Here is a 90880-nt window from a genome sequence, read left to right on the forward strand (position 1 = left end):
GGAGGAACCCATGCTATGTGTTGTACTCAACAAGGCGGATCGCTATAGGCGATAGACGATTTCGAGCTCTGGTTCGGCATTCCGATCGCGATGAAACACGCGGACTTCTTGCACGAGCTCAAGCACCGCAAGGCGCAATGCGTCTTCATCGCCGTCGAGATCGATACAGAGCCGCTGAAAACGCCTTTGTACGGCAAGCCCAGGATCGCACGGGGCGTTTGCGAGCCCCGCAAGTTGCGCATCACATGCAGCCGCCTCTGTCTGCAGTTGAGACATATGACGCCGAAAGTCGGCTTCGGGGACGATGCCTTGGGCATAGCCGTCGATCAGTCGGTCGATCCGCTGGCGCAGACGCCGTTGCCGTCTGCGCAAATCTGCCGCGTGCCGCTTTGAATCGATTTGTGCACTGGCGATGAAATCTGCTAGGCTCAAACTCGCTGTTCCAGCGGCAAGCACCTGGCTTGTAACGCCGCGTTCAAGCTCTTCGGCATCGACGCGATTTGCCGTGCAGCCACCTGTCTGTACGTATGTGCCGCAACGGTAGATGCGGCGACGCTGACGGCCATCCTTGCGTTCATAAATCTGCCAGCCCGCATGCATATTGGCCCCACAGTACCCACATTTGGCGATGCCGGAAAGCAGCCGCGCCGATCCCCGCGTCCGCGGCGGCAGCGACTGGCGACGCTCGAACAAGCGATTGATCTGCGCAAACTCGGCATCCGTGAGCAGGGCCTCGTGCGCCCCTGCGATGCAAATCCAGTCTTCTGGGTTGCGTTCGACGCGGGCGCTGCCGGTTCCTTTCCGCCGATTCCAGACGACTGTGCCAACCAAGACCGGATTTTGAAAGAGCGTCCGAATGGCCGCCTCCGACCACAAGCGGCCGGTCTTCGAGCGCACGCCGCGATCGTTCAGATACTTCGCCACCTGTCTGGCTCCTTGTCCGCTGAGCAACAGATTGGCCGCCTCGCGCACCCAGGGGGCTTCTTGCGGATGGGGTACGAGACGGCCGGCGACGAGATTGTAGCCGTAAGGCGGCTTTTGCGCGAGCGCGCCGCGTTTCGCCATCGACAACAGGTTCTCGTATACGCGCTCGGCGATCATCTCGCGTTCGAACTCGGCGATGACAGATAAGATCTGCGCGACGAGACGCCCCATGGCCGTGCCGATCTCGAAATTTTGCCGGGTGGAACGGTAGAACACGCCGTGTTCGTTCATCTCTTCGATCAGCTTCGCGAAATCGGCGACCCGACGTGTCAAACGATCGATCCGCGTCGTCACGACACCGGCGATTTTCCCCGCCCGAATGTCGTCCCGCAGGCTTTTCATCGCGGGGCGCTCCAGGCTTTTCGCAGAATAACCTTCGTCCCGGTAAACCGTGAATTCACCGTAGCCGTTGCCGCGGGCAAACAGGACCAATTGCTCTTCTTGCTCCACGACGCTATTGCCCTCCTGTGCCTGCTCCTCGGTCGAGACGCGCACGTACAGCGCGAGCCGCTTGTCGGTCACCGCCCGCCACCCCCCGCTTCACCGGCCAACTTGCGCCGAACAAGGGGTTCGATGACCTGTCGTGCCTTCTCTCGCCATAGTTCCTCAGCATCGGCGAACGGCACCAGCGCCTGCTTCGATTCCACGTAAATCCACGAGGCGCGCACTTTCAACGCCGCATCCCCCCTTACCAGACGCTATGCGGTAAGGGTTGTTCGCCTTGCCGGACGAGTCAGGCAAAGCTTTGCAGGCGATCGCGAATGGCCTGTGCGATCGCTGGCGCGTGCAAACGCCCATTTTCAATGAAAATGCGATTGGCGTCATAGCCAGAGACAACCACGCCTGCGATAAAAATCCCTGCCACGTTGGTCTCATACGTCTGCGGATTGTACGCCGGGATGCCAGATTCCGGGTCGATCACGACGCCAAGCTCCGACAGAAACGGCGTATCCGGATGATAGCCGATGAGCGCAAGCACGTGGTCCGTGCCGATTTCTATATTCCCGTCTGGCGTCGCCACCTGCACCCTGTCCGGCGCGATGGCCGTCACACGAGACTGAAAATGAAAAGCAATGCGCTCGTGATCGATCAAGCTTTGGATTTCCGGCCGCACCCACGGTTTGATTTTGTCGGACAAGGTGGCACCACGGTGCACCAGTGTGACATCGGCGCCGACCCTATACAGATCAATGGCCGCTTCGGCGGCGGAATTCGTCCCCCCGACGACGAGCACGCGCTGCCCATAGTAGGGGTGCGCATCGCGATAGTAGTGCTGAACGTGAGGCAAGTCTTCACCGGGGACGCGCAACTGATTGGGGTGATCGAAGTACCCGGTTGCGATCACGACCTGGCGCGCGAGCGTCCTCGACACTTGGCCGGCAAGCGTGCGGGACTGAATGGAAAACGCCTTTTGTGCATCGTCAAAGGCAATCTTCTCGACCGTCTCATACTGACGGACCGGCAACTTGAGGCGTGCGACGACAGTGCGGTAATAGGTCAAGGCTTCTTGTCGGGTCGGTTTTCCGCCCTGCGTATAAAAAGGGATATCGGCGATTTCGAGTCGCTCCGGGGTTGAGTTGAAGATCATCTGTGTGGGAAATCGGTAAATTGTCGAGGCGATGCAAGACTTCTCCAGAACGACGTGATCGATCTGGCGTTTCTGCAGTTCTACGGACACAGCCAAACCACATGGCCCGGCACCTATGACACATACGTCGTGCATCTCGAAATCGCTCCTAGCCTTCAATCATCTGTGATCTCTCCATTCCGATTATTATACCACGGCTTGTGAAACGCGGCTCAAAGCACAATAGGCAAGATAGGGGAACCCATGCTATGTGTTGTACTCAACAAGGCGGATCGCTATAGGCGATAGACGATTTCGAGCTCTGGTTCGGCATTCCGATCGCGATGAAACACGCGGACTTCTTGCACGAGCTCAAGCACCGCAAGGCGCAATGCGTCTTCATCGCCGTCGAGATCGATACAGAGCCGCTGAAAACGCCTTTGTACGGCAAGCCCAGGATCGCACGGGGCGTTTGCGAGCCCCGCAAGTTGCGCATCACATGCAGCCGCCTCTGTCTGCAGTTGAGACATATGACGCCGAAAGTCGGCTTCGGGGACGATGCCTTGGGCATAGCCGTCGATCAGTCGGTCGATCCGCTGGCGCAGACGCCGTTGCCGTCTGCGCAAATCTGCCGCGTGCCGCTTTGAATCGATTTGTGCACTGGCGATGAAATCTGCTAGGCTCAAACTCGCTGTTCCAGCGGCAAGCACCTGGCTTGTAACGCCGCGTTCAAGCTCTTCGGCATCGACGCGATTTGCCGTGCAGCCACCTGTCTGTACGTATGTGCCGCAACGGTAGATGCGGCGACGCTGACGGCCATCCTTGCGTTCATAAATCTGCCAGCCCGCATGCATATTGGCCCCACAGTACCCACATTTGGCGATGCCGGAAAGCAGCCGCGCCGATCCCCGCGTCCGCGGCGGCAGCGACTGGCGACGCTCGAACAAGCGATTGATCTGCGCAAACTCGGCATCCGTGAGCAGGGCCTCGTGCGCCCCTGCGATGCAAATCCAGTCTTCTGGGTTGCGTTCGACGCGGGCGCTGCCGGTTCCTTTCCGCCGATTCCAGACGACTGTGCCAACCAAGACCGGATTTTGAAAGAGCGTCCGAATGGCCGCCTCCGACCACAAGCGGCCGGTCTTCGAGCGCACGCCGCGATCGTTCAGATACTTCGCCACCTGTCTGGCTCCTTGTCCGCTGAGCAACAGATTGGCCGCCTCGCGCACCCAGGGGGCTTCTTGCGGATGGGGTACGAGACGGCCGGCGACGAGATTGTAGCCGTAAGGCGGCTTTTGCGCGAGCGCGCCGCGTTTCGCCATCGACAACAGGTTCTCGTATACGCGCTCGGCGATCATCTCGCGTTCGAACTCGGCGATGACAGATAAGATCTGCGCGACGAGACGCCCCATGGCCGTGCCGATCTCGAAATTTTGCCGGGTGGAACGGTAGAACACGCCGTGTTCGTTCATCTCTTCGATCAGCTTCGCGAAATCGGCGACCCGACGTGTCAAACGATCGATCCGCGTCGTCACGACACCGGCGATTTTCCCCGCCCGAATGTCGTCCCGCAGGCTTTTCATCGCGGGGCGCTCCAGGCTTTTCGCAGAATAACCTTCGTCCCGGTAAACCGTGAATTCACCGTAGCCGTTGCCGCGGGCAAACAGGACCAATTGCTCTTCTTGCTCCACGACGCTATTGCCCTCCTGTGCCTGCTCCTCGGTCGAGACGCGCACGTACAGCGCGAGCCGCTTGTCGGTCACCGCCCGCCACCCCCCGCTTCACCGGCCAACTTGCGCCGAACAAGGGGTTCGATGACCTGTCGTGCCTTCTCTCGCCATAGTTCCTCAGCATCGGCGAACGGCACCAGCGCCTGCTTCGATTCCACGTAAATCCACGAGGCGCGCACTTTCAACGCCGCATCCCCCCTTACCAGACGCTATGCGGTAAGGGTTGTTCGCCTTGCCGGACGAGTCAGGCAAAGCTTTGCAGGCGATCGCGAATGGCCTGTGCGATCGCTGGCGCGTGCAAACGCCCATTTTCAATGAAAATGCGATTGGCGTCATAGCCAGAGACAACCACGCCTGCGATAAAAATCCCTGCCACGTTGGTCTCATACGTCTGCGGATTGTACGCCGGGATGCCAGATTCCGGGTCGATCACGACGCCAAGCTCCGACAGAAACGGCGTATCCGGATGATAGCCGATGAGCGCAAGCACGTGGTCCGTGCCGATTTCTATATTCCCGTCTGGCGTCGCCACCTGCACCCTGTCCGGCGCGATGGCCGTCACACGAGACTGAAAATGAAAAGCAATGCGCTCGTGATCGATCAAGCTTTGGATTTCCGGCCGCACCCACGGTTTGATTTTGTCGGACAAGGTGGCACCACGGTGCACCAGTGTGACATCGGCGCCGACCCTATACAGATCAATGGCCGCTTCGGCGGCGGAATTCGTCCCCCCGACGACGAGCACGCGCTGCCCATAGTAGGGGTGCGCATCGCGATAGTAGTGCTGAACGTGAGGCAAGTCTTCACCGGGGACGCGCAACTGATTGGGGTGATCGAAGTACCCGGTTGCGATCACGACCTGGCGCGCGAGCGTCCTCGACACTTGGCCGGCAAGCGTGCGGGACTGAATGGAAAACGCCTTTTGTGCATCGTCAAAGGCAATCTTCTCGACCGTCTCATACTGACGGACCGGCAACTTGAGGCGTGCGACGACAGTGCGGTAATAGGTCAAGGCTTCTTGTCGGGTCGGTTTTCCGCCCTGCGTATAAAAAGGGATATCGGCGATTTCGAGTCGCTCCGGGGTTGAGTTGAAGATCATCTGTGTGGGAAATCGGTAAATTGTCGAGGCGATGCAAGACTTCTCCAGAACGACGTGATCGATCTGGCGTTTCTGCAGTTCTACGGACACAGCCAAACCACATGGCCCGGCACCTATGACACATACGTCGTGCATCTCGAAATCGCTCCTAGCCTTCAATCATCTGTGATCTCTCCATTCCGATTATTATACCACGGCTTGTGAAACGCGGCTCAAAGCACAATAGGCAAGATAGGGGACCGCATCTTTTGCATCAGATGCATGGGAACATCTGTGCTGTGGATGGTCGACGCGTCAACCTCAATCACATCGCCATGCACAAACACCTTTGCTCCCAATGCCCTCAGAATGTCGACCATCACGTGCACATCTTCCAAATCGGGCACGTTTTCGACGACCGTTGTACCTGGTACCATCACGGTCGCCGCCAGAATCGGCAGCGCGGCGTTTTTAGCGCCGTAGACCGACGTCTCGCCAGAGAGCGGGACGCCGCCATAGATTCTCAGCATTTCCACACCCGTCACCTCCCTGAGATTGGCTCCCCCAGCACACGCACCTCAGTTTCCAGTTCGATCCCGTACTTGTCGCGGACCACCTGCTGAGCGTGGCGAATGAGCCATAGCACATCCGCCGCTGTCGCCTCCTCGACGTTGACGATGAAGTTGGCGTGTTTGTCGCTGATCTTGGCGCCGCCATGTTGAAATCCTTTGAGACCTGCGGCTTCGATGAGCCGCCCGGCGTGCGTGCCGTCTGGATTGCGAAACACCGATCCGCAGTTCGGCCAAGCAAGCGGCTGGGATTCGACACGCTTTTGTGACCACTGTTTCACCTGTTTCACCAAAGCGTCGCGATCGCCAGGCGACAATGCAAACTTCGCTTGCGTCACGATGCCAAAGCGGTCCTTCAAAATGCTGTAACGGTATCCGAACTTCAGATCGGCATTCGGCAATCGCTCGATCTCGCCATCGGCGTTCATCACGTCGGCCCATTCCAATACCTCGCACGTCTCTTTGCCATACGCGCCTGCGTTCATCATCACAGCCCCACCCACGGAGCCGGGGATTCCGGTGGCGAACTCAAGCCCGGCGAGACCGTGGCGCAACGCGATGTTGGCGGCGGATACGTACGATCTGCCCGCCATTGCGATGAGCGCGTCGCCCTCGATGTCTACCTTTGCGAATGCGTCATGCAGCTTGACGACGACGCCGCGAATCCCGCCATCGAGAACGAGCGCATTGGAACCGCGGCCGATGACCGTGATCGGCAAGCCGAGATGACGTGCGGCCAGTACCGTCCCACGCAGTTCATCGAGCGAGGCAGGGACGACGAAATAGTCGGCCGGGCCGCCAATGCGCCAAGTGGTGTGTCGTTTCATCGGTTCGTCGCACGCGATGTTGGCAACGCCGTGCAACGTAAAAACAGAGAGGACTGCATCAGAGCCCATGCGTGAACCTCCAAGTGCAAATTTGATGACGCCAGCCTACGCCCAGGTTCCGCATGGCATCATATGCGGCATCTGGCGAACCGTGCCGCCGCCAGATGGTTTAGCTGCGCACAGCAGCCATGACGACGTCGTACAGCCGTTGTACAGCCTCAGGTTGTCCGAACGATTTCGCCCGTTTCTTCATCGCTGCAAGCTTTTCCGGCTTCAACAGCTCGACGACGCCATCCCACAGCAGATCTGCCGTCAAATCCTGTTCTCGAATCATCGCAGCGGCACCTGCATGCACCAGATTGCGCGCGTTTTCCTCCTGATGATTCGCCGTCACATACGGACTCGGTATCAGGATGGAAGCGATACCCAATGCGCAAATCTCCGCCAGCGTGCTGCTTCCCGCACGACTGACAATGAGATCGACGTTCGGCAATAGGCTCGGCATGTCCGAAATAAAGGGATGGATGGAGACGTTTTGCGGCAAGTCGCCTAACTCACGGCGCGTCTTCTCGTAGTGCGCTTCACCCGTGACAAACAAGCAGCGCCAATCCGGATGCTCCGCGAAACGCGGCAACATTTGGGCGATCTTCTGGTTGACGGATTCGGAGCCCCGACTGCCTGTAAAGATAAGGACAACCTTTTGTCCGTGCAGGATGCGATAGGTATCCAAGGCGCGCCGCTTCGCGGCAGGATCGACCGAGGCGACCTCGCTCGCGCGCGGATTCCCCGTGACAACGACGCGCCGCGCACCGCGAAAATGGCGCTCACTCTCGGGAAAGCACACCGCCACAGCCTCAGTGCGACGGGCGCAGAGTTGGTTGGTCAATCCTGGCCGCGCATTCCCTTCCCAAATCACGCTTGGAATACCCAGGGACTTCGCGGCGAAGACGACCGGCAGCGTGACGAATCCGCCTGTGCCGACGACGACGTCTGGGCGAAAGCGCCGCAAGAGGCGCCTCGCCTGAAAATACCCGCGCGCGGTGATGAGCAAGGTGCGCACCGCTTGCAGTGACACCTGCCTGCGCAGGCCAGCGGCCTCAATGGTTACAAACGGCAAATCAAGCGGTCGCACAATCGACTGCTCGAGCCCGTTGCGCGTGCCAATGTAAAGACAATCAAGCGGATCAACCCGCCCTTGCATATAGCGCCAAAGCGACAGCGCGGGGTAAATATGTCCCCCGGTGCCGCCGCCCGTCAATACCACTTTCATCGAACCACTCCAGCCTGCTTCGAGATATTCAAGAGAATCCCGACGCCGCTGAGTAAGAGCGTCAAGGACGATCCGCCGTAACTAATAAACGGCAAGGTGATGCCTGTCGCCGGGATCGATCCCGTGACGACGCCAATGTTGATGAGAACTTGCACCGCAATCATGCCAGTAATGCCGACGCCAAGTAAAGTGCCAAACTCGTCCGGCGCGTAGATGGCCGTGCGAATGCCGCGCCACACGAGCACGGCAAAGAGCAACAGCACGCAGATACCACCCAAAAGCCCCAGCTCTTCGCCGATGATGGAGAAGATGAAGTCTGTCTGCGGCTCGGGCAAGTAGAGAAACTTTTGGCGGCTGTTGCCAAGGCCGAGACCGAGAATGCCGCCGGAGCCGAGCGCGTATAGCGACTGGATGATCTGATACCCTTTCCCGAGTGGGTACTTCCACGGGTCGATGAAGGCCGCGATGCGATCCATGCGATACGGTGCCACCGCGACGAGACCGCCAAACCCGAGCATGCCGACGCCAAAAAGCGCCCCTAAGTGCGACATGCGCGTTCCGGCTGCAAACAGCATGATAATGGTCGTCCCCATGATCACGACACTCTGCCCAAGGTCTGGCTCCAGCATGATGAGGCCCACTGCGACCAGAGCTAGTCCCATGGGCGGCACGAAGCCACGCCAGAACGAATGCATGCGGTCTGCCGACTCAGCGAGCAAATGGGCGAGAAACACGACCAGACCAAGCTTGGCAAACTCGGACGGTTGGATGCCCAGCGATCCGATGCCAAGCCAGGCCTTAGATCCGCCGCGGTTGACACCGACAATCAGCACCAATACGAGCATGGCAAAGCTGGCGATGGCGAGCTTGGGCGCGTGTTTGCGCCAGACATGGTAGTCGATGCGGGAGAACCAGAACATGCAGAGGACGCCAATGATGGCCCAGATCAATTGGCGCTTGGAAAAGTAGAACGGGTCGCCGAAGCGCGTCGCAGACACGACGGACGAGGCACTGTGCACCATGGTGATCCCGAACGACAACAGGACCAGAATGACGCCGACAATCGCGAGATCGCCCGCCTGACGCGGCGTAGAAGTGGCGCGAGTCTGAAACAAATTGGCCCCTCCTCAGACGCACCGGTGCCTGACAACGCTCTCGAGAGCTGCCGCCAGCACAGGCTGTGTGAGCGGCCCGTATGAGCGGCGAAAAAGAGCCGCCCATAGGACACGCTGCTACAGTCTATGCACCGCCTCTTTGAACATGCTTCCCCGAACTTCGAAGGAACTAAACATGTCCCAACTGGCGCAGGCTGGTGACAACAATACGGTGTCCCCCGCTTCGGCGAGACGATGGGCGCATTGCACCGCCTCGTCGAGCGAAGACACGAGTTCAATCCGCGCGACACCCGCCCGCCGACACGTGTCCCGCAACGCCTCGCGCGTCTGGCCGAGACACACGGCGGCCTTCACCCGCTCGCGCAACTCCGGCAACAGTGAATCGAACGACAAACCGCGGTCCAATCCACCCGCAATCCATACGATGCCACGCGCAAACGAGCGCAGGGCTTGGCGAGCCGCGTCTGGATTGGTGGCCTTCGAGTCGTTGTAGTAGCGAACACCCGCGAGTTCCCGTACAAACTCAAGCCGATGTTCGACGCCCTGGAACGTTGCCGCTACCTGACGAATTGCCTCGTCAGGCGCCCCCGCCGCACGTGCGAGTGCCGCGGCAGCCACTACATTTTGTAAGTTGTGGCGACCAGGCAACGCCACCTCGGCGATCGACAGCAATGTGCGCACATGGCCGCCATCTGCGATGACGATCGATCCGTTCTGCACACCCACGCCGAATTCAAAACGCGCGTGATCGACACTGAAATAATGCACGTCCGCCCGCAGACGCGAAGCGCCTCCAGCGACCAGATCCTGATCTGCATTGAGTACGGCGATATCCCCTGGCTCCATATTGGCAAACATCTTCCACTTAGCTTCTTGATACGCCTCGAACGTGCCATGGTAATCGAGATGTGCCGGATAGAAATTGAGCAAGGCAGCGCCTCGTGGCCGAAAGCGCCAGGTCCCCATCAATTGAAAGCTGGAAACCTCGAGCACGACCGGTTCGTCCGTCTGCTCATCCGCAATCGCCTCTGCAAACGGCGTGCCGATGTTTCCTCCGACAAACGGGTTGCACGAAGCCACGCGCAGCATTTCGCCGACAAGCGTGGTCGTCGTCGTTTTGCCGTTGGATCCCGTGATGGCGTAAATCGGCCTCTCCGTAAACCATGACGCGACCTCGATCTCGCTAAACATGGGTACCTCGTTTGCGACAAGTTGCTCGACAAACGGAACCGTATATGGAATACCGGGGCTTTTCACAACAAACTGCCAAGCGTTAGAAAGTAATTCCGGCGGATGCCCGCCGAACACAAACCGCACTCCATGTTGCGCCAGTTCTGCGACCATCGGATCGGCCTCGGGCGCCCCACCTCGATCCGTTACGGTCACGCGAAAGCCGCGCCCTGCCAGTAAACGGGCAGCCGCGGCTCCACTTTTGCCATATCCCATCACGAGCACATTTCCTGGTGCTCGAAGCCATTCTGATAGCGGTTCGCCATACCTGTCCAATGCGGGTCACCTTCCGTTTGATTTTAGTAGGACAAGAGTGCGAGCGTGCCAAACGCACAAATGAACGAGGCAAACCAGAACAGAAGCACGACTTCCCACTCCGACCAGCCACCAAGTTCGAAATGATGATGCAACGGGCTCATGCGAAACACCCGTCGGCCAAATGTTCGATACGAAAACACCTGAATCATCACCGACAAAGCCTCGATCACAAACACCAGCCCGAACAGGATCAGTGCAAGTTCACTGTGGGTGAGCACGGCCACCATCGCCAGCCCACCCCCGATGGCGAGCGAGCCGGTATCTCCCATAAACACCTTTGCCGGGTGGCGGTTAAACGCCAAGAACGCACCCAAAGCACCAACCATCGCCGCACAGAACAGCGCCACATCGTAGTTGGTGTGCCAATAGGCATAGACCGCGTAAGCGGCAAATACCATAATGGCCGAGCCCGAAAGCAATCCATCCAATCCGTCTGTCAGATTGACCGCGTTGGTCGTACCGACAAGGACCAACAGGAGAAACACAACATACAATATGCCGATGGATAAGGCCCAGTTCGAAAACGGAATATGGATCGAAAAGCCCTCACTACGCCCTTGTTGCAGGTACAGCATCAGAAAGAGCACAATCGTCAGTAGACTTTGCAGGACGATTTTTTGTTTGGCCGTCAAACCCAGATTGCGCTTTTTGAGGATTTTAATCAAATCGTCAGCAAAGCCAATGAGACCGAAACCGACCGTCCCCACCAACAACATTGCCGTGTCGAGGTTGTTGAACGCGAACCTCAGCGTTGTCAGCACGACCGCGATGAGAATGATGACGCCTCCCATGGTCGGCGTTCCCGCCTTCACCTGATGGTGCTGCGGGCCTTCTTCGCGGATCGATTGGCCAAATTTCAAGCGGTGCAAAATGGGAATCGCGATGGGCCCAAGCAGGAGTCCAATCGCGAATGCCGCGATCGCTGTAAATAGCAAGGCCTGTAAATCCAAGTTCAGTTCCCCCTAAACCGCGTGGCCGAATCAGGTCACAGGACCTTTTTCGCGCAACTCCTAGAACTGTCCGCGCAGTGCCGCAATCGCCTCCCGCGCTTCCTCCCGATCATCGAAGTGCAATCGCTCGCGGCCAACAATCTGATAGTCCTCGTGACCTTTGCCTGCGATCACGACGATATCCGCCGGCTTTGCTTCGCGGATGGCTTCGCGGATCGCCTGCCGCCTGTCGACCTGTTCGCGCACCTTGGCGGCGAGCGCGGGCGGCACACCTTCCCGCATATCGGCCAAAATGGAAAGCGGATCTTCACCGCGCGGGTTGTCGCTTGTAAAAATGGCGAGATCGGCAAGCTCCGCCGCCGTTTGAGCCATGCGGGGACGTTTCGTACGATCGCGATCGCCGCCGCAGCCGATGACGACGATGACCCGTCCCTTGGCAAATTCCCGCACGCTCGACAGTACGTTGGCGACACCGTCAGGCGTGTGCGCATAATCGACGAACACGCCAAAAGGTTGGCCGCCGTCGATACGCTCGCAGCGCCCAGGAACACCAGGGTAGGATGCAAGCCCCGCCGCGATGACGTCGAGTTGCACGCCCTCCACCAATGCGATGGCAATAGCCGCAAGGGCGTTGTAGACATTGAAACGGCCAATCAACCCTGTCTGGGCCGAGAGAACCCCAACCGGCGTGCGCACGCGCAACGTCGCCCCGGCTGCCGTCAAATGCACGTCGTCGGCGTGAATATCGGCCTCGCGCTCAAGCCCATAGGTTAGAATGGGTGCGGTCGTCGCATCCATCATCGTTTGCGCCCACGGATCGTCGACGTTGATCACGGCGTGCGGCGAATTGCCTGCGGACTCGTCGAACGCGTTGCCCAGTCGCGCGAACAACAACGACTTGGCCGCCGCATAGCGCTCCATCGTCCCGTGGAAGTCAAGATGATCCTGCGTCAAATTGGTGAACGCAGCGCTCGCAAACGACACTCCGGCGGCGCGCCGCTCGACCAAGGCGTGCGATGACACCTCCATCACCGCATGCGAGCAACCCGCATCGACGAATGTTCGCAACAGCCGGTGCACTTCGACCGCCTCCGGCGTCGTGTTGGGCAACGGCAGTTCAACATCGCCGTACTTCGCGCCAACGGTACCAATGACGCCTGTTCGTCTGCCAGCCACTTCAAGTAGATGGCGTACCAGGTGAGTCACCGTCGTCTTGCCATTCGTACCCGTGACGCCGACCACACGCAACCGCCGCGAGGGCCGATCGAACAGGCGATCCGCCAGCAGTGCGGACATATGCCTTGTATCGCGCACAATCACCTGTGGCACATCCGCTCGAATACCCTCGATGCGCCGTTCGACCAAGAGTGCCACTGCCCCCTGTTCCACCGCCTGTGCAGCAAACGCATGGCCGTCGACCGTATGCCCTGGGATCGCCGCGAACAGCGCCCCCGGTGCAGCTTGCCGTGAATCGGTGACAATGTGCAGAATATCAGGGTTCTCCGCCCCTGTGATTTGGTAATTGAGAAACGGCTGTACAAGCTGTCTCAAACGCATGGATATCCCCCCTCGAGGCTCAGCGATTGGCCTCAGGTCCACTCGCCACTCTATTGGTTTACCTCCACCTTGTCAATTGCCGCTCGGTGTGCCGTCGCCCAAATACAGCCTGATTACAGATCCAGGTTCCACTTTGCTTCCCCCCGCTGGCGACTGTGCGACGACAACCTGGCCTTGACCCTGAATGTCGACTTTCAGGTTCGCAGAATTTTGCAGTGCGAGATTTTGCGCCTGCTTCAGAGTCAACCCCTGGAAGTTTGGCACCGTGACCGGCGGCACTTCGGGGTACCGGTACTTTTTCGGCAAGCCTTGCGGGTTCGGTTGCACACCCATCTCGTGCAAAGCGTCATCGAGAATGTTGCCGACGATAGGCGCTGCGATCACGCCGCCAAACACCACGCCATGCTTGGGGTGCGGATTGTCGATGGCGATATATGCCACAAGTTTCGGCTGATTCGCGGGAGCCATGCCAATGAACGACACGATGTAGTGCCCCGATTCGTAGTGCCCGTTCTTCGCGACCTGCGCCGTCCCCGTTTTGCCAGCGATGCGATAGCCATCTCGGTAGGCCTTACCACCACTGCCATTCGCAACGACACTTTCGAGCGCGGACCGAACTTGTGCCGCAGTGGCCGAGGAGATCACCTGGCGGACCACAGTCGGCTTCGTCTCTTCGACCACCTGTCCCGTATCGTGGTTCAAGATTTCGGATACGACATACGGCTTCATGAGCTTACCGCCGTTGGCGACCGCACCGACCGCCATCACCTGTTGAATGGGGGTCACCGAAACGCCTTGGCCGAACGCCGTCGTTGCCAGTTCAAGCGGACCCACGCGATTCAACTTAAAGAGGATGCCGTTGCCCTCACCCGGAAGATCGATGCCCGTCTTCTGGCCAAAGCCAAAATTGCGGATATACGAGAACAGGCTCTCCTTCCCAAGACGCTCGCCGAGCGCGATGAACCCTGGGTTGCACGAGTTTTCAACAACTTGCAAAAACGACTCCGATCCATGTCCGCCAGCCTTCCAGCAGCGAATGCGATGCCCGGCCACTTCGTAATAGCCCGGATCGTAAAAACTGTCCTGCAGATTGACCTTGTTCTCTTGCAGGGCGGCTGACAGGGTGACGATTTTAAATGTGGAACCAGGCTCAAATGTCTGCCAAATCGCGAGGTTGCGATTGTACGTCGATGGTGGCGCACTGCGCCAATCCGCCGGATTGAACGACGGATAATTGGCCATCGCGACAATCGCGCCTGTCTGCGGATTCTCGACAATCGCGGTGACCGAGTCCGGATTGTACTCGGCGACAGCTTGCTCGATCTCGCGCTCCACGTACTGCTGCACCTGCAGGTTAATGGTGGTCTTGATGTCGTCGCCATCTGTCGGCTCGACAACTGATTGGCCCTCGCCAGGAATCAGTTCGCCGTTGGCTTTTGCGTAAAACGTGATTCCGCCCTTCTGGCCGCTCAGGACAGCGTTATACTGCTTTTCGAGGCCAGTCAAACCGACGTTCTCATAGCCGGTGATACCGAGCACCTGGGCGGCGAGATCGCCATATGGATAGGCGCGCTTGCCGTCTTCGGTCAGATAAATACCAGGCAGTCCAAGCGCCCGAATCTGGTTCGCCTTGGCTTCCGGCATTTGTCGGCCGCCTGGCCGAATGTAAACCATCAACTCGCGCTGCGAGATTTGCCGAAGCACACTGGCCTCCGACATTCCCAGAATCGGCGCGAGTTTTTTGGCGGTATCCGGCTTGTCCTTAATCTGGCTAGGAACCGCAACAATTGTGGGCGCGGTCGCCGTATACGTCAATGGTTGACCTGCACTGTCAAGAATGCTCCCGCGAATGCCGGCAAGCGGCACCGTCCTGTCCCAGGAACTCTTGGCCAGACCGGAAAGCCACCCTGACTGTAGCACTTGTACAAAAAAGAGCCGCCCAACCAATGCCAGAATCGCCGCAAACAGCGCCATGAGCAACATGACTAAGCGCCGTCGCATCATTCCTCGAGTCACGCGCAACAGGTTCGCCCCCAAGCCAAGCTTGTTCGTTGAGACTAGCCTATGCGGACAACTCTAGAATTAGAATGGGCGGATATCTTTGTGCCTTAGGGCCTGAGCGTCACATCGACACCACTGCCAATGTGCACCGTTGTCCCGGCGGCCACCGACTGCGATGAGACATACCCGGAACCGGACGGATGAATGTTGAGTCCCAGGGCCGCCAACAGGTTCGTGGCATCGCGCAATGAAAGGCCCGTGAGATTCGGCATGACAATGGTTGTGCCCGCACTGTTTTGCAAAAGGCCGTACAGCTTGCTGCCTTTCGCTACCTGAATCCCCGCTTGCGGCCACTGCCGCGTGACCGTGCCGCTCGTGCCGACAAACATCCCTGTCAGCCCGTCCTTGGCCAACGCCTCTTTCGCTTGTGCCGATGTCATGCCGACGATGTTTGGCGTCTCGACATATTGCACCTGGCCAGCCCCTTGCGTCTCCTGAGCCACCGAAACGGATCCCGTCGGCGGAATGTGGTAGTAATTCAAACATTCCTGAAGAATGGCTCTGGCCGGCGGGATAGCAACCGTGCTTCCCCAGGCCTCGTCTGGCGCCGTCTTGGGCCAGTACACTGTGACATAGACAACGACCTTTGGATTGTTGGCAGGCGCAAAACCAATAAACGACGTTTCAAAGCGATTGCTGTAATACTGCCCTGTCGCCGGATCGACAATCTGCGCGGTACCTGTTTTACCTGCCACCTGGTACCCAGGAATCGCCGCACCGCTGTCGATGCCGTGCTTCGGATCCGAGACGTCAAGCACCATCGACTGCCTGACTTCATCAATGACCTGCTGTGAGAGAAATCCGTCCCGTACAACCGTGGGCTTCGTTTCTTGAACCACTTTTCCGGAAGGGGCCGTGATTTTTTGCATAATGTACGGCCGCATCAACTTACCACCATTAGCAATCGCATCCATGGCTGCGATTTGTTGCAACGGAGTCACGGCAATACCCTGACCAAATCCGGCCGTCGCCAATTCGAGTTGCCCCTGCCCGGACTTCGGAAAGAGCAGGGATGTCGCTTCGTTCGGAAGATCGATGCCGGTCGGTTGCGTAAAGCCAAACAAGTTGAGGTACTTGTTCATGTTTGGCCACCCCAACGCCAAGGCAATCTTGCTGAAGCCGACGTTCGACGACTCCTCGAGCGCCTGTTGAAACGTCAGGGTTCCCCAACCCGTATAGTTCCAATCGTGAATCGTCTGATTGTCAATCGTGATTTGACCCGATGCAAACGTCTGATAGAGTCCAATGGAGTTCGTCTGAAGAGCTGCCGCAAGGACGAACGGCTTAAACGTCGATCCCGGTTCGAAGGCGCTGCTGACTGCCCAATTTTGTGACAAGGCATCAAGACTAGCCTTCCAATACTGATTGGGATTGAAAGTGGGCCGACTTGAGATGGCAAGTATCGCCCCTGTCTGCGGATCGGAAACAATGATGGCAGCGTGTGCAGGATGGTATTTGGCCATGAGGTTGTCCATCTCGTGCTCAACGTACCCCTGAATCGTATCGTCGATGGTGAGTTGGACGTTGTCCCCTGGCTTGGCGGCCTGTGTAATGTGAACGGAGCCAGGTAACGGCACTCCCGTCGGATCCTGTTGATAGGACATGACCCCGTTCGTGCCAGCCAGCAACTTGTTATACTCCAATTCGACACCGCTTTGCCCAGTGCCCTTCGACACGTATCCAATCGCATTGGCGGCAAATTCGTCGTAAGGATACACGCGCAGTTCCGTTGGCGTAAAGGTGATGTCGTTGTACCACGCAATCTTCGTCGCTTCAGGAGCCCACGCATGCGCATCGAACGCGGCCGCTAACTTTTCCTTGACCGTCGCTTCCACCGGGGTAGGTAACTGAATCCACTCGCTTGGACGATCATCGCGTGACAACAGTGCGACGAGCGCGGACTCGGTTGTCCCGAGAATAGGGGCAAGTATCGCGGCCGCCTGATCTGCGTACGGCCGCAAGTGTTGGAGCTGAATATCGACGTAGTAGGCGGGGACGTCGTAGGCGATCTCGTTCCCTTGCGCGTCGAGAATCGCCCCGCGCGGCGCAAGCAGAGGCTTCGTAACATCGATCACCTTGTCTGCCGCTTTTTTTAGCGATCCGCCGTAAACCTGTTGCACGTCGTACACTCGAAAGACGACCGCCGCAAGGCAAAGAACCATGCCCCCCTGCACAAACCAAATGCGCCCTTTTTTTCGTTTCCAACTCTTCTGGCGCCCGCTGCGGTTGCGGTTCGCATCATGCCCTCGATTCATACGTTCACTGCCCCGTTTGACCACTCGGTATCACAATGGGATTTTTGTACTGCATATGCAGTTGATTGATGGCTACATTGAGAATGTGCGAAGGCTGCTCCAACTGTGCCACCTGTGTCTTGAGCATCGCGTTGACCGCCTGTTGCTGCTGAATTTGCGTCTGCAACTGCACGTTGTTTTGATTGATCTCATAGATTTGCGCACCCTTTGCGGCAACCATCCACACGGCGCCAAAACTGGCAAGACAGCAGAACGCCAAACTGATTCGATTGAACCAGGCCTGCTTCTTGGCCCCTCGCTCCTGCTGCGATTGTCTGTTTCGCTCGTCGACGAGCGGCGTGCGCACGACCGCTTCGCGGCGAGTGCGAATCTCCTCCTGTAATGCAGCCATCTTCAATCGTTCCTCCCATGCTCATAGCTTTTCGATCACGCGCAGTTTCGCCGAGCGCGCCCGCGCATTTTCATGCACTTCAACGTCAGCTGGCGCGACGGGCTTGCGCGTCACAAGCCGCCCCTTCGGTTCTCTACCGCACTGGCATACAGGAAGTTCTGGCGGACATATACAACCGGTTGCCAGTTCCTTAAACATCTGTTTGACAATTCTATCCTCAAGCGAATGGAAGCTAATCACAGCGAGCCTGCCACCGGCGCGAAGCAATGAAAATGCCCCCTTCAGACCGCGCTCGAGAACTCCAAGTTCGTCATTGACCGCAATCCGGATGGCCTGAAACGTTCGCCGTGCAGGATGCGGGCCCTTGCGCCTAGCTGGCGCTGGGATGGCGGCCTTCACAATCTCCGCCAACTCCGTCGTTGTCGCGATGGGACGAACGCTCCTCGCTTCCACAATCCGCCGGGCAATCGCGCCAGCAAAGCGCTCTTCGCCGTATTCGCGCAAAATGCGTGCCAACTCCGCCTGCGTCCAATGGTTGACGACATCCTCTGCCGTAAGCTCTGCCGTTCGATCCATCCGCATGTCGAGCGGACCCTCGTGCCAATAGCTAAATCCGCGTTCCGGCACATCGAACTGAGGCGACGAGACGCCTAGGTCAAACATCGCACCATCAATCTCCGTCACACCCAAGTTTGGCAGTCGCTCCGCGATGTCGGCAAAATTCGCCTGCAGCAACGTCAAGCGCCCTGGATAGTCCGCAACCAGCGCAGCCGCGTTGCGAATCGCAGTTTCATCTTGATCCATCGCGATCACGCGTCCACCCGGGCTGGAGCGCTCGAGCAGAAGGCGCGTGTGGCCCCCCCCGCCAAGCGTTGCGTCGACATACACCCCTTGTGAACGAGGCGCCAAGGCATCCACGGTTGCCGTGAGCAGTACCGTCTCATGGCGAAACTCCACCTGCACATCACCTCATCGCTGGGTTAAAAAGAGAAATCCACGAGGTTTTCCGCGATTTCCGCAAACGACGACTCAGCTTCGCCCGCGTAGTTTGCCCAGATTTCCGTGTCCCAAATTTCTACGCGATTCGACACCCCAAGCAACGTGCAGTCCTTCTGTAACCCAGCGTAGTCGCGCAGCTTCTGCGGCAGGAGAATGCGACCTTGTTTGTCGAGTTCGCACTCACTTGCTCCCGAAAAAAAGAACCGGACGAACGCACGCGCATCAGCACGCGCCATCGGCAGTGATTTCAGTTTGCTCTCCAGAACATTCCACTCATCTCGTGGGTAGACGAACAGGCACTTGTCGAGGCCTCGGGTGACGATGAACGACTCCCCCAAACCGTCGCGAAACTTCGCAGGCACGGTCAGCCGCCCTTTGCTGTCGAGGGCATGTTCAAATTCACCCATGAACAACGACATTCACCACCTACCTGTTCTAACTCCCCACTTTGCCCCACTTTCCACCACGATTATACCTGTTCGCCCTCACTTGTGGATCTCCTGCCACAGGTCCCATGGAAATTTTTAAATTTCACGGCACAGGAAAGGGCGACCCAAGCCGCTGCATGCGGTCGGATCGCCCTAAAGTTGAAACGGCCTATTTCAAAGTTATTCCACCACGATCTCAAGTACAGCTCCCGGTTGACCAACGCTTCCCCACACTGGCAGACTCGCGAACCAGTCACACCCCAATTCGCTCCACAGGTTCAGCGGTGAAAGACGGCGCTCCTGCTCGTGTCCATCCGTCCAAAACCAACGTTCAATGCGCCGCAATTGGCGTACGTCGTCACCGCGCCGCCGCTCGGCAAGATGCAGTAATTTGCTTTGCAGTCGCAACCACAGTTCGGCTTCACGTTGCGCGTGCCGTTGTACCAACGTATCCACCTGTGGGCCAAGTTCTGCATACGTTGCCGAGATGTCCTGAAGCCGCTGCCGAATCGCTGCCACTTCCTGCTCGGTACGCGTCTCGATATCGTTCGCCAGATCGCCTAATGCATAGGTGTACACCAAATCGGATGGCTCGCGAACTTGCGCAAATTCAATTTGCCATCGGTTCATGGCACGCCACACCTTCGGCACGGCGATCCGCATCCGCTGGCGCATAATGAGCGGAGGTACCGTCCGTTCATGGGCATGAAAGACGGCTCGCGCCAACGCGTGATACGCAATCTCGGATGGCCCTCCCACGTATGCCAGAGTAGGCAAGAGATAATCCTGAACGACAGGGCGCAAGAGGACGTTGGCGCTAAACGCGGTCGGTTCTTGTTCGCCTACAGCAAGCCACTCTGCAACACTTTTCTCCTCGCCCTGCCCGCGCGTGCGCAATCCTCCATCCACGCGCTCGAGCACGTAGCGCCTACCCTCCACGACACGAAACACCGTGCTATGCAGTGGATCGCGCACGACCTCCGGCACAAATCCGCCCGCAGTGACCTCATCATACGCCCGCTCCAAATTCGCTTGCACGTCTTCGACATGCTGCAATGCATGGGCAAATGCAGGCCAGGCAAGTCGGCGCAAAGCAGGGAGACATGGATCCAAGAAAACGATTGGGTGATTGCGCAACATTTGTGCAAGCAATCGCGCGTACCAGACGGCTAGCGAGTCTCCCTCCTGCCAAGCGGACGCGAGACTGTGTAACAACTGAGTCTTGTATTCCGCCTCCGGCAAGAGCTGTTCGACCTCGTGAATGACGCTGTCGACCTGCGCCCCGAGAAGCGGAGCGTGATACACCATTTGGTGCGGATCAAAGCGATGCTCTAAGCGAATGCGTGCCACCGCGTCGCTCCTGTCGATCACGTAGGCGTGATCGACCTCGCCAAAATCGTGATCCTCGGAAGCAATCCAGAACACGGGCACGACTGGCCGCGACAACATCCTTTCCATTTCGGCGGCAACACCAATGGCGGAAAGTGCCTTGCTGATGGAATATATGGGACCGGTAAAGAGGCCGGCTTGCTGGCCTGTTACAACCGCGACGCTTCTCGGATCGAGCAACTTGCCAATTGCCTCGCGCTGTACGGCGCTGGCGCCAATTTGCAAACTATAGACGGTCAAAGCGTCGACCAACTGTTGCCGCTGTGTCTGGTCAAAGTGTGCCACGACCTGATCTGCCCGCGTTATGTATGTTGATTCGAGTGTCGGATTCTGCCCATCATACAGGTGGGCGACCGATGCGAAATCAAATAGATAAGCGTCCGTCAAGCGATTGCCCGTCGGCGCTTGATGAATGGTACATTTCAAGGAGGAATCGCCCCTTCGTTATCCCATGATGGCCAAACCCATCATAACAACAAGACAACGGAGAAGTAAAATCGTAAGGAGCTGTAAGATCGATTGAACCATCAAAAACCGTCTGAACACTGTATGCGTCCCCTCGCCGGGCGCACGGCGATTGTTACGGGAGCATCGCGCGGCATTGGTCAAGCCATTGCCATCGCGTTGGCATCCAAAGGCGCAAATGTGGCAGTCCATTACCATCGCCAAAAAAGCTTAGCCGCCGCGACGGTGGACGCATGTAGACAATTCGGCGTGCGGGCAACGGCCATCCAGGCGGACGTCACCGCCGAAACCGAGGTCGAGCACCTCATGCTCGCCAGCACACAGTTGGGTCCGCCGAGTATTCTCATCAATAATGCAGGATTGGCAGACTACGGGCTTGCCATGGAGATGAGCCTCGAACGCTTTCAACACATCATGGCGGTCAACCTGACCTCCGTCTTTCTTTGTACTCGCGCCGCCATCCCGTATCTTCGCCGACACCCGCACGCTCGCGTCGTCAATATCGCATCGATGCACGGAATTGCCGGCGCCGCCATGGAAGCGGCATACGCGGCTGCGAAAGGCGGCGTGATCGCCTGGACGAAGTCGCTCGCAAAAGAACTCGCATCGCTGCGCATTACCGTCAACGCCATTGCACCGGGCGCCATCGACACCGACATGTTGGCGCAATTTGACGTCGAGGAAAAAGCCGCAATCGTTGATGCGACGCCCCTGGGGCGCCTTGGCACGGCGCACGACGTCGCCGCAGCCGCCCTGTTTTTGGCCGATCCAGCCGCCGATTTTATCACAGGGCAGGTCATCGGCGTCAACGGCGGGTTGTTGACCTAACGGCGTCTCGGGACGTTTGACCTGCGCATTTGTCAATGCGCTCGCATGAACTGGATCAGTTGCCGCCTACAAATGGATGTAAGGGGACGATCCGATGGCCAAGACACAGGGTAACAAGCGCAAAGCGAGAGGCGCACGCGGTGCAAGAGGCCAGTTTCGCGCGATGGCTCGCGAGTTAGGGCTTACCGAGAGCGAATTTCAGCGACTGGCTGTAGCGTTGACAAAGACGCTAAAAGGGGCAGCGCTCACCGGTGAAACGCCCGTTTCGGCGCGGGATCTCCTCGCCATGCTCGAATCGCCCGTGGTACAAACATTGTTTGCGGCCATGATTGGCAACGTGTTGAAAGGCACTTCCATGACTGATCCAGCGAGCGAGCCCGCCGACATTGCTCCAGTGCTCCCCCAGCGGACGCAATCGCCATCGACATGGCCGCGGCAATCGCCACAAGGACCATTGCCGCCGCACGTGCATACACACCCACCGCTCCAGCCGCCGGCCCTGCATCCTGGATTTCCCGGGTGGTACAACCTGCCGCCGACAGGCTCCGCCACCGCGTCCGCGCCACCCGCGCCTACGCCCGCTGTTGCACCGGCTCGGTTTGCACGCCAAAGCGGCGCACGTGAATGTCGGCGCGCACATTGATCCGCGCGTTTTGCAGATGTTCTTCCCACGGGAAGGCCGCGAATTGTTGATATGTCTCGAATTGTCCGCGCACCGCCTTGGACACAGGAACCACATCCGTTTGGTCCACAACCAAGAGGCGCTTTAACAACGACTGCATGCGCGTACTGACTTGTTTGTCCAATTCTTGCTCCAGGTGTGCGCGAGCCTTTGGATCGACATAGTTGCGGCTGCTTGAGATGTTGATGACATCGACATCCATGGGTACCGCAGCGCTGATTTTCACCGGGTTGGTTAGACTGACTCGATACTCGGCAGGCCGTTCTTTGTGCAATTCCAGTCCAATATCCCGCGATGGCTCCTCTGGATCCGACAAATTGAGCGTCGCGTGATGGACGCCGCCCTGCAACAGTCGGAGGTAAATACAGTCCTCTCCCGTCAGCGTATCCACCAATTTATCCCCACGAAAGACCGCCGCCCCCATCCAATCGACAGGATTGCCGCCAAGACGTTCGACCGTCCCCGCCTCGTAACTCAGAACCGGTTTTTCCGGGAGCTGGCTTCCCTTCACGTATTGATTCAAACTGTACAGGGGCGCGATCGCGTCTTCATGCGGGTTTTCCATGCCATCGATCAAATCTTGAATCCGGCACACCGGGGCGACACCCGTTCGCTGCGATACGAGCGCAACGCCGTCCGCAATACGCGTAATTGCCGTATCCAGCATGGGCTGAAACGCATCGATCACGTCCTTGGCTTGTCCGACCGCCACGGAAACCGGTACTGTCCGACGAAACTCGCGGTAGCGGGTGAGTGGCTCAATATACGGCTGGATTCCCTTTTTGGCGAGATCGCTGCCGAACACAATCAACGATAGGTGCGAGAATGTCACCGTGCGCTCAATCGACCCACCGGCAATGACCATCGCCTCCGAAATGCTGCGTGCCCGCACGGTTACCGGCTCCTTGCCGGCAAGTGGTTCCATGCCACCCTTGCTGCCGCCGCCAGACGGGTTGATGGGCTGAGCGATCCGAAACGTGCAATCGATCAGATTGCCGGGTGCCGCATCAATACCAAGTACGCTGACAAACGCCTGCTGTTCTAACTCCTGTCGGTCGTAGCAGCCGCCGATCAACATCGGGACACCGCACATCCAGCCAACAGCAGCCCATTTTGTTACACGCGGCCACTTGTGCAGCCAAGACATCCATCGCATATCTGTCACCATCCCAATGTTAGGATGGCTTTACACCTTGCCCCGCATTCCCATCAAACATGAAAAGGAGCAGGCTTATTCCGCCCGCTCCATCGGCCCATGCTCAATTCTTTCAAGATTGCCAAACTCGTCGATCTGGTACATAAAGCCTTCCGCCAGCTCGGGGCCAAGTTGTGTATCGTCAAGCAAGGCCGCCTTGCGCGCCCGCTCCATGATTTCAACGAGAGCTTTGTAATCCTGGACAACCGTTTCATAGTTTGAGCGCATGCGAGTCAATTCGTCGCGTAACCTTCTATGCTCCTCCTGGAGCTCGCGGTAGCGGCTCTTCCACTCATTCGCTTGGCGCTCAGCACTTCGCCAGCGTGAAGCCCATTCTTGGGCTGTATTCTTTTCCTGGCGCAAAAAACGCAGAACCTGCGCCCAAGTCATCAGCGTTGCCGTCGGGTGATCGACATCGCCGCCTTCCATCTGTGCCTGCACGCGCTCTGACTTGCTCTTCTTGCGCTCCTCTTTCGCCATCTCAATGATCTGGCGCTGCTGTTTGCGCACACACGCATTCCAGCGAAAACCACAGGCTGCCGCAGTACGGCCCAGCCTGCGCGAGGCTTCGTTAAAACCCGCAAGCTGCGTGCTACCTTGTTTAATGTGTTTCAAGACAATTTCAGCTAGAATCTCGTCGTCTTCCGTCGTCCACGCATCTTGGCGCATGGCTCGAGGCGTCTGGCGCATGATGTCATCCTCCTTGAAAGCCCCGCTACCGAGGCCAACGTTCCGATACATTCGCTCTGTCGCGGTTATCACGACGCTATCATTTGTTATAACCACTTATAAGAATGATTAAACGTATCGAAACCAAAGAAGGCATCATCTCCCGGGGCGCCGCTCGATCCGCCGCCAGCCCCGCCGCTTGTAAATCGCGTCTGTATGGGGATCGACAAACGTGACCACGACGCGCGGCGGCCGCGGCCGCACCTTTTGGCCACGGAAAAAGCGCCACACCATCGAGCCAATGTATAGAAGTTGGGTCGCGCGCGACCCACGCCAGAGGGTATACAACATGGAAAATGTCCGAAACAGACGAAACATGGTTCGGATGGTTTGCACTCCACCGCCACCTCCGCTTGTAGCGTGTCCGATCCGCCAGCCATCCATGCCCCCATTTACATGCCGATGCGCTTGCACTCGCGAGATGCGACCGCCGCCGCCACCAAGTTTTCGACGTCCAAGGGCGCTTCCGCGCGATCGATTTCTTCCAATTTGGGATTCGTTTTGGGTCGCCTTGGCGCAAACAGCGAACAGCAATCGTCAAACGGCTGCACAGACGTCTCATATGTCCCAATTCGTTTCGCGACATCGATGATGTCAAGCTTGTCTTCCGTGGCTAACGGCCGGATCACGGTGAGATTCGTCGCTGCGTCGACGGCGTTGAGCGCCGACAGCGTTTGACTGGCGACCTGGCCAAGGCTATCCCCTGTGACGAGAGCTCCACCACGGAGTTCGTCGGCCAATTTGGTGGCGATGCGGAACATCATTCGCCGCAATAACACAGTTCGCAACCCTTCCGGACAATGCTTGCGAATCTCCGACTGAATTTCGGTGACCGAAATCAAATGTAAAGGAAGCGGGCCACCCCACTTCGCGAGAATCTCAACCAAATCCTCGACTTTGCGTTGCGCGCGCTCACTCGTGAAGGGAAAACTGTGGAAATGGACCAGGTCAAGCGACAAACCGCGCTTCATCGCCTTCCAGACAGCGACAGGGCTGTCGATGCCGCCGGACAACAGCGCGATCGCGCGGCCGCTCATGCCGATGGGAAAGCCCCCAAGCCCGGGCACCCGACGTGGATACACGTACGCCTGTGACTTGCGCACGTCGACTTCGAGTACCAAATCGGGATGGTGGACGTCGACGCGAACCTCTGGCAGAGCGCGCAATACGGCTGAGCCCACCTCGCGGGCAATCGCGGGACTGTCGAGCGGAAACTGCTTGTTGCCGCGCCTAGCTTCGACCTTGAATGTCCCCTTGCCCGCCAGTTCATGTTTGGCCACCTGGATCGCCGTGTCGCAGATCGCTTCTATGTCGAGCGATGCAACCGCCACAGGCGAAAAGGAGGAAATGCCAAAGACGTGCTGCAATGTTTGCAATGCCGGCTCGACCGGCACCCCATGAAGTTCCACGACGATGCGCGTATGAATGCGACCGACTCGCACCTGCGGCCACGCCACGAAAGCCTGGCGCACGTTGCGCTCGAGAATCTGCTCCATGTCAGAGCGATTGGCACCCTTGGTCGTCAATTCCCCGTAGCGAATTAAGATGTGATCATACATCTATCTGCCCTACCGCCTTCCCATCATGTCGAGTAACCACCGAGTCCGCTCCGCAACCAGGGTCAAAGCCTGCTCCAGCTCCGCCTGCGACGTGCGCGGATGCCACGAAAATCGCACAGCACCGTCCGCGACCCGCTTGTCCACGCCCATCGCGGCCAACACGTGGCTGGTGTGGCGGGATCGCTTTCCGCTCGAACAGGCGCTGCCGGCTGAGACGTATACACCCTTTTCCTCCAACGCGTGGACGATGACCTCGCCTTTCAGGCCCGGCAGCGCGGCATAGACGATGTACGGCGAAGCGCTCGCCGGCGAGAAGACAACCCAGTGCCCAATGCGTTCCAGGCCTTCGATAAACGATTGCCTGTGCGCGTGCGCATCTTGTCTCGCGGCCTCCATATCCTGTACCGCCTCGCGCGCCGCTTCGGCGAAACTGATGGCGCCAAGCACATTTTCCGTGCCGGAACGCAGTCCAAACTCCTGACCGCCCCCCACGACGTGCGGCGACAAGCGCACGCCCTGGCGGACGTAGAGCGCACCCACACCCTTGAGACCGCCAACCTTGTGGCCGGACACCGTGTACAGGTGGATATTGGTGTTATCTGCTAACGACACAGGGATTTTCCCCAAAGCCTGTGTTCCATCGACGTGGAATCGGACTTTCGGCCATGCCGACAGCTTGTCCGCCAACGCTTCGACCGGGAAGATGGCCCCGGTTTCATTATTGACATGCATGACCGACACCAGGGACGTGTCATCGCGAACCGCCGCCAACACGTCGTTCACCGCGATGTCGCCCTGATTGGTTGGCCGCACGTGGGTGACTTCAAAACCGTGCTCGGCCAGTCTGCCAAACGCCTCGCGAACCGCCGGGTGTTCAACCGCCGTAGTCACGAGGTGGCGACCTCTGTTTTGCAACAATGCTGCACTTCCGAAGATGGCCAGGTTATTCGCCTCCGTGCCGCCGCCCGTAAAGACGATGTCGCCATGGTCTGCCCCTAAGGCCTGGCGCAGCGTCTTACGCGCCTCACTCAACAGCGCTTCGGCTTCCATCCCGATTCGGTGCAACGACGATGGGTTGCCAAACACGTCGATCCACTCGTGCAGGCGCGCGCGCACCACAGACGACAGTGGTGCTGTTGCCGCGTAGTCTAAGTAGAGCGCACCTTCCAAAACGATCCCTCCAACGGAAAAGACCGAGGCGCGTGACGCACCTCGGTTGTGGCACATGGTCGCGATTACCGATAAATGACCTCGTCGATCAGGCCATACGCCTTCGCTTCTTCGGCCGACATAAAGTTATCGCGATCCGTATCCTGTGCGACGCGTTCCAAAGGCTGTCCTGAGCGCTCGGCGAGGATTTGATTCAAGCGTTCGCGCGTTTTTAAAATATGGCGCGCGTGAATCTCAATATCAGACGCTTGGCCACGTGCGCCACCCAGCGGCTGGTGAATCATCACCTCTGAATTCGGCAGGGCGAATCGCTTCCCCTTGGCTCCCGCTGTCAAGAGCACCGCTCCCATGCTCGCCGCCATACCGACGCACATCGTGCTCACGTCTGGTTTGATATGCTGCATCGTGTCATAAATGGCAAGGCCGGCCGAAACCGAGCCGCCCGGGCTATTTATGTACATTTGAATGTCTTTATCCGGATCGTCGGCAGCCAAAAACAACAACTGAGCAACAACTGCGTTGGCGACATCGTCGTCGATGGCCGTGCCCAAAAAGATAATCCGATCCTTCAGCAGGCGCGAATAGATGTCATAACTGCGCTCGCCGCGCGAGGTTTGTTCCACCACATACGGAATTAAACTCATACCCCAAGCCTCCTCTTCATCACACCTCTTACAATACCCATGATGTACGAAAAACGCCATTTAGTCAACAATAGTCAAAGTCAATTGCTTTTTCGCAAAAACACGCGATCCACCCTCACGCAAGCATGGCCTTCGCTTGCCTTGCGGATACTGTTCATGACTGAACACAAAGGGGGCGAAAGCGTGCAAGCAAACTTGTCTATGGCGGATCGCTACTTCCGGTTGGCGACAGGTGTCATCAGCATTGCCAGCGCCGCTCGCGGCAGGCGCCAGTCACCGCTCGCCAAAGCTTTTTTAATGGGATATGGCGCCATGAAAGTCGCAGAAGGGGTCACTGGCTGGTGTCCGATTCGTTCTGCAGCGCAAAGCTTACTCAATCCCCAGCAACAAACCACGCAAGCGCAACAGGGCAAGCAACAAAGGCAAGCCTCGTCTGGTCAATCGACACAGTCAGTGAAACCTCCAACTGCCACCAAGCAACGCGATGCGGCAAAGGGAGCAGGCGACGAGCGCGACCATTTGCCCGAGGAAGTTGTCGCTTTCCTGATGGATCGGGATGACGACTACCGCCCAACGCAACATTGAAGATTCTGACGACAGACTGAAAACAGCCATCCGGCCGGCCCGGATGGCTGTTTGCCATATACAATGCAAAGATGGTCGATGATGTTCAATGGCGAACCAGCGAACGGCGTTCCGACCCCATGGTGTGTGAGCGGAACCGAACGCCGTACTTCCCATTGCGCGAACGATAAACCTCAACTTCCGTGGGCTGCGCCGTGCGTCGAATCCGCTCATCAGCTTCGACCCACATCACCGCGCAGTACGCTTCAAACTTACTGTCGTACAAACCCGCGAAATACACCCAGTCGTTCATCGGCCATCCCCCCATCGATAGTATGGCGCCAAGACTTGCTGCGACACAGGGAAAGCATGTGTGACTTGGGAATTTGGCGTTTGTCACGTTTCCTTTAAACCGCTGTTCTGCTACAATACTTGCACCACTTTCGGTGGTCACAAGCGAGCCGTACGGACTAGAGCCGTTTTCTCCATTGTAGAACCGCCGCATCGTCTCGAGGGGTGCGCGAAGGCATGTCACCAGGCGTATGATCGGTCAGAACAGCAAACTCCGCCAAAAAGGAGTGAACACTCGATGATGACAAAAGACGATATCCTGATTTTAAAAACCAAACTTCTCCCTGCAGGGGCTGAAGCAGTCATCGATTTTCTCGCTGCTCGTAACGGCCAACTCGAAGCAACGAACATCGTGCTGGAGAATGTGCCACTGCTCATCATCGGCCGACATGGCATGATTGCTCGTCTTCCTATTAACGGGCGCATTAAGAAAGTGAGTCAGGCAGAAGAAATCCTGCCTGCATTGCAATCATTTTTCGCCAACACGTCGTCCAGCGACAAGCTGTATGTCTTTGTAAATCTACCAGACCTACCCATTCCGCCAGAAGTGCAGCAAGTTTTGTCCGAGGTGGAAGCGAGGGCGCTGCGACGTGAACGGATTCGAATGCAAATTGACCAAGCGCTGGATCGGCGTGATCGAGTGGCGTTTGATATCGCGGTAAAAGAACTCGAGGAGATCGATCGCGAGGAAGAGTCGGCTCTTTGGCGGACGCGCCGACTTCCGTAACACGTTCGAGCGCCCCCAGTATGAGTCCCATACACACGGGTTAGGCTGACAGGGGGTGATGGGCCGTGGATAGAAACCAGCTTCTTGTGCAAGCGAGCGAATTGGCTGACTTGATTGCCGAATCGGAAGAGGCCGCAGCGTATCGCGAGGCACAGGCTCGTCTCGCGGCAAACCGTGAAGCTTCTGCCCTACTGCGACAGTTTCGCGAACTGCGCGAACAGGTTGGCGAATTTCAAGCCCGCAAGGTGCCGCCGCTGCATTATCGACACCTGCTCGAACAGGCAGATGCCCTGCTGTCCGAGCTCCATCGCATTCCTGATGTCCAATCGTTTGAAATGGCCGAGAAACGGTTAAACGATCTGCTTGACGCCGTCACGGCCCGACTGTCTGCCGCCATCGCAGAACCACCGCAAAACGTGTAACAACATGGGGCAGTTTTGCGGTATGTTTCATCCATGAATCGTTGACACTCGTACCATATGGTGTTATGTTTTTCAGGCATGGCACCAGCCAAATTTTGATATCGGATAGGAATGAGCTTGCGATGGCGGATGAACATTTGCATGAGCACGAGCACGACGACGAAATTATCGTTCTTGAAGACGAGAACGGACAAGAACATCAATTTGTCCTCGGCGAAGTGTTGACCGTCGATGAAAAGGACTATGCGGTGCTGTTGCCAATTGATGAGGAAATGGAAGAAGGCGTCATTTTCCGAATTGATGGTGAAGATGGAGATCAAATGGTTCTTGCAGAAATCGACGATGACGAAGAATGGCAGCGTGTAGTGGACGCCTACAACGACGATTTGTTCGACGACTCTGAGGAAGAGGAAGAAGACCTCTGATTTTGCTCGGCCTATGATATGGCTGCTCGACAAGCGCGGATGATGCGCGAAGCGAGCAGCCATCTTGTTTTTGCCCCAATCCCGGACCCGTGAATCATATTGGCGGCCCGTTCACATATAGTGATTACCACGTTCCCCCTCACTGATTGTTTTCTCATACAACTTATTCTATGATAATAACAATTAGCTCAACTTGTCGTGTCGTTTCTGACCCGACTCGTCGAAAGGAGCCGACATATGAGTCCAAAAGAACAACTCGATACATTGTTGCATGAATCCCGTACCTTCTCTCCATCGGAATCGTTCCGTCAGCAGGCAAATGTTCAGGATGCAAGGATTTATGAATCGGCCGAGCAGGATCCAGAAGGGTTTTGGTCTGCACAGGCCCACGAACTCACTTGGTTTGAGGAATTTGAAAGCGTTTGCAATTGGGATCCTCCGCACGCCCAATGGTTTATCGGTGGAAAATTGAATGCCGCGTACAACTGTGTGGATCGACACACGTTAACGCATCGTAAAAACAAAGCGGCCATTATTTGGGAGGGCGAACCTGGCGATAATCGCGTCCTCACCTACGATATGCTGCGGCGCGAAGTCGACAAAGCGGCGCACGCGCTGCGCCAACTGGGTGTACAAAAGGGCGACCGCGTCACCATCTATTTGCCCATGGTGCCGGAGTTGCCTATTTCCATGCTCGCTTGCGCAAAGATTGGTGCCATTCACTCGGTGGTATTCGGTGGATTCTCAGCGCAAGCTCTGCGCGATCGGATTATCGACGCGGACAGCAAGCTCCTGATCACGGCAGACGCGGGTTGGCGGCGCGGCAAGATCGTGCCATTGAAAGCGAACGCCGATGAAGCCGTCGTCGGCACGCCAATTGAGAAGGTCATCGTCGTCGAACGTGTGGGTGCGCAAGCTGCCATTGAGTTACAGGATGGCCGTGACGTTCGCTGGCAGGATCTGATGGCCAGCGCCCCCACCTCACCCTTTCCGGCGGAACCCATGGACTCGGAAGACTATCTGTTTTTACTGTATACGTCGGGAACCACAGGAAAACCGAAAGGCATCGCCCACTCGACAGCCGGCTACTTGACGGGTGCCAACACCTCGATGCGCACGGTGTTCGATCTTAAAGACAACGACATCTTCTTCTGCACGGCAGATATCGGTTGGATTACCGGCCATACGTACCTCGTGTACGGCCCGCTCTCTGCTGGCGCCACCGTCGTCATGTACGAAGGTTCGCCCGATTTTCCGGATCGCGACAGGTATTGGGAGATTGCAGAAAAGTACGGCGCGACCATCCTGTACACCGCACCGACATCGATCCGCATGTTCATGAAATGGGGATCACAGTATGTCGAACAACACGACCTAAGCTCGCTTCGACTGTTAGGAACCGTGGGTGAACCGATCAATCCGGAGGCATGGATGTGGTACCACAAGTATATCGGCCAAGAACGCTGCCCCATCGTCGACACGTGGTGGCAAACCGAAACAGGCTGTGCGATGATCGCTCCGCTGCCAGGTCTTGTCACGACGAAACCCGGCTCGGCGACGAGGCCCGTTCCTGGCATCGCGATCGATATCGTAGACGAAGAGGGCAACTCAGTTCCTCCTGGCCACGGCGGCTATCTGGTCATCACCAAGCCTTGGCCGTCGATGCTCCGTACTGTGTGGGGTGACGACGAACGATTCCGCAACACATACTTCGGCAAATTCGAAGGCATCTACCTGCCGGGCGACGGTGCTCATCTCGACGAAGACGGGTATATCTGGATTCTCGGGCGGATCGACGACGTCATCAATGTGTCGGGCCACCGGATTGGCACCGCCGAAGTGGAAAGCGCTCTCGTCGCGCATCCGGCCGTCGCTGAGGCAGCCGTCATTGGCCGTTCACACGAAGTGAAAGGCCAGGCCATCACCGCGTTCGTCACCTTGCGCGAAGGAGTCTCGGCGTCCGATGACCTGATCGCGGAGTTGAAACAGTACGTAGTCGAACGGATTGGCGCCATGGCGCGCCCGGAAGAGATTCTGTTCACGGCAGAACTGCCAAAGACGCGCAGCGGCAAAATCATGCGCCGCCTGCTTCGCGACATTGGTGAAGGGCGAGTCATTGGCGATACGACAACACTTGCGGATCCCAGCGTCGTGGAAGCGCTGAAAGCACAATACAAGGATCAGGACTAACGCAAGGGGGGTGATGTCCGCAGTCTGAATGTCGACGGTTGTGAAGGAATGTCGTTGTCGCACCACTCGCGACATGATGAAAGAAGGTGGATTTGCCATGGCAGAACAAACAAAAATCGCCGATCCTGGTCCGCTTGGGCTGGCTGGATTCGGTATTACCACATGTATTTTAAGTTTGATCAACGCGGGCGTCAGCAGTCCAGGCGCTCTCGGTGTTGTGCTTGGGCTGGCGCTCGCCTACGGCGGCGGCGCCCAGTTTATCGCAGGCATGTGGGAGTTTCGCAAAGGAAACACATTCGGGGCTACGGCGTTTTCATCGTACGGCGCCTTCTGGATTGCCTTTTATTTTATTGAAAAGGCAGCACCGCCGGCCGGGTTGGGCGTATTTCTATTGTTCTTTGGCATCCTGACTTTATTCCTTTGGATTGGCACGTTCTATCTCAATCGGGCGCTGTTCTTCGTCTTTTTGACACTGTGGATCGCCTTCTTCTTGCTTGCGCTACACGGATTTGGGGTGATGGGCAGTCAACCGGGCGGATGGGTTGGCCTCCTCTGCGGTCTTACGGCCTTGTATACGTCATTTGCGACCGTGATTAACGCCACCGCGGGAAAGACAATTTTGCCGCTCGGTCGCCCCGTCGCGAGAAGCTAATCCTGATCACGATCTATCTCTCAAAAAGACCGCCCATCGAACATGGGCGGTCTTTTTGTGATGGTTTTCCACTACATTAAACAACCGGTCTCCATGGTAGCCCTGTGTGCTCTCTGCGTTGAAATCGGATTGACCAGTTGGCCAATTGCCTGAACCTCAATGGCAACGATATCATCGGGTTGCAAAGTAAATTCGTCAGGTGGAACGATACCAGTGCCCGTCATCAGCGCAGTGCCATCGAAAATCGGATTGTCGCGCAAAAGAAAACGGATCAGTTGAGACAGCGGACGCCGCAGCTGTGTCAGTGAGATGCTTCCCGCGAACACCGTTTGTCCCGCACGCTCGATTCGCATATCGATCTCCCATGCGAGTGGTTCGACAGTCGGATCGCTCCAGAGGAGTGCAGGGCCCAATGAACAGCTGGCGGCAAAGATTTTCGCCTGCGGCAAATACAGCGGATTCTCACCTTCAATATCGCGGGAACTCAAATCATTCCCAATGGTGTAGCCAATGACATCACCCTCGCGAGACAAGACGAGGCATAGTTCGGGCTCGGGCACCATCCACGTAGAGTCGGATCGCAACTTCAGGGATTGACCAGGAGGGACCAGGCGCTCGGCTGTGGCCTTGAAAAAGAGCTCGGGTCGTGGCGCGTTATAGACGCGATCGTACACACTGTCCTGCAGTTGCGTCTCGGCATTACGAGCGACCCGGCTGCGTTCATAGGTGACCCCACTGGCCCAAACCTCAGGTGCCGTCACAGGAGGCAACAGGCGACCGGCGGCATCGAGACTGCGATACGATAACGTGGCTCCAGTGCATAATCGTTTCTCGGCCGCGCGCGTGTCCATGCCCAACGCACGTAGCGCGCGCCACATAGGAACAGGATCTGTCCACGACGGCACCTTGTCGGTAACGCTATAGACGTCGTCGCCGACCACCAATCCTAACTGAACGGAGCCGTCTGCCGGGTGCATGTAACGGATGGTCTTCATCCCAATCCCTCCTGCTACGCGCCGTAATAGACAGCGCACGTTTTCAACTGGCTGTAAAAATCGAGTGCGGCTTGACCTTGCTCGCGCGTGTGCGAACTGGATTGTTTCAAGCCACCAAACGGAGCCTGATATTCGACGCCAGCCGACTCGAGATTGACGCGAACCATACCAGCCTCGGCCGCATCCAGGAAGCGCATCGCTCGCTCGAGATCGCCGGTAAAGACCGACGCGCTAAGGCCATACACCGTCCGATTACAAAGATCCACCGCCTCATCAAACCCATCCGCCGTGAGGATACAGGCGATCGGCCCGAAGACTTCTTCCTGCGCCAAGGCGTGATCGACGTCTACCCCCGTGACAACAAGCGGACGCACATAATACCCGGCGTCAGGCGATACTTGCAAATCTCCTTCGACGACGAGACTCGCTTCGGATTTTGCGAGATCGACGTACGACTGCACTTTGCGGTACTGAGCTTGTGAAGCCACTGGTCCCAGATAGGCTTTTTCATCCAGCGCATCTCCGACGTACAGCTCGCGCACTGCGGCGGCAAGCGCGTCGACAAACGGTTCATAGATGCTCTTTTCGATAATGATGCGACTTGTGGCCGTGCATTTTTGACCGGCGGATCGGAACGCACCACTCACGACAGCCGATACCGCGACGGACAGATCGGCGTCGGCGAGGACCACAGCGGCGTTCTTGCCCCCCATTTCCGTTTGGTACTTGATGTTTCGGCCTGCGCAAGTTACCGCCACGCGCATGCCTGTTGCGGTCGATCCGGTGAAGCTGATGGCATCCACGGCCGCGTGTTCGACCAACGCCCGTCCGGCGATCGCGCCATCCCCCACGATCAGGTTGAGTACGCCTGCTGGCAGTCCGGCGTCGGCAAATACCTGCGCCACGGCGACAGCAGTCAAGGATGCGAATTCCGCAGGCTTCCATACAATGGTATTCCCACAAATCAGGGCAGGTGCTATCTTCCAAACGGGGATGGCGACCGGGAAGTTCCAAGGGGTGATGACGCCAACGACCCCGAGTGGCAGACGCTTTGTGTACTGCAGCACGCCCTCCTGGCTGGCCGGAATCACACTGCCAAAAGCGCGCACCCCTTCCGCAGCGTAGTAGCGCAACAAATGGACGCCACGTGCAACCTCGCCTTTCATCTCGGCGATGGGCTTACCCATTTCACGGCTTGCCAAAACCGCGATCTCGTCGCTTCGCGCAGCCAATAAGTCAGCCGCTTTGTAGAGAACGTCCGCTCGTTTCGGACCAGCAAGTCCCGCCCACTCGGGCAATGCGCGTCGCGCCGCCTCGGCCGCGGCAATCACATCTGCTTCTTCCGACGTATGGACAACGCCCACTTCCTCACAGAGGCGCGATGGGTTGTTGACCGTGTACGATTTACCCTTCGGCGTCATCCATTCGCCGTCTACCCAATTTTTTGATTCCAAAACGATACCCTCCTGTGTTACAAACCCATGAGTCATGAAGGCCTGCATCAAATCTGTGTCACATGTTGGTTCCTTGTGTCATCGTCATTCGCCCGCGAGAGCCTCGATCCCAGCTTCAATGACCTTGAGAATCCGCTCAATGTCGTATACCGCCCCCCGCCACGGTCCCCCACTGACGCGTTGGAGCGCCGCCCATAAACGCGTGTCATCCGGCAGTTCTGGATCCGGCGCGAGATCTGGATGGGGTTCCCGCATCGCAAGAACGTTACTACCCTCTTCTGGGTCAAACCGCACGTCTCCGACACCGACGAGGTTGACAGATCCCTGCAGCCGAAGGCGATCAATCACCACCTCGATGATGTCACCATCGCGCAGTTTACCGATGGGGCCACCAGCCAAGGCCTCCGGTCCGACGTGACCAATGCAAGCTCCGGTCGATACCCCCGAAAAGCGTGCATCGGTGATTAAAGCGACATGCTTGCCAAAAGACAGATGCTTCAGTGCAGATGTCAGCTGGTAGGTTTCCTCCATGCCCGTTCCTGACGGGCCGCGGCCGATGAGCACCAGCACGTCACCCGGCTGGATTTTGCCGTTTTTGATGGCTTGCATGGCCTGTCGCTCACTTGTGAAGACTTTGGCCGGGCCAATATGCCGATACACGCCGTCGGCATCGACGACGGACGGATCGATAGCCGTCGATTTGATCACAGCGCCGTCCGGAGCCAAGTTGCCAGTGGGAAATGTGACGGTTGACGTGAATCCGCGTGCACGCGCCGCATCGGGAGACAGAATGACATCGTCCGGATCGACGCCTGTTACGCGCAATAGTCGATCCCGCACGCGCCGACGGCGCTCTGAATCTTTCCACCACTCGAGAACGTCGTCCAAGCTGTATCCCGACGCTGTTTTCAGCGAAGTCTCAAGTAAGCCCGCCCGTCGCAAATGAAGCATGACTTCGGGCACGCCGCCTGCCAAAAAGACATACACCGTTGGATAGTCGACAGGTCCGTTTGGCAACACGCTGACAATCCGCGGCACAGCCTGGTTGACTTCCCGCCAGTCGGCAGCCGTCGGTATCGAAAGTCCGGCGCTGTGTGCGATGGCCGGAAGGTGCAAGAGCAAGTTGGTCGATCCGCCAAATGCCGCATGCACCACCATGGCGTTGTGCACGGCGGCGTCCGTCAGAATGTCTGCCATCCCCCATCCCAGTTGAGCTTGCCGCAACAGGGCTCGGGCCGAATGCACCGCAACCTCTGCCCAGATCGGCTGTCCCGAGGGCGCGAGCGCGGAATGGACAATCGCCATGCCCAGTGCCTCGGCAACGACCTGTGCAGTCGCTGCAGTCCCTAAAAATTGACATCCACCACCCGGACTTGCACAAGCCCGACAAGCAACTTCCGCCGCATATTCGAGTTCAATCTCTCCGTGCGCAAAACGCGCCCCGATGGTCTGTACCTTGCCGGCATCCTCGCCATCCACTGGGGCGAGCGTAACGCCGCCAGGGACGAGTACGCCAGGCAAACGCCCGATGGACGCTAAGGCCATCATCGTCGCCGGCAGGCCTTTGTCACACGTCGCTATGCCCATTACGCCCTTGCGAGTGGGCAATGATCGAATGAGTCGCCGCATGACCAAGGCGGCGTCATTGCGATACGGAAGCGAGTCAAACATCGCCGTGGTACCCTGCGAACGGCCGTCACACGGGTCGCTGACCGCGGCCGCAAAGGGAACTGCACCAAGGCGCCGCAGTTCGCGTGCCGCCTCTTGAACAAGTAGCCCAATTTCGTAATGACCGGTGTGATACCCCAGTGCCTCGGGCGATCCGTCTGGAGCACGCAGCCCTCCCTGCGTGCTGAGAATGAGCATGTGCTTGCCGAGAACCTTGTTTGGGTCCCACCCCATACCGACATTTTGCGTAAGTCCAAAGAGGTCGCCACTCGCCCAGGTTGCGAGCATCTCCGGAGTCAGCGGCAGACGGCCGGACGGCCCAGGCGCGTGCGTTGGAATGTCGTATACATCGGAGCGCCGTGACGAGAGTAACTCGCCTAGTTGCGCGATCGATTCAGGGTTAAAACCATCTCCCATGCCAATCCCTCACTCGCCCTGGTCAGCCGCATCATCACGAGCCGCCGCCGTCAAGTAGCGATACACAGACTCGGGAATGGGCACACCCTGCTCGCGATACAGCGCTTCCTTGCGCTGTTCGGGCTCGCCCGGCACAAGCACTTCGGCAAAGCCTGCAGCAGCTGGCTCCTGATGGAGTTCCTCGATCATCTGATCAACCGCCTCGACAAATGCGTCGTGGCTGTGAAACAAACCAGGATCGATCGCTATGAAAAGGTGCCCAAGCTTGCGCATGCGCTCATAGTCGCCGTACATGGGCAGGATGTGGGGCCCGAACGCAGCCCCGGTGAGGATGCCGGAGAGCACGTCAATGGCAAGCGCTAGCCCGTATCCCTTCGCCCCGCCCAAGGGCAACAAGGCGGTCACGGCAGACGGATCGGCGGTTGCCAGGCCGTCGGCGTCGACGCCCCAGGTTGGCGGGATCTGTTTGCCGATCTCGCGCGCTTGCAGAACTTTGCCGAATGCCACTTCGCTCGTCGCCATATCGAGAATGATGGGAGAATGGCGCTTTGCCGGAAACGCGAACGCAATCGGGTTGGTCCCGAAAAATGGGCGGCGACCGCCGAAAGGCACGACACATGCGTCGGTGTGCGTCATCGCCACGCCGATCAAACCAGCATCTGCGGCCATCTGGACGAAATACGAGAGAGCTCCACAATGGCTGCTGTTGTGCGCGCCGACCAATCCGATGCCGTGTGCGGATGCCAGTTCAACGGCACGTTCCATCGCATATTTCCCGACGACATGCCCGAAGCCGTCGTCTCCATCGACAAGCCCTGCCGTTGGCCCGGTTTGCAGAAACCGCGGCCTCGCATGCGGATTAAGCCCTCCCGCACGCACGCGGCGCACGTAATGTTCCGTTCGCAACACGCCGTGCGAGTGAACGCCGCGGAGGTCAGCGTGTACCAATACGTCGGCGACAACGCCCGCCGTGTCCTCGGGCACGCCGGCCCCGATCAGTGCGCGTTGCACCATGTGTTGCAATGTCGTGTGCGCGACCATCACATTCTCCATATCATTCCCTCCCTAGCTTGTTCGAGAGCCCTTATAGACATCGACAAACGCCTTCGCTCGGTCTGTGATCGCGCTGAACTCGCCCTGCTTGACCGCATCGCGATCGACCAGTGCGCTGCCAAGGCCAACTGCCGCGGCGCCAGCTGCAAAGAAATCCGCAACGTTTGCCAACGTCACCCCGCCCACGGCCACCAGCGGCAGACGCGGTGCCACGACCTGCACCTGCCGAAGATACGCGGGACCGCCGCGAGTTGCCGGAAAAAGCTTCACCATCGGTGCCCCTGTGCGATATGCCACCCAGATTTCACTGGGCGTAAACGCCCCGGGCAAGACGGGTACACCCACGTCCAAGCCAGCCCGAATTACCGCCGGATCGACATCGGGCGCCACCAGGAACGAGGCTCCTAGCGCCATGGCTTTCCTCGCTTCGTTCGCCGACAGCACCGTGCCTGCGCCCACCTGCATGCGCCCGTCGAAGTGCCGACACAAAGCCGCAATGGAGCGCAGTGCATCCGGCGTATTCAACGTCACTTCCATGACACGCACGCCACCGGCGTACAACGCCTGACCGACATCGAGCATCTTCGCTGCCGGAACACCGCGTACAATGGCGATCACGCCAGTCTTGAAAATCGCCTGCCAGAATCCCTCCCCCTGTGCATGGCTCACCATTCCGCCACCGATCCGTCCTCATTTCGCCACACGGGATTTCTCCAATCGTGCCCACGCGTGGCGGCTTCGCGCACAAAGCTTTCATCGATCGACAGTCCAAGTCCCGGTCCGTCAGGCAGAGTGACGAAACCACCCTCATAGGCAAATACCGAACGGTCCTGAACATAATCGAGCAAGTCGTTTTCACGGTTGTAATGAATGCCCAGACTTTGCTCTTGAATGAACGCATTGGGCGTGCACGCGTCCAATTGGAGCGATGCCGCCAGCGCGATCGGCCCCAACGGGCAGTGTGGAGCAACGGCGACATCGTGCGCTTCGGCCATCGCGGCAATCTTTTTGCATTCCGAAATACCGCCCGCGTGAGACAAGTCCGGCTGGATGATATCCACGTACCCACCTGCAAGTAACCGTTTGTAGTCCCAACGCGAATACAACCGCTCGCCGGTCGCAATCGGCATCGCGGCAACCTGGGCAATTTCGCGTAACGCCTCGTCATTTTCCGGCAATACCGGCTCTTCGATGAACATCAAGTCGAATGGACGAAGTTCCTGCGCGAGAACTTTTGCCATCGGGCGATGGAGACGACCATGAAAATCGACCGCGATACCAAAGTCCTCCCCCACTGCATCGCGCACCGCCTGCACCCGTTCCAGCACCGCATCGATCTTGTTGTGCGTGTCGATCCAGTGCACCTCTTCCGTCGCATTCATTTTGATGGCGGTAAACCCTTGCTCCCTTCGCGCTTTGGCGGCCATCCCCACGTCACTCGGGCGATCTCCGCCAATCCACGCATACACGCGCATTTTGTCGCGTACCCGGCCGCCTAACATCTCGTACACCGGCAAGTTGAAACGCTTGCCCTTGAGATCCCACAACGCCTGGTCAATTCCCGCGATCGCGCTCATCAAGACAGGTCCACCGCGGTAGAACCCACCACGGTACAAAACCTGCCAAATATCTTCAATCCGATCCGCATCGGCGCCGATCAGATACTCCTGCAATTCCTGGACCGCCGCTGCCACGGTACGCGCCCTACCCTCGACAATCGGTTCCCCCCATCCTGTCAAACCTTCCTCATCGGTCAGCTTGACAAACAGCCAACGGGGCGGAACGAGAAACCATTCAATCGAAGCGATTTTCACCGCCATCACCTCACACTTCAAAAGAGCGGAGTCGGCAAGCCAATCTTGTATGCGGTTTCATTCGATTGACTTGCCTCCCCGCACACGAAATCATCTTGCAGGACAATCGAGAGAACCAGCCGATAGCGAACATCACAATTTTTCCACGCTGGGGACCGTCAACCTTCCTTACTCACGTATCCGTAAACTTCTGGAAGGATAAAGATGGAGGCCAGCAACCCGCATAGCGGGAATACAACCGTAAACAACGTCGCGTTCGCCGTCCCAATCATGGCAAAGAAGGACGGAAACAAGAAGATACCGAGGAATCCAGATACTTTAATCCACATGTACGCAAATCCACTCGAGATTCCGCGATATCGGGCCGAGGCAACCATGGACGGAATGGTCATACAATTTTCGGCATCCCAATAGTGTCCCCAAAGCATCAACCCCGCGGCAAACGGCAACAGGATGTTGTGACCCGTGTAAAGAGCGGCCGCTGCAATCAAAAGAGCTATACCCACGATGGAGAAGCCCCAGATGCTGAGTTTCTTCTGGCCGATTTTTGGCGTGATGAGAGGTCCCACCAAACCGGAAATCAGCGCCACCATGTAGACGGCGAGCGTGATGAGGTCCGTGTCAAACGTTCCCGTCACATGCACGAGGGCAAATAGAACTGGTAGATAAAATGCGAACGTAGCAAACTCGCCGTTTTGCATAAAACCTGCGATCCACCCGTACAAGCTCGCCCGAAACCGCAGAGGATCCTTGCGAAGGTCGCGCAAGAATTCGCGTAACTTCGGCGTTGGAACCGGCACGTCGGCGTCCGGAAGCATCTCTAGCGGATCGCCATACATTTGACTCGCGATCGCCTTCGCTTCACGATATCTGCCGCGTTGGATCAGCCAGATCGCCGTTTCCGGCAAGTTCAGACGCAAGAAGAACAGAATGATGGCCGGAACGCCTGACAAACCGAGCACGATACGCCATAACAACGCATCCTTGACACCGATGCCGAGGAACAGTAAAACAATCGCGATGGCTACGACTTCGCCGACAGCGAACATAACCTGCCACCGATTGCCCATCACCTCACGCTTGCCGCTTTGCATGAACTCCATGATATACGTGTAGCCGTTTGCGATGTCCGTGCCAAGCGGAATGCCAATGATGAAGCGGATAATCACGAGCATCGTCACGCCCGTTGCAAACGCTTGCAAGACGCCGAATACGAAAAACATGAGCATGGTACCAAGGAACACGGCACGCCGCCCGATCTTGTCGGTCAGCCAACCGCCTATCAACGCCCCAATGAGCGCCCCACCCTGCGTTGCCGCCGATGCTAGACCGAGCATCAAAGCGGACGGATGGTAGATGGCCTTGATGAAGACAATGACAAATGAGATGGAGTACAGATCCCAGGCCTCAATGAAGATGGATGCAATCATTAGCCAACCAATCTTCGTTCCACTCGGACTGTACTTTTCCACCAGTCGCGAAATTGCCGCCGCTGCCCTTGGTTCAATACCAAGCGCGTTGTCCATCAGCTAACCTCCTTTAGCCGCCGCGGATAGGTCCGCGATCGACATGTATACTTGTCGACATCTTATTCCGACAGCAGTCGTTCCATGCTTGTTGGCAAAAGTGTTTTATGAAAGTCCAAACAGCGTTTCGACCAGACTTTTGGTCTCTTCCAAGTGTTTTTGGACGACATCCTGCACGAAACCTGTATCGCCGATGGACAAGGCCTTCACCAAATCTCGATGTTGCTGTAACGACCCAGACATATCCTCAGGGCAGCGCTCTAGTCGCCGCTCGGTCACTACGGCCAAGGTAGCATGCACGATTTCCCGAATTTCTCCCCACATATGCCACAACCGCTTGTGCCCTGCGGCCTGAACGACGGACTCGTGAAACCGTAAATCCCAAGCGGCGAATTCTACGTGGTTGCCATGCCTTACGGACAGCTCCATCTTATCGATCATTTGTGTCAAATCGATACACAAGGCGGATCGCACGTCAACCAACTGAGCGGCTACTCGAATGAATGCGAAACGTTCAATCAAGAACCGAACGTCGTATAGTTCCTGCACGTCGTTGGCGTCCAGCCCCTTGACGACCGCCCCCATGCGCGCCAACTCGATCACGCCTTCATGAGCCAACTCACGCAGCGCTTCGCGAACGGGAGAGCGGCTTGTGCCAAACTCGCGGGCCAGTTGATTCTCGGAAATCACCTCTCCCTTCGCCAGCGTCCCTGAAACAATTCGGCATCGCAATTGGTCCGCAATTTTCGCTCCCAAGGTAGCAAAGGACGAAATCGTCACATCCGCCAACCACAGCACCCCTTTTCTCTGCTTATGTTTATCTTGTATTTGACACAAAGTAAGCTTATGCCGTATGATAGCTCTCGCATGATGTTCTTACAAATTGTAAGTATGTTATGTAAAGAGAGAAGTTCTGCGGAGACAGACAAAGAGACTTGGAGGGAATGACAACATGGCGAATGTCAAGCTCGCAATCATCTATTACAGTTCCACCGGGACCAACTACCAAATGGCACAATATGCCGCTGACGCGGCGCGAGAAATGGGTGCCGACGTCAAGGTGCTGAAAGTTCCAGAACTTGCACCCCCGGAAGCTATCGCTTCGAACCCAGCCTGGCAGGCGCACCACGACACGACGCGCGATGTTCCCATGGCTTCGGCAGCCGATGTCGAATGGGCAGACGCTATCATCTTCAGTGTACCGACTCGCTTTGGCAACGTACCGTCGCAGTTTAAACAGTTCATGGATACGCTCGGCGGCCTCTGGGCCCAAGGCAAGACGGCGAACAAAGTCGTGAGCGCAATGTCGAGCGCACAGAATCCGCACGGCGGCCAAGAAGCAACCATCCTGGCGCTGTATACGTCGATGTACCACTGGGGCACCATCATCGCAGCACCAGGCTTCACGGACGCATCCGCGTATACGTCCGGCGGCAACCCGTACGGGACCAGTGTTACGGCCCGCGAGGACGGCGTGATCGATGAAGGTACGATTGCAGCCATCAAACACCAGGCTCGTCGCACGGTCACCGTTGCACAGTGGATCAAAGCTGGGCAAGCGCAATAAGATGGATAGAAAAACCCGTGCAGGTATGGTCCCGCGCGGGTTTTCTGCTAACACGTTTTAGCTTTTGAGGAAATCCGGATCGCGAAAGCGTGGGTGTGGATAGCGATAAAATCCCTCGCCCGACTCGTGCCCAAGTTTACCAGCGTCGATCATGTCTTTGAGTTTGCCAGCTAGTTGGTCATATTCTCGTTTTCCCGCCTTCGCTTTCCCACTGGCGATGTTGTATGCTGTACGTACGCCAACGGTATCGAGGATGGCAAACGGTCCTTCCGGCGCCCCAGTGGCAATCATCCACGTCTTATCGATCGTCTCCGGATCCGCCACTCCGTTCACCCACAACATCTGTGCGGCTTCCAAAAAAGGCACAAGCAGCGAATTTAGAATATATCCGGGCTGCTCCTTATAAATCGGCAAGGGCACCATACCAATGGCCTTCGCGAAGTCGATCACGTCCTGAAATACCTGCTCATCCGTTCCTGGGTGCCTCATGATTTCTGCTGTATTGTGCACCCAAATCGAATTTGCAAAGTGTAAGGCAAGAAACTTGTTCGGGCGACCCGTTGTCTCAGCGAACTGGCTTGGTAGCAAGGTCGACGAATTTGTCGCAAAAATGGTTTTCTCCGGAGCCACCGTGGCGAGCTGCGTATAAAACGCCGTCTTGATGTCCGGTACCTCAGGCACTGCCTCGATGACGAGATCGGCTTGGGCGACAGCATCCTTCAAATCTGTGAAGAATTGAATTCGTGCAAACGCCTCATTCACCTGTGCCTCGGTAGCGCCCAAATCGCGCTGATACGCTGGCTTCAGGCCAGAAATTCGATCTTTTGCTCGTTGAATGGCCTCGTCATTGACGTCGTATAAGTACACCTCAAAACCGTGGAACGCCGTCTGGTAGGCAATTTGGCTGCCAAGCACGCCGCCGCCAGCCACCATAATGTTGTGAAAATCCATCAACAGTCCCCCTCTCCTAAACGCTTCCTCATCATGGTACAATGATTTGAATACGCGAGGCAACGCTTGGCCCGCAAAGCCGCCAACGTATCCATGATACACCCTGAAACGTCCGGTAAACGGACTTCAAGGTGAACTGCACACCTATCATGATGAAACCTTAAAGGAGGAGATACATGTGAAAATTGTGATCGATCCGCAAGCCGCGAAATGGATGGAATCCGCACTCAAAGTAAGAGAAGGAGACGGTGTCCGCTTTAAGGTACGATACGGCGGCCAATCAACCATTCAGCCCGGATTTTCCCTGGGCCTGTCCGCCGAGCGCCCGGCCAATGTCGCAGCCAGCGAACTGCGAAACGGCAGGTTATATTTTGTACGTGACGAGGATGCATGGTATTTCGACGGAAGAGATTTATATATCGACTACCTGAATGACGAGGATGGTGTCGATTATCGAATCGAATAAGAACGCGCCTGTGCCGCTTTCCAACGTAGCCACCATAACAGCGGAATACACCCCTCAACACAGAAAAGCGTGTTGCAGGCACACAACTTGCCATTTCCGCACACAAGTCGCACACAAAATGAAAATGAGGCGGATCCCACGCAGGATAACCGCCTCAAAGGACCCTCACCACGGCCCTTCTTATGGAGCCACCTGTCGGATTCGAACCGACGACCTGCTCATTACGAGTGAGCCGCTCTACCCCTGAGCCAAGGTGGCATGAAAATTGGCTTGGTAGCGGCGGAGGGATTTGAACCCCCGACACCACGGGTATGAACCGTGTGCTCTGACCAACTGAGCTACGCCGCCATCCTCTATACAGAGTTGTTCGGCCAGCGGTGTCACTGGCCGAACCATCTATTTGGCGGAGAGAGTGGGATTCGAACCCACGAGACGGTTTTACCCGCCTACACGATTTCCAATCGTGCTCCTTCGGCCAACTCGGACATCTCTCCACAACTGTCATCGCGTGTCGCGCGACAGTTGATATATTAACACGGATCGCTATGGTTCGCAAGACTTAAAACAACGACTTGATACCAAGCACGTTTTGGAAGATATAGTCCGCGCCCAGACGTTCAAACTTCGGACGTGCCCCTTCTCCTTCAAGTCCTGTCAAGACCGCTGCAAATGAGGCGCCAAGGCGCTGGGCTGCAAGTCCATCCGCAATCGAGTCCCCTACAATGAGAACCTTTTCCTTGATATTGGATAACGGCAGTTCGCAAGCCAAGAGACTCTCTACGTCGTGATCGCCCGTCAACGAACGGAGGTAGGAAAACGGATGAGGCTTCGATAGCGGACGAGCCGACGGACATTCGTCCTCCGCTGCAACGACATCAGAAGCGGTGGTGACATGAGCGAGATCGAAATGTTGCAGCCACCCGAAATGCGTGAGTGGGACATGTGTCTCGATTTGCGGCCGTCCTGTGGCAATGCCCATAGCCACACCCTTATGCTTCAACTCAGTGAGCAATGCCGAGAGCGCATCCGGGGCGACGATGGCGTACTCACTAGTGAGAAAACCTTGCTTGCCCGTGGTTTTGCCAGTATAGCCATCGCCCAGGTACCACGCTTGGAAGGTGGCTTGACCAATGTTCCAGAGATCGTGCGGATCGCCATGTGAGCAGTGTTGCAGTAGTGCCTTGGCCGCCGCATCCATAAGCTCCGCGCGCGACTGGCATCCCGCATAGACCGTATCATACGCGTCCCAACGGACAGTGTGTTCCACTCCCATCGCGCGTGCGCTGTCGCCGATCGCCCGTAGGGCCTCGACCGTCCATCCGTCTGCCAAGGCGTTCGCCACGCGCTCGGCGAACTCGCGATGATTCACGCGATTTCGCAGGAGCACATGCAGTTCAGCGACAAAGACGAAATACACCATGTCCCAGTTCGCATTCACGCCGACATTTTTGAGGCGCTCAAGCACCTGATCGCGCTGGAACACGTCCTTGCGGATTTGGCCGATCACGCCATCATCCGGGGTCGGCGAACATGCGGGCGAAATCGAGCGCATGCCGAGGAACGATGGGCTTGTCAACAATTCGTGCACCGTCAGCGCCGAAGCATCAAAATACCGTTCCTCGCTCAACATCACACCATCGATATCGAACAAAACCGTCGTAAACATCTGAACCCCCCATCAGCCGTTACGGCGCGCAAAATCTTGCATAAACTCAGCGAACCGCAGAGCGGCTTCAACCGGCACCGCATTGTAGAGCGAGACGCGCACGCCCCCCACGGTGCGGTAGCCCTTGACGCCCACAAAACCGCGCTCGGCAGCTTCCGCGAGAAACAATTTGGTCAGTTCGTCATTTGGGAGACGGAACGTCACGTTCATCTCGGAACGAGCTCGCTTTTCCGCATGGCCGAGGTACAGATTCGGATGTGTATCGATTACGTCATACAACGCGGCCGCCTTTTTCCGGTTGCGTTCGACGATGCCGGCCAAGCCACCGGTCTCTTCGACCCATTGCAACACGCATGCCATCACGTAAATCGCAAAGGTCGGAGGCGTGTTGTAGAGCGAGTTGGCTTTCGCATGGGTGCTGTATTGCAGCACGGTGGGCACGTCCTGATTTGCCGTTGCCAAGAAATCGTCACGCACGATCACAACGGTAACGCCGGACGGTCCGATGTTTTTCTGAGCGCCCGCGTAAATCAAGGCAAATTCCTCAACTTGAACAGGCCGCGAGAGAATGTCGCTCGACATATCCGCAACGAGAGGAGCCTTCGTTTTTGGCAGCGATCTCCACTGCGTACCGTAAATGGTGTTATTCGACGTGATGTGAACGTAGCGTAAGGATGGATCATCCCCAGCGATGGACTCAGGGATATCCCGATACCCCCCCTGCTTGGCCCAATCGTCAACGATTAACTCACCATACCGACTCGCTTCGTCCGCCGCCTTCTGTGACCACGTTCCGGTCAACACGTATAGCGCCTTGTCGGCGGGTTTTAGGAAATTCATCGGCAACATCGCGAATTGCAGACTCGCGCCGCCCTGTAAGAACAACACCTGATAGCCATCAGGAATCCCGAGCAACCGCCGCAGACGCATCTGCGCATCATTGTGAATCGCTTCATACTCCGCGCTGCGATGACTGAATTCCATCACGCTCATACCCGTCCCGCCATAGTCGGGCAGTTCCGCTTGAATGCGCTCGAGTACTGGCAACGGTAAGGCCGCCGGCCCTGCGTTAAAGTTGTCCGCTCGTTTCACGAACCCCACTCCTCTATCTGTCGTTCTTGCGACACCCTGTGACCTATCGACCGCCACTTGATTTACAGCTCAATCGCACGCACCATGCGGATACCATCGTGAGAAGAAATTTCTTCGATCACGTCATTGGGCACGCTCTTGTCCACTGTCAACAGCATGACCGCTTCGCCGCCCGTTTCGCGGCGCCCCACCTGCATGCCAGCGATATTGATTTCTGCGTCGCCAAGCAACGTCCCGATGCGCCCAATCATACCAGGCTTATCTTCATGCCGCGTATAGACCAAGATGCCCTCAATCGGCATATCGATGGGATACCCGTCTAATTCGACAATGCGCGGACCTGATTCGCTGTACAGCGTACCCGCGACACGGTGGCTACCCATGTCGGTCGCAAACGCAATGGAGATTTCATTGGTATACACACGCCCGCGCGACTCGCGCACTTCCTGCACGCGCAAGCCGGCATCCTCCGCGTAGCGCAAAGCATTCACGTAGTTCACTTCACCACTGTATTGGAACCCGAAAAAGCCTTTCAGGACCGTTCGCGTCAAATAACCGCCATCCGGATCCGCAGCATCACCCGCGTATGTGACTGTCATCTGCGACGGTGCTCCTTGCGCCAGTTGTGCAGCAAACAACCCAAGTTGCTCCGCGAGGGCCAAGTACGGAGCCAAACGCTCTTTCTGACGCGGGCTCAGACTCGGGAGGTTGACCGCGTGCTCGAAGGTGTCATCGCGAAGGACTTGTACAATCTCTTCCGCCACTTGGATAGCGACGTTCTCCTGTGCCTCAACCGTCGACGCGCCAAGGTGCGGCGTTAGAATCACATTCTCACATTCGCGCAACGGGTGGTCCAGGGCCAGCGGCTCGCTCTCGAACACGTCAATTGCCGCACCTGCTACCCTGCCAAGCTTTACAGCGTCCGCCAATGCGCGCTCGTCGATGATGCCACCGCGGGCACAGTTGATGATTCGTACACCTTCTTTCATCATGGCAATCTTACCCGCATCGATCATGTGGTGTGTCTCTTTCGTCAGCGGCGTGTGCACCGTAATAAAGTCAGCTGCCCGAATGGCGGCATCGAGATCCGATTTCTGCACGCCGAGGCTCTGCGCTCGTTCTTCGGTCAAAAACGGATCGTATCCCAGCACCGTCATGCCAAAGACCTTTGCACGCTTTGCTACTTCCGTGCCAATGCGACCCATACCGAGAATTGCCAGGGTCTTTCCGCGAAGTTCAACGCCAACCCACTTCTTGCGGTTCCAGTTGCCCGCGAGCAAGTCCCGATTGGCCGCCGGAATGTGGCGTGCAAGACTAATCATCATGGCGAAGGTGTGTTCGGCGGCGGCAATCGTGTTGCCATCCGGTGCATTGATGACAAGAATGCCGCGGCGCGTGGCAGCCTCGAGATCGATATTGTCAACACCGACACCCGCTCTGCCAATGACTTTGAGTCGCTTTGCGGCAGCAATCACCTGTTCCGTGACAGTTGTCTGGGAACGCACCACGAGTGCGTCAGCATCCTCAATTGCAACGAGCAACTCAGATGGAGACAGCCCCGTCTGAACATCGACAGTGGCATCAGGCAAAGTCGACAACACATCGATACCAGCGCTTGAAATGTCATCTGTTACAAGAATTTTCGTTGTCATTCGAATTCTCCTTACCACTCCGGCATGTACAGCAACGGCCGCTGAGACTTTTACGCAAAACGCGTCAAAGTGCCCAGGCGGCCGGCAACTGTATACATCGCACTCCCCTGTGGTCAATCCCACAATCCGCCAGTTATGCGACGTCCGTGTCTATCTGTTCTCACAATGTAACGATGAATCAAGAATAACACATGCGCTCACTTTCACACAATACAGACTACTGTGGAGTCCGTGTCAAGTTGTCGTAGGGGAAGACCTCACCGCTAAGGTTGAGTCAGGTAACCGTGGCTGAAACCCTGGCGAGCTCACGAAGCACGTACTTCCCCCATGGTCGATCCGCATGCGGACAGGACATGGACCTCATTCACCTCGCGACGCCGTACGTGTGCGGCATCTCCCCAAGCTACGGTTCGAGCGGCAACCCCAGCGGCATGACCGCGCTTGGCGTCTTCCGCGGGATCCAGGCGAGCGCCAAGTACATGTATGGCACCGACGATCTCGTCGGGCGCCGCGTCGCCATTCAAGGACTAGGAAGCGTCGGATGCGAACTGGCGCGCCTGTTGCGAGTGGATGGGGCTAACCTGCTAGTGGCCGACGTCACCCCTCTTCAGGTGGAGCGGGCGGTCAACGAATTCGGCGCACAGCCGCTCTCTCCTCAAGACACCCTGAGCGCAGAATGCGATATTCTCGCCCCATGCGCCCTGGGTGCCGTGTTGAACGACGAGACGATTCCAAGGCTCCGGGCGCAGATCGTCGCGGGATCGGCGAACAACCTGCTGGCCCAGGAGCGACACGGGGGCATGCTTCACGAGCGAGGAATTTTGTACGCGCCGGATTATGTCATCAACGCGGGTGGATTGATCAACGTCGCGGACGAGCTCGAAGGCTATCATCCGGATCGCGCGCGGTCGAAGGTCGAGCGGGGCATCCCGACGCATCGGGCCGCCGATGAGATGGCAATGAAGCGGATCGAGACCCTGCGGCAGGTGCGAAGCACGCACCTGGGTCACCACGAACCGGTGAGGCGCGGGCGCTGACCCGAAAAAGTGCGAGGCGCGGGGACCTACCCCGCGCCTTTCGTATCCGCCCATTCACCTGGGTTGCATGCGCAACGCCCCGTCTAGGCGGATCACTTCGCCGTTCAACATCTGGTTTTCCGCGATGTGGCGGGCCAAGAGCGCGTACTCGCGCGGCCGCCCCAGCCGCTGCGGGAACGGCACCTGTTGCCCGAGCGACTGGCGCGCGGCTTCCGGCAGGCCCATGAGAAGCGGCGTCTCGAAGATACCCGGCGCGATGGCCACCACGCGAATGCCGTACGCCGCCAGTTCTCGCGCCGCGGGCAGCGTGAGCCCGACGATGCCGCCCTTGGACGCCGAGTAGGCTGCCTGGCCAATCTGACCCTCGTACGCCGCAATCGACGCGGTGTTGATGATGACACCTCGCTCACGGTCTTCCAGCGGCGGCGCCTCAGCAACACGCGCGGCCACGAGCCGCATCACGTTGAACGTGCCGACGAGATTGACCTGGATCACGCGCGCGAAGCTCTTCAGCGAGTGCACGCCGCGCTTCGAGAGAATCTTCTCCGCCGTGGCGATCCCGGCGCAGTTCACGGCGCCCCTCAGCACGCCGCCCTCCGCCGCTTCGTCCACCGCGCGGCGCACCGCGTCCTCGTCCGTCACGTCCACCCGGAAAAACTGGCCGCCGATCTCCTCCGCGACGCTCCTTCCGCGATCCTCCTGAACGTCAAAGATGGCGACACGCGCGCCGGCCTCGGCAAACGCCCGAGCTGTCGCTTCTCCGAGCCCGGACCCACCACCTGTCACAATGAACGTCGCTCCGTCAAGTTTCATCCCGCAACCTCCTTGACATGACACCGCAGGTCTCACCCATCGATCCGCTCGATCACGGTCGCGTTCGCCATGCCTGCCCCTTCGCAGATGGCGATGAGTCCAAAGCGCCCTCCGCGATCCTCGAGCGCGTTCAAGAGCGTCGCCGTAATTCGAGTCCCCGTCGCGCCGAGCGGATGTCCGAGCGCGATGGCGCCGCCGTTGACGTTCACGCGATTCCACGGCGCGCCGATCTCCTTTTGCCACCCTAAGACCACGGGCGCGAACGCCTCGTTCACCTCGAACAGATCGATGTCTTCGACCTTGAGCCCGGCGTTCTGCAACACCTTCCGCGTCGCCGGAATCGGACCGGTCAACATCGTCACGGGGTTCACGCCCACCACGCTGAACGCGACAAACCGGGCTCGCGGTCTGAGCCCGAGCTTCTCCGCCGTTTCTCGACGCATGACGAGTGCTGCGCTGGCTCCATCCGAGATCTGGCTCGCGTTGCCGGCGGTAATGAGCTCCAGATCGGGGAAGGCCGGCTTCAGCGACAACATCTTCTCGAGGGACGTGTCCGTACGAATGCCCTCGTCCTCTTCGAACCTTCCCGACGACTTGGCAAGCGAAAGCGGCACCGGCGCGATCTCGCGCCGAAACTTCCCTTCGCTCCTGGCCTTGGCCGCCAATTGATGGCTCCGCAGGCCGAACCGGTCGAGATCCTCCCTGGAAAAGCCCCATTCCTTCGCCAAGAGCTCAGCTCCGAGCGCCTGATCGAAGAAGGAACGGTTGTACTGGCGCATGTGATAGCGCGCCTCCAGCGATTCCGTCATCGGCGTTCCATAGACGCCGATGGAAGACATCATCGGTACGCTCGACATCGCCTCGACGCCACAGGCGATGGCGATCTCGTACGCCCCGCTCATCACGCCCTGCGCGGCGAAGTGGAGCGCCTGCAGGCTTGACCCGCACTGACGATCGATGGTGCACCCCGGCACCGACTCCGGCAGCCCCGCCGCGAGCCACGCGTTCCGCGCGATATTGACCGCCTGATCGCCGATCTGCGTGAGGCACCCTGCGATCACGTCGTCCACCGCCTCTGGAGGCAACGGATTCCTCTCGACGATCGCCCGCAGGACGTGTCCCAACAGATCGACGGGGTGCACGTCCTTCAACGCGCCGTTTCTGCGCCCGATTGGCGTACGGACGGCGTCGACGATCACGGCTTCGTACATGATGTCACCCTCCCTGCTCCTCGTTCAGCTTGCGGTGCCGCTTCCACTCGCGCTCCCGCAGCTCGACGCGGCGAATCTTCCCCGACGTCGTCTTCGGCAAATCCTCCACAAACTCAATTGCGCGCGGATACTTGTAGGGCGCAGTGATCCGCTTCACGTGCTCCTGCAGTTCTCGCACCAGCGCCTCGCGTCGCTCGCCGTCGGATGCCAGCTCTCGGTGCAGGTTGGCATCCTTGAGGACGACGAACGCCTTCACAATTGCACCCCGCACCTCATCCGGGCTCGACACCGCTGCGCACTCGCGCACCAGCGGATGTTTCACGAGCGCGTCCTCGACCTCAAACGGCCCGATGGTGTATCCGGCGCTGATGATGATGTCGTCCGCGCGGCCGCTGAACCACAGATATCCGTCCTCGTCTTTCTCCGCGCGATCGCCCGTGATGTACCACGCGCCCCGAAACTGAGCCTCGGTCCGCTCGTCGTCTTTGTAGTAACCCCGGAAGAGAGCCGGGAAGTCTCGCCTTACCGCGATGTCCCCCACCTGGCCCGGAGGAAGTGGCCTGCCCTCTTCGTCGACGATCTCGACGGCCCCTTCGACCGTCGGCAGCCCCATCGAACCGGGGCGCACCTCCGTATCGACGCACGTCGCAACGAGAAGCGTGTTCTCCGTCTGCCCGTAGCCGTCGCGCACGGTGACCTGAAAATGGCGGCGGAACGTGTCAATGACCTCTCGGTTGAGAGGCTCGCCCGCGCTCACCGCCTGGCGCAGCGACGAGAGGCGAAACCGATCGAGGTCGTCCACCTTTGCCATCATCCGGTATTCCGTGGGCGTCGCGCAGAGCACATTGACCGCTTCGTCGTCGATGAGCCGAAGAAACGTCTCTGCGTCAAATCGGCCACCGTAGTGGAAGCCTGTGGCGCCCGACATGAGCGTGGCGACGAAGGGGCTCCAGATCCACTTCGCCCATCCGGGCCCGGCGGTGGCCCACACCACGTCGTCGGGCTCAATGCGGAGCCAACGCTTCGCGGCGATGTGCCAGTGCGCATACGCCCAGCCGTGGACGTGCATCACGCCCTTCGGGTAGCCCGTTGTCCCGGAGGTGTACGACAGGAAGGCGAGATCGTCCCGACGCGTCGAGAAAATCTCCCATTCCCTGGGCGCGGCGCCGCGCACAAGGTCGTCATACGCCAGCCAGCCTTCGCGCGGGCCCTCGACCACCACGCGCAACTGAATCCGTGGCGCCTCGGCAATGGCCGCTTCGGCCCGATCCGCGAGCGCCGCGTGGGCGATCACGCCCTTAGCCTCCGCGTGCCGCAGGCGATAGGCGATGTCGTTCGGCATGAGCAACTCCGACCCTGGCAGAACGACGGCGCCGAGCGAGAGGATGGCGAGATACACGGCGTACGTCTCCGGGCGGCGCGGCATCAAAACCAGCACCCGGTCGCCTTTTCGAAGGCCGAGATCGTGAAGAGACTGCGCCAGACGTAGGGACTCGCGGCGAAGCTCTCCGTACGTCAGGGTCCGCTTCGCCCCGGTTTCCGAGCGCCACACGAGCGCGCGCCTCGACTCGTCCCGATCCAGAATGGCACTCGCGATGTTGAACACGTCTGGCGCCACAAGCTGCGCAAATGCGGCGGTTTGGGATGGCTCCATCTCACAACGCTCCTCTCGAGGAAGCTCTACGGGCGCTCAATCGGCAAACGGAATGGAAAGATGGGCAATGGGTTCAAAAAACGCCTCCACTTCTTCGGCCGTCACGCTCGCCAGATCGGCGTGGCGCCACTTGGGGCGCCGGTCCTTGTCGACGAGCTGGGCGCGCACCCCTTCGACAAAGTCGCCCCGGCGAATGAACTCGAGGGCGAGGCCGAGATCGGTCTCTAGGACCTCGCGGTACGTCGCGTTCCGTGCGCGGCAGAGCGCCTCGAAGGTCACCGCCAAAGAGAGCGGTGAGCGCTGGCGCAGGATCTCGAGCACCTGCGCGGCAAACGGATCGCTCGAGGATCCCTCCCGCAAGCGCGCCAAGATGTCGGAGAGCGACGGGCTGTCGAAGTACATCTGCACCCGCCGGAGAAAGTCCGCGACCTCCTCCGATGGTCGGTGCTCTACGGCCAGCCTTGCAGCCAACCACCTCTGGAGTTGTTCCGCGGTTTCTCCCTGTTCACCCCGCTTCACAAGTTCCGCCTCGAACGACGGCCGCTCGTCGCTCGGAAGCCAGGCGTTGGCCACGCCCGCCGTGAGCAGCACATCGGCCCCGACGGACTCGCCCGTGAGCGCCAGATAGTGTCCGAGGCCGCCTTCCATCCGGCTGAGCGCATAACACATGCCGACGTCCGGAAAGAAGCCGATCCCGGTCTCGGGCATCGCGAACCGCGTGCGATCCGTCGCGATCTTCCACGTCGCGCCATAGGTGAGCCCGACCCCGCCCCCCATCACGACACCGTCCCACAGGGCGAGCACAGGCTTCGGAAACCGCGCGACGCGATCGTCGAGCGCGTACTCCTCTGAGAAAAACGCGGCCGCGGTCTCGAGGTTTGGCTCATCCTTCGCGTCGTACAACGCCCGAATGTCGCCGCCAGCGCAGAAGGCGCGATCTCCTTCGCCGTACAGCACCACGAGTTCAACGCACGGATCCTGCGCGATTTCGTCCAAATGGCGACGAAGAAGGCGGATCATCTCGAGACTGAGCGCGTTCAACTGCTTCGGCCGGTTGAGCCCGAGCCCAACCACCGTACCTGTCTGGCGAAACAAGACTCTGTCCATAAGCCACCTCGCTCCAACTCAAATCCAACGCGTCGAGACAACCTTCCTTCGCGTGAAAAACTGGACGAGTTCCTTGCCGTTCTCGCCCGTCACGCCGTAGAAGGAATCCTTGTGTCCGCCGAACGGGAAGAAGGCCACAGGCAGAGGCACGTTGACGTTGATGCCGACCATGCCTGCGTCGATTCGATCGCGAAACACCTGTGCGGCCTTGCCCCTCTGCGTGTACAGGATGGCGCCGTTCGCGTAGCGGGAGCGATTCGCGATGGCGATGGCCTCGTCAAGATCGCGCGCTCGTACGACGCTCAGCACGGGGCCGAACAACTCCTCCTGCCAGACGCGCATCTCGGGCGTCACGCCATCGAGCAGGCACGGGCCGAGATAAAACCCTTCGGGATGTTCGTCGATGGCTGGCCGTCCGTCCACCACGAGCCGGGCGGACATGGCGGCCTCGTCGACGTACGCGCGGACGCGATCGCGATGTTCCTTCCGAATGAGCGGCGTGACGTCCACACCTTTCTCAAAGCCGGGGCCGATCTTCATACGCCGGGCGCCCTCCGCCAGCCGCTCCACAACTTCATCCGCAACCGAGCCGACAGCCACGACGACGGACGTGGCCATGCAGCGCTGTCCGCCGTTGTGGAACGCGGCGCGCAGAATGCCGTCGATGGTCGGCTCGAGAACGGCATCCTCCAGCACGATGGCGTGGTTTTTCGCCCCCGCGAACGCCTGCACGCGCTTCTGGTGGCGCGCAGCCGTCTCATACACGTAGGCGGCCGTCCTCGTCGAACCCGTGAAGTTCACGGCGACAATCTTGGGATGGGACAGGATGGCGTCCACGGCTTCCTTGCCGCCGTTGACCGCCTGAAGCACGCCCGGGGGCAGTCCCGCTTCGTGGAACATCTCCACCAGGCGAAGCGTGGTCATCGGCGTCTGCTCGGACGGCTTCAAAATCAGCGCGTTGCCTGTGACGACCGCCCACCCCATCACCCACAAGGGGATCATGGCCGGGAAGTTGAACGGCGTGATGCTGGCGACCACGCCTAAGGGATACCTGTAGTAGGTCTGCTCCAGCCCCTCCGACACTTCTGCGAGCGATTCGCCCATCATTAGCGTGGGCGCGGAGAGCGCGTGCTCAATCCCTTCGATGCCGCGATCCACCTCGGCCTGCGCATCCAGGTAGCTCTTTCCGTGCTCCGTTGTGATCATCTTGGCGATGGCGTCTCGCTCCGCCTTCAGCTTCGCCAAGAAGTCGAACATCACCCGGGCCCGCTTCGCGACGGGCACCCGGCTCCACGACGCAAACGCCCGCTTCGCACCCTCCACGGCCCGCGCCACATCGGCGTGCGTCGAAAGAGGCGTCTCGGCGATGACTTCCCCAATCGCGGGATTGTACACCGGTACGGCGTGTTCGCTCTCAACTTCCGCCCAAGTTCCATTCACATAGTTGTTGAGACGGCGCATGCAGATTCCCCTCTTTCCAGGCGATCACGCCCGCGGTTCGTTCTTGACATCCTGGATGTAGCGGTACATCGCGGCCATGTCGAGACCGGCGTATCCTCGCTCCGCGGCCTTTTCGTACATGCCGATCAGCACGTCGGTCATCGGCAACTCAAGGCCTTTGGCCGCGGCCATGTCCTTGGCGAGGTGCAGATCTTTAATTAAGAGCCTCGTGGTGAAGCCGGGCTCGTAAAAGTCCTTCGAGATGAACAGCTTCCAGTTGCGCTCGTAGATTCGGCTCTGCCCATAGCTCACGTTCAGGATGGAGAAGAGCTGCTCCAGGTCCATCCCCATCTCGCCTGCGAGGGTAAGCGCCTCGGCCACCGCGAGCGTGTAATACCCAATGAAGTAATTGTTGACGAGCTTCACGACCGAACCGGCGCCGACGTCCTCACTGATGTGAAACACGTTTTGGCCGATGAGGTCGAGCATCGGCTTCGCGCGTTCGAAAGCCGCTCTCGCCCCGCCCACCATGACGGTGAGCGTTCCGTCCACCACTCGTTCGACGCCGCCCGACACCGGTGCACCTAGATAGTCGATGCCACGGCTCGCGAGCGCCTCGGCGACTCGATGGTTGACCTGAGGCGACACGGTGCTGAAGTCGATGACCAGTTGGCCCGAGCGTCCCTCTTGCGCCACGAGTTCCCCGAACACCTGCGTCACCTCGGCAGGACCCGGCAGGCTCGCGCACAACACGTCCGCCGCGCGCACCACGTCGAGGACGGACTCACAAGCCTTGCCCCCCTCGCTCGCGAACGCCTCCCGAGACCGCGGCACGACGTCATAGCCGTGAACCTCGTACCCGCCTCTCACCAGATTCAAGCTCATCGGCAGTCCCATCTTGCCGAGCCCCAAAAATCCAACCACCGGTTTTTCCATGGGCCTCTCACCTCACCCTATCCAATACGTACTCTGCGATGGCCTGAAGTTGGCCGATCTCGTCCGGATACTCCAAGCCATCAAGTTTCACACCGACGTGCCGAGCGGCCTCGAGGAGCGGCGTGAAACCGTAGCGAACTGCGTCCGCCCAGGCGACGGCGGCGAATTCGGCGCCGAGATCGCGCGCGGGTCCTCGCGCGTCCGCGGCCAGAGCGACGCGCACGAGCGAGGACTCGAAGGCGTACAGCCACATCTTTGCATCCGCGAGGCGGCGCACGATCGCCTGCTGATCGATGAGTCGCGCTCCCTCACAAGCGAGTGCCGCCTCGACCACGGCGTCGAACCCAACCCTCATGGCCCGAAGGGCTTGCTCCGCCCCCTCGAGCGTCGAGCGAAGGCGACTGCCTGGCAGGTGGGCGGCCAAGGACAGAGATGCCGCAGGCGAGGGGGACGATGAGCCGCCCGATGAACAAGCGCTTGCTTCACGAGCGCGAGCATGAAGCAGGTCCCGCACGACCGCCAGTCGATTGATCTCGTTCGTCCCTTCAAAAATGCGCGTGATTCGCGCGTCTCGGTACATTCGCGCGATCTCGTAGTCCTCCATATACCCATAGCCGCCGTGGATCTGGACCGCCTCGTCGATGATGAACGCCTGAACCTCCGTGGCGAGCACCTTGTTCAGCGAACACGCAGCGATGCACGACGACAGGGCCGACGACACGCCGCGCACTTTCTCCTCCGGCTCGAGATCCGACCGGAGCGCGAGATCAAGTGCCCTCTTCTTACCTGGCGCGAGTTCGCCCGCTGCTCGATACGCCGCGCTCCGCGCCACAAAGTATCGCGCCGCCATGTAGCCGAGCTTTTCTCGGATCATGCCAAAGGAGGCGATGGGCACGCCGAATTGTCGGCGCTCCTTGGCGTACGCCGCGGCGATCCGAATGGCTCGCCTCGCTTGCCCCAGGGCGTACAGCGCCATCTTGTGCCTCGCCAAATTGAGAACGGAAAGCGCGATCCGGTGTCCGTGGCCGGGCGCGCCGAGCAGGGCCGACTCCGGCACCTCCACGTCATCCAGGATGAGCGAGGCCGTCGGGCTCGCGTGAATGCCCACCTTGTGCTCCTCCTTGCCCACGGAAACGCCCTGTCGATCTCGATCCACGACAAAGGCGGTCATGCCACGATCGGCGAGCTGTGCGAACACGACGTACACGCCGGCCACGCGCGCATTCGAGATCCACTGCTTTTGCCCCGACAACACGTAGCATCCGCGCGCTTCGTCGCGGCGCGCGCTGGTCTTGCCGTGGATCGCGTCGGAACCCGCATCGGGCTCCGTGAGCGCGTACGACGCGATGACTTCGCCGGCCGCGAGCTGCGGCAGGTACGACGCGCGCTGCGATTCGTCGCCGAAGTAGAGAATCGGATGAAGCGCAACCCCGCTGTGAATGTTTATGGACACACCAAATCCTGCCGTTTCTCCCAGCGTTTCTGCCACCAGGAGAGACGACAGCGGATCCAGTTCCAGCCCGCCATACGCCTCCGGAAGATCGACGCCAATCAGGCCCAGTTCCCCGGCCTTTCGATAAAGCGCTTTCAGGGCGCCGACGTCTCCCGCTTCCAGCGCCTCCATGCGAGGAAGCACATCTCGCTCCACAAAGGAACGCGCCGTCTCCTCGATGAGATCGTGTTCGTCGCTTCGGCGCTCCGGCGTAAGCGCGCTTTGCGGACCCGGGTGAAATTCTTGGGTGACATCCACCGTGCGATGCATCCCCTTCCGCGGAGCCGCATATGCAAGCGATTTCAAATGGGCCGATATGCTCAACCGGCCTCCCCCTTGCTCGGCTCGCGCACAACATTATGCAATCATTGTATAGGTTCACTATATCCCGACGGAGACCTGAAGCGCAAGGGATCCGGCGCAGTCGTCCGTGTCAAGTTGTCGTAGGGGAGGACCTCACCGCTTAGGTTGAGTCAGGTAACCGTGGCTGAAACCCTGGCGAGCTCACGAAGCACGTACTTCACCCATGGTCGATCCGCTTGCGGACCGACCAATGCTGGCATGTCTTTTTCCAGCCAAGTCGCCGCTTCTTCGACCCGTCTCGCGTTTCCGCCTCGTTCACTGGCTTTGTCTTCACCGGCACTTCCGCCTGCATTTCCGAACGAGAAAGCGTGTTTGCCCGCAGAGGCTCGTGATTGGCGCGCGTTGCAATCAGCCGCACTAACGCATCCGCCCCTGGCTTGCTCCAACGTGCCCCATGGCGCTTCATCCGTCGCGCCATCAAGAATATCTAACATGAGAGACCTCACCTCTTCATCCGCGCTCCAACGCGGTTTGTTTTTGTGCTCAGTGAGGGTCTCTTCTCTTTGTCCTCGGAAAATCCTCCCGAAAATAACCCCTACTCAAACTTCATACGCTCTACTGTGGATCGTTTCGACAGAACATGAGCCACCCTTGGCAAGTTCCAAGGGTGGCTCATGCAGTCACGAACTCGTTGTCGTTATCGTTCGGCGTTCGTCAGCGGTGTCACCGTATCCGCCTCGACGAATGTCTGATGCAGTGCCTGTACGGCTTTTTCGACGAGATGTGCCGGAATCACACACGACACCTTGATCTCGGATGTGCTCACCATGTGGATGGGCACCTCGGCGTCGCGGAGCGTGACAAACATCTGAGCGGCCACGCCTGGATTGCTAATCATGCCCGCACCGACGATGGACACCTTGGCAAGCGGCGCCTCCCGCTCAATTTTGTGAAACCGCAAGGTCGGTTGCAGGGACGAAACCACCTCCACAGCGCGACCGAGATCAGACTCATTTACCGTAAACGACACGTCAACCGCGGACGCATCGACGACGCTTTGGACGATCACGTCGACGTTGACGCCGTTTTCCGCCAACGATGAGAAAATCGCAGCCAATGCGTGTTCCTCAAGCGGCACCCCGACGACCGCCAAACGTGCAACATGCCGTTCAAACGCAATGCCGGTCACTACCCGCCGGCCCTCCATCCGATTCTCTGTCATCGCCACGACGTTCGTTCCTTCCCCTTCCGTAAAACTAGAGCGCACGACCAATTGTACCGCGAAATGTTTGGCATTTTCGACGGCACGCGGGTGCAAAACCTGGGCACCGAGGTTGGCCAGCTCCAGCATTTCATCATATGAAATGTCATCCAGCTTCTTCGCGTTTGGTACAACGCGCGGATCTGTCGTATACACGCCATCGACGTCGGTATAAATCTCGCAAACGTCCGCACCAAGTGCCGCAGCCAACGCCACCGCCGACGTATCCGATCCGCCGCGACCAAGGGTTGTCACCTCGCCGCCGGCGATTCCTTGAAAGCCAGTGACAATTGCTACAATTCCCCTTTCGATCAAGCTTTGCAACGTCCTCGTGTCAATCTGCGAGACACGCGCGTTGCCGTGAACCGGTTCCGTCGTGATTCCCGCCTGCCACCCAGTGAGCGACTTGGCCTGTACACCCATTGCCAACAGCCGCATTGCCACCAGCGCTGCCGACACCTGCTCGCCCGTTGCGAGCAATTGATCCATCTCGCGCAGATCCGGGCTGTCGACCAATTCGGCCGCCAAGTCGACCAATGCATCGGTGCTGTGTCCCATGGCCGAGACGACGACGACGACAGCATGTCCCGCCCTCACGGTAGCCGCAATTCGGTCCGCAACAGCGCGAATCCGTTCCGTGGATCCGACCGATGTGCCGCCATATTTCTGTACGAACAGCACGTTTCTCCACTCCCTGTTTCAAGCTGCCCAGCTATTTTAGCTATCATACCGTACAACTGTGCACACGCGAAAGATCGGCGGACGTGTCGAAAGATAGAACCTTTCGATCCGCCGCCGATTCTCGCATCACGACATACCGCAGTGCTCTTTCACCAGTGCCAACTGTAATCGTACCGCCGAAGGGGCCGTGCCGCCGCGCGACGCTCTCGCCTCGATCACCGCACGCTCCGGCAACACTTCGTAGACGTCTTCCTGTATCAGCGGACAGCGCGCCTGCATCTCCGCTAGCTCCAGTCCAGCCAAATTCGTGCCCTTGCCAATCGCGTCGCTCACCAAGTGCCCAACGACCGCATGCGCTTCGCGGAACGGCAAACCGCGTCTGACTAAATAATCGGCGAGATCGGTCGCATTGGAGAAATCGGAGGCAAATGCGCGGGAGAGTCGATCTCGCTTGACCCGCATCGTCTGGATGGTACCAGCCAACAACTCTAGTGCCGGCACCACAGTATCGACCGCGTCAAAGACGCCCTCTTTGTCTTCTTGCAAATCTTTGTTATACGCAAGCGGCAACCCTTTAAGCACCGTGAACAACGAGATGATATGCCCGTACACGCGCCCCGTCTTGCCGCGCACCAGTTCCGGAACGTCCGGATTTTTCTTTTGGGGCATGATGCTCGATCCGGTCGCATACGCGTCAGACAACTCAATCCAGCCAAACTCTTCGCTCGACCACAACACCAATTCTTCGCACAAGCGCGATAAATGCGTCATGATGGTCGCGCAAGCAAATAACAGGCCTAATAAGTAGTCGCGATCGGATACTGCGTCGAGAGAGTTTTCGTAAAGGCGCGAGAAGCCGAGTTCCTCTGCGACGGTTTCCCGCGAAATTGGAAATGTCGTCCCGGCAAGTGCGGCAGCGCCTAACGGCATGTGATCGATCTCGTCAAGCACGCCGCGCAAACGCCGTTCGTCGCGAATAAGCATCCAAACGTACGCAAGGAAATGATGGGCCAATAAAATCGGCTGCGCTCGCTGCAAGTGCGTAAAACCTGGCACAATGACATCAATATGCGCTTCGGCGGCTTCGACAAGCGCGTGTTGTAACCTGCGCACGCCGTCTATAAGCGCCTTGGCCGCATCCCGTGCCCACATATGCATGTCTAGCGCAACCTGATCGTTACGACTGCGCGCGGTATGAAGTTTTCCCGCCACCTCGCCGATGCGCTCGGTCAAGATGCGCTCAACGTTCATATGCACGTCCTCATCGTCGAGGCGAAACTCGACCTGTCCCGCCTCATAATCCCGCAAAATGCCTTCCAGTCCGTCGATGATGCTGCGGCTCTCCTCCGGCGTAATGATGCCGGAGGTAGCCAACATGCGGGCATGTGCGATGGATCCGCGGATATCGTACGGCAGCAGCCTGACATCAAACCCGATAGACGACGTATATTGCAGAACGAGTTGATTGGTATCTTCGCTGAAGCGACCGCCCCACAACTTCATGCTGTCGTCTCCACCTCATCTTTGCTCAGCACCGAAACAGAGCTGTCAGCAAGCTGCACAGACGGGCCATCCGCTTGATGCAATGCCGCATACACCGATGTCGGCAGGCCAAACAACGAGATGAAACCCACGGCCGCCATATGGTCGAACTTGTCTCCGGTCTCATAGGTGGCGAGGTCGTGCCGATAGAGTGAGAATGGTGACTGCCGACCCGTCGCCTGTGCCTGACCCTTGTACAGTTTGACACGCACGTCACCTGTCACGTGCTTTTGCGTTGCATCGATGAAAGCATCAAACGCTTGTTTGAGCGGCGAGAACCAAAGGCCGTTATAAATGAGCTTGCTGTATTCGAGTTCCAAACCCATTTTATATTGCAACACTTCACGTGTCAGCGTCAGGTGCTCCAATTCTTGGTGAGCCATGATGAGAACACGCCCTGCAGGCGACTCGTACACCTCGCGCGACTTGATACCAACCAGTCGGTTTTCAACGTGATCGATCCGGCCAACACCATGCTTCCCGCAGATTTGATTCAGTTGCTGAATGAGCTCGGCAAGCGGCCATGGCTGACCATTCAGCGCGATCGGCACGCCTTCGGCAAATGAAATGACGATTTCCTCTGGTTCGTTCGGCGCTTGTTCGGGCGCAACGGTCCACTCAAAAGCGCCCTCCGGCGCAGCCTGCCATGGGTCCTCGAGAACGCCGCACTCAATGGCGCGCCCCCACAGGTTGGCATCAATGCTGAAGGGATTGTCGAGATTCACTGGAATCGGTACGTTGTGTTGCGCCGCGTAACGAATTTCATCGTCCCGCGTGAATCCCCATTCGCGCACGGGCGCCACGACCTTCAATTGCGGGCTGAGGGCGTTGATGGATACTTCGAAGCGCACCTGATCGTTGCCCTTTCCCGTGCAACCATGCGCGACAGCGACCGCTCCTTCGCGCGCTGCGACCTCGACAAGCAACTGTGCAATGAGAGGGCGTGACAACGCAGATGCGAGCGGGTACTTGCCTTCGTAAAGGGCGTTCGCCTTCAAAGCCGGCACAATAAATTCCTTCGCGAACCGCTCCTTGGCGTCGATGCGATACGATTTCACTGCGCCTACTTGGATCGCCTTGGCCTGCGTCGCGTCCAGATCTTTGCCTTCACCCACATCGACACACATGGCGATGACATCGTAGCCGTAGTGATCGCGAATCCATGGTATAGACACCGATGTGTCGAGACCGCCGGAATATGCAAGTACGAGTGTTTCAGCCATTACAAATCCTCCCCAAATGCTCCTGCATCCGCCATGGTAGCGGCGAGTACAGCTTTTTGCGCATGTAGTCTGTTTTCTGCTTGATCAAAAATAATGGAGTGCGATCCGTCGATGATGTCGGCGGCGACTTCTTCTCCACGATGAGCTGGTAAGCAGTGCATAAACACGTAATCCGGTTTGGCGAGTCCGCACAACGCCGCGTTCACCTGATAACCGGCAAACCGTTGCAGACGCTCCTCGGCTTCCGCCTCGTCCCCCATCGATACCCACGTATCGGTGTAGATGACGTCGGCGTTTGCGACCGCCCGCTCTGGATCTGTTGTGACCAGTACTTCTGTGCCGCTTTGAACAGCATGAAACTTCGCTTCTTCCACCACCGCCTGCAACGGCCCGTACCCTGCTGGCGTCGCCACACGAATATTCATGCCGAGTTTGGGAGCGATCTGCAGCCAAGAGTTCGCCAAGTTGTTGCCATCGCCCACATATGCAACCGTAATGCCCTCTAAGCGACCTTTATGTTCAAGAATCGTGAGCGCGTCGGCGAGCAGCTGACACGGGTGAAATTCATCCGTCAATCCATTGATGACCGGCACCGTCGCACAGTCTGCAAATTCCTCGACGTCCGCTTGCCGATACGTGCGAATCATGACGCCGTCGACGTACCGCGACATGACCTGTGCCGTATCTGAAATGGGTTCGCCACGCCCCGTTTGCAGTTGGCTTCCTGGCAAAAACAACGCGTGTCCGCCTAGTTGAAGCATGCCGACTTCAAATGAGACCCGGGTGCGCGTCGAAGATTTATCAAAAATCATACCGAGTGTCTTACCGGCCAACAGGGTGTGCGTAAAATGTGATTTTTGAGCTTCTTTCAGGAGTCCTGCAAGATGAACTAAATTGCGCAGATCCTCACCATCAATGTCACTGAAGTGGAGCAAATCCTTGCCGGCCATCACCCGGTGTGACGCCCATAACGCGTTTTGCAGCCGGACCGACAGATAATTAGAGCCCAAGGGCACAACGGCAGAGGATCCGCGCCCGACGGCGCCATTCATATCCCACATTGCCACAGCTGAAAACTCCTTCCCACTCCGTATCGTCATTGCCTCTCTCTCGTGTTATAGCGAAACTTCATCCTTGTATTATTATACACATCACTGTATATATATCAATCGCTTGTACGCTTAGATTTGAAATTCATTCGCAATAAAAAGCCACCCGGGTGGGTGGCCTTTTATGCGTATAGACAAATACCATTACTCCGTTGCGATGTCCTGATCCGTGATTTCGTGGGCCGGCTCAATCATCAAGAAATGCAATGCCGGGTTATCGATGAAGCGTTGCAAACCGCGCGCCGCTTCCTGCTGGCCATACCGACGCAATTCCAATTGATATGCGCCAAGCAGTTCGACGATGTCGTTCTTCCCCACAGCGTCAAGTACCCGCAACGCAACCTTTGCTCCCTTGGCAATACGACGACGCAGAGCAGCTTCATTCAAACCCATCGCCGGATCGTGACGAAGGTACACACGCCCCCCCGTCATACCTGAGCAAATCCACGGGCCCGGGTCTCCGAGAACGACCACGCGTCCGCCCGTCATGTATTCAAAGGCAAAGCCCTTGATGTTCGCTCGATTCCCGATGTGCGAGTGGTGGTCGCGCACTGGTTCGGTCAACTCGCCACCGATCACGATATCGGCGCCGGACAAACGAATTCCCGCGCGGGCATCGGCATTGCCCTGAACGATAAACAGTCCGCTCGCAGCCCCATATGCCAACCCCTTGCCAACCGATCCGCCGCGCCAAACACCGTCTGCGCACAGACCCTTCAAAACGACGACCTTACCGCCAAAGGCCGTTTTGGCTACACCGTCTTGCGCTCCGCCGAGAGCGACGGAGGTCATGCCGGCCGTATGATACGCCGCAAACCCCGCTCCAGCGACACCTTCGTGCACAATCGGACCAACGTCGCCGCCTTTCCCCGACCGTACACTATCACCGCTCGCCCGCGTACCTAGGGCGCGCGGTACCGCCCGAATAGCCTTCACCTGTGTGCCAACGGTCGCAAGAATACCGTCCGTGCCAGTCGCAGCGCCGACGGCCGCAACGTCTTGCATCACATCGCCATAGGCCTCTTCAAAGGTACGAGCCTTCACGACACAGCCTTTGCCGAGATGTTCCTCACTTACACGCAACAACCAAGACGTATCCATACGCGCATCGTTGCGCAGTTGGACGAGCAGGTCGCTTCGCCCAACGAGATCCTGCGTCCGCGCAGCGCCGAGCTTGCGCGTCAATTCACCAACGTGCTCGCCGACGGCGCTAAAAAATGTAACCAACTGAGCGACAGCGGAATCAAAATCGCGCGGTTCGAAAGCCTTCAGACCTTTCGCATGGGCTTCTTCGAGATCGTGCATTTGCGTTGCGATGCCGACGTGACAAGTGTCTTTGTGGCAGGCCCGACAGGCGGTACAACCGATAGCGACCATGGCCATCGTGCCAAACCCAACGCGGTTCGCTCCGAGGAGAATGGCCTTCATCACGTCGTGGCCCGACTTGATACCACCGTCCGCCCAAATTTCGACGACATCCCGCAGACCTGCTTCGCACAAAGCCTCATGGGCCAGCTTCACGCCAATTTCCATGGGCAAGCCAACGTGGCGGATCGCGTGCGATCGCGCCGCACCTGTGCCACCGTCAAAGCCGGAGAGGGTGATGACATCCGCACCAGCTTTCGCGATACCCACAGCGATCGTCCCGATGTTCGGCACGACCGGCACCTTGACCGATACTTTGGCATGAGGGTTAATTTCTTTCAACTCGTAAATGACCTGCGCCAGATCTTCAATCGAGTAAATGTCGTGATTGTTTGACGGCGAAATGAGATCGACTCCTGGCGTCGCATTGCGCGCGTTCGCAACCTGCACTGTCACCTTCGATCCCGGCAAGTGTCCGCCTTCTCCAGGCTTCGCGCCTTGACCGATCTTGATCTCGAGCACATAGGCACCGTTACAGAGATCTGCATTGACTCCAAATCGTCCAGACGCGATTTGGCGCCCACGGTTGCGCGGATACTTGTCGAGCAAGTATTTGATCTCGCCACCCTCGCCGTTCAGACAGACGATATTCATCCGGTAGGCCGCTTCCGCGTACGCGCGGTAGGCCGTTTCATTTTGCGATCCAAACGACATCGAGCTGATAACAATGGGATATGCGTGACCATCGACCGTCGTGTCGATCGCGCCGTCGACCGGCGCCAAATCGTCGCGGAATCCTAGCAGATGGCGGATCGACAACGGATTATCCGCTTCGAACTGCGCCAATTTCGCGACAAAATCGTCGTACGGGACCGAACCATCGGCGACCGAGCCAGCAGACTTCCAAATCCGCGGGTACAGTTGGAACAGCTTGTTCGGGCGAATGCTCTTGCGATCCGCCGCCCCATACCAGCTTTGGCGCAGCTCAGACAACGCCTCCATGCGCCCGAACGTCAGGCCAGCATTGTCCGATCCACAGAAATTGGGGATTGCAAGATACTGGCTGACTTGCTCCGACAGTCCGATGGCCCCAAACAGCCGTTCATATCCGCGCACCTCATGAATGCCAAGCGTCGAAATGACTTTCTCGACACCTTTGGTCAAGGCCTTATACAAATTTTCGACAGCTTGCAAGTCGCCCTTTGACACTGCCAGTTCCCACATGAGATACGGCACGACCGCATCTGCACCGAGCCCAAGTGCGACCATGATGTCGTGCAAGTTGCGCAATCCTCCACTGCGCAGGATCAAGCTGCAACGCCGCCGCAAATGTTCTCCCTTCTCTTTGGCCGCCGGCCGCAACAACGCGCGATTGACAGCCGCCGTAACGAGGAAGGGATCTATGTGTTGCCCGCGCTTAAACTGAAGGCGGTCATCTAACACGATCGCGTTTGCGCCGGCCTGAACCGCCTCGAGTGCTTCGAGTTCAAAGCGCGCCAACGCAGCCGCAATGGACTCGCCTTCCTCGCGGTGGATCAGGATCTCAACGGTGCCGTTTGGACTGGTGTGCAACAGGGCCAAGGCGTCCTCGTAACAGACTGTTCCAAAACGGTGCGCCAAGTTTTGAATCTCCTGATATTCGACGCCATAGGCCTCCGGCAACTCCTCAAGGAGGATGGGGGCCTGAACCTCGACTCGCGGCGCTTCCCGATAGAGACCATCGAACGAAGGGCGCCGCCCAAGCACGGCTCGCGTGCTAAAATGTTCGATCTCGCGCTCTCGGTCAATAGCCGGGTTGGTGACGACCGCGACCGTTTCGTGCAAGAAATCGGACAAGAGCGTCGCCTCTTCCGATAGAGCCGCCAACGGGCTGTCGAAGCCGAGCGATTTGATGGGCTCCGCCCCGGTTTGCAGTTCCTGCTCGATCAGCTTGACGTCGTCATCGCGGAAACCAAACGCCAACATGCGAATGTCGAGCGGTCGATCATCGCGCTTCGGATGCGCCACATCCGACTTGACGCCATACGGAACCGCAAAGTGAAGGTTGCGATGCTCTCCGTGGAAGTCAAAGCGCCGCTTGGCCGCAGCCAGTACTTCCCGCTGCAACTCGTCATACGAGTAGAGCTTCGCTCCCGTTTCCGTCCATTTGACGCCGACCTTTTCGCCTGGTGCGAGCGGCTTGGGCTCTGCGGCCCAAGTCGACTGCGGGACGATCCCCTGCTCGGAGGCGAAAAAATATGCACTCTCGGTCTCGATCAACCACATGGGACGCAGTCCCAGCGCATCGACACTGTATACCGCCGCGTTGCCGTGCCGCATGATGACACCAGCGGGCCCCTGTGCAAAAGGCCCCCAAAGCGACCGGAAATACATATACAAGTCCGACAATTCATCCGACATATGTTTAATCTCGTTGACAATTGGCGGGAAGATAAGTTCCGCCGCTTCAAACAAAGACCAACCGCGGGTGGAGACGAGCGCCAACAACGTCCGGTCGACCATCTGCGAGTCGCTGAACTCCGGCCGCAAAGGAACGTTGATCATCTTCGACTCCGTGTAAAACCGCAAAATGGTGTTGATTTCACCGTTATGTCCGATGCTCGAAAACGGCTGCACGCGCGGAAACGACGTCGTCGTATTGGTCGAATAACGCGTGTGTGCGAGCACGAAAACCGAACGGAAAAGCGGGTTTTGCAAGTCATGATAGAATTTGTACAACGTTTCGTCATTACCGATTACTTTGTACACGACCTGCGAATGAGACAGCGATGCGACGTGCGTACCAGGCATTTCATCTATGGCCGCAAAGGCATCGTGCAAACGAGCATCATCGCGACCCCCTGAGCGCCCGGCAATCTGTACAAATCTCGGGCAGACAGCCTTCGCCATCGGTCCAAGTGCGGCCTCGTCTGTCCCGTCTTCAATTTGCATAACCACTTCGAGGTTGTGAGCCGACAATTCCGCCAATACAGCATCGACCGATCCGGTTTCCCTATCGACCATGAAGTGCCCGACAAAGAAGTCATCCTCATACGCGAGGCGTGGTGTCAGCCCAGCACCTTCAAGCCGCGAAGCCCACAATGCCCGCGGAATGTCCAGCAACAGACCGCAGCCATCCCCCTCACCCTGTACGTAACCTGCGCGGTGACGCATGGCGCGAAGGGCGTCAAGTCCATTGCGAACCGTTTCGTATGAAGGTTGTCCCGATTTCTCAATCTGCGAGAAAATGCCGCAGGCATCATGTTCGCGTCGAATGTCCATGGACAGCTTGTTGAAATCCACTTGCGCCACTCCTTTTAGCACAATATTTTGACACTATCTCTTTCTGTTCGTCAATGCACCCTCGTGGAATTTTTGAAAAACTACTGTGAAACATTATACGGTTTCTTGAATAATCATGCTATCCCGTGTTATAAAATAAATGCAATGTGAGAGGAGGGTCCGGAAATGGAGATCCGGAAAGCGACCTCGACGGATGTAGAAGAGATGCAACAGCTCATCCAGCAGTTCGCAGATATCGGCCTGATGCTGCCCAGAACGATTAAATCACTGTGTGAACATTTGCAGTGTTTCACCGTCGCCGTCGAAGACGGCAAAGTCATCGGCGTGGCCGGTTTACATGTGCTATGGACCGATCTCGCTGAAATTCGTTCGCTCGCTGTCGCACCGGAAGCGCACGGCCGCGGAGTCGGACGCCAGATTGTTTCCGCCTTATTGAAAGAAGCGGAACACTTGGGCATCGCACAAGTGCTGTCGCTGACTTACCAAACGGGCTTTTTCGAGAAGCTCGACTTCCATATCGTGCGGAAAGAAAGTTTGCCGCATAAAGTGTGGAAAGACTGCATTTACTGCAATAAATTCTACCATTGCGACGAAGTGGCGATGGTTTACCATACCAGTCACCATCAACTGCTGCGGCCGGCGCGGGAGGCGTGACGAACAACGTCTCAAGCTTGAATACAACTGACGACGCAGGAAAAGAGTTAGGGATAGTATAACAAATGCATAATCGGCGCGAAAGTGCATATAGGCATGGCCAACTGGCCATGCCTCATTGTATCCTGTCAAGACATCCTCTCGATGCTGGAAATCACATCTTCAAACAGCGCCACGTGTGAATCGTCGATCACAAGCGGCGGCACGACGCGAATCCGCTTCGGCCCGCAAACCGTGACGAGCAAACCGCGATCGACCGCGGCCTGCCGCCACGCCTGTGCATCAGGAACGTCGAAGCCCCACATCAGGCCGAGTCCAGTGACGTCTTCATACGTCTCCGCCAAAATTCGCCGCACCTGGGCTCCCATGCGTCGAACGTGAGCTAGGAACGCCGGATTCGAAACCGTGTCGACCACGTAATTTGCAACAGCCATCGCAAACGGGTTGCCGCCAAAGGTCGATCCATGCATACCAGGTGTGAACGCAGAAGCGATCTCCGCCTTTGCGAGGATGGCTCCCGTGGGAATTCCGTTGCCCAGGCCTTTTGCCATGGTGACAATGTCCGGTTCAATACCGAACTGTTCAAATCCAAAAAACGTGCCCGTCCGACCTACACCCGTTTGAACTTCATCGACAATGAGAAGCCCACCCGTCTCACGCAGGCGCGCGGCAAGCCGTTGTAAAAATTCTCTATCAACAGGACGTACCCCAGCCTCGCCTTGAATGACCTCGACAATGCACGCAGCCACCGTGTCATCGATTGCATCGATCACCGCTTCATACGAGGTCGCCGTCTCAAGGCCAGGTACCAAGGGGGCCATCCCCTCACGATACTTTGCATTCGCCGTGACCGACAGGGCTCCCATCGTGCGGCCATGAAAGCCGTTGGGCAGGCCGATCACGCGCGTTTTCTGCGGCTGTCCAGAAACGAACTGATATCTGCGCGCCAACTTGAGTGCACCCTCGTTGGCTTCGGTTCCACTGTTGACAAACATCGCACGATAAGGCGTTCCCGCCGAAACGAGTCGCACGAGCTTGTTGGCAAGCGCAACCTGTCCTTCTATCAGAAACAGGTTGGACGTATGCAAAAGCGTCTTCGCCTGTTCTGCGATCACGCTCGCAAGTCCCGGATGTGCGTGCCCCAAATTACACACCGCAATGCCGGCTGTGAAGTCCAGGAAGCGCCTGTCATCGCGATCGTATACATACGCGCCCTCGCCTCGCACAAAAGCGAGATCTCGCTTCCCGTAATTCGGAAAAAGCACCTCGTCCGCGGATGCCATCATCTCCATCGCCTGCTCCATATCATCACTCCTTTTGTGTAACTGCCGCCCGCAGCCGGGTGCCGCGACGCCGCGTCAGCCCCGCGGTATCACCCAGCACGGCTGTTGCAACGCTCTCGTGATCGCGTCCATCGACGACCCAAACCTCATCCACACCCTGTCGCGCGGCATACAACATGGCAGTCACTTTTGGAATCATGCCAGCCGTGAACGATCCCGCCGCCAGTAAATCTTCGAGCTCAGCGGCTGTCGTCTCCGTCAACAATTCGCCTGCCTGGTAATCGCGATAGACACCAGCGACATCGGTCAGAAACACCAGTCTCGCAGCATCCATGGTTTGTGCGACATGCGCCGCCACGGCGTCCGCGTTCAAGTTGTAGAACGCCCCTGCGGCGTCTCGCCCAAACGGCGTCAAAAGCGGCACAAACCCTTCTTCACAAGCCTCTTTCACGCGCGACTCGGAAATGGCCGCAACCTCTCCCGTACGTTCTGCGCCGATGTCGCGAGCCTGTACGGTCCATCCGTCCGTCAAAGGTGTGATGGGTACGTGTGCTGCCGACAGAGCCTCTGTCAATTCGGCGTTACACATCTGTAAGGCGGAGACGACGTGATCAATGGCGTCCACCGTGGTCGCTCGCAAACCGTTCGTGAACGGCAATTCTATGCCATATGTCGCCAGTCTACGCGTGATGGCAGGGCCTCCACCGTGAATGAGGATGGGGCCCCATCCCCGCGCAAGCGCCTCGCGTAAGGCCGGCGCCAAAGCTTCTATCCCTCGCCCGTCGAGCGATCCGCCCAGTTTTACAACGACGTACATACATTCACCTCACGTCCACAGTGCGGTTCCGGAGAGGCCCATCGTCTCGTCGAAGCCACACATCAGATTGGCATTTTGCAACGCTTGGCCGGCCGCTCCCTTGCCAAGATTGTCGATGGCAGAAAAGACCTGAAGGATGCGAGTACGTTCGTTCCACGCAATGGAAATTTGGCAATCATTCGTACCTGCAACCGATTTGATATGCGGTACATGGCCAGGTGGAAGGACGTCGACGAATGGCGCCGACTCATAAAATGACGCATAACGCGCGTGGACGGCCGGTGCGAGATCGGGATCGATCTGGACATATGCGGACACGAAGATGCCGCGCGGTATCGGCAGCAACTGCGTCGTCAAAAGAATCCGAAAGACACCATCGAGCGCCTGTTCAATTTCGGGTGTGTGCTGATGCGCCCCGACCCGGTATGGATAAAAATCGTTCGCCAGTTCGCCTAACTGCAGATGTTGCTTGGCTCCCCGTCCTGCACCGGTTGCACCCGACTTGGCGTCGATGGCGATGGGACCAACTCGTTGCGCATCAACCCAGCCGACGAGTGGCCGCAGTGCCAGAATGGCAGCCGTCGCGTAGCATCCTGGATTGGCAACCAGACTTGCCGCTGCAATATCCGTGCGATTCACTTCTGGCAAGCCATAGACCGCTCGCGCCAACACCTCATTTGCCAATGGTTCGCGCTGGTACCATGCTCGGTAAACATCGCCTGGCAAACGTAAATCGCCGGATAAATCGATGACCCGTACGCCCCTGGTGGCAAGCTCTACAGCTATCGCCCCCGACTCTCCGGAGGGAAGGGCCACAAAAGCGAGATCGCACGACTCAGCGCAGGCGGCAGGTGAGAATGCCGAGACCGTCGGAAGTCCGGACAATCGGCGCAAGTGTGGTAAGACGTCGCCGATGGGGCCAGTGTGGGCGCCGGAACCCGCGAGGTAGCTGACATCCATGTAAGGATGTTGCGCTATGAAGCGGACGAGTTCCATGCCCGCGTAACCTGTCGGTCCGACGATACCGACGCGCACGCGCTGTTGGGTCATGTATAAACATCCTCCATTCTGTATTTATATTCATTATAACGTAGAGAGAATGGAAAGAGAAGTTTGAAATTGGGCAGGAAAACCGCCCACCGCCGGAATATCTGTGCGGATGCCCGTATCGGCGGGCATTTGTCCTAACATTTCATGCACTAACTTCGGAGGAGGGATTTTAGATGGGTGTGTTCGGTGGCTATACCAGATGGGCAGTCGTATTTTTAATTATTTTTGTGCTCTTCTTCTTGCTGTGTCCGGCATATGGGTATGCAGTAGGTGCCCCAACAAGCACGATTGCGTACACAGAGTACGACACCATCACGCAGACTGGCTACATGTACGAAGGCTATGGCATGTATGACGGCTATAGCAGCCCGCATGATGGCGACGTGGAGAGCAGCAGCTTGTAATGCATATATAGTTAAAACCGCAAAAATGTTTCCGGACAGCCGCCTGCGACATCATTCATCATCGCGGGCGGCCAATTTGTGTCGGTGCACAGCTGGCGGGACGGTTCGGCTTACGGAGTAGATGATCACAAATGCACATGCCATCCAGAGTCAAACATCAAGTGCTCAACCTACGGCATGATCCAAATTTCATTGTAATCACATCGGAAAATAATATAATAGTGATTGTCATTCATGTTTCGTAAGGAGGTTGAGGTGTGTGGCCAAGACAGAATCAGACATTCTTCAACTGGATGCCTGGGGACAGACCGCGGTGCAAGAAACCAACGGAGCCCCAAGAATCCAGTCGGGCATAGTCGTCGTGAGTTTGCTGTTGCTCGTCGCTGGAGCCCTTTACCTTGGCCGGTTTGTCACGCCTACACAGGCGGCGATTTATTTGGTTGCAGGCGTGCTGGGCCTTGGCCTATACCATGCCCACTACGGATTCACCAGTTCTTTTCGGAGCTTTCTCGTGCGAGGTAGAGGTGTCGGTCTACGCGCTCAAATGGTGATGTTCCTTATCGCCAACTTTTTATTCTTGCCGCTTCTTATCCGAGGACACGCATTGGGACACACGGTGACGGGCTACGTTTCACCCGTTGGACTGTCTGTTCTCGTGGGATCTTTCCTTTTTGGCATCGGCATGCAACTGGGTGATGGCTGCGCATCCGGCTCACTGTACCACACCGGCGGCGGTGATTTTCGCGGCATCTTGGCCATTGCAGGTTTCGTCATTGGCTCCGTTTTGGGAAGTATCAACTTTACATGGTGGATGGCAACTCCCCACTTTCAACCGGTCTCTTTGATTCATACTTTTGGAGTTGCAGGTGGATTCGCGTTCAATGTCCTCCTCATGGCGGTTGTCTTTGCGGCCACATGGTTGATTGAAAAATTACGCCGTGGTCAGGTCGAATCATTTACTCGAGTAGCTGGCGGCTTTCGCTTTTCCAACGTTTGGCGAGGCCCATGGTCGTGGATCGCCGGCAGTGTGTTACTTGCCTTCGGCAATTCTGCCATTTTGTTGCTTTCTGGAAAACCGTGGGGTGTGACATCGGCATTTGCCCTATGGGGTGCAAAGCTTGCACAGCTCATCGGTATTCCAGTAACGCACTGGGGTTATTGGCAAACAAAAGCCAATGCAGCAGCGCTGCACGCCCCGTTGTCACACGATGTCACGACCGTCATGGACGTTGGGATCGTGATTGGCTCACTCCTGGCAGCTGGTCTGGCTGGTCAATTTCCGAAGCGCTATTTTCACGCCATTCCGTTCAAAATGTGGATCGGCGTGTTGGCCGGCGGCGTCCTGATGGGCTATGGTGCGCGGATAGCGTTTGGTTGCAATATCGGTGCATTTTTCTCCGGTATCGCATCGTTTAGCTTGCACGGTTGGGAATGGTTGATCGGTGCCCTTATCGGCAGTGCCGTCGGGATCGTCATTCGACCTCATATCGGCTTAAGCAAGGACTGACCAAGACACAAAAAAGCTGTCTCGAAGTCACGACTTCGGGACAGCTTTTTCGCGTGGTTGCGGCTGCAGGCGAGTACTTTCTGCAGACAGCAACTGTAGGTATCAGCCGTGTACCGCTGAGAAACCTGGAACACCGTCAAACGTATATAAATTCTCCGTTTTGATGACATCAAAGCCAGACTCCACAATCTTCCTCTGCAGCTCAACGACTTCGTTCGGTTCCACGCCTGCACCTTCGGGCTTACGGAACCGACAACGCCAGTGATCTGTACAGAAAGTCTCCGGCAAACCATTTGGCCACACCTTGATACCGCGGTTGGTAATAACCTCAAGTTTCAAGTCGCCGACGCCGATTGCCTTCAATTGATGACCGAGATCGTCAGGGCTGCCCGGCTGCCAGTCCAAAAAGACATCGACACCGACCAATTGTTTGTGCGCCTTAGGCACCGGCTGCCACTTCCGATGAGCAATTGCGGCATCTTCGCGGTAAGATACCGGCTTGAGCACCTGTGGCTGTTCCCCAAGCCGTGCGATCACGGCATCGGCAAACTCCGTCGTGCTGACCTGTTTTTGGCTGACGCCGTCGCGGAAGATGTCACGAGTGTGCACGCCATCTTCAATTGTCCGCAACCACGCCCGATGTACACGTTCAGCCACCGTAGCCTGGCCGATGTGCACCAGCATCATGACCGACGCCAAGAGCAATCCGGATGGATTGGCCACGTTCATGCCCGCGATGTCTGGTGCTGATCCGTGGATCGCTTCGAACATCGCAAAACCGTCGCCGATGTTCGCAGACGGCGCCAAACCAACGGAACCCGATATTTCCGCTGTAACATCGGACAAGATGTCCCCGTACAGATTGGGCATGACGACGACGTCAAACCGCTCCGGCGTATTGGCGAGGCGTGCTGCACCAATGTCGACAATCAACGTCTCATGCTCCAAGTCCGGATACTCAGCCGCAATTTGGTCAAATACTTTGTGAAACAGCCCGTCCGTCAGCTTCATGATATTGTCTTTGACAAAACATGTGACTTTCTTGCGGCCGTTTGTACGTGCATAATCAAAGGCGTAGCGGATGACGCGCTCCGAACCAGGTTGTGTAATCAGCTTGAGACACTGATATACCTGATGAGTCTGTCGGTGCTCAATACCTGCGTAAAGGTCTTCTTCGTTTTCGCGAATGATAACCAGATCCATGGCTGGATGCTTGGTCTCGACAAACGGACTATACGCAATGGTTGGGCGGACATTTGCGTACAAGTTCAAAGCCTTGCGCATGGTAACGTTCAAACTTTTGTAGCCGCCGCCTTGCGGTGTGGTGATGGGCGCTTTGAGCAAGACGCGCGTCCTGCGAAGGCTGTCCCAAGCACCAGGGTCCATCCCCGTGTCAACGCCGCGCTTGTACACTTTTTCTCCGATCTCGACCGTTTCTATATCCAACTCCGCCCCGGCTGCCTCCAAGACACGCAGCGTAGCACTCATAATCTCGGGACCTATACCGTCTCCATAAGCAACTGTAATGGGTGTCTTTGTCATTCCCAAAACTCCTTTTACATCCAACCTGTTTTCTGCCTTCACGCCCTAGTATGAAAATCCAACTGTGAATTGGCACACCTGTACGACACACCTGATAGCATGCCCTGCGCAACGCGCGGATCATGTTCCATGTGCGCCAGCAAAAGACTCTCTACAATGGATACTGCATCCAGATTCCCTGCGAGTGCGAACCGTACTTTTCGACACCGCAAACGCACATGCACGTATAAACGCCAGCCCGGTTCCTAGGTTTCTGCGAGAACTACGCTCTCTTTACCGAGCCATGATAGATAACGCAATGCCGTGTCATCCTCAGGTTGCCAATCGAAAGAAAGTATATCATAGTTGCCAACCCTGATAACAATCCGGACTTCTTTTCACTCATTGGACTCAAGTAATGCCTGCACCTCAGAGACAATGAGTGACTGATATGCGGTCCCCTCGCCATAACGCCGCATCATTTCGCTACGTGCTCGCTTCAGGCTCTCCTCATAATCAGGCGCCGACGAGTCTGGATGGTTGATCTTAAACTCCACCATGACCTCTTGCACATGGCGAGGACGCGGTCCCCATTTTCCCACGATCTCGCCGTCTCCTCGTACAAACAACACAATCGGGATCGAACGCCCGCCCATTGTCAAAAAATGGCGGTCAACAAGTTCAAGATGTTCCTCTAGCACGAGAATTTCAACCGGTACCGCAGCTTCCTCCATCAGACGCAGAATAACGGGCACGTTGCGAACGACATCACCACACCAATCCGCGCCAACGATGATGCAACGCAAATCGGTCAGATGTCTGGTTAGGTCACGGAATCCTTGTTTACTTTCCGCTGACGGCCAAGAAAATTCATCATACCAACGCACGAACGCGTCACGATTGCGAGTCATGCCCGCCATGAACTGCTGCGGCGACAAGCCCTTTCCAAAGTATCCAGCCATGTTGACAGTCATGTACGTCAACCTCCCAAGCAAATTGTACAGAATCCCGAAAGCGGGCACCAACGTCTGCTGGGACGCTCCAAAGTATTCTCTGAGCGTCCTAGAACTTCAACCACACCTGTGTTGACAAAACGAAAGGCCCCTCGGCAAATCCCGAGAAGCCCTATACCAATCAGAGTTCCCCCTGATCCACATATGGCGCGTCCGGAGGGATTCGAACCCCCGACCTCTGGCTCCGGAGGCCAGCGCTCTATCCACTAAGCTACGGACGCAAGTGACGACCTATATATTATCACAAGGTCGTCTTCAGGTGCAAGCATCACTTCGCAATCATCGTCTCCGGTTGGTGATGGCCCGTCAGCACATCGAGGATGGCGCCAGCCTTGTGGTGGCATTCCTGCCACTCGCGCTCTGGAATCGAGTCCAGGACAATGCCCGCTCCAGCCTGCACGTACTGCGACTCCCCGACCACGATTACGGAGCGAATGACGATCGCGGTATTCGCATTTGCCCACGCATCAACCATCCCGACGAAACCACCGTACGGTCCCCTGCGAACCGGCTCAAGTTCGTCGATGATCTCCATCGCCCGAATCTTTGGCGCTCCCGACAACGTCCCGTTGGGATATGTGGTCAGCAATGCATGAAATACACTCACATCATCGCGCAGTTCCGCTTCTACGCGAGACACTAGATGGTATAGGTGCGAGTATCGCTCTACGACCATGAAATCCGGCACGTGCACCGTACCACTCTTCGCGATCCGCCCCAAGTCGTTACGACAAAGATCAACCAACATCACATGCTCGGCATTCTCTTTCGCATCGGCCTTGAGTTCGGCAACCAGGCGCGCATCCTCATCGGCGGATCGCCCGCGCCCTCGTGTTGTCCCCGCGATCGGCTTCATTTCGGCCAAGCCACCGATACACCGGAACTGCACTTCCGGGCTCGCGCCGTAGAGCATCATCCCTTCGTACTCGGCAACGAACATGTACGGAGAAGGATTGAGCCGCCGCAACCGATTATACGCGACAAACGGGTGCAACCCACCCGCAATGCGAATACGCGTGGAAAGTACAACCTGAAAGATGTCCCCCGCCCGGATATACTCCATCGCCGTTCGCACGTTGTTGCAGAACACATCCTCCGGAATGTCATAGGTAACCCGCGACACAGTCTTACCATGCCGTTCCAACTCAACCAAACTCTCAGGGGCTCCAAGCCCACGCGATGCTATGTCAATCAACTCCGCCTGCACGGAGTCAAGTGCCCGCTTGATACCATCGTGATTGTGCAACCGTGCTGCGTCATCCTGCCGATACAAACGCAATCTACCATCGACCAGTTGAACGATCCCGGCGTGCCATTGCAGGCGGATCTCAGGCAATTGACGATCATCCACGGTCGTCTGCGGAAGTCGCTCGAGATAACGGATCGCATCATACCCGACATAACCCAAGAAACCTGCACTAAACGGCTGCTCCGTGTGGGATGTACACAGCTCACTTAACAGCTTCCGTAGGCGCTCCAAAACCGCAAACGGGTCTGCGGCTTTCACGTGCAAAGCGCCTCCCACGACAGTGCTCGGCCACGAAACAGGTGCTTGCTCGATCAACTCACCATATGGGCTGATGTGCGGAAACAATTCATCTGCCAACTCCGGTACCGCAAACACCGAAACAACGTGATCGCGTACCTGGGCCTCGACGATCGGACAAACGCCGACAAGACTCATTTGATACGCGCTCTCCATATCTTCGCGGCCAGCTTCCAGCAAAAATACTTCTCCAGCGCCTAAAAGTTCACGAAATCGCATATATAAATAAAACGGATCGATCGCATTGGACGGCGAATACTCCATATGTGTCACGTGAATCGCTCCCTTTGTTCACTCTCGTTGATGCACTCCAACTCATGCGGCTTCCTTCAGGAAATTTGCAATCATCCGCCTTCCCTCGTCTGTCAAAATGCTCTCCGGGTGAAATTGCACACCGACAGCACCCGTGGGTGTATGGCGCATGGCCATGATGACACCGTCGACTTCCGCCGTGACAGAAAAGCTTGAAGGCAGCGTATCGCGATCAACCACCAAGGAATGATAACGAGTTGCACGAAAAGGAGATGGGATATTGGAGAACAGTGGATCCGTTCCTGAGTGAACAATCATCGAGGTTTTCCCATGCATCGGTGCACTCGCCCGCACAACCTTGCCGCCGAAGGCAACTGCGAGTGACTGATGACCCAGGCAAACGCCCAAAAGTGGAATTCGCCCAGCAAAGTGTTGGATGGCATCCACGGACACGCCTGCTTCACTTGGCGAACACGGACCAGGGGATACAATGACAGCCGACGGCTGAAGGGCTTTCAGCTCGTCCAATGACACATCGTTTCGACGAACGACGACATCGGCACCTAGTTCAGTACAATATTGCACCAAATTGTAAGTGAACGAATCAAAGTTGTCGATCATCAACAGCATGCGCTCGACTCCTCTCAACATGGCAGACCTTCTCTGCCTCCTCAACTCGGCTCAACCCGATAACGTTACCCTACCCCGATGTGCTCATTCCGTCAAGCGGGCCCCTGTACGCTCGCGTTGTACAAGGTAAAATTCTGTTTCCTATCCCCTAACAAAGGGCTGGGTCAAGCGATACGTCGCCCAACCAGCCCTTGCCCTGACACCTTCCGCAAACCATGTCACCGCAGCGTGGGAGTCGCTTCACGTGCGCGATTTCCCGCATACAGCAGAAGTTGCGCTAATTGACGCGGTTCAAACACGTCACTTGAAAAAGGAACAATCACAAAACGACAGGTGAAAGGACCGGTTCGTAGCTGATACTGGGGTAAGGTCCCAGGGCCACAGCTTGCCGAACCCAATCCATAATGGTCTACGTCAAGACGTACATGAATACAGGTATCCGTCTTCAGTTCATGCGTATGGCGGGCCTCCTCCACGGCAGCACGGGAATACGGCTGGGCACTGAAATGGAATCGACTTTCCGCACAAACGAAAAGCCCGACACCCATATCATCGGTTAGAGACAGCCACTGAACATCAGCTCGATTCCCATTTTCCTGCGGATAAACGTATGGAGTGAAAAGCTCTTTCACATCTCTTCGGTACAAACCGAACAAATTGGCCTGCTTGCTGTCGCGATACGACTCTCCCGGACCACGGCCAAACCATTCCACATTGTGCAATTGCCATGGTAATTTGGAATCAAGGCCGATTCTCGGCAAGGTGTCTGGGGCCGTCCCGCAAGGATTGCCAGATACACGCACATCGATCAGTCCAGTGGAGTGGACCATGTATTGATACGTTACATCTATCCCCCATGCCAGGCTGGGCGGCGCAATCCGCGACGATACGAACACTTTGATGACGTCTTCACCATCCAGTAGCCACGAGACATCTGTCACGCGCTCACGCAGATCATGTAAGCCAAACCTGCGCCATTCGTTCGCAATGCTGAACATATCGCGATTCGGCGGATCATCGTTGTCGGTCGGAGCCCGCCAAAAACTGAGTGCAGGCCCAAGCTCAACAATAGGTTGCCCGCGAAATTCCCAACCCGTCATGCGTCCGGTGACCTGATCAAAGGTGACCTGAAAGTCAGCCCCCGACAATTGAATCGATCCCGCACATACTTCTGCCTCGAGCCCCCCTGAAACCGCTGGCAGGTTCGTCTGCAGTACAGGTGCCGAACTTTCAAGAGCGAACTGTGCAGTCGCAATTTCGGCCCCTGGGTCTGCCCAAGGCATGTTTGACTTAAGGACGAAGCGAACGGTTAGAAAGGCCTCTCCCTCTACTCCGTTCACGGCATGATACGGGCCTGGCAACTGTATGCGCGCCTTCCCGCGAGGCGGCACATGAGGCAGATTGCTCATACTACCGCTGGCAAACGTGAGACCGTTTACCTCAACGGACCACAACATCCTGACGTGATCGAGGTCAAGAAAGTCATATCGGTTTTCGATCTCCAGGACGCGATCGCGCATATCTACCATTCTAGCTTTGATAGGTTCAATGGCCTTTTTATACTCGATCAGTCCAGGTGAAGGTGTGTGATTCGGAAAGACCAAGCCGTCGATCACAAAGTTTGCATCATGTGGCCTCTCGCCAAAATCCCCGCCGTACGCAAAATACGATTGGCCATCGCGATCGCGAACACGAATGCCGTGGTCCATCCATTCCCAAACGAATCCGCCTTGAAGCCGCGGATATTGATAGAACGTCTCGATATATTCACATAGGTTTCCCGGGCCGTTTCCCATGGCGTGAGCAAATTCACACATCACATGTGGCTTGTCGAGATCCATCTCAGCCAGTTGGACGAGGTCGTCCACCGACGAATACATCGTGCTGTATACGTCCATGACCGCTTCGCGAAGATCATGCTTGCCTTCCAACAATCGTCTTGTCTCGCCCTCATAATGTAAGAGCCGTGTCGAATCTACCGACCGCACATAAGCCGCCATGGCCAAGTGATTGCGGCCATAGCCAGACTCATTACCAAGCGACCACATCACGACGCACGCGTGATTTTTGTCCCGTTGTACCGTTCGTTCTATGCGGTCGATATACACCTGCTCCAGCGCTGGGTCGTCGCTCAGGCGATCCCAATCCCGAGCGACCACGAAGCCATGGCACTCAAGATCAGCCTCATCAATTACATACAGGCCATACTCATCACACAGATCGTAAAAGCGCGGGTCGTCCGGATAGTGGCTGGTGCGCACGGCGTTGATGTTGTGGCGCTTCATCATCAACACATCCTCCAACATCCACGAAAACGGCACCGCTCGCCCGAAGTCTGGATGGTGCTCGTGCCGGTTAACCCCTTTGAACATCACGGGAACACCGTTCACATGTACCAGACCGTTTTTCAGTTCAACGCTCCGAAATCCAACCCGTTGTACAACCGTCTCTAACTCGGTACCGTCATCTGAAAGCAGAGTTAAGACTAGGTGATATAGATTTGGCACTTCGGCGGACCAAGGCTTGGGTTGCTCAACATGTGAATTGATAAAAACCGTATTCTCATCAGCCAGTGCACGAATGTCGCGATAGATAACGTCGCCTTGGGGATTCTGCAGTTTGACGGAAATCTGACCACCGTCACCGAGCGGCGCAGGACGGTGCAACTGTACAGTCACCGCAAGGTTCCCATGTTTGTATTGATTGTCGAGAGACGCGTTCGCGAAGAAGTCCAAGATGTGTAGCGAAGGTCTCGCGAGAATGTAGACGTCTCGGAAAATGCCACTCAGCCACCACATGTCTTGATCTTCCACATAACTTCCATCCGACCATTGATAGACTCGAACGGCAATGGTGTTGCGACCAACGCGAATAAACGGCGTAATATCAAACTCAGAAGGTAACCGACTCCCCTGACTATAGCCGACTTCATGGCCGTTTACCCAGATATGAAACGCGCTATCCACGCCTTCGAAGCGCAACCGAATCAATTGCCCGTCCCACGTTTCAGGAATGACAAAGGTGCGACGATAGCACCCCGTTGGATTCTCGTTCGGAACATAAGGAGGATCGATAGGAAACGGATATACCACATTCGTATAGTGAGGACGATCATATCCTTGCATCTGCCAGTTGGACGGGACACGCAGTTGACTCCACGCGGAATCGTCAAAATCCTCCGCGGACACATCCGAAGGGCAGTCCTCCGGTCGTTCGTATAGCGCGAATCGCCACAAACCGTTTAGGAATATGACACGATTCGATTGGCCGCGATTGAACGAAAGTGCGCTTTGTTCATCGCCGTATGGAATAAAGTACGACCGAGGTGCGAGGCGATTGCGCTGCAAAACAGAGAAGTTCTCCCAATCCCGTAACGTTATTTTCATACCGAATCCTCCTAGTTGACGTGTAGGGAGCCAAGTCATGTTGTGGTTATCCCTTAACCGAACCGTTGTACATGCCTGAAATGAAGTAACGTTGCAAACACACAAAGACAATCATCAAGGGGATTAATCCGATTGCCGCACCTGCAAAAATTGGACCGTAGTGAATGACGTTTCCGGGTTGATCTAATTGTTGAAGCATAAGAGGCATTGTGAAGCGATTTCGGTCATTGATCACGACCAATGGCCATATAAAGTTGCTCCACTGCTGAAGGAATGTCAAAATCCCAAGTGCAGCCAGCGAGGGTAGAACGTTGGGTACCACAATTCGAAAAAAGGTTCGAAATTCATTCGATCCATCGATCCGAGCGGCCTCTAGGAGTTGCTCTGGAAATGACTGCATCTGTTGCCGCATAAAGAATACGCCAAATCCATTGACCAGGAATGGAACAATGAGCGCCTGGTAAGAATTTTGCCAGTGCAATTTTGAAATAATGATAAAAAGCGGAATGAGCGTGGTCTGTATCGGTATCATAATGGTGATTAACACAACAAAAAACAGGAAGCTTTTGCCCCAAAATTGGTATTTTGCAAACGCATAGCCCACCATGGATGAAAAAAATACGACGCTAACCGTGGTTATCCCAGACACAAAGATACTATTTGCAAGATCTCTCCAGACAGGCATTGAAGTTTCGAGGGCCTTCACGTTTGATACCAGGTGCGACCCAAACCAATTGGATGGTGGATAGTGAAATATCTGCCCATCTGATAAAGTGCCGGCAACATAAATCCAGTAAATCGGATAAATCGATACGACAACTGCGACGATTAGAAACGCGTACGTCAGAAACTTCATAGAAAAGGGGCTACGCATGATAATCGCCTCCTTTGGACGCACGAATCTGCAGATAAGACAAAATGCCAATGATGGTTGTAAGAATGTATGTGCCTGCCGACGCAAGACCAAAATTGTAATTTTGGAATCCTATTGAATACAGATATAACATTGGTGTTTCAGTGGCACTGCCAGGTCCGCCTGCGGTCAAAATGTAAGGTTCTGTGAATAGCTGAAGCGTACCAACTGTGGAAAGAATGGCACAAAACAGCAAGATGGGCCGAAGTAAAGGAATGGTCAACTTAAAGAACGTTTTTACGCGTCCAGCCCCATCAACCACTGCCGATTCATATAACTCTTCTGGTATCGACTGTAATCCAGAGAGTAAAATGATGGCATTGTAGCCCGTCCATCGCCAAGTGACAACCATAAATATAGAAATCCTCGCAGCCCAGGCATTTCCTGTCCAATTTACAGTGCCGAACCCCACAAGGTGAATAAGGTAATTCAATATGCCAAAGTTCGTATTAAAAATCAGTTGGAATGCTATGGTATACGTCACAGCATCAACTAACACGGGGAAAAAGACCAAGAGTCGAAATACCCACTTAAATCGAATTGCTTTTGAGTGCAGTGCCACAGCCAAGAGCGTTGCAAGAAATAGCATGATGGGAACTTGAACAAGCAAAATAAACGCGTCGTTAAGCAGTGATGTCCAAAATGCAGGATCGGTCAGCACCAAGCGATAATTATGAACGCCAACCCATTGACTTCCCGAAGCCGACCAGTTTTCAAAACTAATGATGAAAGTGTCCACGATCGGGTAGAGCATGAAGACACAGAAAATCACGAAGAACGGAAGAATGAACGCGTACGGAATCCACGCAGGCACAGAAACGCTGCCAAACTTCAACCTACGATGCAGCCAAGCTCGCTTCCCTGCCTGGGTTGGATCCACCGTCGCCTGGTCGGATTCGATCATTCGCATCACAGTTCACCCCGCTTTGTGTCCCGCAAGATTGCCCAGCAGCAATCCTGCGGGACAGATTTGAGTTACTTGCCCGCTATCGATTGACCGGAGATACGTGCAGCATTTTGTTCGGCAGTTTTTAACGCCTGTTCCGGATTGGTACCCTGAATCACAGATTCAAACGCCTGCGCCAACGGTTGAGAATAGTCAGCAAAATATCCACCGTAATTGGTTGTTGGGATATGTTTTGAAACAGAAGCGAAGAACTTGTAGATCGGCATTCCGAAATAGCTAAACGACTGATTGAAGTTCGTTCCGGAAGCGGTATAATACGTCTGCCAGGATGGGAACAGCCCGTATTTCAATTGGACGTTCTCCCCTGGTACGGTGTATAAGCAGTATTGTATAAAATCCCAAGCCGCTGTGGGATTTTTGCTGTCTTTCGTGATAGCGAGCACGGATCCACCGGTATCCGCCTCATTCGGGCCTCCTGCCTTGTAGGAAGGAAGCGGGACAATCCCCCACTTACCGCTTTCCCTCGGTGCGCTGTTCATCATCGTACCCGCGTACCAAACCGCTGATAAAATGGTGGCCACCTGTCCGTTGGCAAAAGCAGAAATCCCGTCATTCCATGTTGGAGCATCGGCAATGATTCCCGCTTTTCCCCAGGACTGAATTGTAGAAAGCGCCTGCTCCAACTGGGGCGTGGTAAAATCAATTTGATCCTGCCTGTTCACATAGCTTCCACCCAGTTCATTGACAAGAAGCATCAGTGTCGTCTCAATACCCTGTCCTGGTTCCGAAACATTATCGGCCAACATTTTCACTTTTCCGTGGAAATGTGCCGTAAGTTTTTTACCCGCAGCCAGATAGTCCGCCCATGTTTTGATACTGTCGGGGTTAATACCTGCCTCCTTAAACAAATCTTTTCGATAATACATTGCAGCCGGCCCCAGATCCCATGGCGCAGCATAGATGGATCCATTTTGCATCGTAGGATTCAGGGCGACAGGCGCAATGTGATTCTTGATGCTACCCATGTACGAATTGAGCTTTACAAAATCACCAGGGAACTTGTTGAGAAAGTAGGGGAAATCTCGCTGTTGGGTTTGAATGATATCCGGTGCGTTTCCAGCGACCAATTCTGGGGTGATTTTTTGATAGGTACCGTCCACATATTCAATATTCACATGTATCCAAGGATACTTTTTCTCAAAACCAGGTATTTCAGCCTTCAGCGAATCTGCCGCATCATTCCAAGCTGCAACGGTGATCGTCACAGGTGAATGAACCGACGCCGCTCCCGTCGTAGCCGCGGGTTTTGAAACGCTTGCTCCACCGGAAGAACTCGAGGCTCCCGTTTCACCACACCCGCTTAAGAGCAATCCTGAAGCAACCACGGTAGACAACCCAGCCAATAACTTTCTCGCTTTCACATTTTGCACCCCCAATGATCTTTGGGACTCTGGCGGTCCATTCTTACCATATGGACTCGAGTCCACATTCATGACAAGACACTAGCTCTTCCTTCAATACCTCAACTAGCTATGACTTGAAAGCGTTTACTTGGAAGGGATTATAATGACTTGGGTGGTAGTTGTCAAGATTTCACGGGGCCTGTTGATTCACGATATATGATCTCTGTAGGCAAGGACACGTTTTCCGGAATGTCCAATCCGCGGTCTACTTGGTCGAGCAAAAGGCGCACCAATTCGTTGCCAATGTCACTTTTCGGAATACGAGTCGTGGTCAACGCCGGTGTAACCATGTTCGCCATTTCCACGTCATCAATACCGATTACAGACACATCGTTGGGAATATTCACCCCCCACTCTGTGAGAGCCCGCATCGCCCCCACAGCGAGCAAATCATTCGACGCAGCGACAGCCGTAAACGAAATTGACCTGTTCAACACCTCCAGGATTCGCTGCCGACCCAAGGTTAAGGTATCTTTTAAATTCGGCACAAATTGCACCAAAGCAGGGTCAATTTCCAATCCGTGTTCATGCATCGCGTCCACGTAACCCATGTATCGCGGGTTTTCTTCGGCACGTTCGAACTCGTAACCAAGGAACACAATCCGCCGATGCCCTAAGCCAATGAGGTACTGCACGTTCCTCTTCATCGCCGTGTACAGATCGACAGCAACAGCGTGCACTCCGAGATCGATACTGCGATCTTGATACGCACAAAGAGGAATGCGTTTCGCCAGGTCGACGAGGTCGACCACTTTCATAAGTTCATAGGGCGTCAAAAACACCAATCCATCGTAAAATCCCTCCAAAATGAGCTTCATATAACCTTGTTTTTCTTGCGTCATATTGTATAGAGAAAATGTGTAACCCCGTTGCAAAGCTGCATCCTCAATCCCCATCAAGACTTCATGATAAAACGGGTTGCTGAGCGAGGAGATTACGCACGCAAACTGTCCACATCGTTTCATTTTTAGACTTCGTGCGACGCGATTAGGTACATATTGTAGTTCTTCAATTGCCTTTAACACTCGCTCTCGCACATCCTGAGCTACATATCCATTGTCATTCAACACACGAGATACTGTGGTAGGCGACACACCAGCGCGCTTTGCGACATCCACCCGAGTTGCCATAGCTACCTCCGAACCTGTACGAATGTACGAAATCGGTTTCCATACAAACGAGATAACGCGCCGACGCATAATCATCACGTAGCGATTGCGCACGGATTACGTCTTGCAATGGTTTTGCAAATTATACTTAGGGTATAAAAAAACCGCAACCATCTAGGTGCGGTTTCTCCAGATATGGTGGGCCCAGGTGGACTCGAACCACCGACCTCACGATTATCAGTCGTGCGCTCTAGCCGACTGAGCTATGAGCCCATGTTTCTATGAAGTTACATGGTGGGCGGTGGCAGGATCGAACTGCCGACCCCTCGCGTGTGAAGCGAGTGCTCTCCCCCTGAGCTAACCGCCCTGGTGACCCCAGCGGGATTCGAACCCGCGTTACCGCCGTGAAAGGGCGGTGTCTTAACCACTTGACCATGGGGCCGATGCCTTGGCTCCCCGAGTAGGATTCGAACCTACGACCCTCCGGTTAACAGCCGGATGCTCTACCGCTGAGCTATCGAGGATCATGGTGGAGCTAAGCGGATTCGAACCGCTGGCCTCTAGAGTGCGATTCTAGCGCTCTCCCAACTGAGCTATAGCCCCACATTCATCTCACACCACGAACTATGTACATTCATGGTCCCGGAGGCCGGACTCGAACCGGCACGGTTTCCCGCACGATTTTGAGTCGTGTGCGTCTGCCAATTCCGCCACTCCGGGATATGATGGCGTGCCCGGAGAGATTCGAACTCCCGACCTTTTGATTCGTAGTCAAACGCTCTATCCGGCTGAGCTACGGGCACGCGGAACAAAATCGACGTTGAATAACTTATCATGATTCGCGAAAAAGCGCAAGCCCTTCTCCTAAAAAACTTTCGACAGTGCCAGCGGAGCCGCACAGGATGGGTCGATACATATGCCATCCCGTGGCTCCGTTCGATACCATTCACGGTTTTAGAACGACCTTGATACAGTTGTCTTCCTTAGCATCAAACACTTCGTACCCAGTCTTTGCTTCCGTCAGCGGAAGCCGATGAGTAATGATGTCTGTCGGGTCAATTTGTCTATCGACAATCATCTGATACAGCGGGGGCATATAATGAATTACAGGTGCTTGCCCCATTTTTAAGGTGATATTTCTGGCAAAAAAGTCCCCCAAGGGAAACTGATTGTATCGTGTACCATAGACGCCAACCAATTGAACGGTACCACCTTTTCGCACAGCCTGGGCGGCTTCCTGAATGGGGCCAAGTGTGCCTCCCTGCAATTTCAGCAGGCTTTCAACCTGCTCCATAACGGTCTTTTTGCCGTCCATGCCAACGCAGTCGATCACGACGTCAGCCCCACCCCCGGTCAGTTCGCGAATATATTCCCCAAAATTCTGCTCCTCGGTAAAGTTGAGTGTCTCAACGTGATTGGTTTGCTTCGCGTGATCGAGACGGTAACCTATATAATCGACCGCAATCACACGGTTTGCCCCTTTCATCCATGCAAACTTCTGAGCCAGCAGACCGACCGGTCCGCAGCCTAAGACAACTACTGTGTCACCGTGTTTTACACCGGCGTTGTCAACTCCCCAATAGGCCGTCGGCAGGATGTCAGAAAGAAATAGAAGCTGCTCATCTTCGAGATCGCACGATTGCGGTACGACAAACGGTGTGAAGTTTGCATATGGCACGCGCAGATATTCCGCTTGCCCTCCCGGGTATCCGCCAAACGTGCCTGAATAACCAAAATACGCTCCTGCTTCACCATTCTGATTCGACTCATCACACTGGCTTTCCAGCCCATGCAGACAATAGTAACAACGTCCACACGCGATATTAAACGGGATAACAACCCGGTCTCCCTTTTTGACCTTAGTCACATTTGGTCCGATCTCTTCCACAATTCCCATCGGCTCGTGTCCAATGATGAAATCAGGCTGCATATTTGGAATCATGTTGTGTATGAGGTGGAGATCGGAACCACAAATCGCCGTTGATGTAATTTTCACGATAATGTCCTCTGGATGTTCGATCTCAGGTTCCGGAACGTCTTTGACCTCCACATTCCGCATGCCTTGATACGTCACTGCTTTCAAGCATATCCCCCATTCACATTGGCCGATGTCATTTGTAAGCGGTACAATCGGCGATTGAGAATCGAGTAGGAGGGGGCGCCTAGCCCCCGACCTCTCACACCACCGTACATGCGGGTCCGCATACGGCGGTTCATGAAACACTACGAAGCTGCAAGTACCTTTCCTGAAGACTCTTCAGACCAAGTGCCTCAAAGTACGCCTTGTCCATGGCGTTGTTCAGGTTCTTCGCCATGAACCATGGCCCTCG

General features: G+C 56.8%; 77 protein-coding genes, 11 tRNA genes, 1 pseudogene and 1 riboswitch. Of the genes and pseudogenes, 14 read left to right on the forward strand and 75 right to left on the reverse strand.

Features of this window, described 5'->3' with window-relative positions; genetic code table 11:
• Positions 1-42: 42 nt before the first annotated feature.
• From C7445_RS07805 to bshC, 19 genes are all read right to left on the reverse strand, one after another.
• Entirely contained in the window at positions 43-1506 is a 1464-nt protein-coding gene (locus C7445_RS07805) for a recombinase family protein (protein ID WP_134159520.1), read from the reverse strand.
• Positions 1503-1658, reverse strand: coding sequence for a hypothetical protein (locus tag C7445_RS14580; protein ID WP_166669048.1), 156 nt, complete (start codon positions 1656-1658; stop codon positions 1503-1505). Before C7445_RS14580 ends, C7445_RS07805 begins: the two co-directional genes overlap by 4 nt.
• Before the next feature lie 59 nt (positions 1659-1717).
• Positions 1718-2707, reverse strand: coding sequence for a YpdA family putative bacillithiol disulfide reductase (locus tag C7445_RS07810; protein ID WP_134159521.1), 990 nt, complete (start codon positions 2705-2707; stop codon positions 1718-1720).
• A gap of 140 nt (positions 2708-2847) precedes the next feature.
• Positions 2848-4311 (reverse strand): recombinase family protein, encoded by a 1464-nt coding sequence (locus C7445_RS07815; RefSeq protein ID WP_134159520.1) that lies wholly within the window; start codon positions 4309-4311, stop codon positions 2848-2850.
• Positions 4308-4463, reverse strand: a complete 156-nt coding sequence (locus C7445_RS14585) for a hypothetical protein (protein WP_166669048.1) — start codon at positions 4461-4463, stop codon at positions 4308-4310. Before C7445_RS14585 ends, C7445_RS07815 begins: the two co-directional genes overlap by 4 nt.
• Before the next feature lie 59 nt (positions 4464-4522).
• Positions 4523-5512 (reverse strand): YpdA family putative bacillithiol disulfide reductase, encoded by a 990-nt coding sequence (locus C7445_RS07820; protein WP_134159521.1) that lies wholly within the window; start codon positions 5510-5512, stop codon positions 4523-4525.
• A gap of 77 nt (positions 5513-5589) precedes the next feature.
• A complete protein-coding gene (locus C7445_RS07825) occupies positions 5590-5886 on the reverse strand; it encodes a UDP-N-acetylglucosamine 1-carboxyvinyltransferase (protein WP_243835063.1) in 297 nt (98 codons plus the stop codon).
• Between the two features lie 11 nt (positions 5887-5897).
• Positions 5898-6821 carry a UDP-N-acetylmuramate dehydrogenase gene (murB, locus tag C7445_RS07830; RefSeq protein ID WP_208320864.1) on the reverse strand — a complete coding sequence of 308 codons (924 nt, stop codon included), beginning with the start codon at positions 6819-6821 and terminating at the stop codon, positions 5898-5900.
• 100 nt (positions 6822-6921) lie between these two features.
• Positions 6922-8022, reverse strand: a complete 1101-nt coding sequence (gene murG, locus C7445_RS07835) for an undecaprenyldiphospho-muramoylpentapeptide beta-N-acetylglucosaminyltransferase (RefSeq protein WP_134159523.1) — start codon at positions 8020-8022, stop codon at positions 6922-6924.
• Entirely contained in the window at positions 8019-9137 is a 1119-nt protein-coding gene (gene spoVE / locus C7445_RS07840) for a stage V sporulation protein E (protein ID WP_134159524.1), read from the reverse strand. The genes murG and spoVE overlap by 4 nt, the downstream gene beginning before the upstream one ends.
• Before the next feature lie 117 nt (positions 9138-9254).
• Positions 9255-10583: a UDP-N-acetylmuramoyl-L-alanine--D-glutamate ligase gene (murD, locus tag C7445_RS07845; protein WP_134159525.1), complete on the reverse strand. Its 1329-nt coding sequence runs from the start codon at positions 10581-10583 to the stop codon at positions 9255-9257.
• A gap of 83 nt (positions 10584-10666) precedes the next feature.
• On the reverse strand, positions 10667-11635 hold the full coding sequence (gene mraY / locus C7445_RS07850) for a phospho-N-acetylmuramoyl-pentapeptide-transferase (RefSeq protein WP_134159526.1): 969 nt from the start codon (positions 11633-11635) through the stop codon (positions 10667-10669).
• 60 nt (positions 11636-11695) lie between these two features.
• Positions 11696-13192: a UDP-N-acetylmuramoyl-L-alanyl-D-glutamate--2,6-diaminopimelate ligase gene (locus tag C7445_RS07855; protein WP_134159527.1), complete on the reverse strand. Its 1497-nt coding sequence runs from the start codon at positions 13190-13192 to the stop codon at positions 11696-11698.
• Positions 13193-13264: 72 nt separating this feature from the next.
• Positions 13265-15214, reverse strand: coding sequence for a stage V sporulation protein D (locus C7445_RS07860; protein ID WP_481725901.1), 1950 nt, complete (start codon positions 15212-15214; stop codon positions 13265-13267).
• 86 nt (positions 15215-15300) lie between these two features.
• A complete protein-coding gene (locus tag C7445_RS07865; RefSeq protein ID WP_134159528.1) occupies positions 15301-17508 on the reverse strand; it encodes a peptidoglycan D,D-transpeptidase FtsI family protein in 2208 nt (735 codons plus the stop codon).
• A 4-nt stretch (positions 17509-17512) separates the two neighbouring features.
• Entirely contained in the window at positions 17513-17899 is a 387-nt protein-coding gene (locus tag C7445_RS07870) for a septum formation initiator family protein (RefSeq protein ID WP_134159529.1), read from the reverse strand.
• A gap of 21 nt (positions 17900-17920) precedes the next feature.
• A complete protein-coding gene (gene rsmH / locus C7445_RS07875) occupies positions 17921-18856 on the reverse strand; it encodes a 16S rRNA (cytosine(1402)-N(4))-methyltransferase RsmH (protein ID WP_134159530.1) in 936 nt (311 codons plus the stop codon).
• Positions 18857-18879: 23 nt separating this feature from the next.
• A complete protein-coding gene (gene mraZ / locus C7445_RS07880; RefSeq protein ID WP_134159531.1) occupies positions 18880-19311 on the reverse strand; it encodes a division/cell wall cluster transcriptional repressor MraZ in 432 nt (143 codons plus the stop codon).
• 195 nt (positions 19312-19506) lie between these two features.
• The gene (gene bshC / locus C7445_RS07885; protein ID WP_134159532.1) at positions 19507-21141 is read right to left on the reverse strand and encodes a bacillithiol biosynthesis cysteine-adding enzyme BshC; all 1635 of its coding nucleotides are present in this window, start codon (positions 21139-21141) and stop codon (positions 19507-19509) included.
• A gap of 93 nt (positions 21142-21234) precedes the next feature.
• Between bshC and ymfI the strand changes: the two genes are divergently transcribed.
• Together ymfI and C7445_RS07895 are read left to right on the forward strand one after the other, a co-directional pair.
• A complete protein-coding gene (gene ymfI / locus C7445_RS07890; protein WP_243835054.1) occupies positions 21235-22008 on the forward strand; it encodes an elongation factor P 5-aminopentanone reductase in 774 nt (257 codons plus the stop codon).
• 94 nt (positions 22009-22102) lie between these two features.
• Positions 22103-22651: a hypothetical protein gene (locus C7445_RS07895; RefSeq protein ID WP_134159533.1), complete on the forward strand. Its 549-nt coding sequence runs from the start codon at positions 22103-22105 to the stop codon at positions 22649-22651.
• On the opposite strand, the gene C7445_RS07900 is transcribed toward C7445_RS07895, so the two are convergent.
• The 6 genes from C7445_RS07900 to clpP form a co-directional block, all read right to left on the reverse strand.
• Positions 22581-23846 carry a Ger(x)C family spore germination protein gene (locus C7445_RS07900; protein WP_243835055.1) on the reverse strand — a complete coding sequence of 422 codons (1266 nt, stop codon included), beginning with the start codon at positions 23844-23846 and terminating at the stop codon, positions 22581-22583. The genes C7445_RS07895 and C7445_RS07900 overlap by 71 nt on opposite strands.
• A gap of 75 nt (positions 23847-23921) precedes the next feature.
• On the reverse strand, positions 23922-24554 hold the full coding sequence (locus C7445_RS07905) for an RsfA family transcriptional regulator (protein WP_040289424.1): 633 nt from the start codon (positions 24552-24554) through the stop codon (positions 23922-23924).
• Positions 24555-24710: 156 nt separating this feature from the next.
• The gene (locus C7445_RS07910) at positions 24711-24950 is read right to left on the reverse strand and encodes a hypothetical protein (RefSeq protein ID WP_134159534.1); all 240 of its coding nucleotides are present in this window, start codon (positions 24948-24950) and stop codon (positions 24711-24713) included.
• Between the two features lie 56 nt (positions 24951-25006).
• The gene (thiI, locus tag C7445_RS07915) at positions 25007-26173 is read right to left on the reverse strand and encodes a tRNA uracil 4-sulfurtransferase ThiI (protein ID WP_134159535.1); all 1167 of its coding nucleotides are present in this window, start codon (positions 26171-26173) and stop codon (positions 25007-25009) included.
• Positions 26174-26182: 9 nt separating this feature from the next.
• Positions 26183-27343: a cysteine desulfurase family protein gene (locus tag C7445_RS07920; protein ID WP_134159536.1), complete on the reverse strand. Its 1161-nt coding sequence runs from the start codon at positions 27341-27343 to the stop codon at positions 26183-26185.
• Positions 27344-27408: 65 nt separating this feature from the next.
• Entirely contained in the window at positions 27409-27987 is a 579-nt protein-coding gene (gene clpP / locus C7445_RS07925; protein ID WP_134159537.1) for an ATP-dependent Clp endopeptidase proteolytic subunit ClpP, read from the reverse strand.
• 183 nt (positions 27988-28170) lie between these two features.
• Between clpP and C7445_RS07930 the strand changes: the two genes are divergently transcribed.
• On the forward strand, positions 28171-28572 hold the full coding sequence (locus tag C7445_RS07930; protein WP_166669049.1) for a YgaP family membrane protein: 402 nt from the start codon (positions 28171-28173) through the stop codon (positions 28570-28572).
• Positions 28573-28657: 85 nt separating this feature from the next.
• Here C7445_RS07930 and C7445_RS07935 read toward each other — a convergent pair whose 3' ends face one another.
• On the reverse strand, positions 28658-28864 hold the full coding sequence (locus C7445_RS07935; protein ID WP_134159539.1) for a hypothetical protein: 207 nt from the start codon (positions 28862-28864) through the stop codon (positions 28658-28660).
• A gap of 276 nt (positions 28865-29140) precedes the next feature.
• Between C7445_RS07935 and C7445_RS07940 the strand changes: the two genes are divergently transcribed.
• From C7445_RS07940 to C7445_RS07960, 5 genes are all read left to right on the forward strand, one after another.
• Positions 29141-29629 carry an IDEAL domain-containing protein gene (locus tag C7445_RS07940; protein ID WP_134159540.1) on the forward strand — a complete coding sequence of 163 codons (489 nt, stop codon included), beginning with the start codon at positions 29141-29143 and terminating at the stop codon, positions 29627-29629.
• A gap of 65 nt (positions 29630-29694) precedes the next feature.
• A complete protein-coding gene (locus C7445_RS07945) occupies positions 29695-30051 on the forward strand; it encodes a YlbF/YmcA family competence regulator (RefSeq protein WP_134159541.1) in 357 nt (118 codons plus the stop codon).
• Positions 30052-30173: 122 nt separating this feature from the next.
• A complete protein-coding gene (locus tag C7445_RS07950) occupies positions 30174-30476 on the forward strand; it encodes a DUF1292 domain-containing protein (RefSeq protein WP_134159542.1) in 303 nt (100 codons plus the stop codon).
• A 237-nt stretch (positions 30477-30713) separates the two neighbouring features.
• Positions 30714-32666 carry an acetate--CoA ligase gene (acs, locus tag C7445_RS07955; protein WP_134159543.1) on the forward strand — a complete coding sequence of 651 codons (1953 nt, stop codon included), beginning with the start codon at positions 30714-30716 and terminating at the stop codon, positions 32664-32666.
• Between the two features lie 97 nt (positions 32667-32763).
• Positions 32764-33318: an acetate uptake transporter gene (locus tag C7445_RS07960; RefSeq protein WP_134159544.1), complete on the forward strand. Its 555-nt coding sequence runs from the start codon at positions 32764-32766 to the stop codon at positions 33316-33318.
• Between the two features lie 71 nt (positions 33319-33389).
• On the opposite strand, the gene C7445_RS07965 is transcribed toward C7445_RS07960, so the two are convergent.
• The 8 genes from C7445_RS07965 to C7445_RS08000 all read right to left on the reverse strand — a co-directional run bounded on the left by C7445_RS07965 (position 33390) and on the right by C7445_RS08000 (position 43025).
• Positions 33390-34313, reverse strand: a complete 924-nt coding sequence (locus C7445_RS07965) for a fumarylacetoacetate hydrolase family protein (protein WP_134159545.1) — start codon at positions 34311-34313, stop codon at positions 33390-33392.
• Positions 34314-34327: 14 nt separating this feature from the next.
• Complete coding sequence (locus tag C7445_RS07970; protein ID WP_134159546.1) at positions 34328-35767, reverse strand: aldehyde dehydrogenase family protein; 1440 nt, start codon at positions 35765-35767, stop codon at positions 34328-34330.
• An 84-nt stretch (positions 35768-35851) separates the two neighbouring features.
• Positions 35852-37852, reverse strand: coding sequence for a YjhG/YagF family D-xylonate dehydratase (locus C7445_RS07975; RefSeq protein WP_134159547.1), 2001 nt, complete (start codon positions 37850-37852; stop codon positions 35852-35854).
• Positions 37853-37861: 9 nt separating this feature from the next.
• Positions 37862-38905, reverse strand: a complete 1044-nt coding sequence (gene allD / locus C7445_RS07980; protein ID WP_134159548.1) for an ureidoglycolate dehydrogenase — start codon at positions 38903-38905, stop codon at positions 37862-37864.
• Between the two features lie 12 nt (positions 38906-38917).
• Complete coding sequence (locus tag C7445_RS07985) at positions 38918-39574, reverse strand: bifunctional 4-hydroxy-2-oxoglutarate aldolase/2-dehydro-3-deoxy-phosphogluconate aldolase (protein ID WP_166669050.1); 657 nt, start codon at positions 39572-39574, stop codon at positions 38918-38920.
• Entirely contained in the window at positions 39571-40719 is a 1149-nt protein-coding gene (gene dgoD, locus C7445_RS07990) for a galactonate dehydratase (RefSeq protein ID WP_134159550.1), read from the reverse strand. The genes C7445_RS07985 and dgoD overlap by 4 nt, the downstream gene beginning before the upstream one ends.
• 158 nt (positions 40720-40877) lie before the next feature.
• Entirely contained in the window at positions 40878-42245 is a 1368-nt protein-coding gene (locus C7445_RS07995; protein WP_134159551.1) for an MFS transporter, read from the reverse strand.
• A gap of 105 nt (positions 42246-42350) precedes the next feature.
• The gene (locus tag C7445_RS08000) at positions 42351-43025 is read right to left on the reverse strand and encodes a GntR family transcriptional regulator (protein WP_243835064.1); all 675 of its coding nucleotides are present in this window, start codon (positions 43023-43025) and stop codon (positions 42351-42353) included.
• 172 nt (positions 43026-43197) lie between these two features.
• On the opposite strand from C7445_RS08000, the gene wrbA reads away from it, so the two are divergent.
• A complete protein-coding gene (gene wrbA, locus C7445_RS08005) occupies positions 43198-43812 on the forward strand; it encodes an NAD(P)H:quinone oxidoreductase (RefSeq protein WP_134159552.1) in 615 nt (204 codons plus the stop codon).
• A gap of 57 nt (positions 43813-43869) precedes the next feature.
• Here the strand turns inward: wrbA and C7445_RS08010 are convergent, their stop codons facing one another.
• Positions 43870-44763, reverse strand: coding sequence for a 3-hydroxyacyl-CoA dehydrogenase (locus C7445_RS08010; RefSeq protein WP_134159553.1), 894 nt, complete (start codon positions 44761-44763; stop codon positions 43870-43872).
• A gap of 178 nt (positions 44764-44941) precedes the next feature.
• Here C7445_RS08010 and C7445_RS08015 point away from each other — a divergent pair, with 178 nt between their 5' ends.
• Positions 44942-45229, forward strand: a complete 288-nt coding sequence (locus tag C7445_RS08015; protein WP_166669051.1) for a HesB/YadR/YfhF family protein — start codon at positions 44942-44944, stop codon at positions 45227-45229.
• Positions 45230-45412: 183 nt separating this feature from the next.
• Here C7445_RS08015 and C7445_RS08020 read toward each other — a convergent pair.
• The 6 genes from C7445_RS08020 to serA all read right to left on the reverse strand — a co-directional run bounded on the left by C7445_RS08020 (position 45413) and on the right by serA (position 49639).
• Positions 45413-45487: transfer RNA gene (locus C7445_RS08020), tRNA-Thr, on the reverse strand.
• A gap of 13 nt (positions 45488-45500) precedes the next feature.
• Positions 45501-45577 (reverse strand) — tRNA-Met (locus C7445_RS08025).
• A gap of 53 nt (positions 45578-45630) precedes the next feature.
• A tRNA-Ser gene (locus C7445_RS08030) sits at positions 45631-45723 on the reverse strand.
• 65 nt (positions 45724-45788) lie between these two features.
• Complete coding sequence (locus tag C7445_RS08035; protein WP_134159555.1) at positions 45789-46895, reverse strand: HAD family hydrolase; 1107 nt, start codon at positions 46893-46895, stop codon at positions 45789-45791.
• Positions 46896-46907: 12 nt separating this feature from the next.
• A complete protein-coding gene (serC, locus tag C7445_RS08040) occupies positions 46908-47987 on the reverse strand; it encodes a 3-phosphoserine/phosphohydroxythreonine transaminase (protein WP_134159556.1) in 1080 nt (359 codons plus the stop codon).
• Between the two features lie 62 nt (positions 47988-48049).
• Positions 48050-49639 carry a phosphoglycerate dehydrogenase gene (gene serA / locus C7445_RS08045; protein ID WP_134159557.1) on the reverse strand — a complete coding sequence of 530 codons (1590 nt, stop codon included), beginning with the start codon at positions 49637-49639 and terminating at the stop codon, positions 48050-48052.
• A gap of 64 nt (positions 49640-49703) precedes the next feature.
• A riboswitch (ZMP/ZTP riboswitch) is annotated at positions 49704-49786 on the reverse strand.
• Between the two features lie 206 nt (positions 49787-49992).
• On the opposite strand from serA, the gene C7445_RS08050 reads away from it, so the two are divergent.
• On the forward strand, positions 49993-50676 hold the full coding sequence (locus C7445_RS08050; protein WP_424922998.1) for a Glu/Leu/Phe/Val dehydrogenase family protein: 684 nt from the start codon (positions 49993-49995) through the stop codon (positions 50674-50676).
• A 54-nt stretch (positions 50677-50730) separates the two neighbouring features.
• On the opposite strand, the gene C7445_RS08055 is transcribed toward C7445_RS08050, so the two are convergent.
• From C7445_RS08055 to C7445_RS08115, 13 genes and pseudogenes are all read right to left on the reverse strand, one after another.
• On the reverse strand, positions 50731-51489 hold the full coding sequence (locus C7445_RS08055; protein ID WP_134159558.1) for a 3-hydroxyacyl-CoA dehydrogenase: 759 nt from the start codon (positions 51487-51489) through the stop codon (positions 50731-50733).
• Between the two features lie 32 nt (positions 51490-51521).
• Positions 51522-52700, reverse strand: coding sequence for a thiolase family protein (locus tag C7445_RS08060; protein WP_134159559.1), 1179 nt, complete (start codon positions 52698-52700; stop codon positions 51522-51524).
• A gap of 4 nt (positions 52701-52704) precedes the next feature.
• On the reverse strand, positions 52705-54354 hold the full coding sequence (locus C7445_RS08065) for an acetate--CoA ligase (RefSeq protein WP_134159560.1): 1650 nt from the start codon (positions 54352-54354) through the stop codon (positions 52705-52707).
• Between the two features lie 36 nt (positions 54355-54390).
• Positions 54391-55461, reverse strand: coding sequence for an enoyl-CoA hydratase/isomerase family protein (locus tag C7445_RS08070; RefSeq protein WP_134159561.1), 1071 nt, complete (start codon positions 55459-55461; stop codon positions 54391-54393).
• Between the two features lie 18 nt (positions 55462-55479).
• Positions 55480-56922 carry a CoA-acylating methylmalonate-semialdehyde dehydrogenase gene (locus C7445_RS08075; RefSeq protein WP_134159562.1) on the reverse strand — a complete coding sequence of 481 codons (1443 nt, stop codon included), beginning with the start codon at positions 56920-56922 and terminating at the stop codon, positions 55480-55482.
• 24 nt (positions 56923-56946) lie between these two features.
• Positions 56947-57837 (reverse strand): NAD(P)-dependent oxidoreductase, encoded by an 891-nt coding sequence (locus C7445_RS08080; RefSeq protein WP_134159563.1) that lies wholly within the window; start codon positions 57835-57837, stop codon positions 56947-56949.
• A 7-nt stretch (positions 57838-57844) separates the two neighbouring features.
• Positions 57845-59653: an acyl-CoA dehydrogenase family protein gene (locus C7445_RS08085; RefSeq protein WP_243835056.1), complete on the reverse strand. Its 1809-nt coding sequence runs from the start codon at positions 59651-59653 to the stop codon at positions 57845-57847.
• 149 nt (positions 59654-59802) lie between these two features.
• Positions 59803-60110, reverse strand: a pseudogene (locus tag C7445_RS08090) (ISLre2 family transposase); the annotation flags it as partial.
• 219 nt (positions 60111-60329) lie between these two features.
• Positions 60330-61574, reverse strand: coding sequence for an aspartate kinase (locus tag C7445_RS08095; RefSeq protein WP_134159564.1), 1245 nt, complete (start codon positions 61572-61574; stop codon positions 60330-60332).
• A 126-nt stretch (positions 61575-61700) separates the two neighbouring features.
• A complete protein-coding gene (gene argH, locus C7445_RS08100) occupies positions 61701-63077 on the reverse strand; it encodes an argininosuccinate lyase (RefSeq protein ID WP_134159565.1) in 1377 nt (458 codons plus the stop codon).
• Positions 63074-64339, reverse strand: coding sequence for an argininosuccinate synthase (locus C7445_RS08105; protein WP_134159566.1), 1266 nt, complete (start codon positions 64337-64339; stop codon positions 63074-63076). The genes argH and C7445_RS08105 overlap by 4 nt, the downstream gene beginning before the upstream one ends.
• Positions 64339-65406, reverse strand: a complete 1068-nt coding sequence (gene argF, locus C7445_RS08110) for an ornithine carbamoyltransferase (protein WP_134159567.1) — start codon at positions 65404-65406, stop codon at positions 64339-64341. The genes C7445_RS08105 and argF overlap by 1 nt, the downstream gene beginning before the upstream one ends.
• 186 nt (positions 65407-65592) lie before the next feature.
• Positions 65593-70074 carry a glutamate synthase-related protein gene (locus tag C7445_RS08115; RefSeq protein ID WP_134159599.1) on the reverse strand — a complete coding sequence of 1494 codons (4482 nt, stop codon included), beginning with the start codon at positions 70072-70074 and terminating at the stop codon, positions 65593-65595.
• A 186-nt stretch (positions 70075-70260) separates the two neighbouring features.
• Between C7445_RS08115 and C7445_RS08120 the strand changes: the two genes are divergently transcribed.
• Complete coding sequence (locus tag C7445_RS08120) at positions 70261-70749, forward strand: N-acetyltransferase (RefSeq protein ID WP_134159568.1); 489 nt, start codon at positions 70261-70263, stop codon at positions 70747-70749.
• Between the two features lie 128 nt (positions 70750-70877).
• Here C7445_RS08120 and C7445_RS08125 read toward each other — a convergent pair whose 3' ends face one another.
• From C7445_RS08125 to argC, 3 genes are read right to left on the reverse strand one after another with little or no spacing between them, the layout of a single operon-like run.
• A complete protein-coding gene (locus C7445_RS08125) occupies positions 70878-72053 on the reverse strand; it encodes an aspartate aminotransferase family protein (RefSeq protein WP_134159569.1) in 1176 nt (391 codons plus the stop codon).
• Positions 72054-72057: 4 nt separating this feature from the next.
• A complete protein-coding gene (gene argB / locus C7445_RS08130; protein WP_134159570.1) occupies positions 72058-72849 on the reverse strand; it encodes an acetylglutamate kinase in 792 nt (263 codons plus the stop codon).
• 9 nt (positions 72850-72858) lie between these two features.
• Positions 72859-73899 carry an N-acetyl-gamma-glutamyl-phosphate reductase gene (argC, locus tag C7445_RS08135; RefSeq protein ID WP_134159571.1) on the reverse strand — a complete coding sequence of 347 codons (1041 nt, stop codon included), beginning with the start codon at positions 73897-73899 and terminating at the stop codon, positions 72859-72861.
• A gap of 173 nt (positions 73900-74072) precedes the next feature.
• On the opposite strand from argC, the gene C7445_RS08140 reads away from it, so the two are divergent.
• Complete coding sequence (locus C7445_RS08140; protein WP_134159572.1) at positions 74073-74303, forward strand: hypothetical protein; 231 nt, start codon at positions 74073-74075, stop codon at positions 74301-74303.
• 259 nt (positions 74304-74562) lie between these two features.
• Entirely contained in the window at positions 74563-75810 is a 1248-nt protein-coding gene (locus tag C7445_RS08145) for a YeeE/YedE family protein (protein WP_243835057.1), read from the forward strand.
• 102 nt (positions 75811-75912) lie between these two features.
• Here the strand turns inward: C7445_RS08145 and C7445_RS08150 are convergent, their stop codons facing one another.
• From C7445_RS08150 to C7445_RS08235, 18 genes are all read right to left on the reverse strand, one after another.
• Positions 75913-77352 (reverse strand): NADP-dependent isocitrate dehydrogenase, encoded by a 1440-nt coding sequence (locus C7445_RS08150; RefSeq protein WP_134159574.1) that lies wholly within the window; start codon positions 77350-77352, stop codon positions 75913-75915.
• Between the two features lie 377 nt (positions 77353-77729).
• The gene (locus C7445_RS08155) at positions 77730-78305 is read right to left on the reverse strand and encodes a thioredoxin family protein (RefSeq protein ID WP_134159575.1); all 576 of its coding nucleotides are present in this window, start codon (positions 78303-78305) and stop codon (positions 77730-77732) included.
• Positions 78306-78489: 184 nt separating this feature from the next.
• Positions 78490-78565, reverse strand: a tRNA-Arg gene (locus C7445_RS08160).
• Positions 78566-78612: 47 nt separating this feature from the next.
• Positions 78613-80154: an anthranilate synthase component I family protein gene (locus C7445_RS08165; RefSeq protein WP_166669052.1), complete on the reverse strand. Its 1542-nt coding sequence runs from the start codon at positions 80152-80154 to the stop codon at positions 78613-78615.
• A gap of 51 nt (positions 80155-80205) precedes the next feature.
• Entirely contained in the window at positions 80206-80772 is a 567-nt protein-coding gene (locus tag C7445_RS08170) for an anthranilate synthase component II (protein WP_134159577.1), read from the reverse strand.
• A gap of 218 nt (positions 80773-80990) precedes the next feature.
• The gene (locus C7445_RS08175) at positions 80991-84158 is read right to left on the reverse strand and encodes a glycoside hydrolase family 2 TIM barrel-domain containing protein (RefSeq protein WP_134159578.1); all 3168 of its coding nucleotides are present in this window, start codon (positions 84156-84158) and stop codon (positions 80991-80993) included.
• Positions 84159-84204: 46 nt separating this feature from the next.
• Positions 84205-85032, reverse strand: a complete 828-nt coding sequence (locus C7445_RS08180) for a carbohydrate ABC transporter permease (protein ID WP_134159579.1) — start codon at positions 85030-85032, stop codon at positions 84205-84207.
• A complete protein-coding gene (locus C7445_RS08185) occupies positions 85025-85981 on the reverse strand; it encodes a carbohydrate ABC transporter permease (protein WP_243835058.1) in 957 nt (318 codons plus the stop codon). Before C7445_RS08185 ends, C7445_RS08180 begins: the two co-directional genes overlap by 8 nt.
• A gap of 65 nt (positions 85982-86046) precedes the next feature.
• Entirely contained in the window at positions 86047-87399 is a 1353-nt protein-coding gene (locus tag C7445_RS08190) for an ABC transporter substrate-binding protein (protein WP_243835059.1), read from the reverse strand.
• A gap of 164 nt (positions 87400-87563) precedes the next feature.
• Entirely contained in the window at positions 87564-88571 is a 1008-nt protein-coding gene (locus C7445_RS08195; protein ID WP_134159581.1) for a LacI family DNA-binding transcriptional regulator, read from the reverse strand.
• A 175-nt stretch (positions 88572-88746) separates the two neighbouring features.
• Positions 88747-88823 (reverse strand) — tRNA-Ile (locus tag C7445_RS08200).
• A gap of 19 nt (positions 88824-88842) precedes the next feature.
• Positions 88843-88917, reverse strand: a tRNA-Val gene (locus C7445_RS08205).
• Positions 88918-88992: transfer RNA gene (locus C7445_RS08210), tRNA-Glu, on the reverse strand. It lies immediately after the preceding tRNA gene.
• Between the two features lie 7 nt (positions 88993-88999).
• Positions 89000-89074 (reverse strand) — tRNA-Asn (locus tag C7445_RS08215).
• 3 nt (positions 89075-89077) lie between these two features.
• Positions 89078-89153, reverse strand: a tRNA-Ala gene (locus C7445_RS08220).
• A gap of 34 nt (positions 89154-89187) precedes the next feature.
• Positions 89188-89270: transfer RNA gene (locus C7445_RS08225), tRNA-Leu, on the reverse strand.
• A 6-nt stretch (positions 89271-89276) separates the two neighbouring features.
• Positions 89277-89353 (reverse strand) — tRNA-Arg (locus C7445_RS08230).
• Between the two features lie 143 nt (positions 89354-89496).
• A complete protein-coding gene (locus C7445_RS08235) occupies positions 89497-90633 on the reverse strand; it encodes a zinc-dependent alcohol dehydrogenase (RefSeq protein ID WP_134159582.1) in 1137 nt (378 codons plus the stop codon).
• Between the last annotated feature and the right edge of the window lie 247 nt (positions 90634-90880).

It is taken from the genome of Alicyclobacillus sacchari, assembly GCF_004366795.1.
In the GTDB taxonomy this organism is placed as follows: Bacteria; Bacillota; Bacilli; order Alicyclobacillales; family Alicyclobacillaceae; genus Alicyclobacillus; species Alicyclobacillus sacchari.

Coding starts and splice junctions, on each gene's coding strand:
- C7445_RS08075 (WP_134159562.1), bottom strand. CDS start 56,922: ATGCGCCGTCTCAACAACTATGTGAATGGAACTTGGGCGGAAGTTGAG.
- murB (WP_208320864.1), bottom strand. CDS start 6,821: ATGGGCTCTGATGCAGTCCTCTCTGTTTTTACGTTGCACGGCGTTGCC.
- C7445_RS08060 (WP_134159559.1), bottom strand. CDS start 52,700: ATGTACGAAGCCGTGATCGTCGACGCCGTCCGTACGCCAATCGGGCGC.
- C7445_RS08170 (WP_134159577.1), bottom strand. CDS start 80,772: ATGCTGTTGATGATCGACAACTTTGATTCGTTCACTTACAATTTGGTG.
- argB (WP_134159570.1), bottom strand. CDS start 72,849: ATGTACGTCGTTGTAAAACTGGGCGGATCGCTCGACGGGCGAGGGATA.
- C7445_RS07960 (WP_134159544.1), top strand. CDS start 32,764: ATGGCAGAACAAACAAAAATCGCCGATCCTGGTCCGCTTGGGCTGGCT.
- C7445_RS08035 (WP_134159555.1), bottom strand. CDS start 46,895: ATGTTTACGACGGTTTTGTTCGATATCGATGGTGTGATGTTGAGCGAG.
- C7445_RS07820 (WP_134159521.1), bottom strand. CDS start 5,512: ATGCACGACGTATGTGTCATAGGTGCCGGGCCATGTGGTTTGGCTGTG.
- serA (WP_134159557.1), bottom strand. CDS start 49,639: ATGACAACGAAAATTCTTGTAACAGATGACATTTCAAGCGCTGGTATC.
- C7445_RS07855 (WP_134159527.1), bottom strand. CDS start 13,192: ATGCGTTTGAGACAGCTTGTACAGCCGTTTCTCAATTACCAAATCACA.
- C7445_RS07965 (WP_134159545.1), bottom strand. CDS start 34,313: ATGAAGACCATCCGTTACATGCACCCGGCAGACGGCTCCGTTCAGTTA.
- allD (WP_134159548.1), bottom strand. CDS start 38,905: ATGGAGAATGTGATGGTCGCGCACACGACATTGCAACACATGGTGCAA.
- C7445_RS08195 (WP_134159581.1), bottom strand. CDS start 88,571: ATGGCAACTCGGGTGGATGTCGCAAAGCGCGCTGGTGTGTCGCCTACC.
- C7445_RS08115 (WP_134159599.1), bottom strand. CDS start 70,074: ATGGACATTCGACGCGAACATGATGCCTGCGGCATTTTCTCGCAGATT.
- C7445_RS07950 (WP_134159542.1), top strand. CDS start 30,174: ATGGCGGATGAACATTTGCATGAGCACGAGCACGACGACGAAATTATC.
- C7445_RS07810 (WP_134159521.1), bottom strand. CDS start 2,707: ATGCACGACGTATGTGTCATAGGTGCCGGGCCATGTGGTTTGGCTGTG.
- C7445_RS08150 (WP_134159574.1), bottom strand. CDS start 77,352: ATGACAAAGACACCCATTACAGTTGCTTATGGAGACGGTATAGGTCCC.
- C7445_RS07870 (WP_134159529.1), bottom strand. CDS start 17,899: ATGGCTGCATTACAGGAGGAGATTCGCACTCGCCGCGAAGCGGTCGTG.
- murG (WP_134159523.1), bottom strand. CDS start 8,022: ATGAAAGTGGTATTGACGGGCGGCGGCACCGGGGGACATATTTACCCC.
- C7445_RS08120 (WP_134159568.1), top strand. CDS start 70,261: ATGGAGATCCGGAAAGCGACCTCGACGGATGTAGAAGAGATGCAACAG.
- argC (WP_134159571.1), bottom strand. CDS start 73,899: ATGACCCAACAGCGCGTGCGCGTCGGTATCGTCGGACCGACAGGTTAC.
- murD (WP_134159525.1), bottom strand. CDS start 10,583: ATGGGATATGGCAAAAGTGGAGCCGCGGCTGCCCGTTTACTGGCAGGG.
- C7445_RS08180 (WP_134159579.1), bottom strand. CDS start 85,032: ATGCGTAGCCCCTTTTCTATGAAGTTTCTGACGTACGCGTTTCTAATC.
- C7445_RS07825 (WP_243835063.1), bottom strand. CDS start 5,886: ATGCTGAGAATCTATGGCGGCGTCCCGCTCTCTGGCGAGACGTCGGTC.
- C7445_RS08125 (WP_134159569.1), bottom strand. CDS start 72,053: ATGGAGCAGGCGATGGAGATGATGGCATCCGCGGACGAGGTGCTTTTT.
- C7445_RS07935 (WP_134159539.1), bottom strand. CDS start 28,864: ATGAACGACTGGGTGTATTTCGCGGGTTTGTACGACAGTAAGTTTGAA.
- clpP (WP_134159537.1), bottom strand. CDS start 27,987: ATGAGTTTAATTCCGTATGTGGTGGAACAAACCTCGCGCGGCGAGCGC.
- thiI (WP_134159535.1), bottom strand. CDS start 26,173: ATGTATGATCACATCTTAATTCGCTACGGGGAATTGACGACCAAGGGT.
- C7445_RS08165 (WP_166669052.1), bottom strand. CDS start 80,154: ATGGAGTATTCGCCGTCCAATGCGATCGATCCGTTTTATTTATATATG.
- C7445_RS08055 (WP_134159558.1), bottom strand. CDS start 51,489: ATGAAACTTGACGGAGCGACGTTCATTGTGACAGGTGGTGGGTCCGGG.
- C7445_RS08070 (WP_134159561.1), bottom strand. CDS start 55,461: ATGGACAGAGTCTTGTTTCGCCAGACAGGTACGGTGGTTGGGCTCGGG.
- C7445_RS08080 (WP_134159563.1), bottom strand. CDS start 57,837: ATGGAAAAACCGGTGGTTGGATTTTTGGGGCTCGGCAAGATGGGACTG.
- C7445_RS07975 (WP_134159547.1), bottom strand. CDS start 37,852: ATGGGAGATGGTTTTAACCCTGAATCGATCGCGCAACTAGGCGAGTTA.
- C7445_RS08010 (WP_134159553.1), bottom strand. CDS start 44,763: ATGGATTTTCACAACATTATGGTGGCTGGCGGCGGCGTGCTTGGCAGC.
- wrbA (WP_134159552.1), top strand. CDS start 43,198: ATGGCGAATGTCAAGCTCGCAATCATCTATTACAGTTCCACCGGGACC.
- C7445_RS08175 (WP_134159578.1), bottom strand. CDS start 84,158: ATGAAAATAACGTTACGGGATTGGGAGAACTTCTCTGTTTTGCAGCGC.
- C7445_RS08105 (WP_134159566.1), bottom strand. CDS start 64,339: ATGGCTGAAACACTCGTACTTGCATATTCCGGCGGTCTCGACACATCG.
- C7445_RS07905 (WP_040289424.1), bottom strand. CDS start 24,554: ATGCGCCAAGATGCGTGGACGACGGAAGACGACGAGATTCTAGCTGAA.
- C7445_RS08065 (WP_134159560.1), bottom strand. CDS start 54,354: ATGGAGCCATCCCAAACCGCCGCATTTGCGCAGCTTGTGGCGCCAGAC.
- C7445_RS07995 (WP_134159551.1), bottom strand. CDS start 42,245: ATGGACAACGCGCTTGGTATTGAACCAAGGGCAGCGGCGGCAATTTCG.
- C7445_RS08050 (WP_424922998.1), top strand. CDS start 49,993: ATGGACCTCATTCACCTCGCGACGCCGTACGTGTGCGGCATCTCCCCA.
- C7445_RS08140 (WP_134159572.1), top strand. CDS start 74,073: ATGGGTGTGTTCGGTGGCTATACCAGATGGGCAGTCGTATTTTTAATT.
- C7445_RS07900 (WP_243835055.1), bottom strand. CDS start 23,846: ATGCGATGGATGTCTTGGCTGCACAAGTGGCCGCGTGTAACAAAATGG.
- acs (WP_134159543.1), top strand. CDS start 30,714: ATGAGTCCAAAAGAACAACTCGATACATTGTTGCATGAATCCCGTACC.
- argH (WP_134159565.1), bottom strand. CDS start 63,077: ATGAAGTTGTGGGGCGGTCGCTTCAGCGAAGATACCAATCAACTCGTT.
- C7445_RS08155 (WP_134159575.1), bottom strand. CDS start 78,305: ATGACTGTCAACATGGCTGGATACTTTGGAAAGGGCTTGTCGCCGCAG.
- C7445_RS08185 (WP_243835058.1), bottom strand. CDS start 85,981: ATGCGAATGATCGAATCCGACCAGGCGACGGTGGATCCAACCCAGGCA.
- C7445_RS07895 (WP_134159533.1), top strand. CDS start 22,103: ATGGCCAAGACACAGGGTAACAAGCGCAAAGCGAGAGGCGCACGCGGT.
- C7445_RS07940 (WP_134159540.1), top strand. CDS start 29,141: ATGATGACAAAAGACGATATCCTGATTTTAAAAACCAAACTTCTCCCT.
- C7445_RS07865 (WP_134159528.1), bottom strand. CDS start 17,508: ATGAATCGAGGGCATGATGCGAACCGCAACCGCAGCGGGCGCCAGAAG.